This window comes from Actinotignum timonense, assembly GCF_030216305.1.
GTDB lineage: Bacteria > Actinomycetota > Actinomycetes > Actinomycetales > Actinomycetaceae > Actinotignum > Actinotignum timonense_A.
This window is the reverse complement of sequence record NZ_JASOKT010000008.1, coordinates 1-83,228: the sequence shown is the minus strand read 5'-3', so window position 1 is coordinate 83,228 and position 83,228 is coordinate 1. Positions and strand designations below refer to the sequence as shown.

The 83,228-nt window shown below is 61.4% G+C and carries 66 protein-coding genes, 3 tRNA genes and 1 CRISPR repeat array; of the genes, 45 read left to right on the top strand and 24 right to left on the bottom strand.

The features are described from left to right. Positions 1-48: 48 nt before the first annotated feature. Positions 49-1,724: direct repeats of the CRISPR family, unit length 29 nt; unit sequence GGAATTACCCCCGCTCGCGCGGGGAAGAG. Positions 1,725-1,856: 132 nt separating this feature from the next. Genes cas2e through cas6e form a run of 4 tightly spaced genes read right to left on the bottom strand, consistent with a single transcriptional unit; the run spans position 1,857 to position 6,661 of the window. Then, the gene (cas2e, locus tag QP305_RS05725) at positions 1,857-2,336 is read right to left on the bottom strand and encodes a type I-E CRISPR-associated endoribonuclease Cas2e (RefSeq protein ID WP_284904476.1); all 480 of its coding nucleotides are present in this window, start codon (positions 2,334-2,336) and stop codon (positions 1,857-1,859) included. Between the two features lie 7 nt (positions 2,337-2,343). Beyond that, entirely contained in the window at positions 2,344-3,288 is a 945-nt protein-coding gene (gene cas1e, locus QP305_RS05720; protein ID WP_284904474.1) for a type I-E CRISPR-associated endonuclease Cas1e, read from the bottom strand. Positions 3,289-3,290: 2 nt separating this feature from the next. Beyond that, entirely contained in the window at positions 3,291-5,987 is a 2,697-nt protein-coding gene (cas3, locus tag QP305_RS05715; protein WP_284904472.1) for a CRISPR-associated helicase Cas3', read from the bottom strand. Next, complete coding sequence (gene cas6e, locus QP305_RS05710; RefSeq protein WP_284904471.1) at positions 5,984-6,661, bottom strand: type I-E CRISPR-associated protein Cas6/Cse3/CasE; 678 nt, start codon at positions 6,659-6,661, stop codon at positions 5,984-5,986. Before cas6e ends, cas3 begins: the two co-directional genes overlap by 4 nt. Positions 6,662-6,912: 251 nt before the next feature. On the opposite strand from cas6e, the gene QP305_RS05705 reads away from it, so the two are divergent. Genes QP305_RS05705 through cas5e form a run of 4 tightly spaced genes read left to right on the top strand, consistent with a single transcriptional unit; the run spans position 6,913 to position 11,018 of the window. Beyond that, positions 6,913-8,535, top strand: a complete 1,623-nt coding sequence (locus QP305_RS05705) for a type I-E CRISPR-associated protein Cse1/CasA (RefSeq protein WP_284904470.1) — start codon at positions 6,913-6,915, stop codon at positions 8,533-8,535. 2 nt (positions 8,536-8,537) lie between these two features. Beyond that, a complete protein-coding gene (gene casB / locus QP305_RS05700) occupies positions 8,538-9,167 on the top strand; it encodes a type I-E CRISPR-associated protein Cse2/CasB (protein ID WP_284904469.1) in 630 nt (209 codons plus the stop codon). Between the two features lie 23 nt (positions 9,168-9,190). After that, positions 9,191-10,300, top strand: a complete 1,110-nt coding sequence (locus tag QP305_RS05695; protein ID WP_284904467.1) for a type I-E CRISPR-associated protein Cas7/Cse4/CasC — start codon at positions 9,191-9,193, stop codon at positions 10,298-10,300. Continuing rightward, positions 10,293-11,018: a type I-E CRISPR-associated protein Cas5/CasD gene (cas5e, locus tag QP305_RS05690; RefSeq protein ID WP_284904466.1), complete on the top strand. Its 726-nt coding sequence runs from the start codon at positions 10,293-10,295 to the stop codon at positions 11,016-11,018. The genes QP305_RS05695 and cas5e overlap by 8 nt, the downstream gene beginning before the upstream one ends. Before the next feature lie 217 nt (positions 11,019-11,235). Here cas5e and QP305_RS05685 read toward each other — a convergent pair whose 3' ends face one another. Next, on the bottom strand, positions 11,236-12,276 hold the full coding sequence (locus QP305_RS05685; protein WP_284904465.1) for an iron-siderophore ABC transporter substrate-binding protein: 1,041 nt from the start codon (positions 12,274-12,276) through the stop codon (positions 11,236-11,238). A 134-nt stretch (positions 12,277-12,410) separates the two neighbouring features. On the opposite strand from QP305_RS05685, the gene QP305_RS05680 reads away from it, so the two are divergent. From QP305_RS05680 to QP305_RS05670, 3 genes are read left to right on the top strand one after another with little or no spacing between them, the layout of a single operon-like run. Continuing rightward, a complete protein-coding gene (locus QP305_RS05680; protein ID WP_274733450.1) occupies positions 12,411-13,475 on the top strand; it encodes a FecCD family ABC transporter permease in 1,065 nt (354 codons plus the stop codon). Then, the gene (locus QP305_RS05675; protein WP_274733451.1) at positions 13,472-14,536 is read left to right on the top strand and encodes a FecCD family ABC transporter permease; all 1,065 of its coding nucleotides are present in this window, start codon (positions 13,472-13,474) and stop codon (positions 14,534-14,536) included. The genes QP305_RS05680 and QP305_RS05675 overlap by 4 nt, the downstream gene beginning before the upstream one ends. Before the next feature lie 2 nt (positions 14,537-14,538). Further along, the gene (locus QP305_RS05670; RefSeq protein ID WP_274733453.1) at positions 14,539-15,372 is read left to right on the top strand and encodes an ABC transporter ATP-binding protein; all 834 of its coding nucleotides are present in this window, start codon (positions 14,539-14,541) and stop codon (positions 15,370-15,372) included. Here the strand turns inward: QP305_RS05670 and QP305_RS05665 are convergent. Beyond that, on the bottom strand, positions 15,369-16,229 hold the full coding sequence (locus tag QP305_RS05665; protein WP_274733455.1) for a YggS family pyridoxal phosphate-dependent enzyme: 861 nt from the start codon (positions 16,227-16,229) through the stop codon (positions 15,369-15,371). The genes QP305_RS05670 and QP305_RS05665 overlap by 4 nt on opposite strands. A gap of 193 nt (positions 16,230-16,422) precedes the next feature. After that, complete coding sequence (locus QP305_RS05660) at positions 16,423-19,194, bottom strand: DEAD/DEAH box helicase (RefSeq protein WP_274778570.1); 2,772 nt, start codon at positions 19,192-19,194, stop codon at positions 16,423-16,425. Positions 19,195-19,551: 357 nt separating this feature from the next. Here QP305_RS05660 and QP305_RS05655 point away from each other — a divergent pair. The 3 genes from QP305_RS05655 to QP305_RS05645 all read left to right on the top strand — a co-directional run bounded on the left by QP305_RS05655 (position 19,552) and on the right by QP305_RS05645 (position 20,977). Continuing rightward, positions 19,552-19,624, top strand: a tRNA-Lys gene (locus tag QP305_RS05655). Between the two features lie 259 nt (positions 19,625-19,883). Beyond that, positions 19,884-20,321 (top strand): hypothetical protein, encoded by a 438-nt coding sequence (locus QP305_RS05650; protein WP_274733458.1) that lies wholly within the window; start codon positions 19,884-19,886, stop codon positions 20,319-20,321. Between the two features lie 164 nt (positions 20,322-20,485). Continuing rightward, positions 20,486-20,977, top strand: a complete 492-nt coding sequence (locus QP305_RS05645) for an Hsp20/alpha crystallin family protein (RefSeq protein WP_274733460.1) — start codon at positions 20,486-20,488, stop codon at positions 20,975-20,977. A 132-nt stretch (positions 20,978-21,109) separates the two neighbouring features. Here QP305_RS05645 and QP305_RS05640 read toward each other — a convergent pair whose 3' ends face one another. Further along, positions 21,110-22,006: an AraC family transcriptional regulator gene (locus QP305_RS05640; protein WP_126135834.1), complete on the bottom strand. Its 897-nt coding sequence runs from the start codon at positions 22,004-22,006 to the stop codon at positions 21,110-21,112. Between the two features lie 406 nt (positions 22,007-22,412). On the opposite strand from QP305_RS05640, the gene QP305_RS05635 reads away from it, so the two are divergent. Both QP305_RS05635 and QP305_RS05630 read left to right on the top strand, forming a co-directional pair. Further along, a complete protein-coding gene (locus QP305_RS05635) occupies positions 22,413-23,882 on the top strand; it encodes a sugar porter family MFS transporter (RefSeq protein WP_274733463.1) in 1,470 nt (489 codons plus the stop codon). Positions 23,883-23,894: 12 nt separating this feature from the next. Beyond that, positions 23,895-25,007 (top strand): alpha/beta hydrolase, encoded by a 1,113-nt coding sequence (locus QP305_RS05630; RefSeq protein ID WP_274733465.1) that lies wholly within the window; start codon positions 23,895-23,897, stop codon positions 25,005-25,007. A gap of 131 nt (positions 25,008-25,138) precedes the next feature. Here QP305_RS05630 and QP305_RS05625 read toward each other — a convergent pair whose 3' ends face one another. After that, complete coding sequence (locus QP305_RS05625; RefSeq protein WP_274733467.1) at positions 25,139-25,570, bottom strand: hypothetical protein; 432 nt, start codon at positions 25,568-25,570, stop codon at positions 25,139-25,141. A 159-nt stretch (positions 25,571-25,729) separates the two neighbouring features. Continuing rightward, positions 25,730-27,301, bottom strand: a complete 1,572-nt coding sequence (locus QP305_RS05620) for an aspartate:alanine exchanger family transporter (RefSeq protein ID WP_274733469.1) — start codon at positions 27,299-27,301, stop codon at positions 25,730-25,732. A 31-nt stretch (positions 27,302-27,332) separates the two neighbouring features. Between QP305_RS05620 and QP305_RS05615 the strand changes: the two genes are divergently transcribed. The 19 genes from QP305_RS05615 to QP305_RS05525 all read left to right on the top strand — a co-directional run bounded on the left by QP305_RS05615 (position 27,333) and on the right by QP305_RS05525 (position 44,397). Beyond that, positions 27,333-28,256, top strand: coding sequence for an ATP-grasp domain-containing protein (locus QP305_RS05615; RefSeq protein WP_274735106.1), 924 nt, complete (start codon positions 27,333-27,335; stop codon positions 28,254-28,256). 181 nt (positions 28,257-28,437) lie between these two features. Continuing rightward, positions 28,438-28,513 (top strand) — tRNA-His (locus QP305_RS05610). Between the two features lie 149 nt (positions 28,514-28,662). Beyond that, positions 28,663-28,887, top strand: a complete 225-nt coding sequence (locus tag QP305_RS05605; protein WP_284904463.1) for a hypothetical protein — start codon at positions 28,663-28,665, stop codon at positions 28,885-28,887. 247 nt (positions 28,888-29,134) lie between these two features. Next, positions 29,135-30,115 (top strand): mevalonate kinase, encoded by a 981-nt coding sequence (gene mvk / locus QP305_RS05600; protein ID WP_284904461.1) that lies wholly within the window; start codon positions 29,135-29,137, stop codon positions 30,113-30,115. Next, positions 30,112-31,086 carry a diphosphomevalonate decarboxylase gene (gene mvaD / locus QP305_RS05595; protein ID WP_284904459.1) on the top strand — a complete coding sequence of 325 codons (975 nt, stop codon included), beginning with the start codon at positions 30,112-30,114 and terminating at the stop codon, positions 31,084-31,086. Before mvk ends, mvaD begins: the two co-directional genes overlap by 4 nt. Then, entirely contained in the window at positions 31,083-32,186 is a 1,104-nt protein-coding gene (locus tag QP305_RS05590; RefSeq protein ID WP_284904457.1) for a phosphomevalonate kinase, read from the top strand. The genes mvaD and QP305_RS05590 overlap by 4 nt, the downstream gene beginning before the upstream one ends. After that, on the top strand, positions 32,183-33,322 hold the full coding sequence (fni, locus tag QP305_RS05585; protein WP_284904455.1) for a type 2 isopentenyl-diphosphate Delta-isomerase: 1,140 nt from the start codon (positions 32,183-32,185) through the stop codon (positions 33,320-33,322). The genes QP305_RS05590 and fni overlap by 4 nt, the downstream gene beginning before the upstream one ends. A gap of 510 nt (positions 33,323-33,832) precedes the next feature. After that, positions 33,833-34,132: a hypothetical protein gene (locus tag QP305_RS05580; RefSeq protein ID WP_284904453.1), complete on the top strand. Its 300-nt coding sequence runs from the start codon at positions 33,833-33,835 to the stop codon at positions 34,130-34,132. Between the two features lie 4 nt (positions 34,133-34,136). Next, a complete protein-coding gene (locus QP305_RS05575) occupies positions 34,137-34,460 on the top strand; it encodes a hypothetical protein (RefSeq protein WP_284904452.1) in 324 nt (107 codons plus the stop codon). A 3-nt stretch (positions 34,461-34,463) separates the two neighbouring features. Continuing rightward, on the top strand, positions 34,464-34,748 hold the full coding sequence (locus QP305_RS05570) for a hypothetical protein (protein WP_284904451.1): 285 nt from the start codon (positions 34,464-34,466) through the stop codon (positions 34,746-34,748). Between the two features lie 126 nt (positions 34,749-34,874). After that, positions 34,875-35,741, top strand: coding sequence for an AAA family ATPase (locus QP305_RS05565; protein ID WP_284904450.1), 867 nt, complete (start codon positions 34,875-34,877; stop codon positions 35,739-35,741). A 519-nt stretch (positions 35,742-36,260) separates the two neighbouring features. Continuing rightward, positions 36,261-37,184, top strand: coding sequence for a transporter substrate-binding domain-containing protein (locus tag QP305_RS05560; protein WP_284904448.1), 924 nt, complete (start codon positions 36,261-36,263; stop codon positions 37,182-37,184). A 184-nt stretch (positions 37,185-37,368) separates the two neighbouring features. Further along, a complete protein-coding gene (locus QP305_RS05555; RefSeq protein WP_284904446.1) occupies positions 37,369-38,028 on the top strand; it encodes an amino acid ABC transporter permease in 660 nt (219 codons plus the stop codon). After that, entirely contained in the window at positions 38,012-38,809 is a 798-nt protein-coding gene (locus QP305_RS05550; RefSeq protein ID WP_284904444.1) for an amino acid ABC transporter permease, read from the top strand. Before QP305_RS05555 ends, QP305_RS05550 begins: the two co-directional genes overlap by 17 nt. Further along, positions 38,806-39,696 (top strand): amino acid ABC transporter ATP-binding protein, encoded by an 891-nt coding sequence (locus QP305_RS05545; protein WP_284904442.1) that lies wholly within the window; start codon positions 38,806-38,808, stop codon positions 39,694-39,696. The genes QP305_RS05550 and QP305_RS05545 overlap by 4 nt, the downstream gene beginning before the upstream one ends. Positions 39,697-39,701: 5 nt before the next feature. Further along, the gene (locus QP305_RS05540; protein ID WP_284904440.1) at positions 39,702-40,802 is read left to right on the top strand and encodes a hydroxymethylglutaryl-CoA reductase; all 1,101 of its coding nucleotides are present in this window, start codon (positions 39,702-39,704) and stop codon (positions 40,800-40,802) included. Further along, positions 40,799-41,974, top strand: a complete 1,176-nt coding sequence (locus QP305_RS05535) for a hydroxymethylglutaryl-CoA synthase (RefSeq protein ID WP_284904438.1) — start codon at positions 40,799-40,801, stop codon at positions 41,972-41,974. Before QP305_RS05540 ends, QP305_RS05535 begins: the two co-directional genes overlap by 4 nt. Before the next feature lie 291 nt (positions 41,975-42,265). Continuing rightward, positions 42,266-42,994, top strand: coding sequence for a hydrogen peroxide-dependent heme synthase (hemQ, locus tag QP305_RS05530; protein WP_284897071.1), 729 nt, complete (start codon positions 42,266-42,268; stop codon positions 42,992-42,994). 137 nt (positions 42,995-43,131) lie between these two features. Further along, the gene (locus QP305_RS05525; RefSeq protein ID WP_284904437.1) at positions 43,132-44,397 is read left to right on the top strand and encodes a ferrochelatase; all 1,266 of its coding nucleotides are present in this window, start codon (positions 43,132-43,134) and stop codon (positions 44,395-44,397) included. Here QP305_RS05525 and orn read toward each other — a convergent pair whose 3' ends face one another. Both orn and QP305_RS05515 read right to left on the bottom strand, forming a co-directional pair. After that, complete coding sequence (orn, locus tag QP305_RS05520) at positions 44,398-45,072, bottom strand: oligoribonuclease (protein ID WP_284904435.1); 675 nt, start codon at positions 45,070-45,072, stop codon at positions 44,398-44,400. A 148-nt stretch (positions 45,073-45,220) separates the two neighbouring features. After that, positions 45,221-45,293 (bottom strand) — tRNA-Arg (locus QP305_RS05515). Positions 45,294-45,459: 166 nt separating this feature from the next. Here QP305_RS05515 and QP305_RS05510 point away from each other — a divergent pair. The 4 genes from QP305_RS05510 (at position 45,460) to ettA (ending at position 50,964) form a co-directional block, all read left to right on the top strand. Beyond that, entirely contained in the window at positions 45,460-47,004 is a 1,545-nt protein-coding gene (locus tag QP305_RS05510) for a GTPase domain-containing protein (protein WP_284904433.1), read from the top strand. A 20-nt stretch (positions 47,005-47,024) separates the two neighbouring features. Beyond that, a complete protein-coding gene (locus tag QP305_RS05505; RefSeq protein ID WP_284904432.1) occupies positions 47,025-48,449 on the top strand; it encodes a GTP-binding protein in 1,425 nt (474 codons plus the stop codon). A 132-nt stretch (positions 48,450-48,581) separates the two neighbouring features. After that, entirely contained in the window at positions 48,582-49,151 is a 570-nt protein-coding gene (locus QP305_RS05500) for a single-stranded DNA-binding protein (protein WP_284904430.1), read from the top strand. A 133-nt stretch (positions 49,152-49,284) separates the two neighbouring features. Further along, positions 49,285-50,964 carry an energy-dependent translational throttle protein EttA gene (ettA, locus tag QP305_RS05495; RefSeq protein WP_016442389.1) on the top strand — a complete coding sequence of 560 codons (1,680 nt, stop codon included), beginning with the start codon at positions 49,285-49,287 and terminating at the stop codon, positions 50,962-50,964. Between the two features lie 150 nt (positions 50,965-51,114). Here ettA and QP305_RS05490 read toward each other — a convergent pair whose 3' ends face one another. From QP305_RS05490 to QP305_RS05480, 3 genes are all read right to left on the bottom strand, one after another. Further along, positions 51,115-52,050, bottom strand: a complete 936-nt coding sequence (locus QP305_RS05490; protein WP_180948632.1) for an acyl-CoA thioesterase — start codon at positions 52,048-52,050, stop codon at positions 51,115-51,117. A 31-nt stretch (positions 52,051-52,081) separates the two neighbouring features. Beyond that, the gene (locus QP305_RS05485) at positions 52,082-54,832 is read right to left on the bottom strand and encodes a DNA methyltransferase (protein ID WP_284904428.1); all 2,751 of its coding nucleotides are present in this window, start codon (positions 54,830-54,832) and stop codon (positions 52,082-52,084) included. Between the two features lie 130 nt (positions 54,833-54,962). Then, complete coding sequence (locus QP305_RS05480) at positions 54,963-55,661, bottom strand: TetR/AcrR family transcriptional regulator (protein WP_284904427.1); 699 nt, start codon at positions 55,659-55,661, stop codon at positions 54,963-54,965. Between the two features lie 92 nt (positions 55,662-55,753). Here QP305_RS05480 and QP305_RS05475 point away from each other — a divergent pair, with 92 nt between their 5' ends. After that, on the top strand, positions 55,754-57,007 hold the full coding sequence (locus QP305_RS05475; protein ID WP_284904426.1) for an MFS transporter: 1,254 nt from the start codon (positions 55,754-55,756) through the stop codon (positions 57,005-57,007). 176 nt (positions 57,008-57,183) lie between these two features. On the opposite strand, the gene QP305_RS05470 is transcribed toward QP305_RS05475, so the two are convergent. Continuing rightward, a complete protein-coding gene (locus QP305_RS05470; protein WP_284904425.1) occupies positions 57,184-58,842 on the bottom strand; it encodes a SulP family inorganic anion transporter in 1,659 nt (552 codons plus the stop codon). Positions 58,843-59,134: 292 nt separating this feature from the next. On the opposite strand from QP305_RS05470, the gene QP305_RS05465 reads away from it, so the two are divergent. After that, entirely contained in the window at positions 59,135-60,487 is a 1,353-nt protein-coding gene (locus QP305_RS05465; RefSeq protein WP_284904424.1) for an MFS transporter, read from the top strand. Here the strand turns inward: QP305_RS05465 and QP305_RS05460 are convergent, their stop codons facing one another. After that, positions 60,488-60,631, bottom strand: a complete 144-nt coding sequence (locus QP305_RS05460) for a hypothetical protein (protein WP_284904423.1) — start codon at positions 60,629-60,631, stop codon at positions 60,488-60,490. An 80-nt stretch (positions 60,632-60,711) separates the two neighbouring features. Between QP305_RS05460 and malQ the strand changes: the two genes are divergently transcribed. The 3 genes from malQ to QP305_RS05445 all read left to right on the top strand — a co-directional run bounded on the left by malQ (position 60,712) and on the right by QP305_RS05445 (position 67,065). Next, complete coding sequence (gene malQ / locus QP305_RS05455) at positions 60,712-62,868, top strand: 4-alpha-glucanotransferase (RefSeq protein WP_284904422.1); 2,157 nt, start codon at positions 60,712-60,714, stop codon at positions 62,866-62,868. A 267-nt stretch (positions 62,869-63,135) separates the two neighbouring features. After that, entirely contained in the window at positions 63,136-64,455 is a 1,320-nt protein-coding gene (locus QP305_RS05450; protein WP_284904421.1) for a sugar porter family MFS transporter, read from the top strand. A gap of 120 nt (positions 64,456-64,575) precedes the next feature. Next, positions 64,576-67,065 carry a LacI family DNA-binding transcriptional regulator gene (locus QP305_RS05445; protein ID WP_284904420.1) on the top strand — a complete coding sequence of 830 codons (2,490 nt, stop codon included), beginning with the start codon at positions 64,576-64,578 and terminating at the stop codon, positions 67,063-67,065. Between the two features lie 130 nt (positions 67,066-67,195). Here the strand turns inward: QP305_RS05445 and QP305_RS05440 are convergent, their stop codons facing one another. Next, a complete protein-coding gene (locus QP305_RS05440) occupies positions 67,196-68,353 on the bottom strand; it encodes a hypothetical protein (protein ID WP_284904419.1) in 1,158 nt (385 codons plus the stop codon). A 215-nt stretch (positions 68,354-68,568) separates the two neighbouring features. On the opposite strand from QP305_RS05440, the gene QP305_RS05435 reads away from it, so the two are divergent. The 4 genes from QP305_RS05435 to QP305_RS05420 are packed head-to-tail and all read left to right on the top strand — an operon-like array spanning position 68,569 to position 73,230. Further along, positions 68,569-69,219, top strand: coding sequence for a GntR family transcriptional regulator (locus QP305_RS05435; RefSeq protein WP_284904418.1), 651 nt, complete (start codon positions 68,569-68,571; stop codon positions 69,217-69,219). Positions 69,220-69,267: 48 nt separating this feature from the next. Next, positions 69,268-70,920 carry a BCCT family transporter gene (locus QP305_RS05430; RefSeq protein ID WP_284904417.1) on the top strand — a complete coding sequence of 551 codons (1,653 nt, stop codon included), beginning with the start codon at positions 69,268-69,270 and terminating at the stop codon, positions 70,918-70,920. Next, the gene (locus QP305_RS05425) at positions 70,917-72,050 is read left to right on the top strand and encodes a mandelate racemase/muconate lactonizing enzyme family protein (protein WP_284904416.1); all 1,134 of its coding nucleotides are present in this window, start codon (positions 70,917-70,919) and stop codon (positions 72,048-72,050) included. The genes QP305_RS05430 and QP305_RS05425 overlap by 4 nt, the downstream gene beginning before the upstream one ends. A 46-nt stretch (positions 72,051-72,096) precedes the next feature. Beyond that, positions 72,097-73,230 carry a mandelate racemase/muconate lactonizing enzyme family protein gene (locus QP305_RS05420; RefSeq protein WP_284904415.1) on the top strand — a complete coding sequence of 378 codons (1,134 nt, stop codon included), beginning with the start codon at positions 72,097-72,099 and terminating at the stop codon, positions 73,228-73,230. Between the two features lie 256 nt (positions 73,231-73,486). Here the strand turns inward: QP305_RS05420 and pepN are convergent, their stop codons facing one another. Then, positions 73,487-76,039: an aminopeptidase N gene (gene pepN / locus QP305_RS05415; protein WP_284904414.1), complete on the bottom strand. Its 2,553-nt coding sequence runs from the start codon at positions 76,037-76,039 to the stop codon at positions 73,487-73,489. Between the two features lie 190 nt (positions 76,040-76,229). Here pepN and QP305_RS05410 point away from each other — a divergent pair, with 190 nt between their 5' ends. Beyond that, positions 76,230-76,826: a mycothiol-dependent nitroreductase Rv2466c family protein gene (locus tag QP305_RS05410; RefSeq protein ID WP_284904413.1), complete on the top strand. Its 597-nt coding sequence runs from the start codon at positions 76,230-76,232 to the stop codon at positions 76,824-76,826. A gap of 164 nt (positions 76,827-76,990) precedes the next feature. Here the strand turns inward: QP305_RS05410 and QP305_RS05405 are convergent, their stop codons facing one another. From QP305_RS05405 to QP305_RS05385, 5 genes are all read right to left on the bottom strand, one after another. Further along, the gene (locus QP305_RS05405) at positions 76,991-77,683 is read right to left on the bottom strand and encodes a response regulator transcription factor (protein WP_284904412.1); all 693 of its coding nucleotides are present in this window, start codon (positions 77,681-77,683) and stop codon (positions 76,991-76,993) included. Then, on the bottom strand, positions 77,680-78,939 hold the full coding sequence (locus QP305_RS05400) for a sensor histidine kinase (RefSeq protein ID WP_284904411.1): 1,260 nt from the start codon (positions 78,937-78,939) through the stop codon (positions 77,680-77,682). Before QP305_RS05400 ends, QP305_RS05405 begins: the two co-directional genes overlap by 4 nt. Before the next feature lie 91 nt (positions 78,940-79,030). Continuing rightward, on the bottom strand, positions 79,031-79,861 hold the full coding sequence (locus QP305_RS05395) for an ABC transporter permease (protein WP_284904410.1): 831 nt from the start codon (positions 79,859-79,861) through the stop codon (positions 79,031-79,033). Beyond that, a complete protein-coding gene (locus QP305_RS05390) occupies positions 79,858-80,898 on the bottom strand; it encodes an ABC transporter ATP-binding protein (protein ID WP_284904409.1) in 1,041 nt (346 codons plus the stop codon). The genes QP305_RS05395 and QP305_RS05390 overlap by 4 nt, the downstream gene beginning before the upstream one ends. 230 nt (positions 80,899-81,128) lie before the next feature. Further along, on the bottom strand, positions 81,129-83,174 hold the full coding sequence (locus QP305_RS05385; RefSeq protein ID WP_284904408.1) for a M13 family metallopeptidase: 2,046 nt from the start codon (positions 83,172-83,174) through the stop codon (positions 81,129-81,131). Positions 83,175-83,228: the final 54 nt, after the last annotated feature.

The following is an 83,228-nucleotide window of genomic DNA, read 5'->3' as shown; positions in this document are numbered from 1 at the left end:
CTCGCGCGGGGAAGAGATGCCAATTATCCATGCTGTTTTCGTGGACTCGGAATTACCCCCGCTCGCGCGGGGAAGAGTATTCTTTGATTCCATGACTAGGCGGTCACAAGGAATTACCCCCGCTCGCGCGGGGAAGAGTCCAGCTTTTCCTGTAAGTCCGGGGGGATAACGGAATTACCCCCGCTCGCGCGGGGAAGAGACTCGTGGCAGATCAAGATCGACCCGTATATCGGAATTACCCCCGCTCGCGCGGGGAAGAGCATAGCGGGCACGCCCGGCAAGGCCCGCGAAGGGAATTACCCCCGCTCGCGCGGGGAAGAGTCACACGGGGCAGCAATGCTACCCGCCGCATCGGAATTACCCCCGCTCGCGCGGGGAAGAGGCACATTTTTTCCCTTGATATCAAGCCAAAAAGGAATTACCCCCGCTCGCGCGGGGAAGAGCCGTTCCTGCAAGCCACACAAGCACGCTCCGCGGAATTACCCCCGCTCGCGCGGGGAAGAGGCATAACCTCGTAATCATTACGGCCCGGCGTGGGAATTACCCCCGCTCGCGCGGGGAAGAGCGCCCGCCTACGGTTAGCAGTTACTAACTAGCGGAATTACCCCCGCTCGCGCGGGGAAGAGGAGACCACCTGGGCAGGCACAGGAGCGCGCCCGGAATTACCCCCGCTCGCGCGGGGAAGAGGTTGAAGCCGCCGACGGGCTACGCGCGTCGCTGGAATTACCCCCGCTCGCGCGGGGAAGAGCAAGCGCACCAGATGAGGGCGAACTAGACGACGGAATTACCCCCGCTCGCGCGGGGAAGAGAGACTTTCCGCTCGCTCACAGCCACCTGGGAAGGAATTACCCCCGCTCGCGCGGGGAAGAGGTCGTGAACTCCGGCGGCGTCGCGTAGAGAATGGAATTACCCCCGCTCGCGCGGGGAAGAGCGGTCTACTTGGGATTTGGAGATGCCGGTGGCGGAATTACCCCCGCTCGCGCGGGGAAGAGCAAAGCCACTACCAGCGGGACCGCCTCAGGCTGGAATTACCCCCGCTCGCGCGGGGAAGAGCACCTCCGGCCCGCCCCGGCCCTCTGCCCTCCGGAATTACCCCCGCTCGCGCGGGGAAGAGCGGAGGGTGTCCCGCTGAGTGTGGGGCAAGTGGGAATTACCCCCGCTCGCGCGGGGAAGAGCGAACGCGCCCTGGGTTTCCGCAGTGAACACAGGAATTACCCCCGCTCGCGCGGGGAAGAGAGGGCTTGGAACGCGGAAGTTGCCTTATCCAAGGAATTACCCCCGCTCGCGCGGGGAAGAGTCACCTTTTTTAGAAGCTTCCTTGGCGTATTCGGAATTACCCCCGCTCGCGCGGGGAAGAGGATTCATCCAGGCCATGCGCTTCGCGGTAAGCGGAATTACCCCCGCTCGCGCGGGGAAGAGGATCTCTACTTTTTTCTTTTCGGTTTCGATTTGGAATTACCCCCGCTCGCGCGGGGAAGAGAGGCACTTCTGCCTCCTTTCCAGATAACAAAAGGAATTACCCCCGCTCGCGCGGGGAAGAGTGCCTCGGCCTGCGGTCCCGTAGGCCCATTCGGGAATTACCCCCGCTCGCGCGGGGAAGAGGTCGGCTCACACAGAGCCTTAAAGATATACCAGGAATTACCCCCGCTCGCGCGGGGAAGAGCTGGGTTATAGTCGATGCAAAGCTCGGCGGTAGGAATTACCCCCGCTCGCGCGGGGAAGAGCCCGCCTGACCTGGTTGTTTATCGGCGGCGAACCCGGGAATCGCAATGGAACAGAGTTCCAAATTTGCGGATCTCCGGGAGATACGCCGGTGCGCTGAGCGCAACAACCACGTTAGTTCCCACCTCTTAAATTTAGCTTATTTCGGCATGCCTATCTTTATCGCACACGGGCTCGTGCTCTCGATGATCCCGTTTGACTATAGTGACCGTGCGCTTGCGGACCCGGCTCCTCCGTTCGCGATGAATCGGCGCAGTCCTAACCGAATCGGGAGAGCTGAGCGAAGCGCCTGGCAGATCGACGTCATCCGCTTCCTTACCAACTGCATCCTCCGCACCCGTCCCGATAAGCAGCATGCCGTCCAGATCGAGGACTGGGCGACTGCCGGTTCCCGTGCTGCGCAGAGCGAAGCCTTGCTCACGGGCGGCGTCGTTATAAATAAGAGTGAGGCTGCCGGTACCCGCGGCGGACACCGCGCTTTCCCACAAATTGTCCCGCACTCGCGCGGAAACAACGCCCACGTACAATCCGGTGGTCACCTCGGAAAGAAACCTGCTCAAGTATCCACGCAGGTGATCCGGGATGGCGACCGCATTAACAACAACGAACAACACAGCCTCCTTATCCGTACTGGATGTGGCCGGAAACCTCGACGTTATTTCCGGAGATAAGCCGGTCGTCGTCGCGTGCGGGGAGGAAAGGCTGGAGGATATCCATGATGGTGGCGAGCATATCGGGAAGAATTCGGTGCTCCACGATAGCTCTCCGCACCGCTTTTCGAACCGCCGTCATGGGGTCATCTTCGCGCGCCGCCGCGAACACCAGAGGAATCGTTACGCTCGGTTTGTACAGATCCGCGAGATCAAAAAGTAAGGAGCGCGCATCACCGCGGTGAATAATCCCGAGCGCCGGGTTGATTCCCAGCGCCGCACACACCGAAGCTGCGCACCCGTAGAGTATTGAATTCGCCAAGTTCAGGCCGGCATTGACCGGGTCGTCCGAGGAAGTATCACGCGTGAAGCTCCGGGTTCCATATTTTGCTGCCATCGTGCGGTAGGTATTGCGCATGAGCTGCCCCTCCAGCCCGCGCATCGTTGCAATAGAACTACCAGGCGCATTCTCCACACCCAGCTGCTTTTTGTAGAGCACCAGCGCAGCTTCGCGCTGCCGGGCTTCGTTACTCACTAGCCGAGCCTGCGCAATAGCCCACCGCGCACTCGAGGTCAGCGGCGTGGCGTGAGTATAGAGCGGTACTCCGCCCCCACCCGTAACGAGGACAGTGGTTCCGGCGCGGGCGCAGGAGGTGAGCGCCGCACTCGAAATCGAGGTTCCGGGGCCCAAAGTAAGCACTGCTAACCCAGCGACGGGGAGTTGGATTGCCCGCGCGCGGGTCCCTTCCAAGGACCCGCTCTTTCCTTCCCGGCCGGCATCATAGGCCACCACGCCCGTGCGCGATTGGCGGATTTGCACGTATTCGAGGTAGAGGAAAGAAACCCGGTCCTCGAGGCGTACCTGCTCGCTCGCCTTGATAGTGCGGAAGGCCAGAGCCTCATCTGAGTAAGCCATGTTTACTCCTTCCCGGTGGCGGGCTGTGTGGGCGTGCCGGAGCAATTGGGATCCGGAATGCTACCCGGCACAACGAGCCCGATGAGCGGGTCGTAATGAGCTGCGCCGTCGTTTAAAACGTGGTAGCGGCAGAGTAGCGACGGCGCATTTTCGAGCGATGTCGCATCCGTAAACAGTGTTTTCGCACGACCAGTAACGGTGACCGGAACGGACGCACGCAAGGCGCGGCGTATGCCTTCACGGTCACTGCCGCGCAGCTTCACCAAATCTTCAGGGGCACCGGTCCACGCACCGGGGATAATATCCGGATCACCGCATACAATCAGGCGGGTGGTTTCTACTTCGATGAGTCTGGTTGAACGCTCATCCCCGAGGTTTTTATCACGCTGCGTCATGGCAGCGAAGGATTTCACCTGGGAGCCTTCGCTCAGGCATTCCTTCATATCGTACGTAGCGTTCCGGGCGCGGATTGCCGCCAGCGATTTCTTCGCGAATTCATTGAGTTCATCGGGTTTATCTTCCTCGATATCCGCCAGCAGCAGGGTGCCGGTATCCACAAATTCCTGGCAATCCTCCGGGATTCGGATGTCATCATGGCTCTTAAGCCATTTCTCCACGCGTGCCAGTTCACTGGCCAGATACGGTAACTGTTGCCCCTCGCTGCCATTAATAGCGACGACGGACACTCGCGGCCCGCTCAGTCCCGGCACTCGGGTGGCGCGGTTCGAATCGGCAGAACGCCACAGGCGCCCGGCACGCTGAATGAGGGATGCGGCCGGGCATAGCTCGGTGCGGAGCAGGTCGAGGTCGATGTCCAGCGATGCTTCGATTGCTTGGGTTCCGATAACCGTGAGCGCGGCGCCCGCGCTGCCCGATCCGATTTCGTGTTCGAGGAGTTCAGCGTTACGACGACGATGCTCCGCTGTCATGCGGGAATGGAGGATAACAACGTTGCCCTCGGCGGCGAGGGCTCGGGTGAGCTCCTGAGCGCGCGCAACCGTATTGCAGATGACTCCGATGCGGGCCTGGGGGTAACGCCGGCGCTGTTCGCGCACCCAATCGCGGTGGGAGGTGGTGAGCTGGCAGTACTTTTCGGTACTGCGGTCAATAGTGAGGGTGCGGGGTTGGCCGTCGGGGCGAATACTCCGCAGCCGGGTTCCGTTGGTGTCCAGGTTTTCCAGGAGGGGGAAGCGCGCTTCGCCCTCCGGGGGCTGACCGGTGTAGGACTTGACGTAAGTGGCGCGTTGATCGCTGGCAAGGGTTGCGGAAAGGAAGGTGACCCGGGTGTTCGTGGCGCGCAGCCAGAGCAGAAGGTTGCTGAGGAGACCGCTCTGGTACTGATCGAGCGTATGAACCTCATCCACAACAACGTGGGCATTGGCCAGGGCGAGGAGCCGCAGGTGTGTCCATTTTGCCGGTAGGGCGCCCAGGAGTGCCTGGTCCACAGTGCCGACACATACGGGTGCCAGGAGGCGCGAGCTTCCGGAGCGAACGAAGTCGGTGGGGAAAAGGCCGGCCGTGCTAGCTCCATTCTCTGTGGATGTGGATCTGCTGGTACGCGGGCTATCAACGGAGTTTTCCCCCATGGTGACCGGTTGATTATAAAAATCTTCGGTGGAGGCGAGGGAATGCGCGAGCGAAGCCACATTGGGAGTACCTGCGTAGTAGCGCTGGATGCGCCGCATGAGCGCATTCGAGGTGGCCTGGGTGGGAAGCAGGAAAATAAGGCGTTCGTTCGCGGTGGCGTGCCGGAGTAGGGCGGCTTCGGTTTTGCCCACGCCGGTGGGCGCCATAACATTCCACAGTCCGCCTCCTACACAGGTGGCTTCTTCCTGGAGTGGGCGGGGTGTGCGGTTGCCGAGGATTGCCCGTTGGCTTTGCTCTGCGGATTCCCAGCCGTGGTACACCCCGACGGTTTCTTCGATGCGGGCACGAGCACGGGCGCGGCACGCGGTAATCCACCCGGCTGGATCATCAAGGGTGAGTTTTCCGGCCGCGAGGAGTTCCTGCTGAGCGGCCACCCATTCGGTTCCCGAAGCAATGCGGTCGGATAGCACGGTGAGGCCGGAAAGCAGGATTGTTGCGGTTGGCGAAAGCTCGGCCGGAAGATCAGCCCGGGTTATGCCGATGCCTTCTTCCAAGCAGGAGAGAAGATCATCGGCCAGGGCGAGCCAGCCGGTGCTTTCCATATCTTCGAAAAGGTAGTCGGTCTCTTCAGTGTTCCAGGATGGGGTCTCAAAGCGGCCGTGATGCCCAAGTGCGGAGAGGAATCTCCACGATGGCGCTGCGTATGCGTCCGGATTGATCTTCGTCCCATGAAGCAGGAGCGCTGACATTTTCTGGTGGTGGCGGATATCGGGAGCGTAATCCTCACAGAAGTTTCGAGACCACTCGGAAATGTCACCAAGTTGCGGTTCGTTAGTACGGAGTGCGGTCCGAATCTCATCCCACTGCGGTCCCTTTTGGGTTTGCTGGTACTGGAATACCGGACAGGCTTTTCCAATGTCATGCGATCCGGCCACCCATTCCACCACTTCCCGTTTCCCCGCCGGTCCGAGAACTTTGCGCAGACCGGGCCTCAGCCAAGTCTCATAGAGGACTCCGGCAGTAGTTGCGGTATCCAGCAAGTGGGCAAGAAGTGGGTAGGACGTTTCCGTACCGCGCTGCTTGGCCCATATGCTGGGGTGTGTGCCCGTCACGATAGTGCCTGGATGGAGAGGAGTCCGCAGCCGTAGCTTTTTGCACGTCCAACCCCGTTGGTTTGGGCTGCGAGTAGTGCTCCACTATCTCCCACGGTGGCAACTCCGTTGATCGTATCAATCTGGACAGCACGTTGTTTGTCTTGTCCCGAACCGGTGGTGAGAACTTCTCGCCGCGCGTCAATGATCTCTGTATTCGTGAGGGCAGGGGATAGTTTTGCGCTCAGCCATTCAGAGAGACTTGGGACTCCGGGGGCAGGTTCCTCCCCGTCGAGCGGAATTGACCGAGTTCCCCCGGTGCCAATGCGTTGAATCGCATTGATAGCGATCCGGAACGAAACTGGAGTTCCAGCTGGGAGTTCCTTGAGTTCAACCTCTTTCATCGCGGCCTCGTGGGGGAGGTTGAGTTGCGGCACCGGTTCGCGGGATTGGATAAGGAAGAATGGGGCATCTCCGGGAACGTGATCCAAGCGGAAAAGAATCCCCATCTCCGCCCGGGGGTGTTCCGCGTTGGTCTGTGGGAAGAGCGCCATGATCGCGCGGTGGCGTACTTGCGGGTCCTTCAGTGTCCATCCGCGCTCTGGTTTGTGCAGGGCAACGCGGGAGAGAAGGGTGTGCACCGGTACTTTTGTTAGGAAGATCGGTTGGGGTTCCGATGTGTGTTGATCTGCCATATTCGTCTCCGTCGACTAGGCTCTTAGCGAGCGGTTTCCACGGCTAGCGTGGGTATTTCAGGGTCTAATGGATTGCCTAGATAGGCCGCTTTCCCCGCGTAAGCGGGGGTAACAGCGTTTTCGAGGCTGGGTTTCTCCCTTATCTTGAGTTTCATATTAGCGGGGAGGAACGTAATTGTAAAGACGGGTCAAATGGATTGACAAAGCTTTCTACTCTTGTTAGTCTCATTCCATCTCAAAGGAGAGGAAGCATGGAAAAGATCAATGCTTTGACGGACATTCCGTTACTGGTTACGCCACGCGGGCGCTTGACAGTTCGTGATGCGCTTCTCGATGCTCATATTCTAAAAGAGCCCTCCGACAAAAAAATGGGCCGCGAACCGGTGGTCCTGGATAAGACCGTCCCGGGCTATGTGTATGGCGCAGAGTTGCGACTATTAGCGGCGGTCGTTGCCGTGGTTTTAAGGCAGTCCAATCACACCCACCGGGATCCATTCCGGATCGAATGGGAACACATTCTCTCGGAGGGGCTTGAACCCGAGGCGATTGACAAAGCCATCGAAATACTCGCACCGGGATCCTTGTTATTCGATGACCAGCAGCCATTTATGCAACGGCCGGCTGAGCCGATGCGCAATGCGAAAGATAATGAGCGCAAGCTCGGGAAAGGGGAGCTGCGGCTCAAGAAGCTGCTACCTTCCATGATCTCCGATCAAGGTGAAGAATTCTGGAGTCTGCTAACGCAGCGCGATACCCTTTCCTTGGAAGATGCAGCGCTTTACCTTCTCGCCTATCACTGCTATTCGCCGGCTGGAAATAACTCTTACGCTGGTCAAAAAGCTGAAATGGGAAGTCCTGGTTTCCATTTTGTCGGCGTAGGCATGACGGCTACCGAACTGATTTGGGAAGGCCCGTCGCTTCTTCATACGCTTTTAGCGATGATCCCACGCTCATGGGTAGAAGGCGACGGTTTACCAGCATGGGCAGATCGAACCGGATCTCGGGGTGGAACTGATCACCCGTTATGGCGGGCTACCTGGTCATCCAATAGTGCTGCCTGTTACTGGGAGGATAACGAGCTCGCCGGTGTGCGCATCGGTGGCGTTCCACCGGCGTGGGTTCCCCCAGAAGCAGGAGCAACGAAAGAGAGCCGAAAAGCTTATTGGGTTGAGCGCGATCAGAGCGATCCCTTCTACCTGTATTTGCCTAATAAGTCCGGCGAGTTAAAGGCTCAGCGGATGGACGTAGGGAGGGACGCGACGGATCTCGCAGTGGAGTGGGCTGCCCGCGGCAGACTGGCACAAGTGGCCGAAGCGCATGATCGCATTATTTCTTCCTCTGGCTGTCGGTTGGTATTTATCCGCCATTACATCGAAGGAACCGCATCTTCTCCAGTTATCCGTTCCTCGCGGGTTGATGTGGCAGATCCGCAGCTATGGGCTTTCGGGCTATCTGATCGAGCACAGGGCCAAGTTCGGCGCCATGCAGAGTTCATCCAGGCTCTGCACTATTGCGTGATCCGACCTTTCCGACGCGCACGCGGGGCAGCCTCCGTTGCACCTAACGGCTTGCCCACCGTTCTTGACTCGCTCGAAAACTATCGGGATTCGGCATCAGATATTTTCTGGCGTTCGATCACTCGCTCGTATGAAGATTTTCTTTCTCAAGTGACAACCGCTGAGCGGCGTCCTGAAGAAATCCGTATGGCTCGCGGCGGGGCTGCTCAGGTTGCGCTCAGAGCTTTCGAAGAAGCGATTGCGCCCTACCGGGGTCAAGATCCGGCGCTCTTCGCGGCAGTTTATTCGAATGTTGCTCGTCATATTCGGGCTGTCACAAAACAATTTGATGTTCCCACGGCTTATGAGGAGAAATAACAATGACGCAGATAGATACCCCGCAGCGGGAGCCTTGGAAGGCGTTACTGTACGAGATTTTGCAACGGCGTAAAGATCCTGACTATCGCGCCGCGCGTGCAGCAATTCGGCAAGGGGCGACGCCGTTTACTCAAGTGCGTGCTTATCCGTATGTGCTACCCGCGGCACCCGAAAATGCGCGCCCCGAGCAGCGTAATGCCTTGCTGCGGGTAGCGGCCCTGGCCGCGGAATACGACCGGGTGCCTCATTCCAGTGAGGGTAAGCGCCGCAACAGTTTGGGACGGTGGGCATATCGCGTGGCAACCGCTGAGAACAAAAACGGACGCGCACAATCAGTTTCACCAGACAATCCAGGAATGATTGCCGCGCGTCTGGCTTACCTGCATACCCAAGATATGGAAGAAGCAGCCCGATCCATCAAACGAATTTTTGAGGTGGCCTCAACGATTCCTGGCCCAGTTCCTCCCGTCAATTATTTCGATATTGCCGATACGTTGGCGCGCTGGGGGAACGGCCTGTCACCTCAATCTCAGCACATTCGAATGCGAGTAATAGAGGAATTCTATTCCGCACCTCAACTTGCGGTTTCAGATCAATCTGAAAGCGTTCCTGCCAAAGCTTCTGAAAACTAAAACCATAACCGAGAGGACCAATCATGTACCGTCACCTAACCCTGCATTTCCTTACTCCGATCAGCTACTCGAATCTCAATCGTGACGATTCGGGAACCCCCAAGCGCCTCATGGAGGGCGGTGTTCTCCGCGCCATGCATTCCTCGCAGGCCATCAAACGTGGTGCACGCGTTGCTTACGAAAAGGCCAGCCTTGACGTTTCAGTGCGCTCTGGCAAACTCGAGGAAGTTATTCGCGACGCCGCCCTCAAGCTTTCCCCCGATCTGGACCCGAAGAAAGCCCTGACAAAGGCTCGGGCTCTCGTCGGTCAATTCACGAAGAAGCAGGCTAAAGCTGATGCCGATGATGGTGCGGGAGCTGCTGAAGCGGATCGTTCGATCTGGTTGAGTGGGGAAGAGATCCAGGTTGCGGCGCAGGTTGTGGCTGGCGAAGTCGATCCTGATACGGAGTTCGTGCTTAACGGATGCACCGGTTCCCTCGCCATTGCCTCTTTTGGGCGTATGTTTGCGGCGAAACCTGAGAAGGGTACCGAAGCGGCACTGAGTGTATCTCCTGCCGTGACCACCCACGCTGCTACCATTGGCACTGACTATTTCTCCACCGTTGACGACATTCGGGAGCAGAATAAGTTCGCCGGGGAAGAATCGCGCAGCGGCGCTACCTACCTAGGGATCAGCCAATTTACGAGCGGTATTTTCTACCGCACGGTGACTATTGATCGCGAGCAGCTTCAAGTTAGCTGGACCGCTTTTGGCAAGCCGGAGGCTGAGAAAAACCTACGTGAGATGATTACTGCTCTTATTTACGGCCAACCGCGCGGTAAAGAGCATTCAACCGCGCCGTACACGCAGCCCGTCGTCGTCCTTGCTGAAGAGCAGCGTTACCGCTGCGCCTACAGCTTTGAAACACCGGTGAAGACCGGCTCCCAAGGCGGATTCCTGGAGCCGTCTGTGCAAGCCCTGAGGGATCAATTCCAGGCTGCTCGCCGCTTCGATCCCGATAACTTCGGGAAGGCGCTGGCGCTCACGGGAACGTTCCCCCAGCTGGAAGAGATGTTTGGGGTGGAACCCACCTCGAAGGACGGCCTCGTTGATACAGTGGTAGCGTGGATCTTGGGCGGCCAGAATGAGTAATTCAACATTCCTGCGTCTAGCGGGTCCCGTGCAATCCTGGGCGGGGCCGCGAGTGACGGGGAACGTGGTCAATTCGGAGCCTCGGCCTACCCGGTCCGGTCTCCTTGGTCTTCTCGCGGGCGCTTTAGGTGCTCCGCGCGAAGAGTGGCCAGAGTGGCTGGAGGGAGCTGATTTTGCAGTAAGGGTTGATCGTCCTGGCTGTTTCATCAATGAATTCCAGACCATTAATCCCCGCGCTACTAAAAGCGGTCTCCGCAATGACGAGCTCAAGTTCCGAACACGCCAGTTGTGGATCCGGAAACAAAGTGATTCCGACAAAAACCTGGCTTTCACCCCGGATCAGCAAAACTCGAACGCGGTCATCCACCGCACCTACCTGGCCGGAGCTGAGTTCCTCGTGCGAGTCACCTGCCCGGGGCATCAGGAGGAGGTCGATGCCGCGCTGCGCAGTCCTGCTTTCGTTACCTACTTGGGGAAGAAAGCCTTTGCGCCGTCGTTCCCGTTCTATCTGGGACGCGGCGAGGATGACATGCTCAACCGGATTCCAGTGTGTGACCCGTCTTTCGAGAAACCGAAAAAACAGCTGTGGACCTATTCGCGGGCCCCACATATGCCCGATAGCGGGCCGGGAGCATTGCCCGGCACCGCGAGCATGGTGGACGTGGTGACAGAACGGAAGGAATGGCTCAATCGGGTAGCTGAGCTGCTGGAACGCTAGGTTCCGTTGCGTCACGGCGCGAAGTGGTGGCGAATGCCGGTATGTCGCGGTTGTGAACCCGCCCGCGCGTCACGGTGTGACTTCGCGCCACAGAAAACGCCCCGGAAAGATCACTCATATAAGTGGTCGTTCCGGGGCGCTCTGTGCCTATTTATGCGCACGCCAGTAGCGGGTGGCTTAGGCGGTTCGCCGCGAGAGTATTTACTTCGCAGAGTATTTACTTCACAGCCTTCTCAATAAGCGGCGTCAGCTTATCCAGAGCCCACAGCTGCGCGGCCGGGGTGCCCAGGGAGAACGCATTGGAGAGGTCACCGTCCACCACGAAGGCGTGGCCGGCAGCAACTGCCGGGACCTTCTGCCAGGTGGCATCGTCGGTAATCTGCGCGGTATCAATGAAAATTGGGAACGCCGCAATAAGGTCCGCATCGATAGCATCGAGCTGCTCGGCGGAGAGCTGCACAGCAAAACCGCCATCGGCCGGAGCCAGCTCCTGAACCTTCGGGTTCTGCACGAAGCCCAGCTTCGTCATGAACTCCAGGCGCGTATCGCCCTTCAGGTAGGCACCCCAGCCCTCGGAGGTCTTCGTCGCCACGGTCACGGACTTGCCCTTCCAATCGGGGTGCGCGGCCGTAACCTCAGCGAACTTCTTTTCCACCGCATCCAGCTGCGCCGCGGCCGCCTTCGGCTTACCCAGCGCCGCACCAATCATGGTGACCTGGTCCTTCGTGGAGGTCAGCCAATTATCCGCGCCCTCCGGCAGCGAGACCGTCGGCGCAATCTGGGAAAGCTTATCGTGGCGTTCCTTATCGCCCGAAGTCTTGACGTCAAGAATAAGATCCGGCTTGAGCGCCGCGATCTTCTCGTACGACAGCTCCATTGTGCCCAGGATTTCCGGGGCCTTCTCATACGATTCGCTCACCCACGGGCCCACGCCATTGCCGCCGAAAGCCAGCCAGTCAGCCGCGCCCACCGGCTGCACGCCCAGCGAGAGCGCCACTTCGGCATCGCCCCAGCCCAGAGCGACCACGCGCTGCGGGGCTTCCTTGACAGTAACGGGCCCGAACTTCGTGTCAATTGTCGCGGGGAATAACGCCTCGGTCGCGGCATTCCCGTCCGTAGCGGAGCTTGCCGCCGCGGAGGAGGAGGCAGGGGACGCCGAGGAATTGGCAGAATCATTACTCTTCTGAGAACCGCATCCGGCAAAAGCCAGGCAAGCCACCAGAACGGTGCCCGCCCACGCGGTCAGGGACTTCTTCATAACTTCCTTTCGTGGATGCCGCACTCGCGGCCGGACGCACCTGCGGCTGCGGTGGTCGTGTGGTTGTCACTGAAACCACAGATGCCCTATTAGGATACGCTGGCGTTGTTTAATTGGGGTAGCCTGTTCTCGTTATGAACAGCACCGTCCACCACCGTTTTTCGGCACGACGCCGCGCCTGCCCTGCTCCCGGCCGCACCACCGCGCGCCGGCGGGCCGCGGCCCTCACCACTGGGATCATCGCTGTCGCGGTGCTGGCGCTCCTCTCCATTTGCATAGGCGCCCGCCCCATCTCCCCGGGAACACTGTTTACTATCATCTCCGGGGCAGAACGCGATTCCATGGACGCGCAAGCAGTGCTTACCTTGCGTCCGCCTCGTACGGTCGCCGCCCTTGCCATCGGTGCAGCTCTCGGGGTTGCCGGCGCGCTCATCCAGGCGATTTCCCGCAATCCTCTGGCCGAACCTGGGATCCTCGGGGTTTCGGCCGGTGCCGGTTTCGCGGTGACTCTCGCTATCGCGGTGGCGGGTATTAGCCGGCCGAGTATCTACATGTGGTGGGCGGTTGCCGGTGCACTCTTGGCCACCGCGGCGGTCCTCCTCATCGGCTCGCACCGCAGCGGTCGCGCGGATCCGGTTCGCCTGATCCTGGCCGGGGTGGCGCTTTCTGCCGTGCTCAACGGCATCGTGGGTGTGCTACGCCTGACTGATCCGCGTACTTTCAACGAAATCCTCGTCTGGACGGCCGGCACGCTGGAAAACCGCCCCTGGGAGGTTATCCTGCCGGTTCTTCCGCTTCTGTTCTTCGGCCTCATGGCCGCTGCCGTGCTCACCCCAGCGCTCAATATCATTGCTCTCGGTGACGACGCCGCTCGCGCACTCGGTGCTCATGTCACGGTGATCCGCCTGGCCGGTATTGCGGCGATGACGCTCCTCACCGGGGGTGCGGTTGCTATCGCCGGCCCTATTTCCTTCATAGGTCTCATGGCCCCGCACGCTATCCGCTCCTTTGCCGGGGCGGATCAACGTTGGATTGTGGGACTGTCCGCGCTCTGGGCCCCGGTCCTCCTCCTCGCCGCGGACATCCTCGCCCGCATTATTCTCCCGACCGGGGAACTTCCCGTGTCGGTCATGTGCGCCTTCCTGGGTGCCCCGGTCCTCATCTACCTCGTGCGCCGGCGAAAGGCTTTCACGCTATGAGTTTTTCGCACCAACCTGCCGCTTTAAAGTCCCCTCTGCGCCACGTCGCACTACGACGCCGCCGCCGTTCCCGCCTGGTTGCGGCCGCGGTGAGCTTCGCTTTGGCCTTCGGGTGCGTGGGGGCTCTCCTCCTCGGGGATCTGCCCCTGAGCCTGGGCGAGGTGGCGGCCTGCTTCGCCCCGGATTCGATACGCGCGGTTGCCGCGGGTGACGGTGACTTCGCGGCCCACGTGGTTCTAACCTGGCGCCTGCCACGGATCCTCGCCGCGGTGGCCTTCGGGGCAGCGCTCGGGCTTTCGGGTGCGCTCTTCCAAATTCTCACCCGAAACCCGCTCGGCTCGCCGGATATTATCGGATTCAATGCCGGTGCCTATACCGGCGTTATTCTCACCCGGACTTTCCTGGTGGGTGGAGCTGTTGCGGTGAGTATGGGGGCGCTGGCAGGTGGCGTCGTCGTCGGAATAATGATTTACGCGCTGGCCTACCGCAACGGCGTGTCCGGGTTCCGTCTCATTATTGTGGGAATCGGTATGACGGCGATGCTCAGCGCGGCGAATACCTGGCTGCTCTTGCGGGCCTCGGATGAGGTGGCGCTCAGCCTCGCGGTGTGGGGCGCCGGAACGCTCGGGCAGGCATCGTGGGCGAAGATCGGGCCCGCGCTGGTTTTCTTGGTGTTGTTGCTTCCGTTTGTGGCGTGTTGCGTGCGGCCGTTGCGGCAGCTGGAATTAGGCGACGACGCCGCAGCTGCACACGGCTTGTCGGTCGAGAAGGCGCGCCGGGGGATCCTCGCGGTTGGTATCGCTTTGACCTGTGTGGTGACGGCGGCGGCCGGACCTATTGCTTTTGTGGCTCTGGCTGCTCCGCAGGTGGGGCGGATGGCGGCGGGGCGACGCGGAATTTCGCTGGTGCATAGCGCGCTAGCGGGTGCCTCGATTTTGTTCCTGGCTGATCTTTTCGCCCAATATGCCCTGGCTCGGCCGGTTCCGGTGGGTGCAATTACCACGGTGGTCGGTGGCCTTTATGTGCTGGTTGTGGTGATGTCGCAACGGAAGGGACGATGAATATGCGTGGCAACAGCGGTGGCGTGAACGTGGGTGCGGCTGGCCCGGCCGGTGCGGCGCGTTTGCGCAGTGTTGATCTGAGCCTGGGCTATGGGGATGTCGCCGTGGCGCGGGATCTGAATGTGGAGATCCCGGATGGCTCGTTCACGGTGATCGTGGGGGCGAACGGGTGTGGGAAGTCCACGCTGCTACGCGGTTTGGCACGGTTACTTTCGCCCGCGAGCGGCCGGGTGCTGCTGGATGGGCGAGATATTGCGGCGATGGGCTCGCGGGATTTCGCGCGGGAACTTGCGTTGTTGCCGCAGTCTCCGCATGTTCCGGAGGGTATTACGGTTGCCGAGCTGGTGGCTCGGGGGCGTTACCCGCACCAGGGTTTGTTTGCGCGGCCTTCGGCACGTGATGAGGAGGCGGTTGCTCGGGCTTTGGCGGCTACGGGTACCGCGGATTTTGCTGATGCGTTGCTGGGGGAGCTCTCGGGTGGAGAACGCCAGCGGGTGTGGGTGGCGATGGTTCTGGCCCAAGACACACCGATTATTTTTTTGGATGAGCCGACGACGTATCTGGATATCGCTTACCAGATTGAGCTCTTGGACTTGTGTGCTCGACTGAATCGAGAGGGCCGCACTCTGGTGGCGGTCCTGCACGATCTGAATCAGGCGGCGCGTTACGCCACTCATATCATCGCGATGAAGGATGGGCGTATTGCTTTTTCGGGTTCGGCTGTCGAGGTTTTCACTCCGGAAAACATTGCGGAAATCTACGGGATAACTGCGGTAGTTATCCCGGATCCGGTGACGGGCACCCCGATGGTGGTGCCGGTTTCGGCAGGTATTTAGGCCGCGGGCCGGGGCCCGAAGATGGCGCTGCCCACACGTACCTGGGTGGAGCCTTCGGCCACGGCGATGCTCATGTCGTGGGTCATTCCCATGGAGAGTTCCTGTACGCTGGGGTGCTCGCGCTGGAGCTTATCCCGCAGTTCACGCACAAGCGCGAAGGAGTGGGCGATCTTCCGTTCATCAGTGGTATTGGCTCCGATGGTCATGAGGCCATCGACCCGCAAGTGGGGGAGTTCGGCGATCTGCCCTACCAGTTCTTCTACCTGGTGGGGTTCCACTCCGTACTGGCTGGCTGCTCCGGAGGAGTTGACCTGGACGTAAATGGAGAAGGGGCCGTGGGCGTGGCCTTCTTCGCGCAAGCGGCCTTGCAGCCGGTTGAGGCGCTGGGCAAGTTTCAGACTATCCACAGTTTCGATGCAATCGGCCAGTTCGAGGGCGCGCCCGGCTTTATTCGATTGCACGTGGCCGATGACATGGGTCCAGTGGGGTGGGTTTCCGGCGCTGGCCGGGGTGATGCCGCTGCCTTCCCAAGCGCTGGCGTCGTGGATGAGGCGTGCCGATGGGCCTGCACCCGTGCTGGGTGTTGCGAGCTGGGTTTCTACGTCTTGGAGTTGTTGGATGAAGTTTTGGCCCATGAGGCGGGATCCGGCGGCAAGCGCAGCGTGAATGGCGGTGATGGACTGGTGTTTCACGACGATTTGGAGCCGAGCGGTACCGAGCGGTATGCCGGCAGCTTCTTCCGCTCCGCGCAGAGCATCACGCACCAGGTTGATGCGGTCGGGGATCTCCTCCGCGGTTGGGACTATGCTGGACAATTCGGCGAGGTGAGCAAGCCTGCCCTGCTCCGTATGTGTCATGGTTTGTATCAACTCCACAGGTATCGTGTATCAGCCGCTGTTTATGGTAGATCTCTGCACCGCGAACTGGGGAAATGGTCTCAGAACTGATGGCACGGTCTCAGAACTAATGACACGGTCTCAGAACTGGTGCCGCGTTTTCCGAATCGGCGTATATCTCATCACCGGGGTAGTGGTGGCGGGTGCAGCGGGCTCATAGTTCTCCCACGCTAATAATGTCGAGGATGGCGTGTCCGGCTTCATCGCTTGCCTCGAGGTCCACAACTGCCCAGAATCCCCACGAGTTGTCACCTGCGCCGTCGTCAAAAACTTGACGCACCAACCAGGCACGCAGACGCCCGGTGGCGGTGGTGAGGTTGTCCATGACGCTATCCACGTGGGCTGCCGGAACTCCGGCGGTGATGAAATCGGCGCGGTCGGGGTGTTCGAGCACGGTGACGAGTTGGGCGGAGCGTGCTTCGGCACCGGTGCCGATCTCCTGGTAGGAATCGAAATAAGCATCGGTGGCATCCATCCAGGCATCGCCATCCCAGACCGGGCCGCCCACCCAGAGCGGGATACCTTCCCCGCGGGCCACGCCGGCCCCATCATCGAGTGCCGCCCTATCAAGCCAGTCGAGATTTTCGTGTGCTACGGCTTCCACGAAACGGAAGAGCGCATTGCGGATGGAGACGCGTAGCGCGTGCGGGCTGCGCGAGAGCGTGACCTTTCCATCTTCATCAGCACCGAAAGCGCGTTCGCGAGCTCCGCCGGTGCTGCTGTCAAGATTGGTGATGTCTGCGGTGGTAATGCGGCCATCACGCAGGGCTTCCCATTCGTCGAGCAGGCTGGAATCCACCGAGCGTACCAGGCTGCCCAGCCAGGCGGTCATATCCTCAAGATCCTGGGTGCGGGCCTCCAGCGGCACCGTTTGGCGCAGCGCCTTGTAGGTATCTGTGAGGTAGCGCAGCAACGTGCCTTCGGAACGGGCCAGGTCATAACGGGAAATAAATTCCGAGAAGGTGATCGCGTTTTCGATCATTTCCCGCACGATGGATTTGGGGGAGAGCTGGAAGTCATCCACCCAGGGATTGGTTTGCCGGTAGATCTGGAGTGCCGCACCGAGTTCTTCCGCGAGCGGTTGGGGCCAGGTGGTTTTATCGGCTTCGGCCATGCGTTCGTCATAGCCGATGCCAGCGGCTTTCATTCGCCCGATTGCGCGCCCGCGCGCTGCGCGTTCCTGCGCGTAGAGGACCTGCATGGGGTTATCCTGGACCGCTTCGATCACCGAGATGACATCGAGGGCGTACTCCGGGCTATCCGGATCAAGGATATCCAGCGCGGCCAGCGCAAAGGGTGCCAGCGGTTGGTTCAAGGAGAAGTCATCAGGAACTTCGCGTGCGTATTCGATGGGGGAATGGTCCGGGTGCTCCGCTAGCCACTGCGGAGTACGGTGCAGGATAACGCCCGCCCGCTCGAGAGACATGTAAATGCGGGTGGCTTGCCGGATGAGTTGGTTGGAAGCCGTGCGCGGTTCGTGATTATCCGTGAGTAACTTGGTTACGGCCGCGACATTATCCCCCGGCCGCTGGAACAAATTGAGCATGAGCGAGTGGGATACCCGCATGTGGGACGTCAGGGTTTCCGGAGCTGCGCCTTTGAGATACTCAAAAGTCTTTTCCGACCACAGTACTGTATTTTCCGGCGGCTTCTTCTTTTGGATGCGACGCTGTTTGACCGGATCATCCCCGGCGCGGGCCACCAGCCGCGCATTTTCAATTTCAAATTCGGGTGCCTGCACAATAACATCACCCTTCGTATCGAATCCGGCCCGCCCGGCCCGGCCTGCGATCTGGTGAAATTCACGTGCACTCAGGTGGCGATTGCGTTGGCCATCAAATTTAGCCAGCCCGGTCATGACAACGGTGCGAATAGGAACGTTAATGCCCACCCCGAGGGTATCCGTACCGGAGATGACCGGCAGTAACCCGGCCTGTGCCAGCTTTTCCACGAGGCGCCGGTAGCGGGGGAGGAGGCCCGCGTGGTGCACGCCAATACCGGAACGGAGCAGCTTGGAGAGAATTTTCCCGAAACCGGGCCCGAAGGAAAAATCTCCGAGGGCTTCGTGGATGCGGGCTTTCTGTTCCTTGGAAACGAGGGCGTGGGTGAGGAGGGCTTGGGCCTGTGCTACTGCCTCCCGCTGCGAAAAATGCACCACATAGACGGGCGCGCGATGCGTGGAGGTGAGTTCCAGGAGGAGTTCACCGAGTGGCTGATAGGAATAAGAGAAAGAGAGCGGCACCGGCCGTTCCGCGTTACTCATGAGTTCGACGGCGCGCCCGGTGCGCTTCTCAAGATCTTCTGCCAGCCAGGTGGTATCCCCCAGGGTGGCGGAGAGGAGCACCTGCTGGGTGCGGGTGAGTTCCAGGAGGGGAACCTGCCAGGCCCAACCGCGTTGCGGATCCGAGTAATAGTGGAATTCATCTTGGACCAGCACGCCGATATCCGCCGCGGCGCCCTCCCGCAAGCTCAGATTCGCCACGATTTCCGCGGTGGCACACACTACGGGAGCCCCGGGGTTAATGGTGGAATCCCCGGTTACCATCCCCACGTTATCCGCACCGAAAACATTGATGAGTTCAAAAAACTTCTCCGATACCAGGGCCTTGAGAGGCGCGGTGTAATACGCGGTTTTCCCGCGCGCGAGACCGCAGAAAATAGCGGTGAGCGCGATGAGCGACTTACCTGAACCGGTGGGGGTGGAGACGATCATATGAGCGTCATCAATAGCGGCGAGCAACGCTTCTTCCTGATGGGGGTAGAGCGGCCGGCCGGTGCTTTCCGCCCACTGGGTGAAAGCCTCATAAAGGGCATCATCAGGCGGGTTGAGCCCATACTTATCCTCCAGAAGGTCCAGGGCAACATTGAGTTGCGGACGAGGGCGCAGCGCCGCGGCCCCGGGCTGATCTGACTGTTGTGAACTCATGACTTAAGGGTGCCACACTCCTACGACATAAAAATTGGCCGGAACTGCTGCGGGGCGCGGTGCGGATCCTTGAACCTCCGGGTGAGCGGACCCCTAACCTGTGGCTTAGCGGACCCTTAACCTGTGGGTTAAGGGTTGGGTGCGGGCCCTTAATCAGTGGGTTACGGGGCGCGTCAATTGGGTGGGAGCCGGTTTGTACGACGGCGCAAAGCGCGGCATTTCGCGCGTATCGGGCGGTGGGGGATGCGATGTGAGGGAGGAAACAGCCTGAGATAGGGTTCTTGACTTGCACTGGGCGGCGGCCCTGGGTAAAGTATCTATTCGTCGCCGCGGGCGGCAAACATAAAAGAATAACGAGCACCGCTAGCTCAATTGGCAGAGCAACTGACTCTTAATCAGTGGGTTCTGGGTTCGAGTCCCAGGCGGTGTACAACGGCCCCGCAGTTCCAAGCTGCGGGGTTTTTCGCGTCAGCATGGCGAAAACTCGCACGTGCACAGCGTACGTTGTGGATTGTTTTTACGCCACCACCTCCACGGAATACACCCACTGAACCCCCCGGCACCTACGCGCAGGGCGAAATCACACTCCGTACCCGCGACTATCTAAGCGACATGTGTCGCGTTATTCTTGGTAGCGAACGGTGCGAATCGCGCGAGAGGAATGCGCGGCTACCAGTTATGGAGCGATGATGAGTGATTGTCCTTATTTCCATATCTCTAAGACTGGGCTCATCGCCCTCGCGGGCGGAGTGTGGTGCCTGGCTGGAGTAAATGTTGCCCGAATTGGAGTGGAGAGCTTCGCGGAATCGGCCTTGGGTGCGCCGTGGATCTGCCTGCTTCCCCCGCTCGTTCTCGCCGCCTTCGGAGCGATGTTCGCCAAGGTTGCCGGGAGGCATATCCGGCGCATTCGCTCCCATCCGCGCCCGGCACGGCCTTTCTGGCATTTCTTCGATGTGCGTTCCTACCTCCTCATGGCCGTCATGATGGGCGGAGGCATAGCCGTGCGGGCCAGCGGGCTGCTGCCCAACTCCTTCATCGCCTTCTTTTACACCGGATTGGGGGCCGCGCTTGCCGGAGCCGGCCTCCTTTTCTTTGTGATTCTTCTCCGGGATTCCCATATTTCCTAAGTTGAGCGTAAGTGACTCAATAACTATTGAGCCTAGAGTGGACAATAGCTACTGAGTGGAACAAAGATAAGTCCGTGGGGGTTGGGATTGATGTCAGGGCGATAGGCCCGGGCGCCGAAAGGCGCGCGGCGTCGTCGTTCATAGAAGTGAAAGAAGGATTGACCATGGCATACGATATTGATCGCACGATGTCCACAGCAATGGACCGTTTCCTCAGCCCCTTTGATGGCTTTTTTGCCGTTCCTACTCGGATGGTCAACGGGCGGCGTTCCGATCTGGAGAATCTCGCGCTAGAGTACCGTTCGCAACTCAAGCAAACCGAGGATGGCTACGAAGTCCTCTTCGATGTTCCGGGCTTTAGCGCAGATGATATTGACCTGAACGTTTACCCGGATCACATCACCCTCAAGGCTGCGCAGGAAGAAGAAATTGAGGGCGGCACCCGCACTCGTTCCGTTTCTCGCACCCTGGGCTTCGATCAGGCTGTGGATACCACCACGGTAGATGCACATCTCAACGATGGGGTTCTCACCGTTTCGGTGAAGACCACCGCGGGTTCGCAGGGGCGTAAGGTCCAGATTGGTTCGGGCAAGGCTACCGCCGCATCGCCTGCTGCGCAGAAGTCAGAAGAAAAGCAGGCCGGCTCTGCAGCATAAATCTGCAGCATAAAAATGTGCAAGGAATGGTACCCAAGCGTGGTACATGCTGGCACTAAATAAGCATCCAGGCCACTGGCGCGGATGTGAGAAAGGCAGTCTTCGGGATACTACCAATCCCGGGGCTGCCTTTCATTTTCCCGAACTATCGCGCCCTAATCGTTGCTTGCGGTATTCCAGAGGCGCCACCCCGTGGCGTTCCATAAAAGCACGATTGAGTGCACGGGTGCTGGGAAATCCCACCCGCTGGGCGATATCTTCCAAAGTGGGAACCTGCTCTTCCATGAGCAAGTAATACGCATCCTCGACCCGTAATCGCGTGAGGTACTGTTTGAAAGTCATCCCGGTACTGAGCCGGAAAAGCCGGCTGAAATGCTCGCGCGAATAACCGTGCGTTTCCGCCACGCTCGCAGCGGTCAGCGGTTCCCGGTGGCGCCGCTCGATGTCGCTGATAATAGCAAGAATTGTGGTGTCGGTAGCACGCCGAATTCCGCGCGGCCGGCACTTGACCACGAAATTCTGGTAAAGCAGAAATAGGATATCGAAGAGAATCGCGTTGATGCCGAAAACCCGTTCGGGTCCCAGCAGATGCGTTGTGTCAATCATGCGCAGGCACAAGTCAATGAGTGCTTGCCGATCCGCATCGCGAGCTCGCGCAGAATCCACGGCCAGCACATAAAGATCAGCTTTCTTATAAATGCGTTCAATACGGCTGCTGTCATAGGTGATGGAGAGAATAAGAGGAGTCTTGCCATCCCGAGATTCTGTAATAAATGAATGGGGAGTGTAGGGACTGATAATGCAGAGCTTTCCCGGATACAGTGCCTCGACCCGCGAGTCGATAGTTACACTGCCACCACCCTGGACAACATAATTAACCTCGACTCCGGAATGCCAGTGGGTCGGGACAACTTCCGGATGGCGGTGCACCAGCACAAGGGCTGGGTATTCGGCGGGCATGGAACCCACCTCACAAAAAGCACGATTGAGGATGGGTTCCTTCGGGTCGTGTATACGGTTATCCATCATGCTTAACTCCTCGCGGATTCGTCTCTCATAGTAACTAACCGTTGTGGAATCTCATCAGGGTGAGGTGGTATCTATAGCGATTCGATACTGCCTCTATTTTCGTGGTTTCCCCTATTCTTCGTGAAAAAAGGCAGACCGCCGCAACTATGTCACGTTTGGGCATAGGGTGTGCCACATTTCAGCACTATCAACCGAAGATTTTTGCCTAGGCTCAGTCACGCGAGAAGTAAGTGTCCGCCAACGGTCACATTTTATCCGGGTGCATGGATCACGGTGCTTGGATCACCCTGTGACTGCTATTAGCGACGGTTCAAAATGATCGAGTGCGACGGTCACTGACGCTCGCTCACAACAGCATCTCCTTCGAATGGGAGAAGGAGATGGTTGATAGGGAGGAAGGTGCGCAATGACGCGTAATAAAAAACGGTCCGGCGGGCCCGCGACATCGGCGAAATCTGCACAGTCGCCAGCCCCGCTCGATCCGGTTATTAAACGCCGCATTATTATCGTTTGCCTAGCCGCTGCTGTCGGCGGTTTTCTTTTCGGGTACGACACGTCAGTCATTAACGGTGCGGTTGATTCCATTGCCGGTTCCAGAACCGGGTGGGATCTCAGTGCCTTCATGAGCGGGATCTCGGTTTCCTGTGCTCTGTTCGGATGCGTGATTGGCGCGTGGTTTACCAGCCACATTGCTGATCGGCTGGGCCGCGTTCCCACGATTTTCATCGCGGCAATCCTCTTCGTGGTGTGCTCGATCTTCTCCGCCATCGCGCCAACCGTGTGGATTTTCATTATTTTCCGTTTCGTCGGTGGTCTCGGTGTTGGCCTCGCCTCAGTGATTGGTCCGGCGTACATTGCTGAAGTAGCTCCGGCGCAGATGCGCGGGTTCCTCGGCTCTTTCCAGCAGATGGCCATCGCTTTCGGTATCCTCGCCGCCGTTGTGGTGAACGCGAGCTACGCGAGCGCTTCTGGCGGTGCCGATGAAACCTTCTGGTTCGGGATGCCCACCTGGCGCATCATGCTTCTCAGCATGATCGTCCCCGCGCTCATCATGCTCATTGTTTCCCTTAAGCTCCCCGAATCCCCGCGATTCCTCGTGATGAAGGGGCGCGATAAGGAAGCCGCCGCAATTTTGCAGCGCCTCACCGGGGAAAAGGATCCGGAAGGCAAAGTCAAGGAAATTCGCGCGACCCTTTCTGGGGAGAAAGCCGCGAAGCTTTCGGACCTGCGTGGCAAGACGTTCGGGCTGCGCAAAGTCGTGTGGATCGCCATGGCCGTCGCCGCCCTCCAGCAGCTCTCCGGCGTCAATATCATCCTCTACTACGATTCCTCGCTATGGAAGTCGGTCGGTTTCAGCGAACAGCTCGCCCTCAATATTTCGGTGTACCGGACCATCGGCGCTATTATCGCGACCATCCTCGCGATGTTCATCGTGGACAAGGTGGGGCGGCGCTTCCTGCTCATCACCGGTTCGAGCGTGATGACTATCTTCTTGGGAATCGCTGCCCTCGGTTTCTACCAGGCTGATGTTGATGGTGCGTCCATCACCCTTCCGGGAATGTGGGGACCGATCACCCTTGTTTCCGTGTACATCTTCTACCTGGCCTTCTGCTTCACGTGGGGCCCGGTCATGTGGGTCGTCCTCGGGGAGATTTTCCCGAATAATATTCGCGCCCTCGGGGTGGCGGTGGCAAGCGCCGTCAACTGGATTGCGAACTTCCTGGTCTCTACCACTTTCCCGCCGTTGAAGGACGCGATTGGAACAGGCAACGTTTATCTGCTCTACGCCGTATTCGCTGCCGTGAGCTTGATTTTCGTGATGAAGGCTCTTCCGGAAACCGCCGGTGTTGAACTCGAAGATATGCCGGCCGAGTAGTGAGGACAACACATGCATGCTGACACCCCCGAGAACATTGCGCGGGCCAGAACGTGGACGCCGATTGATGAGGATCTAGCCGGCGTCACCGCTCAGATCCGGCAACGCGCCATCGAGGTACGGAAATCTTTCGTGCTAGATGTTGATATCGTGCGGTGCGAACGCTGGCATACCCCGGAAACGGTGGATGTTATCGCGGATATTCCCTATCTTCCCGATGGGGAAAACAACCCCTTCCACCGCCTGGATCTCTACCTTCCGCACGATGCGTACCTGCGCGGAGGCAAAGCGCTTCCCGTGTACATCGATATTCACGGCGGCGGTTTTGTATACGGCTTGAAGGAGTTGAACAAGAATTTCGGTGTGCATCTTGCAGCCCAGGGCTGTGCGGTATTCTCGCTGAGCTACCGGCTCTCCCCGGCTGCCGATTTCCTCGACCAACTCCACGATGTCCTCGCGGGCTGCGCCTGGATTGCGCGGCATCTCGATGATTATCCGGTGGATCCGCAGTCGGTAATTATCACGGGGGATTCCGCGGGCGCGACTTTGGGAATGTACGCGGTGGCAGCTTTGTGTAACCCTGAGGTTTTTGCCGCGCTGGACGTTCCTGTTGCCGCGCTGGACGTTCCTGTTGCCACGCTGGACGCGCCGGGCAGTGCGCCGGTGCCATCCACTCTGGGTGAGGATCGGCTATCGGTTGCGGGGATGGCTTTTGTGTCCGGTCTGTTCGACCTCTCGGATCTGGTGCCTTTCGTGTCTGATCGCTGCGGTTATGGGAACGACGACGCCGCACTTCCGACTCTCGCCTATCTGACGGAGATGGGTGGCTTCATCGACCGCGCGGTGGATGTGCTCGGCGAGGACCTGCTCTGCGCCGCAAAGCTCGTGGAGCGCTGCGAGTTCCCCCCGGCCTATCTCGTCACGAGTTCCGATGATTTTATCGAATTCGAGACGCTGCTTTTTGCCGGCTATCTCTCACGCAAGGGAATTCCGGTGGAATGCCATTCCTATCGACCGCCGCGCGGGGTGACCCTGGGCCACGTCTTCCCGGTGGGGCAGGTGTGGCTGGAGGAAAGCCGCGAGGTACTCGAGGATCTGCAACGTTTCGCTCTTGAGTGCAGGTAGTGTGCGGGAGCGCGGATATGATTCGCGCGTGCTGACGAAAAGCTGAGAGAAAAGCGGGGCCATCTCGATAGAGAAAGGCCCCGCTTTTATGTGCTTTATGCGCTTGTGATACGCCTGTAGGCGCGTGAAATTTACTTCGGCGCGCACTCGCTCTTTTGCCCGCGTGCCATGAGCTCGGCTTCCGGCGAGCCTTCCCGCACGTAGGTGGCCCCGGCGTTCGGGGTAGCTTCATCGGCCAGGGTGATGGTTTTGCCGTCCTCAGCGAAGTGCGCCACCGAGGTGCCAATTTCCTTCCCGTCGATGTCCTTCCAGGTCACAATGTTATTTGCCGGTTCGAACGTACCGGTCATTACCTGGGATTCCCCGCCGCTGCAATCCAGCACTTTGGAGATCAGCTCACGCCCGTCCACGCTCACCACGTACATGGACGCACCTGCCTGCCGCATAAAACTCCCGGCCTCGGTGGTTTCAGCGGCATCGCATCCGCCTAGCAGGAGCGCTCCCGCTCCCGCCGCGCAGAGCGCCGCCGTGCTCGCCGCCACCTTACGCACCATTTCGCGCATCTCACGCCTCGCTTCCCGTTATCACACCTGTTGTTCGTTTCTTCTGTCCATACTTTAGCCGCGGTACGACGCCGCCGCCCGGCTCGCCCACACGCTTCCGTGCCGCGGCTTACGTTCGCGCGCCGGCCGCGCCGGCCGCGCCGCCCCACTTCGGTGTTGCTAGAGCACCAGGACCGCCGGCACCAGGAAAATCTTTACCACAATCGAAAAAGCGAAGAGGGTGGCGTAAGCATTATCGATGCGTTCGTCGCCCACCCGTGACGTAGCCGCATCCAGCACCGCGGGCTGGCCCAGGAAACCGGCGACGGCCCCGGCGGTTCGCGGGGCGGAAAGCCGGAGCACCCAGGCGCCCGCCACCAGCAACGCCGCGCAGGAGACCAGCGTAATTACGCAGACGGTCACGGCCGCACCCACCGCCTGCGGAGAGGTCACGATCTTTCCGAACCCCGGCCCGGCCGTCAGTCCCAAACCAGCTAAGAACAGCGTCAGGCCCAGCTGGCGCATCGTCAAATTTGCTGCCTCCGGCATCGCCCACACAAAAGGCCCGGTGCGCCGCGCCGCACCCAAGAACATCCCCGCGATGAGCGGCCCGGCCGCGGTCCCCAACTGGAACGCCTGGCCCCCGGGCAGTGGGAAAGTCACAAAACCGAGGAGCAGCCCGGCCACCATGCCCACCGATAAACTCAGCACGTCGATTTCCGAGATGGAACGCTCGGAATCCCCAAATAGATCGGCGATGGCATCCCAGCGTTCCCGCGGAGCCACCACGGTTACCCGGTCGCCCGGCTCCAGAATGAAATCATCGCGGGCCAGCAGCTCCAGGTCTCCGCGCCGTACCCGGGTCACCACCGCGCCGTATTTGGCGGGCAGGTTGAGTTCCCCGATGGAGCGCGCCGCCACATCCGGGTTGGAGACCACCAGGCGGTTGAAATCCACGTGGCTGCGATCATCGGCCAGGTGGTCACTGCGCAAATGCCCGAGGTGCGCGGCGGCGGCCTCCACATCCGCCGCCAGACCAACAACAACGACGTCGTCCCCCACCTCAAGATCTTCACCGGGCAGCGCCACTCGCACCCGGCCGCCCCGCCGCAAGTAGGAGACGCGCACGCGCCCGTCGGCCCATTCGGGGATATCGCGCAGGTTCATGGGGTGTTCCACGGTGATGGTGCGCGGATCCAGCAGGGTTCCGGCTAGCGAAGGGGTATCGCGCAGCCCCGGCCAGGCGCGGCCCACGACGAGGGAGACCAGAATAATGCCGATTATGACCGCCAGGGGATACCCGAAGGCATATCCGATCGCGGGCTGTGTGCTGCCTTCCGTGAGCCGGGTGGCGGTGGCGAGGGCCGGTGCCGCCGTCGTCGCACCTGTGAAAAGGCCCGCCAAAAACGGCCGTTCGATGCCGAAAAGTAGTCCCATTACCAGGGCGGCGCCCGCGGCGAGGAAAACCGCTACCACGGAGGCCAGGAGCAAGGAGAGGTTGCGCCGCAGCTGCGCGAAAAAGGCCGCGCCTGAGGCGATGCCCACCGTGTAGACGAAAAGTGCCAGCCCGAGGGACTGCACCACGTCCATTCCCGCACCCAGTTCGGGGAAGCGTGCGGACATGGCCAAACCCACAAAGAGTGCGCCGGCTGCGCCGATACGTATCCGGCCCAGCGGAATCGCACCGAGAAGTGACCCGAGGGCCACCACAACGAAAATTGTTAGTAACGGGGAAGAGTCGAGGATCGCCACGCCATAAGACTAGCCGGGGTAGAGTTAGAGTGTGTCTGATCCCATTGTTACTCTTGCTACGAGCAAAGACTTACCGAACCTCGACGTGGACGAGGCCGGCCTGCCCGATGCCCTGCGTGAGCGCCATATCGAACCGCGCGTTGTAGCGTGGAACGATCCCGATTACGACTGGAACAACGCCGGAGTTGTCGTTGTCCGCTCAGTTCGTGATTACGGGCGTGATACGCAGGCTTTTATTTCCTGGGCTCGCTCCGTGCCGCGGATTCTCAACCACGCGGATATTATGGCGTGGAATTCTGATAAGCATTACCTGCGGGAATTGGAAGCGGCGGGTTTGCCAACCATTCCCACCACCTGGCTGGAACCGGAGGAAAACCTGACGAAACACCAGGTCCATACCCGGTTCCCGGCGCACGGAGATTTCGTGGTCAAGCCCGCGGTATCTTCGGGCGGGCGCGGCACGGGGCGCTATACCGCCACCGATCCGTCCTCGCGCTCCCAAGCTATTTTGCATGCGCAGCATGAGCTGGCCAAAGGCCGCAGCGTCATGGTGCAGCGCTATTTGGAAAATATCGACCGTACCGGTGAGGTGTCGCTGATCTTCCTCAACGGCCTGGCCTCGTATCGGGTGGAAAAGGCGCCGCTGCTCCATCCGCGTTTCCGCAGCGCGGATCAAATCCAAGAAGAAGTCGTGTCTGTTTCAGAGGCGCGTGAATCGGAATGGCGCTGGGGTGAGCGGGTTCGCAATGTGCTGCACGGGCTCATCCGCGAACACACCGGGCGCGACCACCTGCTGCTCTTCAACCGCGTGGACATTGTGCCGGCCGCGCCGGGGGACCCCAACGAGTTTTACGTGATGGAGATTTCCCTTATCGACGGCTCGTTGTATCTGTCCCTGGATGAGAGTCACCTCAACCGCTTCGCGGACGCGATTGCGGTGCGGACCGCCTGGTAGCGGTACTAAATAGCACGACGGCGCAGCTTCCGCTCCCGCGCATAAACGCGACTGAGGTACGACGGCGCAGCTGGGCGGTGCGCCGATCTGGCTCACAACGTGGCCGCTATCACCGCTGCTGAATTGTCTTTGCGCGCGGTGACCGGCTATAGTTGTTTATCGGCGTTCTTTTGCCGAAATGGTGGCCATAGCTCAGCTGGCAGAGCACCTGGTTGTGGTCCAGGAGGTCGCGGGTTCAAGCCCCGTTGGCCACCCCAGAGTTCAGGCTCGTTTTGAATGTTTGGAAGCAAGCAGGCGAAACGAGCCTGAGTTGTATCGCTGGTAGGGGATGACGGTGCCGGCCTATCGGCTCGATGCCGTTTCTGGCGGCTACCTGTAAGCCCTATCTGCGGAGAGAGGAGCCTTCGTGACTAAGCGCAAAAAGAAAGATCGCGGCGGCGTACTGACCTGGGTGGGAATCCTTGCCATCGCGCTCGCGAGCATCGCGGATTTTGTGCTGTTCTTCTTCGATAATGGCTCCCGCTACATCCTCTACACCCTCCCGCTGTGGTTCCTTGGCATCGGGTGTTTCGCCTGGCTGGGGCGGGCTGAGGAGCGGCGCGGGAAATCGCATAATCAACGGGATAGATGAAGGTTGCGGCTCCCGGCTGTGCCCCTCGTATCTGGTGAACCATTTCGCCCGCGGCGTGAGTTTTGTGCGCGGCAGGTTGTGCTTGAGGCGGGGTCAACGCCATCGGCATAACGTGGCGCGCGCTATCCTCACCGTCACGCACTCAAATTCTCGGTACCATAGGGGAATGACCAGCGCGGAGCCGTGCCCCGCGCAGCCAGGGCAAGTACAGGTAGGCCGCTCGCGGCCGTGACAAGGAGCCGCACAGTTGAGCCAATCGCAATCCTTCGCGTTCGATACCCAAACCCGTATCCCCAAGGTACGCATCGGGGTCGGCCGCGCGCACGGCAAGGCGATCCTATTCGGCGAACATGCCGTGGTCTACGGCGCCCCGGCCATCTCCCTGCCCGTCCACGTACTTCCCGTCATCGCCAACGCCACCATAACCACCGGCGAATCAACCATCAGTTCCGAACTTTATCGCGGCCCGGCCGCCACTGCCCCGGAGCGCCTGAGCCCCGTGGTTGCCGCTATTGACGCCGGCCTCGATTTCGTGGCCCCGGGCAGCTCCGCCCACGTCACCATTTATTCCGATATTCCTTATGAACGCGGGCTCGGTTCCTCGGCCGCGGTCGCTGCCGCTATCGTTTCGGCTATTGCCGACGCCGCGGGAGTGCGCCTCTCGCCCGCCGAGCGTTTCCTCCTCATCCAGGTAGCCGAACGAGTGGCCCACGGGCGCCCCTCCGGGATGGATGCCCACGGCGTCGTCGCCGATACTGTTATTAAATTCCAGCGCCCGGACGTCACGCCCCTCATCGTGGCGCGCCCCCTCCACGTGGTTATCGGTGATTCGGGGGTGCCCGGCGCTACCCGGCAGGCCGTCGGTTCGGTGCGTGAGCTGCGCGAAAAGTTCCCGGCGAAAGTGGAGGCCCTGGTCGCGCGCCTGGCCGGATACGCGGCGGACGCGGAAATGCAGCTCGCAACGGGGGACTGGGCGAGCATGGGGGAGAATATGTGGCGCGCCCACGCCACGCTCGCGCAGCTCGGCGTCTCCTCCCCGGAACTGGACACGATGGTAAACGCTGCTCACGGCGCCGGGGCGCTCGGCGCGAAGATGACCGGCGGTGGGATTGGCGGTTGCGTTATCGCCCTGGCGGAGAACAGTGCTCACGCGAAAGACATCGCCGCGGCGCTGAGCGCTGCGGGCGCGGCAAACGCCTGGTCCACCTGGGTGGAGGCCAGCAAATGAGCACCGCGCGCGCCCACCCGAATATCGCCCTCATCAAATACTGGGGGAAAGCGGATGACGAGCTCATGCTTCCCGCCGCACCTTCCGTTTCCCTCACCCTCGATATTTTTCCGACGACGACGACAGCCCGCCTCGCCCCCACCGCCCAGCGTGACCGACTCATCCTCAACGGCCAAGAAGCGAGCGAAAAGGCGCTTAGCCGGGTAGAGCGGGTGCTCGATGTTATTCGCGCACAGGCCGGGCGCAGCGAAAAACTGCTGGTCATCAGCGATAACGAAGCTCCGACCGGCGCCGGGATGGCCTCCTCGGCTTCCGGATTCGCGGCCTTGGCGCTCGCGGCCACCACCGAATATGGGATGGATGTGAACACCGCTCACCTCTCTCGCCTGGCTCGGCGTGGTTCGGGATCGGCTTCGCGTTCGGTTATTAGCGGGGTGGCGCTCTGGCATGCCGGCACGGATGAAGAATCTTTCGCTGAAGAAATCCCGGCCCCGCCGCTGGCCATGGTCTCGGTGGTATTAAACACTGCTCACAAGAAAATTACTTCCCGGGAAGCGATGGTCACCACCCGCGCTACCTCGCCGTATTACCGCGGCTGGGTGGAATCCACTCGCGAGATGGCCGCGCAGATGGTGGAAGCCTGCAAGGCGGGGGATATGCAGCGCATCGGCGAGCTCACCGAGCTATCCGCGCTGCGCATGCACGCCCTGATTATGAGCTCCGAACCGCCCATTCATTACCTGACGTCCGCATCCTGGCGCGTTTTTGAGCTGGCCCGTACCCTGCGCGGAGTGGGACTGGATGTGTATGCCACCGCGGATGCCGGCCCGAATGTGGTACTCCTGACCCGCCCCGAGCTGGCCGCCGAAGTGGCACGCCACGCCGAAGCCCTCGGCGAAGTAAACATTGCTCACGCGGGGAACGGTGCTTACCTTGTAGCGGAACCGGAGTCACACCGGGAGGTGCTGTGAGCGAAGCAGATAGCTTGAGCGAAGCAGATACAGAGCAGGCCTCCGCGCGCATCCACGCCAATGCGCCGGGCAAGCTCTACATCGCGGGGGAGTACGCCGTGGTGGAAGCCGGTCGGCCGGCGATCCTTATTGCGGTGAACCGTTTTATTGACGTGGTCCTCACCCCTGCAGAAGGCTCTGGCCTGGTGCGTTCGCACGGCAACGGTTTCGCACCGCTCTACTGGCGCCACGAAAATGCGCTGCCCGTTTTTGATGATATCGGCTCCGATTACGCTGCCAACGCCATCCGCACCGTGGAAGCGTTGCGCAGCGAATGCGGTCTGGAGGCCCGCCACTATAACCTCGATATCACCTCCGGCCTGGTGGAAGAAGATGGCCGTAAATACGGCTTGGGCTCTTCGGCCGCGGTGACGGTGGCCATTGTGGATGTGCTCAATCGTTTTTACGATCTCAAACTCACCCTGGAGGAACGCTACAAGGTTGCGCTGCTTTCCGTTCTGGAGCGGGCTCCGCGCGCTTCGGGCGGGGATATTGCTGCTTCCACCTACCGAGGCTGGGTCTACTACCGCTCCCCGGACCGCGCGGGCTTGAGCGAATACGCGCGCAACCACAGCGTGACCGAGACTCTGAGTGCCCCGGCCTGGGATCCGTGGGCGGTGGAATCACTGCCCGCTCCCGCCCGTGAAGAACTCCTGGTGGGCTGGACGGGCCTGCCCGCTTCCACCGAGCACCTGGTTTCCGGGGTGCAGGCCCGCTCGCGCGGCGCCTATTTCCCCGGATTCCTGGACGAATACGAGGACGTCGTGGAACGCCTGGCCACCCAATTGCGCACCGGTGGACGCATCGGCGCGGAGATCACCGCCGCGCGCCGGCTCCTGCGCCAGCTGGGCGCCAGCTCGGGTATCACCATCGAAACCGAGCGCCTGACTCATTTATGCGACGTCGCCGCCGGGCTGGGGGGAGCTGCCAAATCATCCGGAGCTGGCGGGGGTGACTGCGGGATCGCCCTGGTGGGAAGCGATGTGGATAAAGACGCGGTATATCGGGGTTGGCGCGCGGGCGGCGTCGAACCGCTGAACCTGGCGGTGGTGGAAGGATGAGCGCGGCGTATGCGGCCGGCGCGGCTGGGGCTAGCGCTTCGCGCGGTATGGGCGATGGAGCCAGTGCGCAGCAGGATACTTTCCGGGCGGCGCGCAAGGATGAGCATGTGGCCCTCGCGCGGGCTCAGGAGATCCACCGTAATGATTTTGATTGCGTGGCGCCGATTCATCACGCGCTTGGCGCGTGCGACGTCGCCGCGGTGGACCTGTCCACGCAGGTCGGGCCCTTCACGTGGCCGGTGCCTTTCTATATCAACGGAATGACCGGCGGGACGGAAGCGACCGGGCGTATTAACCGGGTGCTGGCGATCGCGGCGCGGGAAGTGGGCGTGCCGATGGCGAGCGGATCGGCCTCGGTGGCCCTTGATGATCCGGCTACGGCTTCGTCTTTTACCGTGATTCGGGAAGAAAATCCGCGCGGCTTCGTCATGGGCAATATTGGGGTGGGGCGCAGCGGTGCGGATGCTCGGCGCGTGGTGGAGCTTGTGGGCGCGGATGCCCTCCAGCTACATCTCAATGCCGGGCAAGAAATTGTTATGCCGGAAGGCGAGCGGGAGTTTTCCGGCTGGCGCGCCTCGGTGGAGGAGATTGTGGCGCAGGCCGGCGTGCCGGTGATCGTCAAAGAAGTGGGATTCGGGATTTCGCGGGAAACGCAGCGTGTGCTCGCGGATCTTGGGGTGCAGGTGGTCGACGTCGGGGGAGTGGGCGGTACGGATTTCGCCCGCATTGAAAACTCTCGGCGGGAAGCGGGTGAATACTCGTATTTGGCTGGGTTCGGGCAGTCTGCTGCGCTGTGCCTGATTGAGGCGGAGGCAGGAAGCGGGCTTGACCTGCTGGCTTCGGGCGGGGTGCGCACCCCTTTGGATGTTGTCCGTTCGCTTATTTTGGGGGCGCGTGCGGCCGGCGTGGCTCGCCAATTCCTTGAGCTGGCGGTTCAGGGTGAGGAAGCAGCTGTGGCCGGTTTGCGTTCCTGGCGGGATCAGGTGCGTGCGCTGCTGGCGCTACTGGGTGCGCAGACGGTCAGTGCGGCGCGGCACTGCCAGGTGCTTATTACCGGGGAGCTGGCCGAACGGGCCCGGCTGCGCGGCGTTGATCTTGAGGCGTATGCGCGGCGTGGGGCTGCGGCAGACAACTGAATTTCGTAAATAGTTCGGTGAACGAAGCAAACCGCTCATCACTCCTCACACCGGGGCTGAATCCGGATATAGTGGAGCAAAATGAAGGTGCGGATCCCGGTTCTGTCTAGGCGTTTGGTTTGGCTGGTTGTGAGCCGACGGATCTCGTGTGGCATACCTTGTTTGGGGAGGATGAGGGACGTGATTACGGGGAAGGAAGCGGTACGCCTCGCCGCTGAGCGTCTGCGTAAGTATTACCCGAGATATACGATTTATTCTCGTGGGTGGTTGGAAGACGACGAGTATTATTGTCCTATTGTATTCCCTAAATATGAGACAATAAAGGGGCGTCCCGGTTTTCTCGTGAACAAGCAGACCGGTGAAGTTGAGGAATATCAGTACCTCCCTAATCGACCTATTGCTGCACGATTGGAAGCAATGAAGCGAACTAAGTATTTGTTCCGCAGGGTGATTATCCGACCTCGACGTTTCCGTGGTATGTGGAATACCTTGTTTAAGGAGGATTAGGGAGTGATTACGGGGGAGGAAGCGGAACGGATCGCAGCTGAGCGTATGCATGAGCTTTATCCGGAGGACAAAATCACTTGTCGTGGGTGGGGTGAAGACAACGAGTTCTATGCGCCAATGCTATCTAAAACCTGCGTATCGAAGGGGCAGCCAGTTTTCCTCGTAGATAAACAAACTGGCGAAGTTAAGGAATTCCAATATCGTCCTAATCTTCCTATTGCTGCACGGTTAAAAGCAATGAAAGTCACGAAGTATTTAGTTCCTAAGGTGATTATTCGCCCTCAAATTGGTCGGGAGGGATGAGGTCGTGATTACGGCAAAGGAAGCAGAACGCATCGCAGCCGAGCGCCTGCATGAACGTTACCCGGAATTCAAGATTACTTCTTATGGATGGGCAGAAGATGACGAGTGCTATAATCCGATAGTATCCAAAGGGTTCCCGTCGAAGGGACAGCCGGGTTTTCTTGTAAACAAACAAACTGGTGAAGTTGAGGAATATCAGTATCGTCCTAATCGTCCTATTGCGGCTCGGTTGGATGCAATGAAAGTAACTAAGCGTTTGTTCCCTAAGGTGATTATTCGCCCTCGAAGTTTCAATCGCATGTGGAATATCTTGTTTGGGAAGGATTAGGGAGTGATTACGGCAAAGGAAGCAGAACGCGTCGCAGCCGAACAACTACATGAGCTTCACCCTACATACAAGATTTATTCTTACGGGTGGGGTGAAGACGATGAGTATTATGCTCCAGTGTTGGATAGAGGCCATATATCGAAGGGGGGGGAACCGGGTTTCCTCGTGAACAAGCAGACCGGTGATGTGGAGAAATATCAGTATTGGCCGAATAGTCCTATTGCGGCGCGGTTGAAGGCAATGAAGCAAACTAAGTATTTTTTCCGCAAGGTGATTATCCGCCCTTAACGGTTACCCACGTGGAGCCAGTGTCTGGGCGTGCGATATTGATGCCGTCCCCAATGATTCGCATTCCTAATATGTATGAGAAGCAGCCGATGTAAAAAGCAATAAAAGCTGAGATAGGGGGCAAACATGACAGGTAACCCGTTCAAGCCAACGGCGGGTGCAACACCCCCTGTTTTGGTTGGTCGGGAGAGCCTCGTTCAAGAGTTCGAGGACTCCTTAGCTGATGGCCCTGGCGCGCCTGCCCGGCTATCGCTCGTAACAGGCAATAGGGGCGTGGGGAAAACAGCGCTCCTCAATGCTTTTCGGGACAAAGCGAGAGCTCACGGTTGGCAGACAATTGACGAAACAGCCGAAGCCGGTTTTATCGATCGCATCGCCAACCACCTGGTCTCCAAGCGCCGGCAAATAACCGGCATCAGTCTTCCCGGAGGCGTGTCAGTAGAGCTGAGCGAAGCTCGGCAGGCCCTGGACTTTCGGACAATCCTGACGAGGGAGCTCGAAAAACCCTTCTTCCGAAAAGGACTGCTCATAACGCTTGACGAAACTCAGGCTGGCAGCATCGAAGAGCTTCGCACCCTGGGCACAACGATGCAGCATATGATTCGCGAAGACCGAGATATTGCGCTGGTTATGGCCGGCCTGCCATCTGTTTTACCCATTCTGCACCGAGACAAGGTCGTTTCCTTCCTCCGCAGGGCGACTCCGATGCGGCTCAAGGACGTTTCATTAGAGCTCGTCGCCGAGTCTTTCAAGCAGGTTTTTGACAGCAACAAACGTGAGGTTGCTGATGAGGCTATCGAGCTCATGGCGGAGGCGACTCGCGGATACCCCTACATGATCCAACTCGTCGGCTACCAAACTTGGCAGCAGGCTCGGGATAGCGTTGCTATTACGTGTGAGCACGCTAAAGAAGGCGCAGCGGCAGCGCTGCGGCGGCTGGGGAACACCGTTCACGGCTGGCGTCATTACTCAAGCGGGCTACGGGAAGGTTGATTTCGCTATCCCTTATATGCGTGAATGGCTCAAAGACCACGAGTCGCTGAATTTCCTCTAACCACTTCTTGGCGCCTCGCTCGTTCAGAACGACGCCGCACTGCAGTCGCACCTGACCTGCCCCAATAACCCCACTCCCACACCGCCTTATGAGATGTCCCACAGGGGTGCTTCTTTCCTCAACTGGATTTCTGCGCGATGAGCGCCTAACGTAAATCCCATGGCGAACAGGACCACTCAGATGCACACCGCGATGCGCGGTGCCTGTGTGCGTACCTGCATGTGCCCCATGTGTTGCTGTCGCTAGTTCGTCAGCGGAACCCGAAAAATTAGCTGCCCTCCTACTGAAGACCGGGCATTTTCGGATAAGCCAGCGCGGACAAGCGGTACCCCGGCGCTCAATTCCCGGGGAATAGCACAAGTGTGGATAATGCGATGTCCGCGGTGGCACGGCCTTGCACCCCGTTCCCAAAATCCCGCATTATCCACGGTCACCCCAACACCAAGTAAGGAAGAACCGTGGCAATTGCACAAACCTCACGTATTCGTCGTCGCGTCCTGGGCGGGCTGTCCGCCTTGGCGGCGCTCACCATGGCCCTTACCGGGTGCTCCAGCCCGGATCTATCCGGCTCGGGTGACTCCGCCACCGGTACCGCCGCCGGTTCCGGGACCGGCGCGGGGAACGCCACCGTGGGTGCCCGCACCCCTGAACAGATCAAAGAAGCCGGCTCGATTCGCATCGGCACCTTCGCGGACAAGGCACCTTTTGGCTCGCTGGTCGGGAAAAACACCTACGAAGGCTACGACATAGTTTACGGCGACCGCCTCGGTAAAGACCTGGGTGTCAAGGTCGAGTGGGTCCCGGTGGATGCCTCCTCGCGCGTGGAATTCCTCAAGTCCGGGAAAGTCGATGTCATCCTCGCGAACTTCACGGTGACTCCCGAACGCGCCGCGCAGGTAGACTTCGCCAACCCCTACATGAAGGTGTCCTTCGGGGTCGTTTCCAGCGCAAAGGAGCCGGTGCGTTCGGAAGCGGAGCTCGCGAATAAAAATATTATTATCGTCAAGGGCACCAGCCAGGATGCGTGGATTACCGCGAACCACCCGGAATGGAAGGTAACCAAGTACGAGCAGTACACCGAGGCCACCAATGCCCTCACCGACGGGCGCGGGGATGTGTGGATAACCGACAACACCGAAGCCCTCGCCTTCACCGAACAAAACAAGGATTTCGTGACCGGGATCGCCTCCTTCGGGGAAGAATCCACCATCGCTGCCGCCGTGCAGCAGGGAAATACCGAGCTGCGCGACTGGATCAATAACAACCTCGTGGATCTCGGTAAGGAGAACTTCTTCCACAAGGACTTCGAGCAGACCCTCGCCCCGGTTTACGGCACCGCGATCTCTCCCGATGAACTCGTCATTGAGGGAGGGGCTCGCTAAAAGTTCCCTCCTCCCACACCCGCGGGCCGCCCGGCTCTAGCGAAGCGGTTGTCCGGTTGAACTAAACCGACCGCGAACATCGCGAACCTTCCGCCTGGCAAGTAGCGAACAGCCGCCCGGCCCTAGCAAAAGCCGCCCGGGCGGCCCGCGCCGGGGGAGAGTGAACCTCACGCGAGGAGACTCCATGGATCTATCAGTACTGAGCGAAGCGTGGCCCCTGTACCTGCAGGCCATGCTCGTCACGCTCCGCATCGGCGCCATTGGCGTGGCCGCCTCCCTCCTTCTCGGCTGGGTGTGCGCGGCGCTCGCGCATTTCCGGGTGCCTATCGCGCGCCAGCTCGTAGCTATCTACATCGAGCTCTCACGCAATACCCCGCTCCTTGTCCAGCTTTTCTTCCTCTATTTCGGCCTCCCGAAAATCGGCCTCACCCTCACCGGGGAAACCTGCGCGATTATCGGGCTGACCTTCCTGGGCGGCTCCTATATGGCGGAAGCTTTCCGCTCCGGCTTGGAATCGGTGCCGCGTATCCAGCGCGAATCCGCCCTCGCCCTCGGGCTCACCCGCCGCCAGGCCCTCACCCGGGTTCTGCTCCCGCAGGCCGTCGCCGTGGCGATGCCGGCACTCACCGCAAATATTATTTTCCTCATCAAGGAAACCTCGGTGGTGTACGTGGTTGCCGTTCCGGACCTCATGTACCTGGCCCGCGAACATATGGGCCTGCAATCCACCACGCAGGAAGCACTGCTCCTCCTCACGGTGTGCTACACGATTATTCTGCTCCCCATCGCCCTCGGAGCACGCTGGCTGGAAGGGAGGATGCGCCGCTATGCTGCCGTTCGTTAACGTCACCCTCGCTTCCGTATCCGCGTATTTTACGACGACGCACGGCGCCCTCGCCTCCCTGCCCGCTCGCTTCACCTCCGCACCTGCGCCCGCCGTTCCGACGAGCGGCGGGGAAGGCTGGCGCCCGCTCCTCGACCCGGAGAACCTCTCCCTCCTCTTCCAAGGACTGTGGGTCTCGGTGCGCATCGCCCTCATCGCGATGGCGCTCTCCCTTGTATTTGGCACACTCCTGGGCCTGGTCATGGACGTGCGCTCGCGCCTGGTCCGTTTCCTCACCCGCGCCTACGTGGAGGTGCTGCGCATCATCCCGCAGGTGGTGCTCCTCTTCATCGTCTACTTCGACTCCACCCGCACCTTCCACCTCGATATGTCCGGCGAGCTCGCCGCGATTATCGTTTTCACGCTGTGGGGGACGGCGGAGATGGGGGACCTGGTGCGCGGCGCTATTGCCGCCGTACCCGCCCACCAATACGAATCGGCCCGCGCGCTCGGGCTCTCCACCCGGCAGCTCCAGCGCCACGTGATTCTCCCGCAGGCGATCCGCCAGCTCATTCCCCTCACCGTCAATCTCACAACCCGCATGATTAAAACGACGGCGCTCGTCTCCCTCATCGGCGTCATCGAAATCCTCAAAGTTGCCCAGTCGATTATCGACCGGGAACGCTTCGACTACCCGGATGCCGCCCTGTGGATCTACGGCGCGGTCTTCCTCATCTACTTCGTGGTCTGCTACGCGATCTCCGCCTATTCACGCCACTTGGAAAGGAAACTAGCACTATGACAAGCCCGGCATATTCCCAGCCCCTCGACCCCGAACTCGCCTCCGGCTCGCACGCCCTAGGCGCATCCACCCCCAGCCCGAGCACCCTGGGCGCCGCATCCGCACCCAGCTCGCTCGCTGTGCGTGGCGCGGCCGGGCACGCACAAACGCTGCGTTTAGTGGACGTTGATAAAACCTACCCGAATGGCGTGCATGCCCTCCAAGGTGTCTCGCTTGAGGTGGCGCCTTCCGAAGTTGTTGTCGTCGTCGGCCCATCTGGATGCGGCAAGTCTACGCTACTGCGCACCATCAACGGACTGGAGGATATCCAATCCGGAAGCATTTCGTACGGCGAGCAGAACCTCGCGGAACCGGGCACAGACTGGACCGCGGCGCGTGCCCGCATCGGGATGGTCTTCCAGAATTACGAACTGTTCCCGCACCTGTCCGTCCTCGAGAATCTGCTCCTGGCCCCGCGGGTGGTGCGCAAAGCTCCCGCCGGCCCCACGCGCGAACGTGCCCTGGCGCTGCTGGAACGCGTTGGGCTGGCGAGCCGCGCCGATGCGCGCCCCAGTCAGCTTTCCGGCGGGCAAAAGCAGCGGGTGGCGATTGTGCGCGCGCTCATGATGGAGCCGGAGGTGCTGCTCCTGGACGAAATCACCGCCTCGCTGGATCCGGAGATGGTGCGCGAGGTGCTCGACGTGGTCCTCGAGCTGGCCGGCGGCGGGATGACGATGCTGCTCGTCACCCACGAAATGAATTTCGCGCGGGCGATCGCGGACCGCGTGGTCTTCATGGACGCCGGGAAAATCGTGGAAATTGATAGCCCCAAGCGTTTCTTCACCCGCCCCGCCTCGGAGCGCGCCCGCGCCTTCCTCAAGACATTCGTTTTTGAGCCGGTAGACTGAGCGGCGTGACTGACTCGAGAATCACCCCGGACTCGCACACGCCCATCCCCACCAAATGGGTGGGCCCCATTCACATCTCCGGCCCCGTCCTCAGCGGCGCCGTGGAAGTCCCGCTCGCCACCTACGAAACGCCGCTGTGGCCTTCGTGCAACCGCGGCGCAGACGTCTCGCGCATGGTGGAGGGCGGCATCCGCGTGTGCGTGGCCGATGAGCGCATGTCCCGTTCCGTGCTTTTTATTGCCGACGACGCCGCGGCGGCTCTCCGCGCGGTCACCGAAATCGCGGCGCGGCGCTCCGAGTGGGAGCGTGTGGTGGCCGGGCAGTCGCGCTTCGCGCGCCTGCTGGCTATCCACCCCGAAGTGGTGGGGAATTTGCTTTTTGTGCGTTTCGAATTCTCCACCGGGGATGCCTCGGGTCACAATATGGCCACCCAGGCCGCCGAAGCGCTTATGGGCGCGATATTGGCGGTGTGCCCGGAGCTGGACTACGGCTCTATTTCCGGCAATTACTGCATTGATAAGAAACCCTCCGCCGTCAATGGGATTCTGGGGCGCGGGCGGCGTACCATCGCCGACATTTTTATTCCGGATGAGGTGATCGCCAAGCGGCTGCGCAGTGATGCGCACCGGATTGCCGAACTGAATTACCGCAAAAACTGGGTGGGTTCTACGCTGGCCGGGGCGGTGCGTTCGGCGAATGCCCACTATGCCAATATGCTGCTGGCGGTCTACCTGGCCACCGGGCAGGACGCCGCGAATATCGTGGAAGGCTCCCAGGGTTTTACCCACGTGGAAGAACGCGAAGGCGGGCTCTATGTATCCTGCACCCTCCCGCATCTCATTGTGGGGACGGTGGGCAATGGCAAGGACCTGCCCGGGATCGAAGCGGTGATGGAGCGCATGGACCTGGCGGATCGCAGCCGGCCGGCCGGGGAAAATTCCCGGCGCCTGGCAGCCATGATTGCCGCCACCGTGCTGTGCGGGGAGCTATCCCTGCTGGCTGCGCAAACCAATCCGGGTGAGCTCATGCACGCGCACCGTAAATTTGAACGCGGCGGGGCGCCCGCGCCGGCCAGCAGCGCTCACGTGGTGAGGAGGACTAAGTGAATATCGGCATTGACGCGCTGGCCTGCGCCACCTCGCATTACTGCCTGCCGCTCGCGGATATGGCGGAGGCTCTGGACGTGCCCGTGGGCAAATACCATGTGGGGCTCGGCCAGGAACATATGAGCATCCCGGCCCTCGATGAGGACGCCGTCACCCTGGGGGCCCAGGCCGGCGCCCGCCTGCTGGCCGCCACCGGCACGGAGGGAATCCGCACCGTCATCTTCGCCACCGAATCCGGGGTGGATCAATCGAAATCCGCCGGGGTTTTCCTGCATGCCCTCCTCGGGCTGCCGCGCCATGTGCGCACCGTGGAAATGAAGGAAGCCTGCTACGGGGGGACCGCGGCGCTGCAGAGCGCGCTCGGTATTGTGGCGCGCCACCCGAAAGAAAAAGTGCTGGTTATCGCCGCGGATATTGCCCGGTATGCGGCGGGTGGGGCCGGGGAACCCACCCAGGGGGCCGGCGCCGTGGCTTTCCTGGTGAGCGCGGAGCCGCGCCTGCTGAATATCCCCGCGGTGAGCGGCGTTTACACCGCGGATATTAATGACTTCTGGCGCCCGAATGATTCCAGTACCCCGCTGGTGGACGGCCACCTCTCCATGGACGCCTATATGGATGCCCTCACCGGCGCCTACGATGATTACCTCGCCCAGGGCGGCATCCCTGCAGCTCAAATGGCTCGTTTCGTGCACCACCAGCCCTTCGGGAAAATGGCCCGCAAAGCCCACGCCCGCCTCATGGCCCATACGGGCGACCCGCGCGGGGATGAGGTGATCGAAAGCGGCCTCGCCTACGGGCGCCAGATCGGCAATTCCTATACGGCAGCCCTGTATATTGGCATTCTTTCCCTGCTCGGCACCGACCCGGCCGATCTGACCGATACTCCCATCGGGCTCTTCTCTTACGGCTCGGGAGCGGTAGCGGAATTCTTCACCGGCATCCCGGTGGCCGGCTACCGCGAGCGACTGCGGGAAACCGGTGCGGATGCGGAAGGCGTAGCCGCGATGCTGGCCGCGCGCGAACCCATCGATTTCCCCACCTACCGAGTTTTACACGGAGCCCTGCGCACCGATTCCGCTGATTTTTCGACGCCGCCCCAGACCACCGCACCCTTCCGCTTCGCCGGGGTGAGTTCCGGGGTGCGCCAGTACGAGGCGCGGGCCGAGGGGTAATACGCCAGGCCGGGGCGAAGCCGGCGCTCAAACTCAGGGCGCAGCCACGCGCCACGTGAACACTGCTTGCGGGTGGGGGAGCGGGAACGGGGCAGCGTCGTCGTACCAAGATAGCGACACCCACGCGTGCGGCGCCCCGCAAAATAATCGTCTTTCGCATCGAAACTCGGCGATACTGGAGGGGAGCCACCCGCGCCGCGCCGGGCGAAAATCGGCAGTCTCCGAAATCTGATACAGTTTTTCTGCGCGTGTCAAGTGACGAAAGACTTAGGAGACAGTACGATGGGGAACATGACTCAACGACCCGCAGATGTGGAACCGAACTGGAGCGTCTCCGGCGGCGACCACCATCCTGATACCGAATACACGATTTACACAGTTGTTCATCGCCCGGCCGGCAGCCCGGCCCCCGCGGATCTTTCGAATGCCACGGCGCGCATTGATGAAGTTATTGCCGCGCATCCGGAGGTTACCCTGCGTGGCTTCTACGATCTGTCCAATTTGCATGAGCATGCCGATCTCATGGTGTGGGTGCACGGGAAGGACCTCGCCCCGCTCCAGGATTTCATGCGTGATCTGCGCACCACGCCGCTGTTCGAAAATCTCGACGTGACCTGGCAGGTTCCTGGCGTGCACGTGGCCGCGGAATTTAACCGCATGCACGCGCCGGCCTTCTTGGTGGGCGATAAGCCGCTGACCTGGCTGTGCACCTACCCCTTCGTGCGGCACGCCGATTGGTACCTCATGGATGGCAAAGAACGCGCCGTGCACCTGCGTGAACACGGTATGGCGGCCTCGAAATTTGAGGGGATTCTTGCCAATACGGTGGCGTGCTTCGGGATGTCGAATTACGAGTGGATGCTCGCCTTTGAAGCCGAAGATCCCACCCAGATTGTGGATCTCATGCGCGCCATGCGCTACACCCAGGCGCGGCGCTGGATGAAGCACGAAACGCCCTTCTTCTTCGGGCGGCGGTGCGAAACCAGCGAGCTCGCCAAGATTCTGCGCTACGAAGCCTAAACGGTGTTTACGCCGTAAACGGCGTTTACGGAGAAGCAGTGTTTACGAATAAGGATCGGTGCCGGACCGTCACCGAGTAAACAGCACTCGCGCAATAAGCAATGTTCACGGATAAGCAGCGCTTACACAGGAGATTCATGGACTACCAAAGCCAACAGACCAGTGCCGCCCTGGTGGCCGAACGGAAAGCTCCGCGTGCCACGCGCATCACCCGCGCCCCGGGCGAGCATATTCTTGCGGGAAGCCCCGCGGTGCAGCACGCTGCCGCGCGCGGGGAGCACTGGGTGAGCGAACCGACCGCCTACGATGCCATCGTGCTCGCCTCTTTCGGCGGGCCCAACGGCCAGGAGGACGTGCTACCTTTCCTGCGCAACGTTACGGCCGGGCGCGGCATCCCCGATGACCGCCTCGAAGAAGTGGCGGTGCACTACCGCCTCAACGGGGGCAGCTCGCCGATCAACGGGCAAAACGCGGCGCTGCGTGCCCGCCTGGAAAGTGAGCTCGCCCGGCGCGGCCACAATATTCCCGTCTACTGGGGCAACCGCAATTGGGAACCCTATATTTGGGAAGTGGTGCGCGAAGCGTACGAGGATGGCCACCGCACCCTGCTGGCGGTGCCCACCTCGGCGTATTCGGGATATTCCTCCTGCCGCCAATACCGGGAGGATTTCGCGGACGCGCTCGAATACGCGCAGATCTCCGAGGATATGCGGGTGGATAAACTGCGGGAATTCTTCGATCATCCCGGTTTCGTGGTGCCATTTATTGATGGCCTCGCGGCTGCCTACACCCAGATGCGGGAACGCGGTTTCGCAGCTGAGGAGATCGAAGTCCTCTTCACCACCCATTCCATCCCCAACCGCGCCAATGAGCTCTCCGGTCCGCCCGAGCTGGGCGGGGGGCTCTACCTGCGCCAGCACGAAGCGGTACGCGATGCTATCCGCGCCGCGGTGGAGGAGCAGGTGGGGGCGCACCTGAGCTGGCAGATGGTCTTCCAATCGCGTTCCGGCCCGCCGCATATTCCGTGGCTGGAACCGGATATTAATGATGTTATCGAAACGCTGCCGGGGCGCGGGCGGCGGGCCGTCGTCGTCGTTCCTATCGGTTTTGTTTCCGATCATATGGAAGTGCTGTGGGATCTCGATAATGAGGCCCGGGCCACGGCGCAGCAATGTGGCCTGGCGTTCGCGCGGGTATCCACCCCGGAAGAGCATCCGGCTTTCGTGGCCGGGCTGGTGGATCTGGTGGAGGAGCGCCTGGAAGGGCGCCCGCGCGCGCAGCGGGCCCACCTCACTGAGATGGGCCCGTGGTTCGATCTGTGCCCGGCGCATTCGTGCCGGAATCCGCACCTGCCCGAGCTGCGCGCCATTGGCGGCTTCGTCGGGGAAGGCGTGGACGCGTAATTATTCGGTGGCTGCGGCGGTGCCGGTAGCGGTAGTGCCGGCATCGCCCGCACCGCTGGAAGCCAGCCGCTTCGTTTCGCCTTCCACGCTGTGGGCAGCCTGCTGGGCGGCCTCGGTTTCCACGCTTTCCGGGAAGAGCACCGCGCGGTAATAGCGCAGCTCGTCGATGGAATCGTAAATGTCACCGAGCGCCCGGTGGTGCCCGAACTTCTCCGGCGACACAAAATACGCCTTCGGGTACCAGCGCTTCGTCAGCTCCTTAATGGAGGAGACGTCAATAATGCGATAGTGGAGGTAATCGACCAGCTCAGGCATGTATTCGATGAGGAAGGTCTTATCGGTCCCCACCGAATTACCTCCCAGCGGCGCCTTACCTTCCGGCACCCGCTCCTTGAGATAAGCAAGAACCTGGCGCTGCGCCTGCGCCACACTCACCCCGGTCTCCCATTCATTAATGAGGCCGGAAGAGGTATGCATATCGCGCACAAAATCATTCATCTGCGCGACCGCCGCATCGGAGGGCTTAATAATAATATCGATGCCCGCGTCCACCGGCTGGAGGTTGCCGTCCGTCACAACAACGGAAATCTCCACCAGCTCATCAACGCGCGGATCCAAGCCTGTCATTTCGCAATCGATCCAGACAATCGGATCGTTTAGATCGTGGTAACTCACCCCTCCATTCTAAGCACACGCGCGCGGGCGGGCGCGTGCGGTCCGCGTGGAGAAGGGATGGTACGACGACGCCGCCAGCTGGCAGCGGGGACTGTGGCCATGCGTGCGATGCCGCAGGGCGCTGCCACGGAACAGTCCGAAACAAGAGCGCCCCCGAAAGGATTCGAACCTTCGACCAACGGATTAGAAGTCCGGTGCTCTATCCACTGAGCTACAGGGGCCTGGCGCGCGCCCGGCACAATATGTAACGAACTTTCACAATACGCAATGAACTATCACGATGCGGAAAGACCTATCACGTTGCGCAGAAGCGGCGCTCTTAATGTACCCGAATCGGCGGCGCGGTTAAAACTACGCGCCCGCGTCAAAATAGTGAACAATAGAGGGGTGGCTCAATATCGTGATGTTCCTCGTCTCATCGCTCGCACTATCGACGCGCTCGATAAAGCGCGCTTCCCCCTCGCCCTACCCGGCTCGCGCGATATCGAAGCCGAGCGCACCCAGCTCATCACCCAGCTAAAAAACCGGGTGCTCCCGCGGATGGAACGGGAAGCCACCCCGGCGGTGGTGGTGCTCGGCGGCTCCTCGGGGGCCGGGAAATCCACCCTCTTCAATTCGCTTTTCGGCGAAGAACTCTCCGCCGCCTCGGTGCTGCGCCCCACCACCCGCACCCCGGTCATCGCCGTGCACCCGGATGACGCCCCGCTCCTGGACGGCCACGTGCTCACCACCCTGGCCGAGGTCCGCGAAAGCGCCGGGGCAATCCCCGGGCTGGTGCTGGTAGACGCCCCCGATCTTGATTCCGTGGACGCCGATAACCGTGCCCTGGCCCGCACCCTCCTCAATAGTGCGGACCTGTGGATTTTTGTGACCACCGCGTCCCGCTACGGGGATGCCACCGCCTGGTCGGTGCTCACCGATGCACACGGGCGCGGGGTGACCACCGCGGTGGTACTCAACCGGGTTCCGGCCAGCGCCACGCCCACGGTGCGCGCGGACCTGGCGCGCCGTATGGAAAGCTCCGGGCTGGGGGACTCCCCGCTCCTCATCGTGGCCGATAACGGCCCCACCGCCGGGCTCCTTCCCCCCGCTAGCGTTGCCGAACTGCGCCAGTGGCTCGAATCCATGTCTGAAACCGGCTTCGGCCAGGCGCTCATCACCCGCGCGGATGCCGCCATGTTCCCGCATATGGGCGAACGCCTGGAACACATCGCAGCCGCGGTGGAAATGCAGGCGGAAGCCGTGGAGCACCTGCGCTCCGTAGTGGAGCAATCCGCTACCGCCCCGCGCGAGGCCCTGCGCAAAGCCGCCCTCAGCGGACGCTTCGGGGCCGGGGCCCCCACCACCGCCTGGCTCTCCGCCGCTTCCAGTGGCGGGCCGCTGGCCGGCATCAACCCGGCCGCCACCCCCGGCCTGGGCGCGCGCGGGCGCAGCGGGGCCCGCGATGCCGCCATGACCACCGTTTTCGAAGCGGTGCGCACCGCCGCGGACGTCACCCTCACTCAGCAGCTCAGCGAAGTGAGCGAGGCGATTCTTACCGCCTGGGCCGGCGGGGTCATTGACACCCGCGAACTTGCGGCACAGGCCCGCACCGCCCTCGACCTGGATGCCATCCGTTTCCGCGCCTTTTCCGCCTGGATGAGCTACCTGAAGGGCGCCGCCACCGCCGCCCCGCCCAACCGCTGGTTCGGCACCGCCGGGATGGCCGCGGTGCTCGGAGCCGCAGCGGGGGGAGTGAACGGGGCGCGCCCTCTGGCCGAAGGACTCTACCGAGGCGGGGCGGTACGCGAGGCCCGCGAAGAACTCGCCCGGCTCCTCGACGGTGCCCTCACCGAAGTCACGGAGGTATTCCTCAGCCAGCTCGGGGACGTGGAGCTCGGCTCGGGGCGCACGCTCCGGCTGCGCGCCGTCGAATTTAAAGACAGGTTCTAGTGGAGGAAGGGAAGAAGCTCATGGACACAGCCACCGTGACCGCGCGCTTGGAGCAGCTGCGCGGCGTCGTCGCTCAAGGAAAAGATCTATTCGATCCGTATGTGCTGCAGCGGGCCGAAAGGGAATTGGAGGAGATTTCCGGGCGCCTGGAGGCGGGGCTCGGCCTGACGGTGGCGGCGCTCGCGGGCGGCACCGGTTCGGGGAAGTCCACGCTGTTCAATGCGCTCACCGAGCTCAATTTCGCGGACGCGGGGGACGTGCGGCCCACCACCATGGATATCACGGCTTGCGTGTGGTCCCCGGCGGCCCGCCCCGTGCTCGAGGCCCTCGGCGTGAAAACGGAACGCACCATTTCCCATAATTCGCTGCTCAATACCTCCAAGCGCGATCTTGACTCCCTGGTGCTCCTGGATCTGCCCGATCACGATTCGGTGAGCCTGGGTAATTCGGCGCTCGTCAATCGGATTTTGCCGCTCGTGGACGTGCTGGTGTGGGTGCTCGACCCGCAAAAATACGCTGATCACCTCATTCACGATTCCTATATCGCGGCGATGCGCGAACGCGCTGACCGCATGATCGTGGTTCTCAACCAGATTGATACCCTCCCGGAGGGCGGCACGGAGGCCATCACCGCGGATATCCGCAAGCTACTGCGCGCGGACGGCATTGCCGATTGCGTCCCGATTTTCCCGGTCTCGGCGCTGCGACGGCGCGGGCTGGAGCCGCTGCGTGACGCCCTGGAGAAGGCAGCCGGACTCACGAACGCCGCCCTGGAGACCACCTCCGCGTATCTTGACGAGATCGGGGCGCGCCTGGGGGAGGGCCTCGAGCTCGCGCCGGTGGCTCTGGAGGCGGAGAAGGCCGAGGAGATCGCGCGCGGGCTCTCGGTGGCTTCCGGGGTGCCGGCGGTGGCCGAGGCGATTGCCGGGGTGGGCTGGCATGCCCGCGCGGTGGCGCCGCCCGAGCAACCCGCCGCCACGGTGGTGGATGCGCACCGCGAAGCCTGGCTCGCGCACGCGAGCAGCGGCTTGCCCCGTTTGTGGGCGCGCCGGGTGGATGAGCGAGTGAGCGACGCTGCGTCCCTGCGCCGCGCCATTGGTGGGGCTTTGCGCGCCGTTCCGGTGCGCGGTGGCGGGCGCGGGGCCCTGCTGGGTGGCGTGCTCGCCGGGGTGCTACTCGCCGCCGCGTGCGTTGCTGCCGGCATCGCGGCGGTGGCGCCGTGGTGGGCGGCGGCCGTTGGCGCCGTGGTTGCGTTGCTGTGCGGTTTCGCCCTGGGATGGTGGGCACGACGCCGCAGCGCAGCTGCCCGGGCGCGAGCCTACCAGCGCGCGGTGAATAAGGAACTGGGCGCGGTGGTGGAGAAGCATTGCGTTGCTCCGGCGCGGGAGGTGCTCGACCAGTACGCGCGCGTGCGCCAGGTGGTGCGTGGGGAGTGGGGAGAGTAGCCGGCGAGATATCCACAGGTTGCCGAAATGTCATGGTTATCCACAAGCAGGCGCATGCGGATAGCCGGGCGAGCGTGAGCGGGTCATGATGGTGTCCACCGCCCGCCCGTGGCGGTGGGAAAGGACAGCATCATGGTTAATGACACCATCGTCGCGGTACGTGGATATGCCGGCGGCAACCCGAAAGTTTATGAGAATGCCACCAGTGGGGATGTCACCACGGTCAATCTTGGGGTGACCCCACGCTATTTCTCGCGAGAAACTAACCGCTTTGAGGACGGCAATACTATTTGGTACACGGTGCGGGCGCGCGGCACCCTCGGCCGTAATATACAAACATCGGTGACTACCGGCACCCCGCTGCTGGTGCGCGGGCGGCTCGATATGCGCGAATGGATCGGTAAGGACGGTTCCACCATGCGTGGGCTCACCCTCTTTGCCGATGCCGTGGGAATCGAGCTCACTACCGGGCGGGCCAGCTTCGTCAAAGTTCGCCCTGATCCGAACACGGAAACGAATGGCGGATCGGCTGGCACGGTGAGTTCCGCGGATACGGCGGCAGGGGAAAGCACGCCAGGGGATAGCCGGTGGCTCATCGAGAATTCCGACCCAGCCGAAGTGCTATCAGCGGATGAAGCCCCGGACGAAAGCATCGGTGTGAACGTTTTCGAAGCCCTGGCCGCGCAGCGTTCCTCTGTCTGAGTAAATCCCATTCCATCCCGGTTCCAGTCACATCGGGGGGACTTTTCGCGGGCGGCTCGGTACACTGGTCTGGGCCGCTCGCGCAACACCTAGCGCGATGCGCGGCACTGAATCGCGAATCAGGACGGGATAAGTGGCTGAATACATTTACCAGATGATCCACGCTTCCAAGCGTGTGGGGGATAAGACCATCCTTGACGACGTCACCATGGCGTTTTTCCCCGGAGCCAAGATCGGCATGGTCGGTCCGAACGGTGCCGGTAAATCAACAATTTTGAAGATCATGGCCGGGCTGGATGAGCCCTCCAACGGGGAAGCGCGCCTCTCCCCGGGCTACACGGTGGGTATCCTCCTCCAGGAGCCTCCCCTCGAAGAGGACAAGACCGTCCTGGAAAACGTGCAGCTAGGGCGTAAGGACATCCTGGAGAAGATCACCCGTTTCAACGCCATCGGTGAAGAAATGGCGAATCCGGATGCGGACTTCGATGCCCTCATGGAAGAAATGGGCAAGCTGCAAACGGAAATCGATGCTGCTAACGCCTGGGATCTGGACTCCCAGCTGGAGCAGGCCATGGCCGCGCTGCGCTGCCCTCCGGGGGATACCCCGGTGTCCGTGCTTTCCGGTGGGGAACGCCGCCGCGTGGCCCTGTGCCGCCTGCTGCTAGAAGCCCCGGACCTGCTTCTCCTTGACGAACCGACGAACCACCTGGATGCCGAATCCGTGCTGTGGCTCGAAAAGCACCTGAAGTCCTACGCGGGCGCCGTTATCGCCATCACCCACGACCGCTACTTCCTGGACAATATGGCGCAGTGGATCGCGGAAGTGGACCGCGGCCGCCTCTACCCCTATGAAGGCAACTACTCGACCTACCTGGAAACCAAGAAGGATCGTCTGGAAATCCAGGGCAAGAAGGATGCCAAGCTCGCCAAGCGCCTCAAGGACGAACTTGAGTGGGTGCGCTCCTCGGCGAAGGGCCGCCAGGCCAAGTCGAAGGCACGTCTGGAACGCTACGAAGAAATGGCAGCGGAAGCCGAACGCACCCGCAAGCTCGACTTCGAAGAAATCCAGATTCCGCCGGGGCCGCGGCTGGGCAATGTGGTTATCGAAGCGAAGAACCTCAAGAAGGGCTTCGGGGACCGCGTGCTCATCGACGGGCTGTCCTTCTCGCTGCCGCGTAACGGCATCGTGGGCATTATCGGCCCGAACGGCGTGGGTAAAACCACCCTCTTCAAGACCATCGTCGGCCTCGAACCCCTCGATGGCGGGGAGCTGAAGATCGGGGAAACGGTGAAGATCTCCTACGTGGATCAGAACCGCGCCGGTATCGACCCGGAGAAGAGCCTGTGGGAAGTTGTTTCTGACGGGCTGGATTACATCCAGGTCGGCCAGGTGGAAATGCCCTCGCGCGCCTACGTTTCCGCATTCGGCTTCAAGGGACCGGATCAGCAGAAGAAGGCCGGGGTGCTTTCCGGTGGCGAACGCAACCGCCTCAACCTCGCCCTCACCCTCAAGCAGGGCGGCAACCTGCTGCTCCTCGACGAACCGACCAACGACCTGGACGTGGAAACCCTGTCCTCCCTGGAAAACGCGCTTTTGCAGTTCCCGGGTTGCGCCGTGGTTATCACCCACGACCGCTGGTTCCTTGACCGCGTGGCCACCCACATCCTCGCCTACGAAGGCACCGATGAGGATCCTTCCAAGTGGTACTGGTTCGAAGGCAACTTCGAAGGCTACGAGAAGAACAAGGTGGAACGCCTGGGCGAAGCCGCACTCAACCCGGGTGCCGGCGCCCACCGCAAGCTCACGCGCTAAACAAGCTCACGCGCTAGACAAACTGGCGCGCTAGGCGAGCCGCCGCGCTAAGCGCGCGTGCGAAAAGTTCAGGCGTGCTTACTGCGTACGGGCACGAGTCAACCGCTTATGCCCACGCGCGCAGCGCCCACATTGAGTAGCTGCCGCCAGCTACTCGACATGCTGCTCGGGATGGTCCGGGTGTCGTTCTGGCACCCGGACCATCCCTTCTTGGCTCATGGAGGCAATGTGGCGGCCGTCCTGGAAGAACTTTGCGTTCACCAGGGCGCGCCCGTTCTGCGCGGAAACACATTCCATCTCCGCCAGAATCCACTCCGACATATCAAAATTGCGATGCCACCAGATCGCGTGATCAAGAGTCGCCACCGAAATCCCGCGGGAAAGCCAGGCCAGCCCGAGGGCCCGCAAGGCCGGCTCCAACATGAACTGGTCCGCTGAATACCCGAGCATCGCCCGCTGGAGGGTACGCGAGGTCCCTTCCGGCATCGGCGAACGCGCCCGCAGCCACAGATGCTGGCGCGGGGACCGCCCCGGATCCGGCCGCAGGTAGATATCACCTTCCACCCGCCGCATATCAATCCCGTTCGTGGACGACATCACCTTCGCGAACACATTATCGAGCGCCCCGAAGAAATCCACCGACGAAGGCAGCCCCTCCGGCCCGGGAACATCCGGCATGGAGGAAGCCAGGGTAGGCCCGGGCTGGCGCAATTGGAACGACACCCGCGCCGTGAAAATCAAACGGTCACCCTGGTACGCCGTGACATTCCGGGTAGAGAAGGAGCGCAGATCGTTGATCTCCTCCACCTGGAACTCGATAGGCTCATCCAGGTGCCCGGCCCGCTGGAACGCCGCGGTAATGGAATGCGCCAGCCGCTCATCCTCCCCGATGCCGAGCGAGCGCTGCACATCATCAGCCGCCGCCATCGTGGCCTGCCCGAGCACCTGCCCGCCGTACACTTTCCCGGTGATCTGCACCAGGTTTTGGCCGCGATACCGCCCCGTCCCGCAGCGCTCCAGCCGCAAATTATTGAGAATCGACGCCAAGGGCTCGGTGTGCGTTTCCGGTATATCGATGCGGTGCATATCTTCCTCACTCCCGGCGGCGCGCGCCACGCTACTTCCCCTCCGCCGCAACGAGCTGCTGATATTTCTCAAACAGGACGGCCAGCCGCTCCTCATCAGAAGCAAAGGGCTTGTTGCGATAAAGTCTATCGACTGCCTCGTCAATTTTTTCGTGCGCTTCGCGGAGGTTGCGTGGCATAAGGTCCGGGTCGTAGAGCTCGGCTAAGGTTTTTTCGCAGTGGTATTCGCGTACATCGAGTACGCGTAGCGCACGTTTCGTGAGTTCTTCTTTCGACGACGCCGACAACTCTGGCACGGGGAAAGTGTTATACACCAAGGTATTCGAGTACCGGAAGTCGGTTTTCATCTTCCCGCCAACAGCGCGTAGCCAAGCCATGTGCATTTTCGAGGTCAGCAACGCGAACAACCATGGCCCAGCATCGTAGATAGCGAACGCCAGGTTGGAAATGACGGTGTCTGGGCCAAGGTAGCCGACGGGAACGTACTCACGGCGTTCCGAAGAAACACTTGGAACAATAATCGAATCCGTAGGCTTATAGCGGACTTCCCCAAATCGCCAAGGAATAGCAGCAAACTCTTGGGTCTGCTTCTTTGTGCTGGCCGAACGCATAGCGGAAACGCGGTCCAGGCGCTGCTTTACTTCCGGAATTTCGGCTGCTTGGTGCCAGTTTTCTTCCGTGAGCCACAGGCAGTAGCGGTCTTTCCCGTTGATGTAATCATCAGCTCCTACGAACTGTTTGAGGACTTCGGAAAGCTCGGGATGGCTGGTGAGAAGATCTTCTGCTTCTTGATCCGAAAGGATGAGATTACCGCCGTCAGTCGGTTGGGATCCCTTGGTCATTTTCGGTAGGGACGGGGATAAAGTTGTGCTTCTTGCAGTGACGAAGGTGCTCTCGCCAGCAATGAGGTAGGCGTTAATATTCTCAACTGGAGTTCGCACCAGGTCCGTGAAGAGGTATTTAGGCTCGGAGGATTCATTGCGCAGGCCAATAACTGCAACGGTCACCCCGGCATTATGGGAGGCGTTATTACTCCACTTGAAAGAGGTGTAGGCGTAGCCGATTTCAATGCCGCCCGTGAATACATGGGGGTGGAGAAGGGCGACCTGCTCGCCCTGGGTAATGGAATTCGTGGTCACAAAAGCGAGTTTGGCGCGGGTGCCGCGAATGTAATTCGCTCCCTCAATGAACCACAGAGCAACGTAATCGAGCTTCTTCGGGTACTTCGCGCTATCGAAAACATAGGCGAAGTCATCCTTCTGGTCCTTGGTCTGGTACGTACTTCCCACATACGGCGGATTTCCGATAATGTAAATTTCATCTGTTCCGTTATTGGGGCAGACCTCATTCCAGTCGAGGCGGGTAGCATTCCCGTGCACAATATGCCCGGTTTCCTTGAGCGGGATGAGGGGAATATCCACGCCGAATTTCTCCGCGAATTCCTCATTCATCTGGTGCTTGGCAATCCAGAGCGAGAGGATCGCCATTTCGACCGAGACGTCATCGATTTCGATGCCGTAGAAGTTCTCAATATTGATAACCGAAGAAGCCAGGCCCAGGGTAGCCGCGCCCAGCTTTTCTTCCTCCCCCATCCCCAGCAGCGACCAGGAGCCCGAGGTGGAGAGGCTATCGATGCGCTCCAGGATTCTATGCTCCAGCTGGCGCAGCGCTTTATAAGCAATAACAAGGAAATTGCCGCTGCCGCACCCGGGATCGAATACCTTAATGCTTTGGATACGAGCCAGTAAATCCCGCAGTTTCTTCACCGAGTTGGCGGCGGCATCGTATTGCTGTTCCAGCTCGTCGAGGAAGAGCGGGCGGATGGTTTTGAAGATATTCGGCACCGAGGTGTAGTGCTGGCCCAGGTTGGCGCGCTGCTGCTTATCGACCACGCCCTGGAACATGGAACCGAAAATATCCGGGTTGATTTCTGACCAATCCAGGGTGCCGAGCCGCAAGAGGGAGTCCCGGGCCGCCATGGTGAAGTGGGGGACAGCCAAAGAGGCGTCGTCGTCGTTATTAATACGGAAAAGGCGACCGTTGACGTACGGGAAGTCTTGCAGGTAAACGGGTTTGTCCGCGGCGTTCGGGGTGTCGAGGGCGCGGAAGAGGGTGCGGAGGAATTCCGCGGTGTCCGAGCCGTCGCGGGCGGTGAAGGAGCCGATGGCGCTGGTGAACTGGCCGCGCGCGAAAATGCCGGTGTCCTCCGCGAAGAAGCAGAAAAGGAGGCGGGTGAAGAAAATATTGAGGCCGTGGCGGGACGCGGCGTCGGTGAGCATATCCGGGCTGGCTTCGAGGAGGTCGTCGTAGAGCTTGCTCATGTGTTCGGCGGCGCGGCGGTCCGCTTTGGTATCCGAGGCGAAATCGCGGCGCTCCATATTCGCCCACGGCAGGAAGAATGTGATGTTTTTGTCGATCTGCGCGAGCGGGGTGATGAGGGAATCGCCCGTTTTGGTATCGAAGGCGGCGAGGCTGGTGTAATCGGTGGCGATGACGAAACGGGTGTTGTAGCGGATCGCGGTGTCGCTGGTTTTGAGATCGAGGGCCGCGGCCACGAGGTCGCCGGTGGTTTCGCGGATGTACAGTTTGTTTTTCCATGCGATTTCGTGTTCACGGTCGGCCGCGACGTTGATCGAGCTGGCGGTGGTGGAACGCAGGCGGGCGATGGAAGATTTTGAGATGCCGTACGCGCGCAGCAGGTCAAAGAAGAAATCGCGGGTGTAGCTGGGTTGGCCGGCCAGCGCGCGCACGCTTTCCTCGATGGTGGATAGGGTCAGTGCCACGCGCGGCTCCTTTCACGGCGGGCCCGGGCGCGCGGGTGCGGGCCGGGGTGGTATGGGACTATCTTAGGCGGTGGCTCGGCGGTAGGGACTGCTGCGGGTGCTGCTGTAGGTGTGCGCTCATCGGTGCGCGTTAGTTAGGGCTTTCGCGGGGGAGGAGCGTTTGTTCCAGGCCCACCAGGAGGGCTTGCACCATGATGGTGAAGTATTCCTGGCTCATCTGGTTTTCGTTCTGCGGATCCGTGAGGGGCAGCAGGTAGTTGGTGAGCATATCGGTGAGCGCGGTGGAGGTGGCGGCCAGGGGCTGAGCCTCGGCCACCATGCGGCCTAGATCGTGGCGCTGCTCGCGGCGAGTGGGGCTGCGCAAATTACGCGCCGTAATCGCCCACAGAATTGTATTGATAATCATGGTGTAAGCCTGCGGGGCGTGATGGCGGAAACCGGCCTCGTGCAACTTTTCGAAAGATGCTTCAAGGAGGGGGAGCATCTCGGCACTGAAATTGCCGTGCATCATCCGCTCCGTCACCCCCGGATGTTCAAGCAGAACCGGGCGGGCGTTCTGAGCCAGCGCCATGAACCACTCCTTCCACTCCAAGCTTGTTTCGGGCAGAGCGATAGAGCCGATGAGATGCGCGATGACGGCATCGACGATGGCGTCCCGGTTGGCGAAATAGTGGTAAATCACCGAAGGGGAGACTTTGAGTTCAAGCGCTAAATCGCGAATCGACCAGTTTTCGATGCCGCGGTCACGGGAGAGGGCCTGGGCGGCGTGGCGAATTTTATCCTGGGTCAGACCGACGCGCCGGCCGGTGTTCACGGATTTAGCGTGCATATGCCCAGCATATCGCCACCCCGCATTGACATTACTAGAACAGTGTTCTAGTGTGTGTGCCGTTCACCCATTACTTCTGAAAAGGAAGCGCTATGACCGACGCGAATACTCACCCGCAACCGGCAGCGGAACCGGAATTGGAGACTGGCTCAACAAAGGGCCAGATTCCGGGCCTGTTCCCGCTATTCCTGACGGTACTGCTGGCCTATATGGGCCAGATGATTCTCAACCCGATTATTGCCCCGCTCTCGCGCGAAATCGGCCTACAAGAATGGCATATCGGGGCGACGATCTCCCTGGCAGCCATCGTGCTCTCGCTCAGCTCAACCACGTGGGGGAGGGTCTCCCTGCGGCGGGGCACCCGCCCCATTCTGGTGACGGGGATGCTGGGCGCGGCCACCGCGCTCGCTGCCTTCGCGGTAGTGGCCTGGTTTGGCTTGCAAGGAGCGTTGGTTGGGAGCGCTTTGGTGGTCGGGGTGGTGTTCACCCGGGGCCTGCTGTACGGCGGATCCATTGCCGCGATCACGCCCGCTGCCCAGACCTACATCATCACCCACACCTATAGTGAGGCGCAGCGAGTCAAAGGCGTGGGCATGCTGGGCGCCGCGCAAGGATTCGCCACCATCCTCGGTGCGCTGGTGGGTGGGAGCCTGGCGGCCCTCGGCGGCTTTATGCTGCCGCTGGTGGTCATGCCGCTCATGATCCTGGCCGGGGTTGTGGTGCTGCTGGTGACCTTCAAGCCCACCCGGGGTGAAAAGCGGGTGGAGAAGCCTGCCAAAGTCAGCTATTTCGACCCGCGGGCATTCGCCTTCCTGGCCTGCGGATTCCTCATGTTCACCGTATTTTCCACCCTGACCACCGTGTTCGGCTTCCTGCTCCAAGACGCATTGGGGCTGGAAGCGGCGGCCACCGCCGGATTTACGGCCTTGTGCATGTCCATTATGGGAGTGGTCATGATTATCGCCCAGGCCGCGCTGGCGCCGCGGCTCGGCTGGAATGCGGTGCAGCTCTTCCGCCGCGGGTTGGTGATTTTCTTCGTGGCGGTGGCCCTGTTGCTCCACCCGAGCCACCTGTGGATTTTCGTGCTGGCCTGCGTGCTGGCGGGGCTCGGCTCCGGCTTAGCAATGCCGGGCTATAACACCGCTCCTACCCTGAAGATGGAGCCGCACGAACAGGGCGGCATGGCCGGGCTCATCAATGCCAATAACGGCATGGCCTATGTGCTGGCCCCTGTTGCGTCCACGGCGCTCTATGGGATCGCACCGTGGCTACCGATTGCGGTCTGCGTGGTGCTGTTGGCATTGGGCATTCTCATGAGTGCGGTGCATCCCTCGTTTAGGCGGTAGCGGGGGAGGCGGCGTCGTCGTACCTATTCCGCAAGTGCGCGAAAAGGCTGCGGTGCATGGTTCGCGGGGTGGTGAGAAAAAACGTCTCCCCTGGGACACTTCTACGAGAGGTGCGGGGAGTCCTGTCACCGGAAACGGTACCAGGAAATGTGCGGGACCGGTAGATGATGGGGGGCCTACGTTTCTTCCACCGCGCGGAAACGGCCGGTGGCGGTGGAGCTGCCATTCGCGGCCACGATGCGGCGGGCCTGCGCCATCGCGCCGTCCATATCCGCGAAAAGATAATCGCCGATGCTGAGTTGGCCCAGTTCCATGCGCTGGGCCATCTCTTGTACCTGCTTGGGTAGGCCCTTGACCAGCACGGTATTGCCGGCATCGACCAGGCGGTCGACCACCTGCGCCAGGGCTCGCACCCCGGTGGCGTCCACGATTCCGACGCGGGAGAGGCGCAAAATTACCACGTCCACGCCCGCCAGGCGCGGGATTTCGCGCTCGATGCGGTCGCCCACGCCGAAAAACATGGTGCCGTCTACCCGCAAAATAGCAATTTTCGGATCGGAGGGGAGATCTTCGCGGAAAATACCCGAACGGTTCGCCATGCGCCGCAACACCAGAATCCCGGAAATAATAATTCCCACGGTGATCGCCCAAATAATATCCAGACCCACCGTAATAATCGTCGTGATCACGAAAACGGAGGCGTCGGAGCGGTTGGAACGCATCACCTGGCGCACCGTATCCGGATTAATCATGCGGTAGCAGGTCACCACCAGCACGCCGGCAAGAACCGAGAGCGGGATAGCCGAGACCGCGGCGGAGGCCAGATACACCACCGCAATGAGCACCAGGGAGTGGATGAGGGCGGCCAGGCGCGAACGCCCACCCGAACGCACATTCACGGCGGTGCGGACAATGGCGCCGGTGGCGGGCATGCCGCCGAAAAGTCCGCAGCCCACCGACGCCAGGCCCTGGCCCACCAGCTCCCGATCCGGAGAATAGCTACCGCCGCGCACCATCCCCGCCGCGATCCGCGCGGAGATGAGCGACTCGATACCCGCCAGGGCCGCCACCGCGAGCGCGCCCGGCGCCAGGGCGCTAAGGAGGCCTATGGAGATTTCGGGGACGACCGGGGCGGGGAGAGTGGAGGGGATGATGCCGATGGTGGGCACCGTGAGGCCGGCAGCCCAGGCGATGATGCTCACCACCAGTACCGCGATGAGGGAACCGGGGAGCTTCTTCGAGATTTTCGTGCACGCCGCGATAATGACGATGGCGGCCAGGCAAAGCAGCCCCGTGGTGAGCGCCGTTGCGGGGGTTATGCGGGTGAGGGCGTCGAACGCCGCCGGGAGGGTGCTTAGGCCGGCGCGGGCCTCCACGCCGATAATATTGGGGACCTGCTGGAAGAAAAGAATGGCGGCGATGCCCACCGTGAAACCTTCGATCACCGGCCAGGGGATGAGGGAGACGGCGCGCCCCAGGCCCAGCACACCGGCCAGGAGGATGAGGCCTCCCGCCATGAGGCACAGGAGCGGCACCACTCGCGCACCGTGCGCGGCCACGATGGGTGCCAAGATGACCGCCATGGCGCCGGTGGGCCCGGAGATCTGGTAATTGGAGCCGCCGAAGATTGCCGCGATAATTCCCGCAACGATGGCGGTAATGAGGCCGGCCTCCGCGCTCAGGCCGCTGGAAATAGCGAAAGCCAGGGCGAGGGGGAGCGCTACGATTCCCACCGTGATGCCCGCGGCAATATCCTGGCGCCAATATTTTTTGGTGGCGCGTAGGTCATCGGTGCAGGGCAGTAGTGAACGCAGATGCGTGATAAAAGCGGGCACAAAAACCTTTCACAATCTCAGCATCTGAACAGGCCATATCGCGCATACGTGGAGAGTGTGGCGCTCGAATAGTGTTGTTTCGCACCGGGTCGTGCTGTTTTATAGCGGTGGCGTCAAGATGCGTGTTTGGTAGAACGAAGCCACCATAGCATATGTGTCCATATTTTGAGACGGGGGTGTGGGGTGATGTTGCGGGCGGCTTTTGAAACGGAATTTTGATGCGGCTTTTGTGGTGAAATCTTGTGGCGGTTTCGGTATTTTTTGGGACTTCCGGCCCGGCTACAGTAAGACCATGAAAAAACGAAGCGCCGGGCTGGTGATCGCTATTGCCGTCATTATCCTCGAACTTATCGGGGGAATGCAGACCTACCTCAACCAGCTGATTTTGCCGATCCTGGCCAAAGACCTGCACGCGCAAAACCTCTACGGTGTGATTATGGGAGTATCCGCGATTGCTTCCATGGCGGGGCTGCCCATCGGTGCGGCGCTGATGAATCGGATGCGACTACCCCGCCTCCTCATGGGCGCCACCGTTTTCCTGGTGCTGGGCGCGTGCACCAGCGCCGCGGCGCCCCATATCTTGGTCTATCTTCTCGGGGCAGCGATCCGGGGCCTGGCCGGCTCCACCCTGGCCATGACTTCCATCGGTGCGGTAGCGCTGGGCCTTTCCGGGCGCGCCCGGCGCCTCACCCTAGCTTTTTCCTCCGCCAGCTGGGTGGTGTCCTCCGTGGTCGGCCCGGCATATGCGGCGTGGGCAACGCACCTGCTCTCCTGGCGCTGGGCCATGCTCCTCTACCTCCCGCTGCTTCTGGTAGCCCGCTTCGTTATCGCCCTCAATCTCCAAACCGAAGGGGAACGCAAAGAATCGCCCTTCTCCTATACCGCGCTTCTCCTCATCGTGGCGGGCGTGGGAATAACAATTATCCCGGCATCTGGCCCGCTCAAGATCGTGCTCATGGTCATCGGGGTGGCGGTGCTGGGCCGCGTGGCCGTGCTCCTCATGCCTCAGGGCACCTTCACGCAAAAAACACCCCGCCGCGCCGCCCTGGCCGGCATGCTCTTCCTAACCGGTGGCTATTTTGCGGGAAATGAACTCGTCTCCCTCACCGCGCACGACCTCTACCAGGCCGGCCCGGACGCCCTGGGCATCATCATTATGGGCGGCGGGCTCGGCTGGGCCGTTGTGGGCGTGGTCTGCGGCATCAAGCCGGCCGCGACTCGGCGCGGATATCGGCTCCGCGTTATTTTTGGGCTCGGTTTCATCGCGCTCGCGGCGATCTTCTTGGCGGCGTGGATTTTCTCCGGGTGGCGCCCGGCATCGGCTACGCCTGTGTTCTGCATCGCGTGGACCCTTGCCGGGATCGGCATAGGCATCGCCTACCTGGACACCCTCAATATTTTCTTCGACGACCCGGACGAGCCTGACGGCATCACCATCGAGGAGATGGCCAGCTCTGCGGTGATCGTGGAATCCCTCGCATCCACGATGTTTATCCCGCTGACTACCTCTATCGTGGCCTTGGCTTTCGTATCGGGGGATGGAGTTTCTGCGCTGCCCTACGGAATAACATGGCTGCTTATCGCGGGTGCAACGATTATTTCCTTTATCTACCTTCGGCACGCCTACCCTGCGCGCATGGCATAGCTACCACGGAGCGAATTTTCGCAGCTGTGGGGTGCCAACGGTGCCCGGCCCGGGGCCAATGGCGCGTGGCGGGGCGGCCCCCGCCAGCTGCGCCGTCGTCGTCGCACCATCCCCACCACGGCGCGGAATTCCACGGAAAGGCAACGGAGCAGATATTCTAGTAACCGGGCTCGCCACCGGAGGCGAGCAACCGGGGACACACGGGGAGACACAAGGAGGGAACCATGGCGGGTTCACCACCGCAAGATATGCTCAACCGCATCGCTGATGCATACGGAGTGGCAACGCATTATTGGAGTTTCGCGGGCGAATACGTGACGGTGGATGCCGATACGCTCGTCGCGGTGCTCGCGGCCATGGGGATTGACACCTCCACTCCGGAAGCGGCGCAGGCGGCGCTGGACACGGTCGATAGCCGCGAATGGCGCCACGTGTTGCCCGCCACCACGGTGGTGCGCGAAGGTAACGAGCAGATCATCCGCGTGCACGTGCCCCACGGCGCGGCCGTCACCCTCACCTACGAACTAGAAGACGGCGCGGAACTACCCGCCGTACAGGCCGAAGATTTTGAACTGCCGCGCCTCATCGACGGCGCCATGATCGGCCGCGCCGCCTTCATCATCCCGGGGAACCTGCCGCTCGGCTACCACACGGTGCGCGCCAAGGTCACCCCGCCGGCAGCGGGGGAGGAGGCCGCCACCTGGCATAGCGGGGCGCTCATTGTGGTGCCCGCGCGCCTGCCCGCCCCGGCAGAAAAAGGCGTGGCCGGTTGGGGCGTGATGAGCCAGCTCTACTCGGTGCGCTCGCGCGACTCCTGGGGGACGGGGGACACCGCGGACCTGGCCGAACTCGGCTCGCTCTTCGGCGGGCTGGGGGCGCAATTCGTGCTCATTAACCCGCTGCACGCCGCCGAACCGTGCGGGCAGCTCACGAACTCGCCGTATTTGCCGACGTCGCGCCGCTTCTTCAACCCTCTCTACATCCGCCCGGAGGACATCCGCGAAGTGGCCTATATGGACTCCGGCAAGCGCTCCATGGTCACGTGGGCGGGGCAGGCCCCCAAGGAATCCTCGCTGCACAATACTCTGCTGGATCGCAGCGCCTGCTGGGAAGCCAAACGCAGCGCCCTCGAAGTGATTTACCGCGAACCGCGCAGCCACGCCCGCCAGGCCGATTTCGACGCGTTCCGCGCCGCCGAAGGCCAGGGCCTGGAAGATTTCGCGTTCTGGTGCGCGATGTTTGAGCGCTACGGCAAGCACTTCCCGCTCGAATGCGAGCGCCCCGATACCTTGGCCTCGCGCCGCGAACGCGCCGAGCTGAGCGAACGCATCGACTTCTACTGCTGGTGCCAGTGGGTCATGGACCAGCAGCTGGAAGCCGCCCAGAAAGTGGCGCGCGATGCCGGCATGGGCATCGGCGTGGTGCACGACCTCGCGGTGGGGGTGCAGGCCTGCGGCGCGGATGCCTGGGCCAACCCGGATGCCTTCGCCAGCGGGGTGAGCGTGGGCTCCCCGCCCGATATGTACAACCAGCTCGGGCAAGACTGGTCCCCGCCGCCCTTCAACCCGGTGGAGCTCGACCGCCAGCACTACGCACCGGTGCGCGACATGGCCCGCACCGTCATGCGCCATGCCGGGGCGCTGCGCATCGACCACGTGATGGGATTCTTCCGGCTGTGGTGGATCCCGGCGGGCAATAAGCCGGTGGACGGCACCTACGTGTACTACAACCACGAAGCCCTCATCGGCGTGCTCATGCTGGAAGCGGCGCGCTCGGGCACCTTCCTCATCGGGGAAGACCTGGGCAACGTGGAGCCCTGGGTGCGTGATTTCCTGACCGAACGGGGCATTTTCGGAACCTCCGTCATGCTCTTCGAAAAGGAAGGGGAAGCCTTCCGTGCCCCCGAGCACTACCGCAGCGCCTCCCTGGTCACGGTGGATACCCACGACCTGCCCCCGCTGGCCGGCTACCTGGCCGGCGAACACGTGGACCTGCGTGCCTCCCTGGATATCCTGGTGGAGCCCGTGGAGCAGGTACGCGAAGAAGCCCGCCGCGAGCGCAGCGTGCTTATTGACACCCTGTGCGGCTGCGGTTTGCTGGAGAGCCACGACCCCACGGAGCGCGAGCTCATCGAGGCGATGCACTGCTATATTGCCCGCACCCCCGCACAGCTCCAGGCCATTGCTCTGGTGGACGCGGTGGGCGAGCGGCGCACCCAAAACCAGCCCGGGACCGATACCGAATACCCGAATTGGAAGATCCCGCTGGCCGACGGCACTGAAAAGGTGGTCCTCACCGAGGACCTGGGCGAGCACCCCCGGCTGCGTTCCCTCATCGCCGCCTACACGGCGGAATACGAGCGCTGCCACCCGCGCGGCTAAGGCGGTGCACGGGAACAAACAGGTCCGCGACTGCCGTTAAAGGTACGACGACGCAGCTAGGCCCGTCTCCTAAAATTTGCGCAAATTTTAGGAGACGGGCCTAGCTCATGCCAGCACTTCTTCTTAGAGTGAATGCACCGGCCGGTCTGCCCCGTTCCTGAGCTGGAAACGGGGCACGGGGCAAGGAAACGGGGCGCAACGGAAGCGCACCGTTCCCGCCATCGCAGCACCAGCCACGAACAGCATTCTCAACGGTGAGGAGAGAACATGAAAAAACACCTCGTACCATTTTCGGCCACCGCCGCATCACTCGGTGGCTTCCTCTTCGGTTTCGATACCGCGGTGATTTCCGGAACCACGGCAGCCCTCCAAGATAAATGGGATCTGAGCGCCGGGCAGCTGGGCTTCACGGTCTCCTGCGCCCTCATCGGCACCATTATCGGGGCGCTCTTCGGCGGTATCCCGGCCGATAAATGGGGCCGGCGCCCCGTCCTCAAAGGCGTGGCCGCCCTCTACCTCATCACCTCTGTATGCGTGGCGGTAGCCAATAGCTGGGTCTTCTTCCTCATCTTCCGCATGCTCGGCGGGATCGCGGTGGGGGCCTCCTCGGTGATCGCCCCGCTGTATACGGCGGAGATATCGCCTGCCGCACGGCGCGGAAAACTGGTGGCCACGGTGCAGCTCAATATCGTGATCGGCATTGTGGTGTCCTACTTCTCCAATTACATCATCGTCAAAATGATGCCGGTGGAGCTGGGCTGGCGCTGGATGCTCGGCATCCAGGCGGTGCCTTCCCTCATTTTCCTCGCGGTGTGCTACTTCATTCCGGAAAGCCCGCGCTGGCTCTACACCCGCGGGCGCGATAGCGAATCGCTGCGCGTCATGGAAGACCTGTGGGGCAAGAACGAAGCCGCGCAGGTCATGGCAAATATGCATAACGCCGCCCCGCACGCCGCGGCAACGGAGCCCTTCTTCTCGAAGCGCACCGCCCGCCCCATCACCATGGCGATCCTCATCGCTTTCTTCTCCCAATTCGCGGGCACCAACGCGGTGCTCTACTACGCACCGTCCCTGCTCCAGTCCGCCGGCATCGCCGGCGATGCCGCCTTCGCCTCCTCCATCCTGGTGGGACTGACCAACCTGGCCTTCACCCTGCTGGGCCGCTCCCTCGTGGACAAGGCGGGACGCCGCCCGTTGGTGACCCTGGGCGCCGGCATCGACCTGGTGGCACTGCTGGCCATCGCCGGAATCTTCTATTTCAACGGCTCGGAGCTGTCCACCACCACCGGCATTATTGTGCTGGTTCTCATCATCGTGTTCATCGCGGCGCTCGCGGTGGGTATCGGTTCGGTGCTGTGGGTCTTCATCTCGGAGATCTTCCCGCCGGCCCACCGTGCCAACGGCCAGGCCGTCGGTTCGGCCGCCCACTGGGTGTCCGCCGCGATCATCTCCGGCACCTTCCCGGTGATGTTCCAAGCCTCGATGACCTTCACCTTCCTCTTCTACGCTGCGTGCATGCTCGGCGCGGTCATCTGGTCGCGGACTATGATGCCGGAGACGAAGGGAACTCTTCTCGAGGACGTGTAGCCCGGGCGGCGCCCCGCGCCTGGTACGGTGCTCACGCACCGTCGAGGTGGCGCGCCGACGGGTGGCGCGGCCCGCGCAGCGGGCCGCCGGCGTCGTCGTACAACGTAAGAAGGAGGAACAATGGCGGGCGTAGGGATGAAAGACGTGGCGAGCCGCGCCGGGGTATCCATCACCACGGTGTCCCACGTGCTCAACGGGACCCGGCGGGTGGCTGAATCCACCCGGATGCGGGTACTGGAGGCGGCAGCGGAACTGGGCTACTCCAGCCCGCGCACCGTCCGCTCCCTACGCGCCGGGGCCTCACCCGGAATCGCCATTGTGGGAACCCTACTCGGCAACGCCGGGGGCACAGCGGTGGCCCTGGAGCTGGCCCGCCAGGCCACCGACGCCGGCCTGGTGCCCTTCCTGCTGGATACCGGCGCGAACGTACATACCGAAGAAGCGGCGCTCAGCGCCCTCATCGCGCACCGTCTGGACGCGGTGATCATCAGCCCCGTGCCCGGATGGCGCCGGCACTCGCTGCCGCGGCTGCGCCGCCACGCCATCCCCTTCGCGGTGGTGAACGGGAACGATCCCGCCGTGGTGGCCCCGCAGGTGAGCACCGACTACCAGCAGGGGATCCGCGATATTACCGCACACCTCCTCGACCACGGGGTGCGCTACCCGGTGCTCTTCTACCCGGACCGGCGCATCGCCAACGGCTCGCAGCATATGCGCGGCTTCGAGGAAGCCCTGGTGGAACGCGGCCACCGGGTGACCCGCCACCAGCTGGTGGGCGCCCATTCCTCCCCGCGGGCGGTGCGCCGCCAGATCGCCCAGGTGCTTGACTCCTGCGCCCATATTGACGCCCTGGTGCTGGGCAGCTCGGCCATGTGCGTGCCCGCCATGGCGGAGATACGGCGCCGCGGCCTGGTGCCGGGCCGCGATATTCGCCTGGCCGTTTTCGATGATTCCCACTTGCCCGAAGCCCAATCATTCCTGCGCGCCGTTGACCCGGTAGAAGAGGTTGCCGAGCGCGCCATTACCGAAATCACCCGTCTGCTCGGTGACCCGGATGCCGCCGCGGAGCGGCACCGTACCCGACTGGTGCCCTGCACCGTCATCACCGGGCCGAGCTGCGGCTGCCCCACGGCACCGCAGGAAAGCTCAACGGCGGGAACTGACCAACATCGGCTCTACGCCGCAGCCCACGGGCGCCGTCACGCCGGCTGGGTACCCGACCGTGCCCTCCTCAACGATGAGGGACACAGTCGCTCCCCACTGGCCGCCACGCCGCCCCCAACCCCCTCAACAAAGGAGGCAATCATGACACAGCTCGACAACTTCCCCGACCGTTTCTTCCCCGCCCTGCACGTGCGCCCGAACTTCGGGTGGGTCAACGACCCCAACGGCATCCACAAGGTGGGCGATACCTGGCACATGTTCTACCAGTACAACCCCAAGGCGCCCTGGCATGACCACATCCACTGGGGCCACGCCACCTCCACGGACCTCGTCAATTGGACGGCGCAGCCCATCGCCCTCAAACCGCGCCCCGGGCAGCCCGATTCGGCCGGCTGCTGGTCCGGCGTGGGCACCGTGCACGAGGGAGTCTCCTCGCTGCTTTACACCGCCGTCACCCGCGGGGACGGCCCCTCCGTGACGGTCCTGGCGGAGGAAAACGCCGATAGGAGTGGCTGGGAGCCCACCGGCGTCGTCGCCACCATGCCGCCCATCGAAAACGTGCGCGCCATGCGCGACCCCTTCATTTTCGAGGTGGAGGGGCGCACCTACGCCATCCACGGCGGCGGCTTCGAGGACGGCACCCCCGTGATCTTCCTCTACGAATGCTCCGATTGGCGCAACTGGCGCTACCTGGACACCCTCCTGGTGGGCGACGACCCGCTCGCCTCCATCTACGCCCCGGCCTCCATCTGGGAATGCCCCCAGCTCATCCAGGTGGGGGAGGCGTGGGTGCTCATCGTCTCCCAGTGGGTGGAAGCGGAAACGCTTATGGATCACCTCACCGGGGTGGCCTACCTGGTGGGCGATCTGGATATGAGCGCCGGGTACCCCCGTTTCGTGCCCCGTGCCGGCGGTGAATTCGACGCCGGGCCCGACTTCTACGCGCCCCAGTGCGTGGTGGACGGGGAGCGCGTGCTCGCCTGGGGCTGGACCTGGGAAGGCTCCGACCGCACCGACGCCGATATCGACGCCTCGGGCTACAACGGTGCGCTGACCTACCCGCGCCAGGTGCGTATTTCCGACGGACGCGTGTGGACCGAGCCGGCCCCCGAAATCTTCGCGTTGCGCGAGGGCGAGGGCACCGTGGTCACCGAACTGCCTGAGCTGCACTCCTTCTCCCTGGACCTGGCGGGTAGCGGCACCGTCTCCCTGCGCGATTCGGAAACCAACGAGGTGCTCTTCACCGCCGCCGTGAACGCGCCGGCCTCCCTGTGGATGGACGGCTCCCTGGTCGAGCTCTTCCAAGAAGGCACCACCTCCTTCACCCAGCGCATTTACCCGCGCGGGCAGGTGCGGATGGAGGTGAGCGGTGAGCTCACCGTCACCTGCTATCGCCTCTCCGCTTTTAACGACGACGGCGCCCGGCTCCCGCGTGCCTTGCGTTAAAGGGCAGCGCGGCACCGTGTCATAACAGCACCAGCGCGTAATAGGCGAAGCGGCGGATACCTGTGGGGATCCGCCGCTTCGGCTTGTATGCGAGGAATGTAGCTTTCCTGCTAGACGCTGGGACTGGTGCTTAGCGGCGCGCCCGCCGCAGCACCAGCGCCCCGCCTGCTCCGAGGAGCACCGTGGCTGCGCCAATGGCGCCGCCCAGCTGCGCACCTGAGTTGGCCAGTTGCGGCTTGGCTGCGCTGGCCTTGGGTGTTGCTGTTGCGGTGGGCGCCGTGGCTACGGCGGGCGTATTTGTTGCCGCGGGGGCGGCGGTTGCCGGGGCAGCTGGAGCGGAGGGGGCTGCCGGGGTGCCGGTGACGGCTGGAGGGGCCGCGGGGCCGGCTGGCGGCGTCGTCGTAACACCTGGCGTGGAAGGTTGCGCGGGCTGCGCGGGAAGCGGGCGGGCAAGAATCTCATTCAGCTCCGCGATCTTCTTCTCGAGCGCCGCGGCGCGTTCGGTGAGCGTAGCCACGCGGGCCTGCGCCGCCTCGAGAGCCTTGGCCTTCTCGGCGACCTCGGCGCGCGCCGGTGCGGCGGCGGCCTCCGCATCCTTGATCTGCTGGGCGAGCTCGGCCTCCATAGCCGGGCACTGTGCCTGCGCGCCGCGCAGCTCCTCGATCAGCGGCTTGAGCGTATAAATCTGGGTATTGAGCTGCTGCTGTTGGGTGCGCAGCTGCTCGAGCTTCTTCTCCAGCGCGTCAATCTGCGCGCTGATTTCCGTCACATCCGCGCCGGCCTGCTGCATCTGCGTGCGCTTGACCACCAGCGCATTTTTCTCATCAATCGTGGCGTATTCAGTTTCCTGAATTTCCGTGAGCGTGGCCTGGAGCTGCGCCAGTTTCTTCTCCTGGCTAGCAATGGCGGGGCCGAGCTTGCCGCATTCGGCGCTCAACTCCTGCTGCTGCGCACGCAGCGGGGCGAGGGGAGCTTCCTGATCCGCGAGGCGCTGGCGCGCGGCGGCGAGGTCTTCTTCGAGGCCCGGAACCTTCGCCTTTTCGGCGGCCAGATCAGCGGTGACCCGAGCCAGTTCCGCTTCCGCGGCGGCCTTCTCCTCAGCGGCCTTATCTCTGTTCGTATCCGCGGCAGGGCGGGAAAGATTGCTCGTCAGGCTGGTGGATGTGGCCGGGGCACCGAGCGCCGCGGCTGGAATGAACATGGCGGTGGCTGCGGCGGCGGCAACAGCCAGGTAACTCGGGTGCTTCATCGGGGTGTCTTCCTCTTCTTTGAATATGACGGTTTGCACCACAAGTTTATAGCGAAGTAATAAAAGGATATTAGGAAATGTGATGATAAAAATATCCAGGATAGTTTCAGCTTCGCAGCGGCTGGCACTCGCGCTCGAGTGCTTTGGGTGTGAGGGAACTATGATCGGATCTAGAAAGAGTAGCGAGACGAATACGACCCTCTAGACAGTCGATTGTGGATTGTATACAATCGACGCTAACGAAGGAGGCTTTGATGGCGCGACTGGTGCGACTGTCGATGAAGGATCGACTTGTCCAAGAATTACGTAAGAAGATTCTCACCGGGAAACTCGAGCCTAAAAGCCGTGTTGTTGAGCAAGAAATCTGTGAGACCTACGGGGTAAGCCGCACCGTGGTGCGTGAGGCTCTCGTGGTTCTTGAACTGCAAGGTCTCTTGGTGGCTACTCCGTATACGGGGACAGTGGTGGCTTCTATCTCACGCCGCGAGGTAGAGGGTCTGCTTCTCCCGCTGCGCGTGCAAACAGAACAGTTTGCGCTCGGTGAAGCTTTTGACGCCTTGGACTCTGACTATTTTGATGAGGCAGAGAACTTGGTGCGCTTGATGGATAGAGCGGTACTGGACCGCGATATCGATGCTTTTAACGAAGCTGATATCGCTTTCCATGGTCTGATTGTTGATGCAGCCCAGTCCGATACGGTTCGGAGCGTTTGGGATGCTATCGATCCGCGAATCCGCATGCATTTTGCTTTGCAAACGGGGAGATCGGGTGCCTTGCCAACCTTCGTTGAAGATCATCGCGAATTACTGCGTGTTTTCCGAACGGGCAATAAGGAGGAGAGTCTAAAGGCGCTCGGTCGGCACATTATCGAAACGAATAAACCCTATCTCGACTATCTCAATTGAATAAATAAGAATTCCTCGCCGTCGTCTGGATAATCAAAGGAGATTTCCGTGTCGGAGAAAAAGTTGAGGGATAAATCGTCGGTTGCCACCGCGACTGACGGTGCAAAATCCCGCCCTGATTATGTTCTCGTTATTGGGTCAATCATCGTTGTTGCCCTTGTAGTTATCGCATTATTAATGTGGCCTGATGAGGCCCAAAATGGTGCAAGTACCCTTTTTGATGGCTCCACCCGAATATTCGGTGTTCCCATTCAGGTCCTCGGATTCTTCTGCGTTGCCATGGCCTTGGTACTTGCCTGTTCCCGCATCGGTTCCGTCAAGCTGGGAGCCGGGAAACCGGAATATTCAACGCCTAGCTGGCTCTTTATGTTCATCAGTGCGGGGCTCGGTTCCGCCACGATGTACTGGGCATTCATGGAATGGGCCTATTATTACAACACCCCGGGTCTCAACCTAGAAGCCCACTCCCGTGAAGCGCTGGACCAGAGTCTGGCCTATGCGTTCTTCCACTGGGGACCCACACCGTGGGCAATGTACGTTATTGCCGGTATCGCGATGGCCTACTATTTCCATATTCGGCGCGGCAAACACCTCAGTTACGCCGGCAATATGGAAGCGGTCAGTAACGGACGGGTCAAAGCTAAGGGTTGGCTCGGGCGCGTCATCGATATTATTTTCCTCTTCACCACCTTCGGTGGGCTCATCCTCACGGTCACGGTAACTGTTAATACTATTTCCGCTGGTCTTTCCGGAATTTTCGGAATCTCGAACTCCCTGATTCTCAAGACGGTTATTCTGCTGTTCTCGTCCCTGCTCTTTGGATTGAGCTCGTATGCGGGATTGGCATCGGGATTGCAAAAGCTGGCCCGAGCTGCCGTCGTCGGCGTATTCCTCTTCGCATTCGTGGTTCTCATCATCGGCCCAACGGAGTTCATTGCGCTCAACGCAACAAATGCCATGGGGTTGGAGATCCAGAACTTCGTGCACATGTCCCTCTTCACCGATCCGGTGGGCGGGGGTAGTTTCACCCGCGACTGGACCGTTTTCTACTGGCTGTACTGGATGTCCTACCTTCCGGGCGTAGCCATTTTCATTGCTCGCGTCTCGCGAGGCAGAACTATTCGGCAGGTAGTTTTCGGCCTCGTCGGTGGCGGTGCAGCCGGCATCATGTTCGTGTTCGGCGTACTGTCCAGTTACTCAATTCACGAATTGGTGAGCGGCGGCATTAATGCCCCGAAGATCTTGGTGGAGGATAGCGGCGAATCTGCGGTTGCGGCACTCCTAGCGAATCTTCCCGTGGGTACCATCTTCGCCATCGTGTACTTCATCATTATGCTGTTGTTCCTTTCTTCGCATCTTGATGCCACGGCCTTCACAATTTCGACCGTCAGTACGCGCAATCTTCCGGCAGGTAAGGATCCGGCCCGTATCCTCAGAATGTTCTGGGTGCTCATGCTCAGTGCGATTCCTTTCGCGATGATCGCGATCAACGCCAATCTCGAAACACTCAAGACTGGATTGACTCTCACCGCGGTACCATTCGTTATCCTGCTAGCGCTCCAGATCTACGGATTAATCAAATGGCTCAAGCGAGACCTGAAATACTTTGATGCGAAGACCGGAGAAATCACACTTCCCATAGATAACAGCGAATCCGAAGGCCGGGTCGCAACCGATCTCGAAGCAGGAGGTACCCAATGAGCATAGCTATTACGGACGTTGAGGCTATTTGGCTACGAGTCCCGGCGCTGAACGAACCATGCGAATGGGGCGAAGACGCCTTCCTTATTCGTGTCCATACCGACCAGGGCATAACCGGAATTGGCGAATCCGATAGTTCGCCCGCGGTGCTCAAAGCCATTGTTGAAACTCCGGAATCACACTCCAGTAGTAGGGGATTGCGTTCGATTCTTCTGGGTGAGAACCCGCTTGATATTGAGCGCCTGTGGCACAAGATGTTTGACGAGTCATCGTATTTCGGACGCCGCGGTGCTGCCATTCATGCCATCAGCGCCATCGATATTGCCCTGTGGGATATTGCTTCGCAGTATTACGGTGTTCCCATTCACCGGCTCTTGGGCGGAAAAGTACGTGATGCCATCCCGGCCTATGGAACTTTCATTCCCTCGAGCGATATCGCGGAAAATGAGCGTATCAGCGCCGAGATCATCGGCCGTGGCTTCCGTGACATCAAGATGGGCGGGGCACAATTTGGCCTCGATCCCGATCACGATGAAAAAGTGGTAGCAGCGGTGCGGCGGACAATTGGCGACAACGTTGGCCTTGCACTGGACCTGGTCTATCGCTGGAAAAACGTACGCTATGCCTCAGAACAGATAGCACGCCTGCGTGATTACCGGCTCATGTGGGTCGAGGAGCCGATCTATGTTGATAACCACGCCGCGCTCAGGCGGCTCGGAGAATCCGTTGCCGTGCCGATTTCGGGTGGGGAACCGCTGGCAACCCTCGCAGAATTCGACGAATTCATCCGAAACTCTCGGCCGGATATTGTGCAACCGGATATTACGCGCGCCGGTGGAATCACCGAGATGCGTAAGATCGCCGCTCTCGCTGAGCAACAGGGAACCCGGGTAGTGCCGCACGGTTTCAGCACCGGTATTCTGCTTGCCGCAACCGCGCAATTCCTAGCCGCACTTCCGGGAGGCGACCTTATCGAGTACTCCCAGAGCACCAGCCCACTCTTTACCGATTTAGTGGCTAATCCGCTCACCCTGGAAAACGGGCAGATCCCCGTTCGAGACACCCCGGGCTTGGGCATAGAACTCAATGAAGATCTCATTGCCCGATATCGGGTGGAGATGCCGTCCTAAAACAAGAAAACCAACCAACGAAGGTTGATCTATCTAAGGAGAAAAAATGACCTTAAAGCTACCTGTTGATCAGATTGATGTATACGTCCTGACCAATCCTCAAGCTCTTTACCGCACGTCCTCGTATTACGATGAGCTGCATGTAACGAATACCGTGGTGCGGGTGCGCAGCCAAGATACCTACGGGGTGGGCGGCGCTATCTCGTGGACCGAAGGTGGCGTAGACGTTGCCCTGGGTAACGCTATTCGCCACGTAGCCCCCTCCATTCTTGGCAAGGACGCGGTGAATCGCGAGGCGTTGTACAAAATCATGGCGAATCGCTGTGCTTCGATGATTCCGCTCTCAGTTGCCCCGCTCGATATCGCGCTGTGGGATCTGACTGCCAAAGCCGCGGATCTCCCGCTCTACCAGCTCCTGGGCGGCGCGAAACGTTCTATCCCGGCCTATGCCAGTACCCCGTTCTTCTTCACTATTGACGAGTACCTGGAGAAGGTTGCGGAGTACCTGGATTCCGGCTACCGCGCCATCAAATTCCATACCTGGTGCATCCCGGATAAGGACCTCGTGCTTGTCGATGAGATGGCGAAAGCCTTTGGGGATCGCGATGTGACATGGATGCTTGACGTGGAAGGCCGCTACGACCGGACCGAGGCGCTCCGGGTGGGCAAGAGGCTCCAAGAGCTTGGCTACCTGTGGTTTGAAGCACCCCTGGGTGATTCCGATCTGGAAGGCTACCAGTGGTTGCGTCGCAAGCTTGATATCGAGATCATTCCCGCTGGCAACGAGATTCTCAGCGGTGGGTTAATTGCCCAAGGAATTAGCCGGGAAGCCTGGGATCATCTGCGGGTTGATGCCACGCTCGCCGGTGGTATCACTGGAACGCGCCATATCATGTCCCTCGCTAAGGCTCACGGCATGCAGGTGGAGTTGCAGTCCTGGGGCTATACGCTCTCGCAAGCAGCGAATCTTAGCCTCATGTTGGGCATGGGCAACTGCCGCTTCTTCGAGCAGGCCCTCCCGATTGAGCCTATGGAATATGCGGCCACGAATCCGCTCCGAATCGATGAGGAAGGAAATATCGTCGCAAGCGATACTCCGGGTCTTGGTGTTGATATGGATTGGGAGCGCGTTGAGCGCGAAGCGCTATTCTCCTATTCGCTGACGGAGCGTGATCTGTGATCCGTGATTCGCATCTGCGCGGCTGCTTCCCGGGTGGTCCCGGGCTAATCCCTTCAGCGCAGTTGCGCGCCTGATCGCACCAACTGTCCCTAACTAACCGGAAACGGCAAGTGCCGGGGTGGTCACCTTTCTAGGATGATCACCCCGGCACTTCTCGTTTTCAGGACCGGCCTAGCCGCTTGCGCCGTCGTTCTTACCGGTTACCGCTTTTCGGTTACCGGTTATCGGCGACGACGCCGCGCTATCGGGCTACGGCCTAATTCCCAGCCTTCCGGTCGGCTTCCTGGTTGCGCACCGCGCGGGCGGTGCCGTCCACCACCTCGGAGACGATACGCCGGCAAGCCGGCGCCGCATCCGTGGTGGCCAGCCATTCCTGGCCGAGGGCCAGCAGATCCACCCCGAGGTCGGTACGGCCGGCCAGCTGAGCAGGGTAGGCATACTCGAGCATATTCGAGGCGATTTCCACCGAATTGTTATCCCACATGTCCTTGGCCACCGCGAAGTACTTCTCCGCGTAGGCACGCACGCTCTCCGCGGAGGAACGCCCGGTTCCCAGCGCGAGGTTGCGCTGGCGGGTATTGGTTTCCGGATGCACGATTTCTTCCCAAACCTTTTCCTTGGCCGCGCTATCGGGCAGCGCACCTTCGGCCTGGGCCGCGAAAATCTGCCCGAAGGAGGAAGAATCGCGGGCGAACTCCGCGTCAATATCGGCCTGATCGGCCCGCCCGTTAGCCGCCAAGGCGATGAGGATATTCCAGCGCACTTCCTGGTCCACGTCGTAGCCTTCCGGAACGGCCACGCCGTCGCGCCACCCGGCAATAAGGCCGAGCTGCTCCTCGCTTACGGCCCGGCGCATCGCCGCACCCATGAGCTGCAACTGGCGATCCGAACCCGGCGCGGCGGTGAGCGCCAATTCGAAAATACGCTCGGAAACGGCCGCCGCGAACTCGGTGCGGGTGGCCGGGTTGGAGTAGAGCTCTACCGCGGAATGCAGGGAGCCGAGCACCACGCGCAGCACGGTGCCATCGGTTTCATCCGCCAGCACCGCCAGCGCGATATCGGCATAGGTGTGGGCGTCGAGTTCGCCGTCGCGCATCATATCCATCGCCGCGAAGACCACTACGGAGCGATCCAGGTGGTTATCGAATTTCTCGAGATTCTCCAGTGCTACCCGGAAGGAATCGGCATCGAAGCGGATCTTGGCGTAGCCCCAGTCCTGGCTGTTGAGCAGAATAAGATCGGGGCGCTCGGCACCCTTGAAGGAAGCGATCTCGGTGCGCTCACCGGCAATATCCACCCATTCGGATTTCACGCAGCGCAGCCCGTCCCCGTCCAGGTCGTAACCGGCGATGCGGATACGGTGCGGGCGCAGCGAGGAGTTCGCGTCATTGCTCTGGACCACGGTGAGCCGGTCGATAACCCCGCCGCTGGCCTCCACTTCGGGCCGCAGGGTATTGACGCCGGATTCCTCCAGCCACACCCGGGTCCATTCCTTGAGGTCGCGCCCGGAGGAAGCTTCCAGCTCGGTTAGCAAGTCGGTGAGCGTGGCATTGCCCCACTTGTGCTTAGCAATATAGGCCCGCACCCCGGCCAGGAATTGTTCCTGCCCCACGTACGCCACCAGCTGCTTGAGCACCGAAGCACCCTTACCGTAGGTAATGCCGTCAAAATTGACGAGCACATCTTCCAGATCGCGAATATCCGCGGCAATCGGGTGGGTGGAGGGAAGCTGATCCTGCTGGATCGCCCAGGTCTTCTCAGAGGCGAGGAAGGTGGTCCAGGCATCCTTCCAGCGAGTGTTATTCGCGGCGGCCAGGTGGCTCATGAATTCCGCGAATGATTCGTTGAGCCACAGGTCATCCCACCACTTCATGGTGACCAGGTCACCGAACCACATATGGGCCTGTTCGTGCAGGATGGTGATGGTGCGCCGGTCGATAATCGCGCCGGTGGGCTTGGTGCGGAATACATAGGTTTCCACGATGGTTACCAAGCCCGGGTGCTCCATGGCGCCGGCATTGTATTCCGGGCAGAACACCTGGTCGTACTTGCGGAACGGGTAGGGATGCCCGTAATTGGCTTCGTAATACTCGAAGCCCTGGCGGGTGATGGTGAAAACCTCATCGGCATCCAGGTAGGGAGCCAGCGACTTACGCGCGTACACACCCAGCGGAATATCGCGCCCGTCGATGGAATGGAAGGGTTCGCCTTCCACGCCCTCGTAGGGGCCGGCCACAATCGCCACCAGGTAGGTGGATAGGCGCTCGGTGGGCGTGAAATCCCAGCGTGCCTTGCCTTCGCCCAGGGCCACCGGCTCCGGGGTGGGGGACACGGAGAACACCTTCCAGTTCTCCGGCGCGGTCACCGTAAAGGTGAAATTCGCCTTGAGGTCAGGCTGCTCAAAATTCGCGAAGACCCGCCGCGCGTCTGCCACCTCAAACTGGGAGTAGAGGTAGACCTCGCCGTCGGCCGGATCCACGTAACGGTGCAGGCCCTCACCGGTGCGCGAGTAGTACTGGGTGGATTCCACCCGCACCGTGTTCTGCGCCGCGAGGTTGGGCAGCGGCAGGCGCGAATCCTGGTAGCTGGCCGGGTCGAGCTCCGCGCCGTTAAGCACCACGCGCTCCACCGACTTCGCGATGAGGTCGAGGAACGTATCGGCACCCGGCGTGGCCTCAAAATCAATTTCGGTAACCGCCGTGAAAGTTTCCTCCCCGGTGGTCAGATCAAGTTCAATGCGGTAATTCTGCGTCGCTACGATCTGCGCGCGTTCCGCAGCTTCTGCGCGGGTGAGATTAGTCCCGGCCATCAAGCTTCCTTTCCCTTGGCTTTCAGCACAATTTACGTGAAATCCTACCGGTTCTGGCGCGCCCTTGCCCGCACCGCCCGCTTTCAGCCGCACCGTTGCCGCGCCGTTGCCGCACCGTTCGCGCGCCGTTCCAGTTTCGCTCATGGCGCGAGGCGACCCACGGCGCCCGTTTTCACGCTTGGATAGAACCATGAGTACTCAGGTTGAATTTTGGTTTGATGCAACATGTCCGTGGACGTGGATTACCTCCCGCTGGGTCACCGAGGTGGCCACCGCTCGTGATTTCACCGTCACGTGGCGGCCTTTCTCCCTCGCGATCCTCAATGAGGGCAAAGATATTTCGCAGGAGTACCGCGCCCACGTGGAGGAGGGGCGCGAAACGGCGCTCGTCGCCATGAAAATCGCTCAGCTGGAAGGCAATGACAAGCTCGGCGAGTTCTACACCGCTCTGGGCCAGGCTATTCACGAAGACCGGCGCCCCGTGGGGCGCGAGATTCTTGCCGAAGTGCTCGCGGCCCTCGGCGAGGGTAGCGAATATTTGAACGACGCCGCTCATTACGACGCCGCCCTGCGGGACAGCGTGGCGGCCGGGCTGGCGCTCGTCGGCGACGAAGTCGGCGTGCCCATTATTTCTTTCGACGGCGCAGCCTTCTTCGGCCCCGTCATCTCCCCGGCCCCGCACGGTGAAGCCGCCCTCGCCCTCTGGGATGGCTGCCTCGCCCTGGCTCGCACCCCCGGTTTCTTCGAGCTCAAGCGCTCGCGTACCACGGGGCCAATTTTTAGCTAGCCGCCGAGCTTGCTCCTCGGCTCAGCTGCCGTAGTTTCGCCCGCGGGTGTGCTGGTAGCTGCGCACCGGTGTGACGGTTAGCTCCGCACCGGTGTGACGGTTAGCTCTGCACCGGTGTGACGGTTAGCTCTGCACCGGTGCGCCATGCACCCGCGGGTGCACGTTTAGATCCACCCGCGGGCCCGGGCGAGCTGCGCCGCCTCGGTGCGGGTGCTCGCCCCCGTTTTCCCGATAGCGGCAGACAGGTGATTACGCACCGTCCCCTGCGAGAGATACAGCTGCGCGGCCATGCTTTTCACGGTCGCCCCGCTGAGGGCCAGCCGCAGTACATCACCCTCGCGCTCGGTGAGCGGATTGGGCCCCATCTGCAAGGCCTGCGCGGCCAGCTGCGGATCGATAGCGTAGCCGCCGCCCGCAACGGTGCGTAGCGCGGCGGCGAGCTCCTCAGCCGGCGCATCTTTCACCACGAAACCGCGCGCTCCAGCCGCCATGGCGCGCTGCAAATACCCGGCACGCCCGAAGGTCGTCACAATAACGACGCCGCAGCCGGCACCCGCCTCCTGCAGTGCTTGCGCCGCCGCGATTCCGTCCACGCCGGGCATTTCAATATCAAGGAGCGCAATATCGGCACCGGTTTCCGCAACGGTGGGAACGACGGCGCTGCCATCTTCCAGCTGCGCGACTATCTCAATATCCTCTTCCAGGTTGAGAAGCGCCGCCAAAGCCTCGCGCACCATCCGCTGATCATCGGCGATCACCACCCGGATGGGGCAGCGGCGCCCCGTGGCCGCACCGTTGCCCACGTGCGAGTTGGTGGCGGGGGCAGCACCGCCAGCTACTTGTGCGCCGTCGTTCATAAGATCACCTCCACGCGAGTTCCCGGTTCCAGCCGGCTAATCGCCAGTGTTCCACCGGCAGCCTCCACGCGCTCGCGCAAACCGGTCAGCCCGGTACCTGCCGGAGCCCCCGTAGGGATACCTACGCCGTCGTCCTCCACCCGCAAGCGCGCGCCGGTATCCCGCTGCTCGATAGTGATGGTGCAGTTGCTCGCATCCGAATGGCGCACCGTATTCGTAACCGCTTCCCGCACCACCCACGCGAAAAGCTGTGCGGTGAGGAGGGGAAGTTCCGGGGGAGGCGTGACATGCGCGGTGATACGCGCCGAACGGAGCAGCGCGTAAGCGGAATCCAGTTCGGCATCGAGGGTGGGCTGGCGCAGGTCGGTCACGGTGGCCCGCACAGTGTCGATAGCGTTGCGCGAGATTTTGAGACTGTCTTCTAATTCAGCGCGGGCCGCCTCCGGATTGCTCTCCAATAATCGCGAAGCCAACTGAGTTTTTACGGTGATGGCGGTCAGCGAATGGCCCAGCACATCATGAACCACGGAGGCCAGTTCGGAACGTTGCTCGGAAAGGATGAGTTCCGCGCGCATCCGCGCCGACCGCGCGGCAAATTCTTCCAGCAACCGCGAGATGAGAATGGGGATCATCGGGATAATAATGCTGCCCAGAAACGCCGCCCACACGAAATCATACGGTGCCCAGATATGAGCCGCCGCTCCGCCCGCGAAGCAGAGAAGCCCGCACGGAATCCCGGGGATAAGCGGGAGGGAGAAAATCCAGATCGCCGCGAAGAAAGGTGCCGTGTAGGCGAAGCCAAAGGGGAAAGGGCGGATAAGTGCCGCGCAGGCAAGCAACGGAATGCTCCATAACGTGAGGGATACCCAGCGGGGCCAGGAGGGACGCATATCCGGAAATTGGAAAATCAGAATATATGTCAGTCCAAACCCACAGATTCCCGCGTAACCGAGGCCGCGCTCAAGTGGAGTGAGACTTGGTGTTAAGAGAACTCCAGCGAAAGGAAAGACCAGGAAGATGAGCCAGATCCCGCTGCCGAAGAGCATAGTCAGGCGCTCGCGGTGGGTGGTCGGGGCCGCCGGTATCTGGTTGGCGGTGCGCCACATGCGATTCAAATAATGGCTGGTGGGGGACGACGCGGAGACAGACGGTGCGGCGGTGGCCGGGGCGGCGCTGACCGCTGAGACGGCGCTGACCGCTGAGACGGCGGGGGACGGGGCTGAGCCTGCTGAAAGAGCGGCGGGGGATGGGGCCATACCATGAGCATAGCGGCCGCGAAGTTCCTCCGCGGCCGCCGCCCGTGCCTGCTGATGTGCTCGCACTTTAGCCGTACCTTAGCGCGGTACTCTAGCGCCGCACCGTCGAACGGCGCAGGGCCAGGAGCGCCAGTGCAGCGAAGATAATCGTCCACACCGCCACGTTTCCGATTGCCCAGGCGAAGGATTCGGTGGGGAGGATCTCCGGCATACCCGGCGTGGCGAAAGCACCGGTAATAATCACGTCCCCGTTCTGAGGCCAGTGGGCCAGTACACCCGCCCCGTAGAAGGGCGTGTACCGGGCCAGCTCCATCATGGATCCGCTTAGCGGCATAAAGAGATTACCGAGGAACGCGAGGAGCACCACCACACCGGAGGCAATGGACACCGCGGTTTCGCTGCGAAGCGCCAGGGCGACGGCGAGGCCAAAGAAAGCGAAGGGAAATACGCCTACCAGGCACAGTCCGGCGCTCGCGAGCCAGATTCCGGGGGTATCAAATTGCGCCGTGGTGAGGATACCGAGGAGGAAGGTCGCGCCGATGGGGAGGCAGGCAATGAGGAGGCTGACGATGATTTTGCCCGTCAGGTAGTCCCCGCGGCGCATCCCGGTCAGCGCTAGGTGGCGGCCCCAGCCGCTGTCGTGTTCCACGGCGGCGGCACCCGCCATGGATGTCGCGGCGGTGGCTGCCCCGTAGAGGGCCAGGCTCACCATGACGTAGGCAGCGATGGTGCCGCCTGGAATGTGCTTGTCCGTGCCCGGTGAGGCCACTCCGAAAACCGCGAAGATCACGAGGGGGAGGGCGATGAGGAAGATAAGGGAGTCCACCATCCGCAGATTTCGCCAGAGCTCGTGGCGGATATAGGAGAAGAAGATACTGGTGCGGGAACGAGGCGCAGCCGGGCTGGCTATGAGGGTGGTCATGAGAGGGCTCCTTCGGGTGCCGCGGCGGCGGGCGAATCGGTGTGCGGGGAGGCCGTGAGGCTGAAGAACGCATCTTCGAGGCTGGCGGCAGAAATCTGGAGATGAGAGCCGAGGCCTTCATTGAGAATCACTGCGGCAAGTCGATCAGAATCAGCCACGGTGAAACACACCAGGTCACCGTCTCGCTCCACCGTGTCGGCGCCGGTGCGCCGGGCTAGTTCTTCCGGAGAGATGGCGGCCTGCGGATTCCAGGTGACGGTGAGGTGGTGGCGTTGCTGGGCGGTAATATCCGCGACGCTCCCGTCCGCCACGATGCGCCCGTTATTCATGAGGATGACCCGCTCGGCGAGGTCCTGGGCTTCTTGGAGGTAGTGGGTAGCGAAGATGATGGTGCGCCCGCGGGCGGCGTCGGCCCGAATATGCTCCCAGAAGTCACGGCGCGCCGTGGCATCCAGCCCGGCGGTGGGCTCATCGAGGATAAGCAGCTCCGGGTCGGATAGCAGGGCGGCACCGAAGCGGATGCGCTGGATTTGCCCGCCGGAGCATTTCGCGATTTTCCGGGAAGCGAAGTCGCTCATGCCGGCGCGTTCAATAACGTCGTTCACCGGGAGATGGAAGGGGAGGCAATCGGCGAGGAAGTGGAGGGTTTCCGCGGCGGTGAGATCACGGAGCATTCCACCGGTCTGCAACATGGCCCCGATGTGCCCGGTGAGAGCCGGGGAGCCGGGAGTCTGGCCGAGAACTTCCAGGGTGCCGCGGCTGGGTTTGGTAAAGCCGAGCACCATATCGAGGAGCGTGGTTTTCCCGGCACCGTTGGGGCCGAGGAGCGCCACGATCTCTCCGGTGTCGATTCCGAGGTCGATATTATCGACGGCGCGCACATTCCCAAAAGAACGGCTGAGGGCGCGAGCGGAAACGGCTGGCTGTGCGGTGCCGTCTGGCTGCTTCGCGGCGGCCGGCTGTGCGGTGCCGGCTGGGGGCGTCACGTGTTCTGGCCGGGTCGGGTGGGCCGAGTTGGCCACGGGTATTGTGTTCATGCCATCAGTGTAAAAATGGGCGGCGGGGTGCCGGAACTGCCATGCATCACCAATTCTTCATGACAGATGTCATGGATAGGTGGCCTGGTCAGTCCGGCACTCCGCCGCCGGTACGCCATGGCAACTAGGCGCGCGTTAGCGCCGTCGTCGTACTATTTGCGCCGCGCATACGGAATAGTGCGTATGCGCGATACCGCGCACGCGAATGCCGTATGCGCGAAAGAGCGCTTTTACCAAATACGCACGCGCTCTTCCGGGGCGAGGTAGAGGCCGTCGCCTTCTTCCAGGCCGAAAGCCTGCGCGAAGGCATCGATATTTTTCACCGTGCCGTTGCACCGGAATTCGGACGGGGAATGCGGGTCGATGGCGATGAGCTGGCGAGCCCATTCGTCACGGTTCTTGCCCTGCCAGATCTTGGCGAAGGACAGGAAGACGCGCTGCGCGCCGGTGTAGCCGTCAATCACGGGGGCGCTTTCCAGGGTGAGGCCCTCGCGTTCCAGGTGGATTTCATAAGCCTTGAGCGCGATGGACAGGCCGCCCAAATCCCCGATGTTTTCACCCTGGGTGAGCTCACCGTTGACGTGGAAAGCCTCATCCCCGTTCAACTGGGCCGGAATATAGGAATTGAATTGCGCGATAAGAGCTGCGGTGCGCTTCTCAAATTCGGCGCGGTCCTCATCCGTCCACCAGTTGTTGAGGGAGCCATCCGCATCGAACTTCGAGCCCTGGTCATCGAAACCGTGGCCGATTTCGTGGCCGATCACCGCGCCGATACCGCCGTAATTGAAAGCCGCATCGCGATCCTGCTCGAAGAAAGGCCATTGCAAAATAGCGGCGGGGAATACAATCTCATTCCACTGCGGGTTGTAGTAGGCATTGACCGTTTGCGGATTCATATGCCATTCGCTGCGGTCAACTTCCTTGCCGAGCTTGGCGATGTTTTCCTCCACCTCAAATTCGCAGGCCGCGCGAATATTGGCCAGGAGATCCGTGCCGATCTGCATGGAGGAATAATCCTTCCATTTATCGGGATAGCCGATCTTCGGGGCGAAGGTATCCAGCTTGGCCAGGGCGCGTTCCTTGGTGGCATCACTCATCCAGTCAAGGCCCCGGATGGACAGGCGGTAGGCATCCAGGAGATCCGCGACCAGCTGATCCATGGTTGCCTTATGTTCGGGCGGGAAGTAGGAGGCCACGTAGAGCTGGCCCACCGCTTCGCCGAGCACGCCATTGACCAGCTGCACCGCGCGCTTCCAGCGATCCCGCTGCTGGGTGGTGCCGGCCAGCACCTTGCCGTAGAAATCAAAATTCTTCGCGTCGATCACTTCGGGCAGGTAGGAAGCCCGCGCCAGCAGGATGCGCCAGCGGGTGTATTCCTGCAAGGTTTCCAGCGGGGTTTCTTCCCACAACTGCGCGGCAGCCTGGAGCGCCTGCGGGGTGGTCACAATAATGGTGCCGAGCTGATCGGGATCATAACCGATAGCACGCAGCGCGGTGGCCCAGGGGAATTGCGGAGCCGAGGCCACGAAATCTGTGAAGAACATCGGGTTATTGACCTTATCCATATCCCGGGCATCCGTGCGGCTCATATGCGCGGCGGCGAGCTTCGTTTCTACATCGATAACGCGCGCGGCGGCGGCCGTGATGGCAGGGCTGGGCTGGGTGGCCGCTTCATCAAAAGCCAGCTGGGCTAGTTGCGGCACAAACTCCCGGTAAGCATCCAGCATCGGAGCGAATTGCGCTTCGCGGTAATAGGCTTCATCAGGCAAGCCCAGGCCGGACTGGCCGATGGAAAATTCGTTCACATTGGGATTGGCCAGGCTGGGGGCTACATCCACCCCGAAGAAGCTACCCACCCCGGTGCGCATGAGCGCGCCGATTACGCGGGCCAGATCTTCCTTTGTTTTCGCACTAGCTACCGTGTCGAGATCAGCGGCGAGGGGAGCGGTACCCTTTTCATTAATCGCCGCGGTATCAATAAAGGAACGGTAGAGGGCCACAACCTTCGCCAGCGATTCCGCCGGAACGCCCGGCGCGGAATCCGCGGCCGTTTCCGAAGAGGTGGCGCCCGCCGCATCAGCGGCCTTCTCAATGAGTTCACGTACGTGGAGCTCAGCTTCATCGCGCAGATCGATAAAGGAACCCACCGACACCTGATCGGCCGGAATTTCCTTTTCACGCAACCAGGTGCCATTGACGGCACGGAAAAGATCATCCTGGGGGCGCACCGAAGTATCAGCGCCCGAAAGCACAGCATGCAAAGCAGTATCAGTCATGTGTCCAGGGTAGTGGACGCCTACGACACTTTAAATAGCGCATCGCCACGGGCG

Excerpts from the sequence above, each read along its gene's own strand:
- cas1e (WP_284904474.1), bottom strand. The coding sequence starts at position 3,288 with ATGGCTTACTCAGATGAGGCTCTGGCCTTCCGCACTATCAAGGCGAGC.
- cas6e (WP_284904471.1), bottom strand. The coding sequence starts at position 6,661 with ATGGCAGATCAACACACATCGGAACCCCAACCGATCTTCCTAACAAAA.
- QP305_RS05705 (WP_284904470.1), top strand. The coding sequence starts at position 6,913 with ATGGAAAAGATCAATGCTTTGACGGACATTCCGTTACTGGTTACGCCA.
- casB (WP_284904469.1), top strand. The coding sequence starts at position 8,538 with ATGACGCAGATAGATACCCCGCAGCGGGAGCCTTGGAAGGCGTTACTG.
- QP305_RS05695 (WP_284904467.1), top strand. The coding sequence starts at position 9,191 with ATGTACCGTCACCTAACCCTGCATTTCCTTACTCCGATCAGCTACTCG.
- cas5e (WP_284904466.1), top strand. The coding sequence starts at position 10,293 with ATGAGTAATTCAACATTCCTGCGTCTAGCGGGTCCCGTGCAATCCTGG.
- QP305_RS05685 (WP_284904465.1), bottom strand. The coding sequence starts at position 12,276 with ATGAAGAAGTCCCTGACCGCGTGGGCGGGCACCGTTCTGGTGGCTTGC.
- QP305_RS05680 (WP_274733450.1), top strand. The coding sequence starts at position 12,411 with ATGAACAGCACCGTCCACCACCGTTTTTCGGCACGACGCCGCGCCTGC.
- QP305_RS05675 (WP_274733451.1), top strand. The coding sequence starts at position 13,472 with ATGAGTTTTTCGCACCAACCTGCCGCTTTAAAGTCCCCTCTGCGCCAC.
- QP305_RS05670 (WP_274733453.1), top strand. The coding sequence starts at position 14,539 with ATGCGTGGCAACAGCGGTGGCGTGAACGTGGGTGCGGCTGGCCCGGCC.
- QP305_RS05665 (WP_274733455.1), bottom strand. The coding sequence starts at position 16,229 with ATGACACATACGGAGCAGGGCAGGCTTGCTCACCTCGCCGAATTGTCC.
- QP305_RS05660 (WP_274778570.1), bottom strand. The coding sequence starts at position 19,194 with ATGAGTTCACAACAGTCAGATCAGCCCGGGGCCGCGGCGCTGCGCCCT.
- QP305_RS05650 (WP_274733458.1), top strand. The coding sequence starts at position 19,884 with ATGAGTGATTGTCCTTATTTCCATATCTCTAAGACTGGGCTCATCGCC.
- QP305_RS05645 (WP_274733460.1), top strand. The coding sequence starts at position 20,486 with ATGGCATACGATATTGATCGCACGATGTCCACAGCAATGGACCGTTTC.
- QP305_RS05640 (WP_126135834.1), bottom strand. The coding sequence starts at position 22,006 with ATGATGGATAACCGTATACACGACCCGAAGGAACCCATCCTCAATCGT.
- QP305_RS05635 (WP_274733463.1), top strand. The coding sequence starts at position 22,413 with ATGACGCGTAATAAAAAACGGTCCGGCGGGCCCGCGACATCGGCGAAA.
- QP305_RS05630 (WP_274733465.1), top strand. The coding sequence starts at position 23,895 with ATGCATGCTGACACCCCCGAGAACATTGCGCGGGCCAGAACGTGGACG.
- QP305_RS05625 (WP_274733467.1), bottom strand. The coding sequence starts at position 25,570 with ATGCGCGAAATGGTGCGTAAGGTGGCGGCGAGCACGGCGGCGCTCTGC.
- mvaD (WP_284904459.1), top strand. The coding sequence starts at position 30,112 with ATGAGCACCGCGCGCGCCCACCCGAATATCGCCCTCATCAAATACTGG.
- fni (WP_284904455.1), top strand. The coding sequence starts at position 32,183 with ATGAGCGCGGCGTATGCGGCCGGCGCGGCTGGGGCTAGCGCTTCGCGC.
- QP305_RS05565 (WP_284904450.1), top strand. The coding sequence starts at position 34,875 with ATGACAGGTAACCCGTTCAAGCCAACGGCGGGTGCAACACCCCCTGTT.
- QP305_RS05555 (WP_284904446.1), top strand. The coding sequence starts at position 37,369 with ATGGATCTATCAGTACTGAGCGAAGCGTGGCCCCTGTACCTGCAGGCC.
- QP305_RS05550 (WP_284904444.1), top strand. The coding sequence starts at position 38,012 with ATGCTGCCGTTCGTTAACGTCACCCTCGCTTCCGTATCCGCGTATTTT.
- QP305_RS05545 (WP_284904442.1), top strand. The coding sequence starts at position 38,806 with ATGACAAGCCCGGCATATTCCCAGCCCCTCGACCCCGAACTCGCCTCC.
- hemQ (WP_284897071.1), top strand. The coding sequence starts at position 42,266 with ATGACTCAACGACCCGCAGATGTGGAACCGAACTGGAGCGTCTCCGGC.
- QP305_RS05525 (WP_284904437.1), top strand. The coding sequence starts at position 43,132 with ATGGACTACCAAAGCCAACAGACCAGTGCCGCCCTGGTGGCCGAACGG.
- QP305_RS05505 (WP_284904432.1), top strand. The coding sequence starts at position 47,025 with ATGGACACAGCCACCGTGACCGCGCGCTTGGAGCAGCTGCGCGGCGTC.
- QP305_RS05500 (WP_284904430.1), top strand. The coding sequence starts at position 48,582 with ATGGTTAATGACACCATCGTCGCGGTACGTGGATATGCCGGCGGCAAC.
- QP305_RS05490 (WP_180948632.1), bottom strand. The coding sequence starts at position 52,050 with ATGCACCGCATCGATATACCGGAAACGCACACCGAGCCCTTGGCGTCG.
- QP305_RS05480 (WP_284904427.1), bottom strand. The coding sequence starts at position 55,661 with ATGCACGCTAAATCCGTGAACACCGGCCGGCGCGTCGGTCTGACCCAG.
- QP305_RS05475 (WP_284904426.1), top strand. The coding sequence starts at position 55,754 with ATGACCGACGCGAATACTCACCCGCAACCGGCAGCGGAACCGGAATTG.
- QP305_RS05465 (WP_284904424.1), top strand. The coding sequence starts at position 59,135 with ATGAAAAAACGAAGCGCCGGGCTGGTGATCGCTATTGCCGTCATTATC.
- malQ (WP_284904422.1), top strand. The coding sequence starts at position 60,712 with ATGGCGGGTTCACCACCGCAAGATATGCTCAACCGCATCGCTGATGCA.
- QP305_RS05450 (WP_284904421.1), top strand. The coding sequence starts at position 63,136 with ATGAAAAAACACCTCGTACCATTTTCGGCCACCGCCGCATCACTCGGT.
- QP305_RS05445 (WP_284904420.1), top strand. The coding sequence starts at position 64,576 with ATGGCGGGCGTAGGGATGAAAGACGTGGCGAGCCGCGCCGGGGTATCC.
- QP305_RS05435 (WP_284904418.1), top strand. The coding sequence starts at position 68,569 with ATGGCGCGACTGGTGCGACTGTCGATGAAGGATCGACTTGTCCAAGAA.
- QP305_RS05425 (WP_284904416.1), top strand. The coding sequence starts at position 70,917 with ATGAGCATAGCTATTACGGACGTTGAGGCTATTTGGCTACGAGTCCCG.
- QP305_RS05420 (WP_284904415.1), top strand. The coding sequence starts at position 72,097 with ATGACCTTAAAGCTACCTGTTGATCAGATTGATGTATACGTCCTGACC.
- pepN (WP_284904414.1), bottom strand. The coding sequence starts at position 76,039 with ATGGCCGGGACTAATCTCACCCGCGCAGAAGCTGCGGAACGCGCGCAG.
- QP305_RS05410 (WP_284904413.1), top strand. The coding sequence starts at position 76,230 with ATGAGTACTCAGGTTGAATTTTGGTTTGATGCAACATGTCCGTGGACG.
- QP305_RS05405 (WP_284904412.1), bottom strand. The coding sequence starts at position 77,683 with ATGAACGACGGCGCACAAGTAGCTGGCGGTGCTGCCCCCGCCACCAAC.
- QP305_RS05400 (WP_284904411.1), bottom strand. The coding sequence starts at position 78,939 with ATGGCCCCATCCCCCGCCGCTCTTTCAGCAGGCTCAGCCCCGTCCCCC.
- QP305_RS05395 (WP_284904410.1), bottom strand. The coding sequence starts at position 79,861 with ATGACCACCCTCATAGCCAGCCCGGCTGCGCCTCGTTCCCGCACCAGT.
- QP305_RS05390 (WP_284904409.1), bottom strand. The coding sequence starts at position 80,898 with ATGAACACAATACCCGTGGCCAACTCGGCCCACCCGACCCGGCCAGAA.
- QP305_RS05385 (WP_284904408.1), bottom strand. The coding sequence starts at position 83,174 with ATGACTGATACTGCTTTGCATGCTGTGCTTTCGGGCGCTGATACTTCG.